Source organism: Ruegeria sp. HKCCE4148, from assembly GCF_017872495.1.
Lineage (GTDB): Bacteria > Pseudomonadota > Alphaproteobacteria > Rhodobacterales > Rhodobacteraceae > Ruegeria.
The window spans coordinates 402841-512913 of the sequence record NZ_JAEDOS010000003.1; the positions used below are offsets into that span (position 1 = coordinate 402841).

Genomic DNA, 110073 nt, shown 5'->3' on the forward strand with positions numbered 1-110073 from the left:
GTGGCCGGGTGGTTTTCTGATTTCTCGATCTCGTCCAAGGGCTGGAGAAGAATTCGGGCATCTACGTCGAAAAAGCGACAAATCCGATCCAGAACATCCGGGCGAGGAACGCTTTCGCCAGAAAGATATCTGTTAAACTGCGTGCGGTTCACCCCGAGCTTGCGGCACAGGGCTGAGACCGAGCGATGCTGCTGCGCCAAACGCCGAAGGTTCTCGCTGAACATCGCGCGTAACATTTCAGGGCTGCGGGTATCGTCAGTCATGGCCTTCCACGTATTGCTGTGTCTTCGAATGAAACCCATTGAACACCGAGGCAAAAACCGGGTGCACAAAAAGTAATCGTACAGAATAACCCCAAGCAACGTATCCCCACGCCGCGTTGCAGCTTCGACGCTAGCGCCGCAAAGCTCAATGGCAATAGGCTTTATGCGAAAAAGACTGATCTTTATCTGGAAAAACAAACCCTATGGCAATTATGGCGCAAAAGGCTCGTGTAGGTTGAGAGCGTGCTGCCTGACCAACCAAAGGTGTGCCCCCGCCCGGAAAGACGCTAAAACGTCAGCGGGCGGGGAACAGATTTTAGTCGCCGCGCAGCAAGGCTGCGACACCTGTACGGGCGATCTCGACCAGACCCAATGGGCGCATAAGGTCCGCAAAGGCATCGATCTTGTCCGGTGCACCGGTGATTTCGAAGATGAACGAATTCAGAGTGCTGTCGACCACATTGGCGCGGAAAATATCGGCCAGCCGCAGGGCCTCGACCCGCTTGTCGCCTTCACCCACGACCTTGATGATAGCCAGTTCGCGCTCGACCGAAGGGCCTTCGACAGTAAGGTCATGCACGTCGTGCACGGTTACAATTCGGCCCAGCTGCGCCTTGATCTGCTCAATAACCTGGGGGGTCCCGGTGGTGACGATGGTGATGCGGCTGAGGTGGCCTGTGTGATCAACTTCGGCCACGGTCAGGCTTTCGATGTTATAACCGCGCCCCGAGAACAATCCGATCACACGTGCCAGAACGCCAGGTTCGTTCTCGACCAACACCGCTATCGTGTGACGTTCCTGCACGTCCGAAAAGGTGGGTCGTAGGTTATAGGCCGAATGGCGGGTGGCACCTTTTTTGATATGTAGGGCAGACATTTATGTCCCTTTCATCATCCTTGATATATCGGGCGCGGCAAGGCGCCCGACCAAATCCGTCGAATTTTGTTAAACCAGAACCGAACCTTTGGAATCGATCACGCCCTGCGTTTCTGCTTCGCCCAGAAGCATCTCGTTATGGGCCTTGCCCGATGGGATCATTGGGAAGCAGTTTTCGTGCTTTTCAACCAGACAGTCGAAGATCACCGGACCGTCATAGTTGATCATCTCCATGATCGCGTCGTCCAGATCGGCAGGATCGGAACACAGGATGCCCTTTGCTCCGAACGCTTCGGCGAGTTTAACGAAATCAGGCAGGGCTTCGGACCAGCTGTGTGAATAGCGTTCGCCATGCAGCAGTTCCTGCCACTGACGGACCATGCCAAGGCGTTCATTGTTTAGGATGAACTGCTTCACGGGCAGACGGTATTGCGCGGCGGTGCCCATTTCCTGCATGTTCATCAGCCAAGACGCCTCACCAGCCACGTTGATCACCAATGCATCTGGATGCGCCATCTGCACGCCGATAGAGGCGGGGAAGCCATAGCCCATCGTGCCCAGGCCACCCGAGGTCATCCAGCGGTTGGGGTCTTCGAACCCAAGGTACTGAGCCGCCCACATCTGGTGTTGGCCCACTTCGGTGGTGATGTAGCGATCGTGCTTTTTTGTCAGCTCTTCAAGGCGTTGCAGCGCGTATTGCGGTTTGATGGATTTTTCGCTGTTGGCATATGCAAGGCAGTTGATCTTGCGCCATTCCGCGATCTGGTTTTGCCACTGCTTCACGTTCGCAGCATCCGTCTTGCGACCGCGAGACTTCCAGATCTTCAGAATGTCTTCCAGTACATGCGCCACGTCACCGACAATGGGTATGTCCACACGGATTACCTTGTTGATCGAGGACGGATCGATGTCGATATGCGCCTTTTTCGAGTTCGGCGAAAACGCATCGATGCGGCCGGTGATCCGGTCGTCGAAACGTGCGCCGATATTGATCATCAGATCGCAGTCATGCATCGCCAAATTGGCCTCGTAGAGACCATGCATGCCCAACATTCCAAGCCAGTTCTCGCCCGAGGCTGGGTAAGCGCCCAGACCCATCAGGGTCGAGGTGATCGGGATACCAGTCGCGTCCACCAGTTCACGCAGCAACTGGCTGGCTGCAGGGCCAGAGTTGATGACACCGCCACCGGTATAAAAGACCGGTTTCTTAGCGGTTTCCATGGCGGCAACCAGTTCCGTGATCTCTTCCAGGTCGCCTTTCAAAACCGGTTGGTAATGCGACGTTGAAGGCTTGGGGCTGGTGTACTCGCCCGAGGCAAACTGCACGTCCTTGGGAATGTCGATCAACACAGGACCGGGACGGCCCGAGGTGGCGACGTGAAAGGCTTCGTGCATCGTTTCCGCCAGCGAATCCGTGTCTTTAACCAACCAGTTATGCTTGGTGCAGGGGCGGGTGATGCCAACAGTGTCAGCCTCTTGAAACGCGTCTGAACCGATCATGAAGGTCGGAACCTGACCCGTCAGAACAACCAGCGGGATCGAATCCAACAATGCGTCGGTCAGGCCGGTGACAGCGTTGGTCGCGCCAGGGCCGGACGTTACAAGCGCAACGCCGGGTTTGCCGGTCGACCGGGCATAGCCTTCGGCGGCATGGATTGCACCTTGTTCGTGACGCACCAGAATGTGGCGAATGTCGTTTTGCAGAAAGATCTCATCATAGATCGGTAGGACGGCGCCACCGGGGTATCCGAATACCGTGTCCACGCCCTGATCCTTGAGGGCCTGAACCACCATCTTTGCGCCGGTCATCTCACGTGTCATCTGCTTTGCTCCGTTCGCGACATGTGTCTTGCGTTTTGCCAAAAAAAAGCCCCCGATTTTTCGGAGGCGCATGGGTTCGATTATGGTTTTCCGTTACCGGCCCATGCGCGTTTTTCCTACGATTACGACTAGCGCTTTCATCGCCAGAGGCTCCTTCTTTGCGTGCAGGGACATTATGGTCGGGGGGAAGGGGCGTCAACAGGCAATTGCACCAATTTTCTATCTTGGCGGCGGTTATTTGCGACATTTTATTGCGCAGATTGCCGCATGTTGGGAATTTCCGGGAAAACGATGTTCATTTCACTGGTTTTTTAGACGCATGTGAGGGTCCAAAAGCGTCAGGTCGATGTCTGAAACTGGCATGATCTGCCTATTTGACTGCGTCACGCTGACCCTGTGGGCGCGCATGAAGGAGGCGGAGAATGCTGCAAGACCTGTTGGACCTTGGACGGTATCCGATCGATCGCCCGGATTCGCCCGCGTATGTTCGATTGATCGAAGATTTGAGGCGGGAACTAGATCAAGATGGATGCGCGGTTCTGCCGGGTTTTGTCCATGAAAAGGGCATCGCTCTTTTGACTGAAGAGGCCGATGCCGTTGCGCCCAATGCGCATCGCTCTTTCAGCCGTACGAACCCGTATTTCACCAAGGACGACCCGCGGTTTGGCATCGGTCATCCTATCCGACAGTTCTATGATCGTTCGAATGCCTTTGTTCCAGCGGATAATTTTCCGCAATCGGGGCCTTTGCGGAGTATATATGAGTTTGAACCCTTTCTGCCGTTCGTTCGTGATGCCCTGAATGAGCCTGCAGAGCGTTTTTTCCGTTATGATGACCCGCTGGCGGATGTGATCATTAACGTGGTCGAGGAAGGGCAGGGCTTTCCATGGCATTTCGATACGAACAATTACACGGTGACACTGGCCATTCAGAACGGTGAAGAAGGGGGCGCGTTCGAGTACGCGCCAAATCTTCGTACAACGGAAGACGAAAACTTTGCTGAGGTCGCCGCAGTTTTGAACGGGGATATGACGTGCGTCCATCAGTTAGAGCTTCAGCCCGGTGATTTACAGATTTTCAAGGGGCGATATTCGCTTCACCGGGTAGCGCCGGTGACGGGGCCGCGCCGCCGGTATGTCGGTATCTTTTCATTTGTCGAAACCGAAGGCATGTGCGGCGGTATCGAACGGACTGAGCAACTGTATGGACGGGTTCTGCCACACCATTACGAACGCGCGGGGCTACGCAAAGATCAATTACTGGATTGAGACACCACACCGGTAAACTGAAGGTGCTTCCTTTTCGGAGATTCAGATGCCTGAGATTTTGCAGCTAACGCCGTTTGTGTTGTGTTCGTCTTTGCAGAACCAGATCGATTTCTATTGCAAGCGATTGGGGTTCACATGTGGGTTCAGGCAGGACAACTATGCTTTTCTGTCGCTGGGACCGGTGGCCATGCGCTTATTGGAATGCCCGCCGCGCCCGGATGGCAGGCCGTTGGGCGACGACCAGTCGTTTTACATTGATGTGGACGATGTGGATAGCCTGTATGAAAGCTGGCGCGCCGGGTTAGCCGATTTGCCCAAGGGGCGTGTACGACCGCCGTTTGACCAGCCTTATTTGCAGCGTGAGTTTCACGTTTTGGATGAAGACGGGACACTGGTGTTCTTTGGTCAGGACATTAGGCCCCGAGCGTGAACACTCCCGCCCATCGTCGACACGCCAGCGGCGCGTCTTCTCTGGTTGGGCAGGGCAGCGCGTGCCGCGCTGCGGGAGTATGCAGATCAAAAGCCGACGCCAGTGCCTTGCAGAACGCCGTGTTCCAGTGCATAGCGGGTCAGACCAGCTGTTGAGGAAATGCCAAGCTTGCGCTTGATGTTCTTCCGGTGGGTCTCGACCGTTCGCACTGAAATCTCCAGCTTTTGGGCAACCTCTTTGTTGGACTTGCCCTGTGCAAGTTCCAATAGGATCGTCTGTTCGCGCCCGGTGAGCGCTTCGCGCGCACTATCCTCTTTGGGTTTCAGGGATCCGCTGGCACCGGTGCACAGATATTGCTTGCCCTGCATGACAGCGTCGATGGCCTGCCTGATCTCTTCCGTAGGTACATCCTTGAGTACATAGCCTTTGGCACCGTGGCTGAGCGCGGTTGTGATGTATTCAGGACTGTCATGCATCGACAGGATCAGGATGCGCGTTTCGGGCAGACGTTCGAGGATGATTTCCGTCGCGCTGAGACCGCCCAGGCCAGGCATGTTCAGATCCATCAGGATCACATCAGGGGCCAGATCAACGGCCAGATCCACGGCCGCCTGACCGCTGCCCAGCGTGCCGACGACCTGGATATCTTCATAGCTTTCCAGAATCGACTGGATGCCCTCGGCCACCATCGGGTGGTCGTCAACGATGAGAACCCGGGTTCTGTCAGAGCTCATGTACCAGCCTTTCGGTTCGGAGTTGCGTCTTCCTGCGGTGGCAGAAGGTGGCTCAGCGGCAAGCTGGCTTCGATCACCGTCCCGCCACGCGGTCCGCGTGATGACAGAATCCGCAAGGACCCGTCAAGCTGTTCGATACGTTCCTGCATGTTACGCAGCCCGATGCCTGTGGTTGCTGTTCCGGGCTCAGTGCGCAACCCACGGCCATTGTCGGTGATCCGCATAGTTGCACCTTTCTTATGTCCGCGCAGGTCTATGGTAACATGAGTGGCCCCCGAATGGCGTTCGATATTGGTCAACGCTTCTTGCGCAATTCTATAAAGGGCGATCTTGCTGTCCTGATCCAGCCGGTTTCGGAAGACCACGGTGGAGAATTCGGTCTCGATCCCGGTACGGTCTCGGAAATCGTCGGTCAGGGCCTTCAACGCGGGACCAAGGCCCAGATCGTCCAACACGCCCGGACGCAGGTCACGGCTGATGCGCCGCACCTCGGTAATGGCGGCCCCCAGGTTGTCGATCCCTTTTTCCAGCGGAGCGAGCGCACCTTCGTCATCACCCCGAGTCAGACGCCGCCGCGCGTTGTCCAAAGCATATCGAACGCCGACAAGAATTTGGCTGATCCCGTCATGTAATTCACGTGCGACCCGGCCCCGTTCTTCTTCCTGTGCGTCAAACACACGCTGGGTCAGTTCCTTCAGCTTAGCATCGGCCAACCTGCGCTCGCGAATGTTCAGCAACATGCCCGACGCAAAAACGATGAGGACAGCGGCCAGTACAATCGCGCCGATATACATGAATGTGCGCTGTACGCGGGCTTCGACTTCGGCCCGTGCGTTGGCAACGGTGGCCACGATGTCATCGATGAACACCCCGGTCCCGACGACCCAGCGCCAGTCCTGAAGGCCAACAACATAGGCGATCATCTGCGCTTCTTGCCCAGTTGAGGGCTTCTGCCACATGAAACTGTGCCATCCTGCCCCTTGGCGAGCGAGGCGAATGAACTCGTTGACGATTGGCGTGCCTTCGCTATCCGTCAGACCTTCCCAATTCTGGTTGATGAATTGCGTCTGGCGGGGGCTGACAAGGTTGTTTCCGTCATAGTCATACACAAAGAAGAACCCGTCCTGACCATAGATCATCGCCGACAGGATCTGCGTGACGAGGTTTTTGGCCACTTCATCATTTGGTTCAGCCCGACCATAGATATAGGCAAAACCGTTGCGCGCCTGCGTTACGTAGTTGCGCAGCTCTTCCTTCTTGGCTTCGATCAGACGGCGTTCCAGGGCCTCGATCTCGCGCTCAGCGGTGGCGCGCGCCTGATAGGCGACCAACACGGCAATTGCCGCAACAGCGACGACCAATGGTATGGCCGCAACCAACGACAATTTCTGCGCATAAGTCAGCGAAACCAGGTTTCTAAGTCTGTGCATGGTCGAATCGATACGCAAGTGGCAGCAAAAATGCAAAAAGATTGAACATTTCCATACCCAAAGGACGTCAAAAGCCCGGCTGAACTGGAACTCACCAAGGGTTTTCTCGCTAAAAAAGGTCAGAAACCCGGCTTTCTACGCAGTAGTAGGTATTCCCATTCACAACACTGTCATTAGTCTGACGCGCACTGAATACGACAGGTCCGGCTGTGCCGGATTATGACTATGAAGGGGAGGAACACTCATATGGATCGTCGTTCATTTTTGAAAAAATCCGCGCTGGGCGGATCGGCAGCTGCAGCAACCGCTCTGGCGGCGCCGGCTTATGCTCAGGGCCAGCGTACCCTGACCATGGTGACGTCGTGGGGCCGTGGCTTGGCGGGCGTGTTTGACAGCGCGCAGCGCTGTGCCGACAGCATCAACGCGATGTCGGACGGAAGCCTGAATGTTGAGATCAAGGCCGCTGGTGAGCTGGTTGGCGCGTTTGAGGTTTTTGACGCGGTGTCGTCCGGTCAGGCCGATATGTACCACGCGGCGGACTATTACTTTGTGGGTCAGCACCCGGGCTATGCCTTCTTCACTGCTGTTCCGTTCGGCATGACCGCGCAGGAACTGGTGAACTGGTATTACCACGATGGCGGCATGGAGCTGCATGACGAGCTGGGTTCGATCTTTGGCCTCAAGTCTTTCCTGGCCGGGAACACCGGCGCGCAGGCGGGTGGCTGGTACTCGAAAGAGATCAACAGCCCCGAAGATTTCCAGGGCCTGAAGTTCCGTATGCCGGGCCTGGGTGGCCAGGCGCTGGGTAAGCTGGGCGCGTCGGTTCAGAACATTCCGGGTTCGGAAGTGTATCAGGCGCTGTCCTCGGGTGCGATTGACGGAACCGAGTGGATCGGTCCCTGGGCCGACGAAAAGGCGGGCTTCCAGGAAATCACCAAGACCTACTATACTGCGGGCTTCCATGAGCCAGGCGCGGGTCTGTCGCTGGCCACAAACCGTGACGTCTTTGACGAACTGACACCTGCACAGCAGAAGATCATCGAGATCGCAGCGGCCGAAGCGCACCAGTGGAATCTGGCGCAGTTCCTGGCCAATAACGGTGCAGCCCTGCAGCGTCTGCAGTCGGGCGGCGTGAAGGTCATGGAGTTCCCGGACAGCGTTTGGGATGCATTTGGCCAGGCGTCGCAAGAGGTTCTGGACGAGAACATGGGCGACGAGCTGTTTAAGAAAATCCACGACAGCGCAATGGCGTCTATGGCGGCTTCGTCTGCTTGGATCAACCTGTCGTCGGGTGCCTACACCGCTCAGCGCGACCGCGTTCGCGGCTAAATTCGAGCCAAATGAGCAAACGGTTTCCCCGCATCAGCGGGGAAGCCTTTCCTGTTGCATATGCGCGGACCCATCATGCCGCTATAATCAGCAATGCAACTGACGAGACCCGGGGACAACATGCAGGACGACAACGGTATTTCGTTTTTCGGCGCCCTGTGGAATGGACTGATCTGGTTCATTCAGAACATTGCCGAAGCCTTCTATAATTTCGGATACGCTATCACGCATCCGCAGCTCTGGCTGAACTGGTCCGACAAAGAGGCGATCATGCGCTTTGTCTACTACGGAGGCTCGGTCGAGTTCTTCTTCGTGGTTTTCACCTTCTTTCTGGTTCTGACCGCAATCGGGCTCTACTACCGGAACTTCATGTGGGCCATCGTGCGTGGGCTGGAAGGGTTTGCAAACACTACCGGCCGCTTCTTTGCGTGGGCGGGTCTGCTGATGGTGATTCAGCAGATCGTGATTGTCTTCATGCAGCGGGTGTTTACGCGCCCTGATATGTCGTTCGGCTTGGGGATCCCGTTCCAGATGGACATCAGCTGGTTTGCGGAAGAACTGAAACTTTACAACGCCATGGTGGTTTGTCTGTGCTGTACCTACACATTTGTGCAGGGCGGGCATGTGCGCGTTGACCTGATCTACGCCGGCATCAGCCACCGCGCCAAGCGCGTGGTTGATATGTTAGGCGCGGTGTTGTTCATGATGCCCATGGCTGTGCTGACCTGGATGTATGGTTGGTACTTCATGTGGCGGCACCTGATCGTGCCGAAACCTTCGGCCAGTGACACGCTGGATCGTCTGGTGGCCAAGTCCCGCGCGCTGCGCTGGAATGTGGAGACCATCGGGTTCAGCCCCAATGGCTTTAACGCATACTTCCTGTTCAAGATCCTTCTGGTTGCCTTTGCGGCCATGGTGTTCCTGCATGCCATCGCATTCCTGTACCGGTCGTATCTTGAGTATGTGGAAGGGCCGGAAAGCACCGGAAAATACCTCGACAAGGACAGCCTTGGTGAGGGTGAAGAAGCCTATGAAGGCGCGCATTAAGGACGGAGAACCAGACAATGCTATTCGGACTTGATGGCGTCGAGATAGGCCTCATTATCGTATTCTTCTGCCTCTTCGGAGGCATTCTTTCCGGGTTTCCGGTGGCTTTTGCCATCGGTGGGGCCGGGGTCATTTCTTTCGGGATCATCGCTGCGCTCGACAGTGCGGGTCTGTTGATCCACCAGGCGATAGACACGGGCTCGCAAGCCTATCGGGATATCGTGAACTCGGGGGTGAAACCCGACACGATATCCGTGTTCCGATACCCCGATTTGCCAAGGATCGCCGAACCGGTCTTTGTGCAAGGCTGGGAAACGGCGCTGGATCGCAACGTCTCCTTCATCGTGAACCGAATGAACGAACGCGTTCTGGCGGGTCAGTCCATCGAGACGCTGTTGGCCGTGCTGATGTTCGTTCTAATGGGTATTACGCTGGAACGCTCAAAGATTGCCAACGACCTGCTGACCACGATGGCGCGTGTCTTTGGCCCGCTGCCGGGCGGTCTGGCCGTATCGATCGTGGTTGTGGGTGCTTTCCTTGCCGCGTCGACCGGGATTGTGGGCGCGACGGTTGTGACCATGGGCCTGTTGGCACTGCCGACCATGCTGCGAAACAACTATGCTCCCGAACTGGCAACCGGTGTCATCGCTGCATCGGGTACCTTGGGGCAGATCATCCCGCCGTCGATTGTGATCGTTCTGCTGGGCACTCTGGCTGGGGATCTGTATTCGACAGCACAGGAAACGCGCGCCATTGAGGCAGGTTGTACCGATGCTTTGACCTTCCTGGGCGAGCCCGCTGTTGTTTCGGTTGGGACGCTCTTCCAAGCGGCCTTGTTGCCGGGGATCATGCTGGCCTTGCTCTATGCGCTTTATGCCTTTGGCTATGCGTTACTGAACCCGCACAAAGCACCGGCGGTGGAAATTTCAGGCGGGTCAGGCGAGACAATCACCCGGTCCGAGGGACTGACCTGGCTGCTGGGCGCTCCGGTTGCTCTGATTGTCGGGGCAGTTCTTCTGGGCAATGTCGGCGTGATTGGAAGTCAGAACATTGCGGTCTCAGCCTTCTCGGACGTTGGACAGAGTGCCTCGCTGCGCACGAACGTGTCAGAAGAATGCAAAGCCTCGATGATCGAGCTGCACGGTCAGTCAGCCTGGGATCAGGCTGTTGTCGAGCAGGAAGCAATCGATGCCGCAGGAGGTGTTGCGGATGCTCAACGCCTGAGTGAAGAGGAACTGGCGGCCGCACAGCAAGAGAAGATCGCCGCAGCGGCCCCGATTGGAACGGGCGTGGCAGTGACCATTGTTCTTTTGGGGCTGACACTGGTTCTGGGCCGCGGGATTGCGCCCTCGCGTTCACCGCAGCCATTGATCCTGGGGGCAATTGGCCTGCTGCTGATGGCTTTGGTCGATATCCTTTTGATTTCGCCGACAACCTCTTCGGGGGCCACTTTCCTTCTGCTGGCTTTGCCATTTGCACTCGCCATCTATGGCTGCAAGGAAGCTGCCGCACGATGCGCCACCAACGATCTGATCCGCGTTGTGTTTCCTCCGTTGGTTCTGATCATCGCGGTGCTGGGGTCGATCTTGGGGGGCGTGACCAACCCGACACCGGCGGCTGCGCTGGGCGCGGGTGGTGCGATCATGCTGGCGGCGTATCGCAAACTTCAGGATCAGGGCCGGTCGGGCAAGGTGATCATCTGGGCAACCTTTGCCGTGATCATTGCCTTGCTGATGGGGGTTAACTTTGATCTGCGCATTTCGCAGGGCAGTGTTTCATTTGAAACTTGGGTTGCGTTTATCGTCGCTTACGGCGCTTACCTTTTTGCCCTGTTCGGCTTGATTTACGGCTGTTGGGTGCTGTTTTCGAGCGGTGTTCTGACGCCTGTTGTTCGCGAGACAGCCAAAGTAACCTCGATGGTCTTCACCATTCTGATCGGATCACAGTTACTGAACCTTGTGGTGATCTCGTTTGGAGGTGAGCACTATATCCAGCAGTTCCTGAAGAGCTTTGACAACGAGTTCACGGTCTTCCTGATCGTGATGCTGGTGCTGTTCATTCTGGGTTTTGTACTGGATTTCCTCGAGATCATCTACATCGTGATCCCCATTGTGGGGCCGGTGATTTATGGTGGATCTTTCGATCCGAAATGGGTGACGATCATGGTGGCTGTGAACCTGCAGACCTCGTTCCTGACGCCGCCCTTTGGCTTTGCGTTGTTCTACCTGAGGGGGGTCGCGCCAAAAGAGGTCACGACGGGTCATATCTATCGCGGGATCATACCGTTTGTGTTGATCCAGGTGGTCGGCATTGCGATCTTGTGGTTCTTCCCCTCGATCGTCACGATCGTCCCGGACCTGATCCCGAATTGATCCCGGTTACCAAAATGCAAAGGGGGCCTAATGGCCCCCTTTTCTTGTTTGTACCGGAGAAGGGGCCAGATGAAGCTGCGGATCAGCTGAACTGGATCAGGTCCCACCGATTGTCGAAGGGATCGCGCCAGACGGCAACCTGGCCATAGGGTTCGGAACGTGGGGCCTCTTCGAATGTGACACCTTGCGCCAGCATGTCAGCATGATCGCGGTCGAAATCATCGGTTTGCAGGAAGAAACCCACACGACCGCCGGTTTGGTTGCCAATAGCGGCTTTTTGGTCGGGGCCGTCGGCTTTTGCCAGAAGAAGGGCGCTGCCTGTCGATCCGGGCGGGGCGACCAGTACCCAGCGTTTGCCGTCGCCGAGCGCGAGGTCTTGCAGGAGCTGGAACTTGAGCGTTTTGGTGTAGAATGAGATCGCGGTATCATAGTCGGGCACCACAAGGGCAACCGCATGCAGGGACTGCTTCATTATTTGGTCAGCTTTTGGTAGGGTGGCGGTCAGGTAGCTGAATATTCGCTACTTGTTCGGCTATGGGCGCAGATGACAACGGGTGATGCGATGCATCGGAATAGGCACCTGGGTCTTTGATCTTTCGCCATTGCCCCTGAATATAGGCTTCAAGCCCTGTGAACTTGGCCTTGTAACCCATTTTGGGACTGCCGGGGACCCAGTAGCCTAAATAGATATAGGGAAGCCCGGCTTCTCGCGCGATCTCAATATGATCCAGGATCATGTAAGTGCCCAGAGAGTTCTGGGGTTGGTTGGGATCGTAGAAGGAATAGACCATACTCAGCCCGTCATCGAGCACATCGGTCAGGCTAACGGCGATGAGGTTGCCGGTTTCCGGGTCGGCATACTCCACAACGCGGCTGCGGATCGGGGTTTCTTCAATCATGGCGGCAAACTCGAACACATCCATGTCGGCCATGCCCCCGTCGGCGTGCCGTGTGTCAAGATAACGGCGGAACAACTCGTATTGTTCGTCTGTGGCCCAGGGTGACGTTGCGCGGCGTTCCAGGTAGCCGTTGCGCTTGGCTGCGCGTTTCTGGCTTTTGGTGGCGCGAAAGGCCGACACATCGATCCGAGCGGACAGACAGGCCGCGCAATCGGTGCACGACGGGCGATAGAGCACATTCTGCGACCGACGAAACCCCTGTTGAGACAGGGAATTGTTCAACTGTTCCGCGCCTTCACCTTGAAGGGCTGTGAACAGTTTACGCTCCATCCTGCCGTCGAGATAAGGGCATGGTTGCGGAGCGGTAACATAAAACTGTGGCGCTATTGGCAGCGTGTGTCGCATGAAGTTCCCATCTGGCCTCGGGACGGATGATAGCAACCGTTTCCGAGACCGCCAAGTGATTCACACAACTGGTTTTCACGCCCTTTGATTGATCATCACAGTCCCCAGGAAACTGTCGGTCAGACCCTGACCACGGGCGCTGGTCAGCATCATGATGATCGAAATGATCTGGACCACGAAAAACGCCATACTGACGAAATAACCGGCAGTATGGGCGATGGCTTTGCCCATATCCATCCGCTCGCCGAATGCGTCACGCAGTTCGATGCCCATGAAGCGCATACCCAGCGTAGCTGAGCCGTTCGAGATGGTGATGACCCGATACGCAAAGCTGATCACAGCGTAAATCAGCGGAAGGAAAAACAGCCCCGCACCGAAGGTCAGGAAGACGGGCACGATGCACAGCAGCGAGATGAAGGCGATATCGAACAGCCACGCGACAAAGCGCTTGGTCGCAACCGAGCTGTAGAATTCTGGTTGAGTATCCGGGTTGGGCAGGTGGTTCATTCGTCACGTCCGAAAGATAGGGTTGGTGCACCCTGACCCGAATAACCGGGGCAGGGCAAGGGCTATCAGGCAGGTGCGCCTGTGCCGTTTTCTTCGTGGTTTTCGCGGGCGCGTTCGTCCATGAACTGGTCGAATTCAGCCTTGTCTTTGGCTTCGCGAAGACGGCGCAGGAAAGCTTCAAAATCCTGCTGTTCGCGCTCCAGGCGGGCCAGAGTGTCAGCCTTGTAGGCGTCAAAAGCGCTGTTACCCGAAGGCTTCATTGCGCTCATGTGGCTGTGCCAGGATTTGCGGCGGCTGCAGGACTTGCTGAACATGCGTTTGCTCCAGATCATGTAGGCCAGAAGGGCAAGGCCAACAGGCCAGAAGAAGATGAAACCAAGGACCATGGCGGCGATCCAGGCCCCTTTGCCTTTGTCATCCAGCCAGGCCTCAATTCGGTAAAGCCATCCCGGATTGGCGGGGACGGCGGGGTCGGACAGTGCAGTCATGAAAGCTCTCCAGGGTTGATGTAAACTGTTTTCACATTGTCTAGATGGGGGCGCCTTCGGGTGATACAAGGGGTAATGTGAAAAAGATTTACATTCCACTATACAGTTGATGGTGAATGTCTCTGACGGCAGGGTGCGGCCATGAATATGACTGAAAACAAAACGGCTCCTTCGCTGAATGACATTCTTGACCTGGAAAAGCAGGTCTGGACCGCGCTGGTTGAAGGAAATGCAAGCGCAGACCGCGCTTTGCTGAGTGCGGATTTTCTGGGAGTTTACCCAACCGGGTTTGCCAACCGAGACGATCACGTCGGTCAGTTTGCGGATGCGCCGACGATGGCAGAGTTTGATCTCAGTGATGCGCGGTTGCGTGTGCTGACACCTGACATTGTGTTGTTGTCCTATCGGGCCGATTACCAGAGACCGGGTGCAACCGGAGGCGACGTAATGCTGATTTCCTCGCTCTGGGAAAGGCGCAACGACGTTTGGGTTAACAGTTTCAGTCAGGATACACCCGTTCAGGATATCTGATCAGAATACCCCATTGACGATGGCGCATGGCGATGCGCAGGGTGCGCGCATGACTGACGCACTTGCCATTACCCGACTTCCACGTGCTTTTGATCCGTCTCTGGGGGATGAAGCGCGGGCCCTGATGCCAGATTTGTCGCAGGAAATGGGTGAGCTCGTGGCGGGCACTGCCGGGTCCAGCCCTTATCTGAAAGGTCTGATCGAGCGTGAGAAAGGCTGGTTGCCTGGGGCCTTGTCACATCCGGATCAGGCGCTGGCGAACGTCATGGATGCCGCGCGTGATCTGCCGCCCGATCAGTTGAAACCCGGCTTGCGTCAGGCCAAGCGACGTTTGGCGCTGCTTACCGCCTTGGCTGATATTGCAGGTGCGTGGCCGCTGGAAAAGGTCACGGCGGCCCTGACGGATTTCGGAGCCTTGGCCGCGGATATTGCGGCCAAGGCCGAGATCGCTGCGTTGATCCGGCGCAAGAAACTGCCCGGAATGACTGAAGATGATGTCGAAAACGCAGCTGGGCTGGTCATTCTTGCGATGGGCAAGATGGGCGCGCATGAGCTGAATTACAGCTCGGACATTGATCTGATTGTTCTGTTTGACGAGACGCGTTTTGACTCCGACGATTTCTACGAGGCCCGTCAGGGCATGGTCCGGGCAACGCGGAATTTCTGCGCGACGCTCAGTGACAAGACAGCAGACGGGTATGTGTTTCGGACCGATCTGAGGCTGCGCCCAGATCCCGCCGTGACCCCGGTTTGCATGGCGATGGAGGCGGCTGAACGATATTATGAAAGCCTTGGCCGTACCTGGGAACGGGCCGCCTATATCAAGGCGCGGCCCTGTTCCGGGGATTTGGGGGCGGGTCAAAGGTTCCTGGACAGCCTGCGCCCCTTTGTCTGGCGCCGCCATCTGGACTTTGCGGCCATTCAGGACGCCCATGATATGCGTCTGCGTATCCGCGAAAACAAAGGAACTGGTGGGTCTTTGTCCATCCCGGGCCACGACATGAAGCTGGGGCAGGGCGGCATCAGAGAGATTGAGTTTTTCACCCAGACCCGCCAACTGATCGCTGGTGGGCGTGATGCGGACCTGCGCGTGCGGGGAACTGTTCCGGGGCTGTCGGCGCTGGCGTCAAAAGGCTGGGTGCCAGAGGACGTGGCCGAGAAACTGACCGATCATTACCGGGCGCATCGAGAGGTCGAGCATCGTATTCAGATGATCCACGACGCGCAGACCCACAAGGTACCAAATTCACCCGATGGGATCGAACGCGTTGCCTGTCTTATGGGGATCAGCAATGCAGAGCTGACACAAGACCTCATGTGCCGCCTGACCGAAGTGCATGAGCTGACCGAGGGGTTCTTTGCGCCGGGTCAATCACCGGCCTCTACGCCGGTGCAGAACGTCGAGTTTGACAAGAATATACTGGCGCGCTGGACGACATACCCGGCGCTGCGAAGCCAGCGGGGCGCGCGGATTTTCGAACGCCTGCGGCCCGAATTGCTTTCGCGCCTCTCTAAGACAGCCAAACCGGACGAGGCGCTTATGGCTTTAGACGGGTTTCTGGCCGGTCTTCCCGCCGGGGTGCAGCTGTTTTCCTTGTTCGAAGCAAACCCGCATCTGATCGATCTTTTGGTCGATATTGTTGGCACATCTCATGCGCTGGCTTCGCACCTGTCACGCAATGCGTCTGTATTTGACGCGGTGATCGGGGGCAGTTTCTTTACCGATTGGCCGGGGCAAGAGGCGCTGCAGGCCGAACTGGCACAAGCCCTTTCGGAAGAAACGGATTATGAAACCCAACTCGATCTGGCGCGGCGCTGGTGCAAGGAATGGCATTTTCGCATTGGGGTGCATCATCTGCGCGGCCTTATTCACGGGGCGCAGGCCGGTCAGCAATATGCAGAGCTTGCTCAGTCGGTGATTGCAGCCGTACTTCCCTATGTCACCGAGAACTTTGCCCGCAAACATGGTCCCGCGCCCGGTCGTGGAGCCGCCATTTTGGGTATGGGTTCGCTTGGCGCGGGGCGTATTAATTCGCAGTCCGATCTGGACATGATCGTGATCTATGATCCGCAGGACGAAGAGATGTCAGACGGTCCGCGCCCATTGGCCACGCGCACCTATTACGCGCGCTGTACTCAGGCGCTGATCACTGCACTTTCGGCACCCATGTCACAAGGGCGCTTGTATGAGGTCGATATGCGGTTGCGCCCTTCAGGTAACCAGGGGCCGGTGGCAACAAGCTGGGCCAGCTTTACCAACTATCAGCAAAACGAAGCCTGGGTTTGGGAGCATTTGGCCCTGACCCGCGCGCATGTCGTCGCTGGAGACGCAGGGCTGGCCGAAGACATTGAATCCTTCCGGGCCGAATTCCTGTCGCGGCCAAGGGAACAGAGTAATGTGCTTCGCGAAGTCGCCGAAATGCGCGCGCGCCTTGCTGCCGCCAAGGCACCTGCGGGCATCTGGGATGCCAAGAACGGACCGGGGCGTCTGATGGACATCGAACTGATGGCCGAAACCGGCGCTTTGCTGGCAGGCTCGGCGCAGCGCGATGTATCATCGGGTCTGGATGGGGCCGTCGCAGCCGGATTGCTGGATGTCGCGCAGGCGCAATCGCTGAAAGACTGCTATGATTTATGCTGGTCTGTGCAATGTGCCGCCCGACTGCTGTCGGGCAAGGTCATCGAGGCCGACAAAATAGGCGAGGGCGGCGCGGCGTTTTTGTGCCGCGCGACCGGGTTCGAACATGTCGAGGCCCTACAGGCAGCATTGCAGGAAAGTTACACGACCGCAGCCGATCTGATCGGAGGCGTGATCAACGAGGGCGAAGATGACGCGCAGCACTGATCCCAACGACCATAAGGGTCTGATCCGCGAAGCTTACCGCATTGAGGGCATTACCTTGCCCGAATGCCGCAGCATCTTTCTGGACTGGGCGCTCAGCCTGCCTGCCGATCGCGATCAGAATACAGCGCTGGCGGAATTGCACGCAGGCTACATGGACCAAAACCCCGATCATCCCATGACACATGTCCTGAGCGAGGGTCTTCAGGCGGCTCAGACCCCCAAACGTCGAGGCGGATGGCGGTCTCGTAACCGCTAGGGGTTTTCGACCGGCGCGTTCCTGACTATGAGAGCGCCATGACCCAATCTGCCGACCGCCCCCGTATCCGCCTGAAACCCAAAGCCAATGCGCGCGGCTTGCGCCATGGCTTCCCCTGGGTCTATGCCAATGACATCGTCACCGACCGCCGCACGCGCAAGATCCCGGCGGGCGCTTTGGCCGTGCTTGAGGATGAAAAACGCGCGCCCATCGCGCTGGTGGCGGTCAACCCCGAGTCCAAGATCATGTGCCGGGTGCTGGACCGTGATATTGACGCGCAGCTTGATGCCGCTTGGTTCGAAACCCGCCTGCGGCGCGCCCTCGAGATGCGCGAACGCCTGTTTGACGCCCCGTACTACCGCCTGCTCCATGCCGAGGCGGATGGCTTTCCCGGCGTGATCATCGACCGCTTCGGTGACGCCTGCGTTATCCAGCCGAACTCGGCCTGGGCCGAGGCACACCTGGACCTGCTGACCGATGCTTTGGTCAAGGTGACTGGCGTGATCACGGTGCTTAAAAACGCCTCAGGCCGCACACGTGGGCTGGAGGGGCTGGACGACGTCAACCAAACCCTGCGCGGCACCACACCCGATGCACCGCTGCCGGTGCCGATGAATGGCGCGACTTATATGGCCGATTTGACCGGCGGGCAGAAAACCGGCCTGTTCTATGACCAGCGTCCCAATCATGCCTTTGCCGCGCGGCTGGTACATTCGGGAGCGCACGTGTTGGACGTCTTCAGCCATGTGGGCGGTTTTGGTCTCGCCATGCTGGCAGGCGGTGCAGGGCAGGCGCTGTCTGTGGATGGCTCTGCCGCCGCACTGGAGTTGGCGGCAAAGGGCGCTGAGGCTTCGGGCCTTGCTGACAAGTTCCAAACCCGGCAGGGCGACGCGTTCGACGTGTTGGCCCAATTGGGGGAAGAGGGCGCGCAGTTTGACGTCGTAGTCTGCGACCCGCCTGCTTTCGCACCGTCGAAACAAGCGCTGGATGCAGGGTTGCGCGCCTATGAGCGGATCGCTCGACTGGCCGCACCTCTGGTCAAACCCGGCGGTTATCTGGGGCTGTGCTCATGTTCGCACGCTGCGGATCTGGGGCGGTTCCGCGATGCCTCATCCCGCGGGATTGGTCGGGCCGGACGGCAGGCACAACTGATCCACACCGGGTTTGCGGGCCCGGATCACCCGCAATTGCCGCAACTGGCGGAAAGCGGCTATCTCAAAGCAGTGTTCTATCGCTTATGAAAGCCGTTCTCGACACCTGCGTGATCTACCCCACGGTGATGCGCGAGATGCTGTTGGGGGCTGCGCGTCTGGGTCATTTCACCCCGATCTGGTCTGCACGCATCCTCGAGGAATGGGCCCGCGCCGCCCGCAAACTTGGCCCAACGGGTGAGGCACAAGCCCGTGCCGAAATCTCACTGACACAAGCCAATTGGCCGGATGCCGAGCGCGCGCCGAACGAAGGGTTGCAAAACCGCCTTTGGCTGCCGGATGCCGCAGATATCCACGTGCTGGCGACTGCAGTTGCGGCTTCCGCCGATGTAATCGTGACGGTGAACGCCAAGGATTTTCCCAAGAATATCCTGGCCGAAGAAGGCCTTGAGCGCCGTGACCCAGACAGCCTGCTTCACGGTTTCTGGCAAGCAGACGCAATCGGGATGAACGCACTCGCGGCTCAAGTCCTTGCCGAGGCTAACCGTCTTTCAGGTGATCAATGGACCTTGCGCACATTGATGAAAAAAGCCCGCCTTCCACGTTTGGGTAAAGCCCTTACCACGTAAAAGCGATCCTGCTTCATCTGGCTAAAAATACCTCGGAGAGCGCGAGAGGCTGGCCTCTCGCTGCGCGCCCTCAGCCACGCGCCCAACGCTGTTCAAGTTTTTCAAGGGCTGCAATCCGCTCATCCGTCTTGGGATGGCTCATCAACCACGCAGGAACGACCCCGGCGCGCTGCTGCGTCAGGTCCTCCAGCTTGTGAAACAGCGATTTTTGCGGTCCAATTCCGATACCGGCCTTGGTCAGCAAAGCAGCAGCATACTCATCTGCCTCATATTCATCCCCACGTGACAGACGTGAGGCCAAAAGGGCGGTCAAAGCATTGGCAATCATCGCGCCGATGAACGGGATGAACCGGTTCAGTACCAATATCAACGCCGTCCGCATTGCGTTCTGACCGGAAAAATCAATCATCCGCCGCCGCGCATGTCCCAAGGCGACATGCCCCAGCTCATGTGCGATAACGCTGGCCATTTCCTCGGCCGAGACCTCGCCATTGCGGAACTTCCGATAAAACCCACGCGTAATGAAAATCCGACCGTCTGGGGCTGCAAGACCGTTCACCGGGTCGATCTCGTAGATAAAAACGGGCACCCGATCGATACCCAAAGCGGCCGCCAGACGGTCCGTCATACGTTTCAATGCAGGGTCAGCCAGTTCCGTCGATTTCGCATCCAGTTCCCGATGGGTACGCCAGACGGAAATCCGGTACATCACAAGACCATAGGCAATGGCCAGCAGGATCGGGGTGAAACGCAACATGGCTTAGATATGGGGCCGCAACGGCGTCAGGGCAATACAAACTTTACTGCAGTCAATAGAAGGATCAGGACAGGGCTGAGCTGCGCCTCGTGCCGTTTCATTCAGAAATGTGGTTGATATTCATAAACGTCAGAACATCACCGGCGCGAGGGGCCCGGATATCCAAAACAAACCCTTGATCCATCACCGCTTGAAACACCCGGGCCAGACCTTTTTGGCCATAAATCCCCGGATGGACCTCGATGACAAGGCGGGACACAGAACGCAGGTCGCACTGTTGGAACAGGTCTGCCTCACCACCTTCAATGTCACATATGATCAGTGTTGGGGCAAACTTTGCGACAATGTCATTGAAGTCCAAAATCGGCACATCGACTTTTTCGGTATAGGCTCTTTCCTCGCCACTCAGGGATGAGGCCCAGAAAATCTTGCGGATATAGAAATCGACAGTGTTGCCATCATTTGTTTGCCCAAGGATGCCATGAAGACATTCGGCTTTGTCGGACACATCGTTTTCTTCAAAGGTTGCTTGTATCACGTCGATCAGGGCCGGGTTTGCTTCGACCGAAACAACTTTGTCGACACCCTCGATCTGGGCGATCTTTGTGGACAAAAAACCGACCCCGGCTCCGATATCCAGAACCCGCTCGCCTTGTTCGATGCACCGTTCGGCATGGCGCAACTCGGCTGTTTCGTAACGTCCCAGCCTCATGGATCTCAGAATTCTGCGGGTGAACAAACCGGGCTTTTTGTGAATTCTGACGCCGCGATAACAGACCGAGCCACCGTCTTCAGCGAATTCTGTTGCCATGTGCGAACCTCAAGTCTTGCGTGGATGAGCGTGTGCCCCGAAACCCGGGCGGGAATGCCACTTTTCCAGATGCACCTTAGACTGTGTCTCAAGGTGATAAAACCTTAAATTCCAGCAGCCTATTGCAGTGCAATAATCAGTGGCACGCGTTTTTTCTTTCATTTTCGGGGAACGACCTACCGCGTCAGTTCCCGCATGCCCTGTTCCAGTCCGGCAAGTGTCATGGGCACCATGCGATCTTCGAAGATCTCTTGGATCATGCCGATTGAATGGGTGTATTCCCAATACTTCTCGGGCACCGGATTGATCCAGAGGTTGGATGTCCATTGGTCCCGCGCGCGTTGTAGCCAGACTTGCCCGGCTTCCTGGTTCCAATGTTCATTGGCACCGCCGGGATAGGCGATTTCGTACGGGCTCATCGAGGCGTCGCCAACAAAGATACACTTATAGTCGCCACCATAAGTGCGCAGAACTTCGTGGGTGGGGGTCTGTTGATCCCAGCGACGGCGGTTGTCGCGCCAAACACCTTCATAAAGGCAGTTGTGGAAGTAGTAGTATTCCAGATGCTTGAATTCAGTACGGGCGGCGGAAAACAGTTCCTCGACTACCTTAATATGCGGGTCCATTGATCCGCCCACGTCCAGAAACAACAGCACCTTGACCGCGTTGTGACGCTCGGGGCGGGTCTTGACGTCGAGATAGCCATGTTCAGCCGTGGCGCGGATGGTGCCGTCCAGATCCAGCTCTTCAGCCGCCCCTTCACGGGCCCAGCGGCGCAAACGCTTCAAGGCGACCTTGATGTTGCGGGTGCCCAGTTCAACTGTGTCGTCTAAATTCTTGAATTCCCGCTTGTCCCAGACTTTGACGGCGCGCTGATGGCGGCTTTCCTTTTGACCGATGCGGACGCCTTCGGGGTTATATCCATACGCACCAAACGGAGATGTTCCGGCTGTGCCAATCCACTTGTTGCCCCCCTGATGGCGGCCTTGTTGTTCCTTCAGACGCTCGCGCAGGGTTTCCATCAGCTTGTCGAACCCGCCAAGCGCTTCGATTTCGGCCTTTTCTTCGTCCGACAGGTGCTTTTCAGCCATCTTGGCCAGCCAATCGGCGGGGATATCGACAGCTTCCAGAACCTGATCGAAACTGATTTCGTTCAGTCCTTCGAAACTGGCTGCAAAAGCACGGTCGAATTTGTCGATGTTGCGCTCATCCTTCACCATCGACACGCGGGCGAGATAGTAGAACGCTTCAACATCATAGGTGGCCAAGCCCTTCTTCATACCCTCCAGAAAGGTCAGATACTCCCGAAGTGAGACCGGGATGCCTGCTTTGCGGAGGTTTTCGAAAAAGGGCAAAAACATCGCGTCACGCCACCATGCGCACCAGAATCAACGAGATTACCAGCCCAAGAAGCGCAAATGCGATCCCGTAGCCAGCAGCATACTGCGCCATGTCAGCCCCGTTTCCATTGCGTTTTTTTGCGGTCAAAGCGCCCAGGATCGCCCCTAGGATCGCCATTCCCAAAACTACCACCATTTGTGATTCACCCGTCTGTCCTGCTGCCCGAGCTCCGCTGGCCTGCGCTTTCAACCAAAGACTGGGCCACCAGTTGCGAACCAAACCCGTATCGCGCCCAACCAATGCTGTCCAGCCTGACCGAACGGGCCTGCTGAAGCTGTCCGGCCTGTCTCAAGGCTTCAGACTTCAACAGCAGCAATGTGGCCAGAATCGAGGCATTCTCGGCCCTGGTCATCACGTTGATGGCATTGTTAAGCTCGGGCAAAACACGTGGTCCCTGATCCTGAGCCAGCGCAAATGCGGCAGTTTGAGTGGTCACATAGGCTTGATGAACCTCGGTGCCAGGCGTCGCCTTCAGAAATTGCTGGGCAATCTGAAACTGTCTAAGCGCTTCGTTTGGGTTGCGGAACTGTTCCATCCGGCCAAGCAGATAGTGGGGATAAGCGCGACGGTGATCCGTCCATCCCAATTGCTGACCAATGCGGGCCGCCTTCCTGGCGGCGCGCATTTGCCGCGGTGATCCCGGCCCGGGACCCAGCGATTTTTGAATGGCGTCTACCCATTCACGGGGTGTCTCGGTAGCGGGTTGAACAGCCAGCCGGTCGCCACGCGGGTTCAGGCGGCTCAGCACGTCGGGGATCACGGATTTCACCTGTTCCTGGCTCATGCCTGTACGCAGCTCTGGCGCATAGGTGGCGCGCAGTATCAGCATGTCAAACCCGGTTAGAACGGTGTGAATATTGTCATCGTTGAACACCGAATCCGGCAAATGATAGAGGTCATTCAGAGGACCCAGCGCCTGCGCCAACTCCTCATGAAGGCAATCACGTATTTCCTGAGGGCTGACATCATACGGAATGAATATCCCTAGCCTTTCGCGTCGGCGCAGCTCGGTCCAACTGCTTTTGGCCTTGCGGCGGTCACGGCGGTATTCGTCCAGGCTTGAGGCATTCGGTACCACGAAACACGCGGCGTTGGGCAGAATCCGCAGGATGTCTTCCTGACTGACCGCCTCGATCGTGATATTGGCCTGACCGTCTTGGATCTGCCGAATATTGATCCCGGCTTCACGTTTCAAACGGTTCAGCAGGCGCGTCAGATCCTGCTGCATACTGGCGGTCGGCGCCCCGGTCAGCCGTACTGTGACCGGTGTTTCAAACCGGGTAAACACCGGCAGGGCAGCGCCGCTTTCCAGCGCGAAGTGCAGCGACACAAAATCCTCGGCGATGTTCTTGTTGGATCGGGCGGGTGGCCAGGGACGGGGAGCGCCGAAGGATTTGGTGGGTGGCAGTGCCGCCTCAACCGAGCGGATCTCGTCGGATACCGGAACGGTTTGAATAGGTTCAACCGATGTGCAACCCGCCGCAAACAACGCTACAACAAGAGCGGACCAACGCATCATGAGCGGGAATACTTGATGAACGGTGTGACCGTTCCGATGCGGTCATAAAGTTGCCGCGCGGTTTGGTTGAACTCCTGCGTCAGCCAATAAACCGACGGCGCACCTTCCCGGTCGGCTTCGTCGTAAACCGCCTGGATCAGTACTCGGCCCACGCCTGTGCCACGGGCTTCGGGTCGGGCAAAAAGGTCTTGCAGGTAGCAGACCTTTTCGATCTTCCAGGCATGACGGTGAAACAGGTAATGCGTCAGCCCGACCAGAGTGCCATCCTGCTCGGCGACAAAACAGGAAAAATCCTGCGGATCACCGCCCAACAGTCTTGAAAACGTCGTCTCGTAGATTTCTGCGGGCAGGGCGGTTTCATAAAACGCCAGATAGTCCCGCCACATGTCAGCCCACTGATCCTTGTCTTCGGCGCGAAGGGGGCGGATTTTCAGTGTGTTCGCCAAGCGATCTGTCCAATTCTGTGAGGTTGATCCGGTCACTCCTGCGATGCTGACACCCGGGGTGAAGCAACGCAAGCCAAGATCACCAATTTGTTCAGGTTTAAGCTACCGTTTGCCGCGCGCCATGAAGGCCAGCCGTTCGAACAAATGCACATCCTGTTCATTTTTAAGCAATGCGCCATGCAGCTTCGGCAGGGCATTGGCCCCATCGCGCTTGAGGTCGTCGGCGGTCAGGTCTTCGGCCAGCAGCAGTTTCAGCCAGTCCAGAACCTCGGAGGTCGAAGGCTTTTTCTTCAAACCCTGTGTCTCGCGGATTTCATAAAACTGGGTCAATGCGGTGGTCAAAAGCGCGTCCTTGATACCGGGGTGGTGCACTTCGACAATGCGGCGCATTGTGGTCTCATCAGGGAAGCGGATGTAGTGAAAGAAACACCGGCGCAGAAATGCGTCGGGCAGTTCCTTTTCGTTGTTCGACGTGATGATGACGATGGGCCGGTTCTTGGCCCGGATCGTGTCGCCGGTCTCGTAGACATGGAACTCCATCTTATCGAGTTCCTGTAAAAGGTCGTTGGGAAATTCGATGTCCGCCTTGTCGATCTCATCGATCAGAAGAACAACTTTTTCATCGGCCTCAAACGCCTGCCACAGCTTACCCTTGCGGATATAGTTTGACACGTCATGCACGCGCTCTTCGCCAAGCTGGCTGTCGCGCAGGCGGCTGACCGCGTCGTATTCGTAAAGGCCCTGTTGCGCGCGTGTCGTTGATTTCACGTTCCACTCGATCATCCGCAGACCCAGTGCACCGGCGACCTGTTTGGCCAGTTCGGTCTTGCCGGTTCCGGGTTCCCCTTTGACCAACAGAGGGCGCTCGAGTGTGACGGCGGCGTTCACGGCAATGGTCAGATCGTCTGTGGCGACATATTCGGCTGTACCTTGAAAACGTGCTGTCATGGGCCTCTCGTGTGGTTGTGCGGTATGGTCGGGCAAACTGTGTTTTCCGGGTTACAGAGCGGCAAGGTTTTTGACAACCCGCGTCCCTGCGTCGGTCAACAGGAATTTTACTGCGTCTCCAAGCGCTTTTGATTGATTCGTCCGTCGCCGACACCGGCGCATCACGCGACGTGCCTCAAAAAAGCCTGGTGAATTTCATATAAAAACAAGGTTTTCCTGATGTTTGTCTCATATTTAGACAAATCCGCGCGGGCGACTGTGGATGCAACGTTTGTGTAGTGACATTCCACGGCCCGTCGGCTAAACGCTGCGCAGAAGGGAGAGCCAAATGTCAGGTGAAACAACCGCGACCGACGTTTCTGGCCATACCGAGGGAGCAAATATGAAGCAGGAAGTTTTTCTGCCGGAGGACTACCGTCCGGCCGAAGATGAACCTTTCATGAATGATCGTCAGCTTGAGTATTTTCGTCGCAAGCTGCTGGATTGGAAGACAGAACTATTGGCAGGCAGCCGCGACACGATCGAAGGTTTGCAGGACAATACCCGTAACATTCCGGACGTCGCAGACCGCGCAAGCGAGGAAACCGACCGTGCACTTGAACTGCGCACGCGGGATCGTCAGCGTAAGCTGGTCGCCAAGATCGACTCGGCCCTGCGCCGTATCGAAGAGGGCGAATACGGGTATTGTGAAAAGACCGGCGATCCGATTTCGCTGAAACGTCTGGACGCGCGTCCGATTGCCACAATGACGCTTGAGGCACAGGAACGCCACGAGCGCCGCGAAAAGGTCCACCGCGACGATTGATCGCCGGATTCTGGGTAAAAAACTCAAGCGCCGGGGCCTGTGGCTCCGGCGTTTTTGCGTTATGGCGGGGACATGAATATCCACGGTTTGAATTTCTGCGTTATTGGTGGGGGCATCGGCGGCCTGGCTGCCGCGCTTGCATTGCAAGTCAGGGGCGCACAGGTCACTGTGCTCGAACAGGCTAGCGAACTGACCGAAGTTGGCGCTGGCCTGCAAATCAGCGCCAATGGCATGACTGTGCTGAGGGCTCTTGGCGTTGCACAAGGCAAGCCCGCGTTCGCCCAGAAATCGTTTGGTACGGTGCTGCGTGATTACCGCAAGGGGCGGGTGATCAGCCGCGTACCCAGTCCCGCCGCCGGACCAACTTATTACTACCACCGCGCTGACCTGCTTGATTTGCTGCATAAAGCCGCCGTGCGTGCAGGGGTGGAGTTACGTCTGGAATCGCGCGTCACCGAAGTGCTCAAACACCCCGGAGAGGCCGAGATTGTTCTGGAAAGCGGCGAAAGACTTCGGGCTGAATGTGCCATTGCGGCAGATGGGGGGCGCAGTGTGATCCGGCCGATCCTCAACGGCCTCGAAACACCCGCGTTCACCCATCAAGTTGCATGGCGGGCCACGATTCCGTGGAGACATTCTGACCAGACGCCGCGTGCCGCGCTGACCATGGGGCCCAGACGTCACGTGGTGACTTATCCTCTGCGCGATCAGAATCAGATGAACATCGTTGCGGTCGAAGAACGATCAGACTGGCACGAGGAGGGATGGCGTCAGGAAGGAAATCCAGACGACTTGCGCGCGCGGTTTGCGGATTTCGGTGGGGAAGTTGGCACGATTCTGGCGCAGGTCGAACAGGTCAATATTTGGGCTTTGTTCCTGCGACCGGTTGCCGAGAAATGGCAAAACGGTCGCATCGTCTTGCTGGGGGATGCGGCACATCCGACGTTGCCCTTCATGGCGCAAGGGGCCTGTTTGGCGTTGGAGGATGCTTGGTGCCTTGCCCGCGCATTCGAATTGGAGTCCGGGATCGTTAAGGCTTTGGCTGCTTATGAAAGTGCCCGAAAACCGCGAGCTCGCAAAGTCGTAGCAGCCGCAGGGTCAAATGCTCGTAACTTTCACCTGAGCGGCCCGATGCGTCTGGCTGCTCAGGCCGCCTTGATGGCGCTAGGTCCAAAGCTGGCGCAGCGATACGAGTGGATATACAGCTACGATCCGACGGTTTGAGAGTTTACAGATCTAGATCAACCCAAACCGGCACGTGGTCTGAAGGTTTTTCATGTCCCCGGATTTCAAAGTCGATACGGCAATCGCGCATCAGATCGGCAGCCTGAGGGGTCAACAGGAAATGGTCGATCCGAATGCCGTCATTCCGGTTCCAGGCACCGGCCTGGTAGTCCCAGAATGAATAATGTCCGGGGCCTTGGGTCGTGGCCCGGAACGCCTCGGTGAATCCAAGATTCATGACTTTGCGAAATGCTGCGCGGCTTTCGGGCCGGAACAGCGCGTCCTCTCGCCATGCCTCAGGACGTTTGGCATCTTCGGCCTGCGGGATGATATTGTAGTCGCCCGCCATGAGTGCCGGCTCTTCACTGTCCATCAGATCACGCGCGCGCTGGTACAGTCTTTCCATCCAAGCCAGCTTATAGTCGTATTTCGGGCCAGGTACCGGGTTGCCATTTGGTAGGTACAGACCGCAGATTCGCAGAGCTTTTTTGCCGATGACTGTCGCCTCGATCCAGCGTGCTTGTTCATCATGGTCATCCCCCGGCAGACCGCGCGAGACATCTTCCAACGGCAGCTTCGACAGGATGGCCACGCCGTTGAAGCTCTTTTGCCCATGGGTTTCCACGTTGTATCCACGCTCTTCAAACATCTCGCGTGGAAAATTTTCATCGATGGATTTGATTTCCTGCAAAAGAACGACGTCGGGTTGCGCGTCATCCAGCCACCGGGGAAGGGCCTCGGCCCGCGCTTTGATGCCGTTGATGTTGAATGTGGCGATTTTCATGCGCGATCCTCCGAAGCAATTGGCAACCTATCGCTCAGAATGAACCCAGCGGCAAGGTGGAGGGCAGGTTTGCGAGGCTCTGCCTCGCGCTCCGAGGTATTTTCAGCCAGATGAAGAAACGGATTCTTAACCAACTCGATCAATGCTGCTGAAGCGGTACAGGCGGAGGCGCCGATGACCGCGCCAGGTGAAGCTCTCTGATCGTTTGGTCAGAGAGCGGATCCCTGCTTCATCTGGCTAGAAATACCTTGGGGGTGTGGGGGCAAAGCCCCCACCGGTTTCACATCGAAAAAGACGTGCCGCATCCGCAGGAGGATGTCGCGTTTGGATTGTCGATCACAAAACGCGCGCCGATCAGCTCTTGTGTGAAATCAATGACTGCGTTCTCAAGGAAAGGCAGCGAGATCGCATCAACGATAACTTTCTGGCCTTTGCCTTCAAGGATCAGGTCATCCTCTCTTGGGGTGTCCAACGCGATTTCGTATTGAAAGCCCGAGCAACCGCCGCCTTCCACTGCAACACGCAGGGCTTGTCCCTGGTCTGCGGCGCCAATCTCGGCCAGACGCTCAAAGGCGCGTTCAGTGACAGTTGGGGGCAGATTCATGCCGCTCTCCAAAGGTTTATTTCCTTAGCGTCCTACAATATATGGAACCCAAGGACAGGCGACAAGGACTAGACCTTTGGTCAGAGCGAGTTTTGCCTCGGATCCGGTGCGCGCAAGAGGGCGGCTGGTGCCTGAGGACGAGAGCAGTTTCCGGTCATGCTTTCAGCGCGACCGGGACAGGATCATTCATGCCAGTGCCTTTCGGCGGCTCAAACATAAGACGCAAGTCTTTGTTGAGCATGAGGGCGACAGCTATCGTACCCGTCTGACCCATTCCATCGAAGTGGCTCAGGTGGCGCGAACCATCGCCGGGGCGTTGGATCTGAACCCCGAACTGACCGAGGCTGTGGCTCTGGCCCATGACCTCGGCCACACGCCATTTGGTCATACTGGTGAAGACGCCTTGCATGCCTTGATGGAGCCTTATGGTGGTTTTGACCACAATGCACAGGCTATTCGGATTGTGACCAGGTTAGAGCGTCATTACGCTGAGTTCGACGGCTGCAACCTGACATGGGAATGTCTGGAAGGGATCGCCAAACATAACGGCCCGGTTGTGGGTGATTTGCCCTGGGCGTTGGCCGAATGCAATCGGGGCTTTGACCTTGAACTCCACACCCATGCCAGTGCAGAGGCACAGGTAGCGGCGCTATCTGACGATATTGCGTACAACAATCATGATCTTCTGGACGGGTTGCGCGCAGGGCTTTTTGAAGATGATGACCTGCGCAATCTTCCCATTGTAGGGGCTTGTTATGCGGATGTAGACGCAAAGTACCCGAAGCTGGACCTGTATCGCAGGCGTCACGAAGCGCTACGGCGGGTGTTTGGCGTTATGGTTTCTGATGTAATCAACTCCTCCCGTGAGTTGATTGAAAATTCGGGGGCGCAGTCTGTCGAGGATATCCGCCATCTTGGCTATCCCGTCATACAGTTTTCAAGTGGGGTGTGGGCGCAGCTTCGTGAAATCCGGGCGTTTCTGTTCACTCGGATGTATCGTGCGCCCAGTGTCATGAAGGTCCGGGCCGAAGTCGCAACGATTGTAGAAGACCTGTTCCCCATTTATCTGAATGACCCGAAACAGATGCCTGCGCGCTGGCACAATGACATTGAAGCTGCCAAGGATGAGACCGCTTTGGCACGTATTGTTTCGGACTACATTGCGGGTATGACTGATCGGTTTGCTCTGCAGGATCACGCCCGGCTGACAGGCTGATCACTTCACAGCGATGTAAGCGATGCCCCAGACTTGCTGACCCGCTTGTTTCGTCGATTGATCAGCGTCGTCTGTTGGCGGGAATACGATCATCGTGGGGCCATACCCTCCGATCCCTAAAGGTGAAACAACAGCGTGCGTGGTGATGGTTGGTTTATCGGTGGCAATACTGTCCCAAGCGATTTCGGCCTGATACTCTTCTAACGCCATGGGAAGTGCTGTTTTACCTTCCGCACCGGCCATGATCATGACCTCGAAAAGAAGGGGCCCAGAAAACGCATAGTCCCGCTGGTTGCCCGGTGGGCCGTCGGGGATCGTGATCTCAAACTGTTCCAAGGCGTCCATTGACCTTGCCGTGCTGCGTGGTAAACCGCCGGGCAAGCAAAAGGACATCCGAAATGAACCTGTTTTCCGAGATCCGCGGCCTTGTATTGGACGCGCTGGCACAGATGCAGTCCGAAGGCGCGCTGCCGGAAGGGCTGAGCTTTGACAACGTGGCTGTCGAACCCCCGCGTGATGCAGCGCATGGCGACATGGCGACCAATGCGGCGATGGTGCTGGCGAAACCGGCCAAGATGAAGCCGCGCGATATTGCCGATGTGCTGGCTGGCAAACTGGCTGCGGATAACCGGATCACCAGCGCCGAGGTTGCCGGACCGGGCTTCCTGAACCTGCGCCTTGCGTCCGCAGTCTGGCAAGGCGTGCTAACGGCGGTGCTGGAGAAGGGCACGGACTATGGCCGTTCGACCTTGGGGCAGGGACAAAAGGTCAATGTCGAGTATGTCTCGGCCAACCCGACCGGTCCGCTGCATGTGGGGCATACGCGGGGGGCCGTGTTCGGAGATGCTTTGGCAAGCTTGCTGGCCTATTCCGGCCATGATGTGACCCGCGAATACTACATAAACGACGGCGGTGCGCAGGTGGATGTACTGGCGCGCTCGGCGTATGAGCGCTATCGCGAAGCTAATGGCCTGAGCCCCGAGATCGCTGAAGGCCTGTATCCCGGCGATTACCTGATCCCGATCGGTGAGGCGCTGAAAGAGAAATACGGCGACAGCCTGATCGACAAGCCTGAAAGCGAATGGCTGGAAGATCTGCGCAACTTCGCCACGGATGCGATGATGGACCTGATCCGCGCTGACCTGAAGGCGCTGGGCGTTGAGATGGACGTGTTCTTCTCGGAAAAGTCGCTCTATGGCACAGGTCGGATCGAAGCGGCGCTGCAATCGCTGACCGACAAGGGCCTGATCTATGAGGGCGTGCTTGAGCCGCCGAAGGGCAAGAAGCCCGAGGATTGGGAGCCGCGTGAACAGACCCTGTTCAAATCGACCGAGCACGGCGATGATGTGGACCGCCCGGTCAAGAAATCGGATGGCAGCTGGACCTATTTCGCGCCCGACATCGCCTATCACTATGACAAGGTCAGCCGTGGCTTTGACGCGCTGATCGATGTGTTCGGGGCCGATCATGGCGGCTATGTCAAACGGATGAAGGCAGCGGTGTCGGCTCTGTCTGGTGGAAAGGTGCCGCTGGATATCAAGCTGACGCAGTTGGTGAAGCTGTGGAAGAATGGCGAGCCGTTCAAGATGTCCAAGCGCGCCGGGAACTTTGTCACTTTGCGCGATGTGGTCGATCAGGTTGGGCCGGATGTGACCCGTTTCGTGATGCTGACCCGCAAGAACGATGCGCCCTTGGATTTCGATTTCGATTTGGTGTTGGAACAAAGCCGTGAGAACCCCGTGTTCTATGTGCAATACGCCCATGCCCGTGTGATGAGCGTTCTGCGCCGTGCTGCTGAGGCCGGGATTGCCGCAGATGACGTGACCCTCTCCGGTGCTGATCTGAGCAAGAACGACCATGCCTCGGAACTGACCGTTGCCAAAAAGCTGGCCGAATGGCCGCGTCTGGTGGAAATCGCCGCGCGCACCAATGAACCGCACCGCGTTGCTTTCTATCTCTATGAACTTGCAGGGGATTTCCACGCGCTGTGGAACAAGGGCAATGACGAAACCCAGTTGCGCTTTATCCAGGATGGCGATGTTGCCACAAGCCAGTCGAAAATCGCATTGGCCCGTGCCGTTTCTGTTGTGATTTCAGCGGGCTTGGGTATTCTTGGCGTTACTCCGGCGCAGGAGATGCGGTAACAAATATCGCCCGAACCGCCGGTACGAGGTAGGCAAGAAATGACCCGCGCGCCTTATTTTCAGGTGCGAAACGGGCAGTGAGGCGGACATGGCGAGTTACGATTACTCGGGGCAGCAAAGCCCCGAGCAGATGCATTACCCGAATCAAGCGTATTCTGAGGATGCGTATGATTACCCCGACGATATGCAAGATTATGACGCACCGCGCGGCACGTATGGGCTGGGCCGGGTCGTAAACGTTCTTGGGGCCGTCGCCTCATTGGCGTTGGTCGCTGGTGTAGGAGTATGGGGCTATCAACTGGTCATGCGGGATGTGAGCGGCGTGCCCGTGGTACGTGCCGCCGAAGGTCCAATGCGCGTCCAACCGGAAAACCCGGGCGGGACGCCCGCAGATCACCAGGGTCTGGCCGTCAATGCAGTTGCCGCCAGAGGCACCGCCGCGGCCCCGGCTGATCGCCTGATCCTTGCACCGCGCCCCGTGTCGCTGACCGATGAAGATTTGCCTGGCAGCGATCTGAAGCCAACTCCGGCGCTGCATGTGGTGGAAGAGCCGATCACGACCCAGGAAGCCGCGCGTCTGCGCCAAAGTGCGGTGGACGCGTTGGTGGCTGAACTTGCGGGTGAGGCGGCCAAGACCCAGCAGGAATTCGAAGACGGGACGCAAGTAGCGTCACTGGCCACGCCCGAGGAAGAGCCGGCAATTGATCCTGTTGATTTTGCAGCGGCTTTGCCGGATCCGGCTCTTGCTGAATTGCCAGGGGTTCGCAGGTCTTTGCGTCCGGTTAAACGCCCTGCGCGCAGTCAAATCTCGCCCAGCGAGGCGTCTGAGGGCGCCATCAACGCCGCCGTCAAGGCTGCGGTTGGGTTGGATGTTGACCCCGACACGTTGGCCAAGGGCACCCGACTGGCGCAGCTTGGCGCCTATGACAGCTCGCAGGTGGCGCAGGCCGAATGGGATCACCTAAGTGGTCGATTCGGGGAATATATGGCTGACAAACAACGGGTTATCCAGAAAACCTCAAGCGGCGGTCGAACCTTTTACCGCCTGCGTGTTTTGGGATTTGAAGACCTGAGCGACTCGCGCCAGTTCTGTGCCGCGCTGGTCGCACAAGGGGCAGACTGTATCCCGGTCGCCGTCCGGTGAAGTTTGGCGCCACGATCACCGATGCCGAAGGGCTGCGTCTGACGCAGGAAGAAAGGGACCTGTTTCGCCAAATGAACCCCTTCGGGTTCATACTGTTTGCCCGCAACATCGAAAGCGCCGATCAAGTCCGCGCCTTGTGCGATGATTTCCGCGAGGCGGTCGGGCGCAATTGCCCCATCACTATTGATCAGGAAGGCGGGCGCGTGCAGCGCTTGCGCGCGCCCTTGGCCCGCGAATGGCTGCCACCCTTGGATCATGTGACCCGTGCAGGCGATCAGGCCGAGCGAGCCATGTATCTGCGCTATCGCCTAATCGCGGATGAATTGTTCAGTCTTGGGATCGACAGCAACTGCGCCCCCATGGTCGATGTGGCACGGTCTGATACGCACGCTTTTCTCAAGAATCGCTGTTACGCTTCTGATCCTGAACAGATTTCCAAAATTGGCAGGGCCGTAGCAAAGGGGCATTTGCACGGGGGCGTTTTGCCTGTAATCAAACACATGCCAGGACATGGCCGTTCCACGCTGGACAGCCACTACGACTTACCTCATGTCGATCTGTCATTGGACGAATTGGACAGCAGTGATTTCGCGCCGTTTCGTGCACTGAACGATTTGCCGATGGGGATGACCGCACATCTGGTCTACGATCAAATCGATCCCCAACCAGCCACGATTTCAGCCACCATGATGCGTGTGATCCGCGACAAGATCGGCTTTGAAGGGCTGATCATGACCGACGATATCGGGATGAAAGCGCTGAGCGGTACACCGTCGGACGTGTCACGTCAGGCCATTCAGGCAGGCTGTGACGTTGTTCTGCACTGCAATGGCAGTTTTGCAGATCGTGCCGCAGTGATGGAAAGTGCCGGAGAGATGACCGATCAGGCACAAGCCCGCGCAGAACGGGCGCTGGCGATGCGCAAACCTCCTCAGGAACTTGACATCCCCGCCGCCGAGGCGGAACTATCTGCCCTAATGGGCGGGCAGGTATATGAACGATAACCTCTTTAGCGAAGACCCTGTCTCGGTCGCGGATCGTCTTGCGGCCGAAGCGCTGATTGTTGATGTCGACGGGTTCGAAGGACCACTGGACGTTCTGCTGACCTTGTCGCGTACGCAGAAAGTGGACTTGCGGAAAATCTCGGTTCTGGCGCTGGCGCAGCAGTACCTGGCTTTTGTAGAAAAGGCCCGTGCGCTGCGGATCGAACTGGCCGCCGACTATCTGGTGATGGCCGCGTGGCTGGCCTTTCTCAAATCCCGGTTGCTGTTACCTCCGGACCCCGATGACGAAGGTCCATCGGGCGAGGAACTGGCTGCGCATCTGGCGTTTCAGCTGGAACGCCTTCAGGCCATGCGCGATGCGGCTGCGCGGTTGATGGCACGCGATCAGTTGGGCCGCGATTTCTTCAAGCGCGGGCAGGGCGAAGATATCACCCGTATCCGCACTGTAACCTATTCCGCCACGCTGCTGGATTTGATGCAGGGTTACGCCCGTATCCGCACCCGCGACGAATTCCGCCCCTTTGTGATGGATCGCGACTCGGTCTTCACGATGGAACAAGCGCTGGAACGGATGCGACCGTTGATTGGCTTTGCCGGAGCGTGGACCGACATGGAGACGTACCTGCCGGAGGGCTGGGACGCCGACCCGGTGCGCCGCAGGTCCGCAACGGCGGCAACTTTTGCGGCCTCGTTAGAGCTGGTGAAAGAAGGACATATGGAGATGAAACAGAGCGAGACATTCGCTCCGATCCATCTGCGAAAGAGGACCGAGACACGTGACTGACGCCCCTGAAGAGACCGGTACTCTGTTCGAAGCTCCTCCGCTGGCGGAACAGGAACGCATGGTCGAGGCTGTTCTGTTTGCCAGTTCTGAGCCGGTGACAATTGCGGATCTGGAGGCCCGGATGCCCCACGGAAGCGATGCGGCGCAAGCGGTTGAATTGCTTCAGAAACGCTATGAAGGGCGTGGCGTGCGCGTGGTGCGTGTGGGCGATGCCTGGGCCATTCGGACTGCCCCGGATCTGGGTTTTCTGATGCAGAAGGAAACGGTCGAGACCCGCAAGCTGAGCCGCGCAGCGATCGAAACTCTGGCCATCGTCGCCTATCATCAGCCCTGTACACGGGCCGAGATTGAGGAAATCCGTGGGGTTTCGGTTTCGCGCGGAACCATTGATCAGCTTTTGGAGATGGAGTGGATCAAGCTGGGCCGCCGTCGTATGACACCGGGTCGTCCTGTGACCTTTGTTGTAACGCCAGAATTCCTGGATCACTTTGGTCTGGAAAACGCGCGTGACCTGCCTGGCCTGAAAGAACTTCGGGCGGCTGGGCTTCTCGAAAACCGGCCTCCGCCGGGTGCCATTCCCCTGGGTGAAGGGCGTGAGGACGAGGCCGACGAAGATCAGACCGAGCTGTTCGAGGAAGAGTGATTGCGCAGCCCTTTTGTTGCCGCATAAAGCGCCTATCTTTAACCCTGAGGACAGGGAGTTGAGCAATGAATGCAAATCGGATCATTGATATGATTGTGCGTCAGGTCATGCGCCGACTGGTCAACAAAGGCGTGAACAAGGGCATTGATATGGCCAGTCGCATGGGCAAGGGCGACGCCACATCCAAGGGGCCAAAGCACGCCAATTCATCTGATCATGCCCAAAAGCTTCGGCAGGCCGAGAAGATGAGCCGGCAGATGCGCAGGTTCATGAAATTCTAGAACTTACCCAACAGCCTTGAAGTGCTTGGACAGTTTCAAGCCCTGACCCTGATAGTTTGATGCAATGCCCGCGCCGTACAATTGCGTCGGCATTTCGGCCATTTTCTCATAGACCAGACGCCCGACAACTTGTCCGTGCTCCAGCACAAAAGGTGCTTCGTGGCAGCGAACCTCTAAAACACCGCGCGATCCGGCCCCGCCGGCGGCGGTATGGCCAAAGCCGGGGTCAAAGAACCCGGCATAGTGCACCCGGAATTCGCCAACCATCGCCAGATAAGGTGCCATTTCAGCGGCGTACATTGGCGGGATATGTACTGCTTCACGGCTGACAAGAATATAGAACGCACCAGGATCAAGGATAATACAACCATCCTTGGTGCGCACTTCTTCCCAATAGTCCTGCGGGTCGTATTCGCCGATACGATCCAGATCGATGACCCCGGTGTGAGGCTTGGCGCGGTAGCCAACCAGATCGGTCTCGGGAAGCTGCAGATCCACTGAGAAACCTAGTCCGTCCTGAATAACAGCAGGGCCGTCGACCAGTGGCGATTCAGCATGTAAGGCTTTCAATTCAGCGTCCGAGAGCACGGCTTGACCCTGACGGAAGCGAATCTGATTCAGACGCATGCCCGGACGCACCAGCACCGAGAACGAGCGCGGGCAGATTTCAGCATAGAGTGGGCCTGCGTATCCAGCAGGCACCCGGTCAAACTCGGTGCCGCCATCGGTGATAGTCCGGGTCAGAAGGTCCAGCCGTCCGGTCGAGCTTTTGGCATTTGCAACAGCGCTCATATGGTCTGGCAGGGCGATTGATTCCATTAACGGAACTAAATAGACGCAACCTTTTTCCAGAACGGCCCCGTCCGTGATATCGATGCGGTGCATCTCGAACTCGGTCAAACGATCTGCGACGGTTCGCCCTTCGCCTGCAAGAAACGAAGCGCGGACGCGGTAAGCGACTGTTCCCAGACGTAAATCAAGGCTTGCTGGTTGAATCTGAGCAGGCAGAACGTCCGGGCTGGCCGTGATCTCGCCGCGCGCGATCATCGCCTCAATCTGTTGGTTTGGGCAAACACCTGTCATCTCGATCCCCTCTGGTGCCAGAGCGGGATCTGGCCTGTGTGCCATAAACGTCGGTGTGATTTGGTCGGGCTAGCAGGACTCGAACCTGCGACCTTCCGTCCCCCAGACGGACGCGCTACCAGGCTGCGCCATAGCCCGACGTTGGGGTGTTCATAAAGATTTTCCCGGCAGGGGCAAGAGGAAAACACTGCCTTTTTTCCTAACCCGTCGCCTGTGTCTCGACACGATCCAGCCAGTGGCGCAGGTCTTTTGCAATCGGGGCGATTCGGCGCAACAGGTCGTCGTCAAACTCTGCCCGGTTCCACGCCAACGAGGCGATTCCCCCCAAGATCGGAGAGGCGTCAAGCTGGGGCTCTGCAACCGGCTGCTGGTTGGCAGCTGGTGCCGCGTCGATCTGAGCATCTTCTTTTACCTTGGGCGCAGTTGTTTCGCCCAAATCCATATGAATCTGTTCGGTAACTGGTGCAGGTTTCGGTTCGAAAGGCACCACGGTGTCTTCAACGGGCGAGGATGGAGCCGGGGACGGGTCGTCCAAGGATTGCGACAGCGACGCAACATGCGCCACGCCTTGCTCGCGCAGAATGCGCTGAACGCCTTTGATCGTGATTCCGTCTTCGTGGAGAAGCTTTTTGATCCCGCCCAAAAGCCGCATGTCATTGGGGCGATAGTACCGGCGTCCACCCGCCCGTTTGACCGGTTTCACCTGCGTGAACCGGCTTTCCCAGAAACGCAGAACATGGGCCTGAACACCAAGCCAATCCGCAACTTCGCTGATCGTGCGAAACGCGTCGGGAGACTTGCTCATATCCGCGCGACCTCGGGGTTACTTGCGATTCCCGGCAGCGACGCGATCCTTCATCAGATGCGACGGGCGGAAAGTCAGCACGCGGCGCGGCTGAATTGGAACTTCTTCACCGGTTTTAGGATTGCGACCAACACGGGCGGTCTTGTCGCGTACACTGAACGTGCCGAAGGATGAAATCTTGACCTGCTCACCGCGCACCAGAGCGTCGGACATGTGGTTCAGAACACTTTCAACCAGCTGTGCGCTTTCGTTTCGTGAAAGCCCAACCTCGCGAAAGACGGCTTCGCTCAGATCCATTCGAGTCAGTGTTTTATCGCCCATGCCATTTCCCCTGTTGATATCAAAGCATATGGGTATGGCAAATTCGCTGTCAATATCAATGAATTGCGGGCGGCTGTGTAAGCTGGTTTGCGCCGGTTACCAGCGCAGAACAACCGCGCCCCATGCCAAGCCGCCGCCAATAGCTTCGGTCACGATCAGGTCGCCAGGCTTGATCTGCCCACGCTGTTTGCCCACCGAAAGTGCCAGCGGAATCGATGCGGCCGAGGTGTTGCCATGATCCTGAACCGTCACCACGACGTTCTCCATAGGCAAGCCCATTTTCTTGGCGGTGCCCTGAATGATGCGGATATTGGCCTGATGCGGCACGATCCAGTCTACGTCCGAGTTGCCCAGACCCGCGCGTTCGAGCGCAGTTTCAGCAGTTTTTGTAAGTTTTTCAACAGCATGGCGGAACACTTGGTTGCCTTGCATACGCAAATGCCCTGTGGATTGCGTTGATACTCCGCCATCGACATACAGCAGATCCTTGTAGCGACCGTCCGAGTTCAGATCGGTTGCCAGAATGCCGCGATCTTCCGAAGTGCCGTTGCCTTCCTGAGCTTCCAACACCAACGCCCCGGCTCCGTCGCCGAACAGGACGCAGGTGGAGCGATCCGTCCAGTCCATGATCCGAGAGAACGTCTCGGCGCCGATAACCAGCACGCGTTTGGCCTGACCCGAAACAATCAGCGCATTCGCGTTGGAAAGTGCAAAAACGAATCCCGCGCAAACGGCTTGTACGTCAAAGGCAAACCCCTTGGTCATGCCAAGCCGGGCCTGAACCATGGTTGCCGCAGACGGGAAGGTCAGATCAGCTGTCGATGTCGCTACGACGATGGCGTCAATGTCATCCGCACTCAAATCGGCATCTGCCAAAGCCGCCTCGGCAGCTTTTGTCGCCAGATCCGAGGTCGTTTCACCCTCGGCTGCGAAATGGCGGCGTTCAATGCCCGATCGCGTTCGGATCCACTCGTCGGTTGTGTCCAGCGTTTTCTCAAACTCGGAATTGGGAACAATGCGTTCCGGCAAATAATGCCCGACACCTACTACAACTGAACGGCCTGCCATGTTGGGGTACTGCCTTTTTGATTATTTTTCGGTCTGCGGCGCAGCTTGCGCGGCATCTTGTGCAAGCTGGGCTGTGGATGCAACCCGCGCGGCCAATTTTTCGGAAAAGCCCGATTGCGCCAGCGTAAAGGCCAGCTTGATTGCAGCCGACACGCCGGTCGCGTCTGCGCCGCCATGAGATTTCACCACGGTGCCGTTCAGCCCAAGAAAGACGCCGCCGTTTACACGCCTTGGGTCGATCCGTTTCTTTAGACGGTTTAACGACGTGATGGCCAGGATCGAAGCCAGCCGGGACAGCGGAGAATACTTGAAAGCCTGGCGCAGCAGGTCACCGATCAGGCTGGCTGTACCCTCACCGGTCTTAATCGCAACATTGCCGGTAAACCCATCCGTGACAATGACATCCGCCTTATCGCCCGGAATGTCGCTGCCTTCGACAAAGCCCACAAACTCGAAATTTGCCTGCTCTGCAAACTCGGTGATCATTGCGTGCGCTTCTTTCAGCTCGGCGCGGCCCTTGTGTTCTTCGGTGCCGACATTCAGCAACCCAATGCGGGGCCGTGCAAGCGCCATGCCATTGCGCGCATATGAAGCGCCCATCAGGGCATATTGCAGCAAATCCTTGGCGTCGGCGCGGACGTCGGCGCCTACGTCGAGCATCACGTTGAACCCCTGAGGGTTGCGCGAAGGCCACAGAATCGCAATGGCCGGGCGGTTCACGCCCGGCAGTTTGCGCAGGCGCATCATCGACAGCGCCATCAGCGCACCGGTGTTTCCACAAGACACCGCACCATGTGCCTCGCCCTGGCGCACAGCCTCCAGCGTGGACCACATCGAAGTTTGCTTGCCGTTGCGCACAACCTGACTTGGCTTGTCCTCCATCGTGACGACGTCCGGACAATCACGAAAAACGACGCGCCCCTCAAGGACACGCCGTTTTGCGACTAGCTTTCGCAGGACCTGCTCGGGACCGTGCAGCAAGAACCCAATATCCGGGTTCTTGTCAGCCGACTTTGCCAGACCGGCAACAACAACTGCGGGACCCTCGTCCCCACCCATGGCGTCGACCGAGATGGTGATCCGTCCGGCGTGCGTGGGCTGTTCAGTCATGCCTCGGCCTGCGCTCAATCAGGCTTAGGCTGCGTCTTCGTCCAGGTCGATTTCGTCGGCCTGTGCGACGACTTCACGATCATCATAGTGGCCGCAGGATGCGCAAACGTGATGCGGGCGCTTCAGCTCGCCACAGTTGGGGCATTCGTTCGGGTTTGCAGCAACCAGAGCGTCGTGTGCGCGGCGGTTGTTGCGACGCGACTTGGAAACTTTGTTCTGTTGGACGGCCATGGTCTCAACCTTTGTCTACTGAGGGTCAGCAGATTCGCCGCCGACCGGGTTTCATATTTCGTTTTATCGTGGTTTGACGCGCGTTTAGGCGACCAGCCCCGCAATGTCCAACCCAAAATCCGATGAGCGCGCGAAAATACTGCGATTCTCGTCATGTTCAAGCGATTTTTCTGGCCGCCTGCTATGACAGGAAATCAGCCCCCTGTCACTCGTCTTTTTTCAGCGCGTCGCGCAAACCCGCCAATCCGGCAAATGGCTTGACGTCTTCGTCGGTCATGGCCTGTTTGCCTGGCTCTGTATAGTCGACCTGGCCCAGTTCTGCCCCGTCCTTGCGTGGGTATTGCGGCAATGCCAGCGCCAGCGCCTCGACCATGACCAGTGCCGGATCAATCTCGGGACCCAGCGGTTCGGATTCGTCATCTTCAGGGATCTCGAACTCGGGTTCATCAGGATCGGTCCAATCGGCCAGAAAGGTGCGATGAACCGGGACATCAATACGGGTTGTGACAGGGTCGAGGGTCACGACGCAGGGCTGGATGACAGTGGCCCCAAGCTTGCCGTTGAGAACCCAGTCGCGCTTGCCCTGCGCTCGGATCTCTCCGACAAAGCTGAGCTTGCGCAAACCCAGCAATCCCAGATCTTGCCGAATCTCGTCTAACGAAGCGGCAGAAGGGCGCAGATCGAACGGAGTTGGAGCGTTCTGAGGCAGATCGGCCACCCGAAGTGATGTAAGGTTGCTCATTTGTGAGCCTTTCTATGTGTTGAACCGTGGCAGCGGTTTCTGTAATCGGATAGAAGCCGCAGAAGGCCAAGGCAAGAGGGTGCGCATGTTGAAGGTAATGAACCGGTTGAAACCAGCGACGAAATCGCTTGTGTTTGTTGCCTGTCTGGCCGCGATCGGGGCCTGTACGCCAATCTTCAAGAATCACGGTTACGTGCCGCCGGCCGAGGATCTGGCCGAAATCAAAGTTGGTGTCGATACGCGCGACACCGTGGAAGAAGCCATCGGCGCTCCGGGCGCTTCGGGTGTGGTGAGGGATTCAGGCTTTTACTATGTCCGCTCGCGGGTGCGCCACTACGGCCCGAAACGGCCCGAGGTTGTATCACGCGAGTTGGTCGCCATCAGCTTTGACCAGCGTGGCGTCGTCAGCAATATCGAGCGCTTTGGCCTTGAAGACGGCCTGGTTATTCCATTGGAGCGCCGTGTGACCGATTCCAACGTTCAGGACAAAGGCTTCCTGCGACAGCTGCTTGGCAATATCGGCAACTTCAACCCGGCCAATATTCCGGGCGCCAACTAATTTTGTCTTCTGCAGTGTGCGGGTCACAAGACAGTCACATGTCTTGTGTTAGCGAGGTCACGACGACAACAATGGGTCAGCAACCGTGGAGGATGCGACCGTGGCGACAGCGGTACTGTTGAGCAAAGGGCGCTATCGCGCCCGATTGGCGCAATCGGCAGTGGATATCAACGCCGCGCAGGCGTTGCGTACATTTGCGTTTGGCACGCAACAATTAGACAGCGACGCTTTGGATGTACGGTGCAGCCATGTCTTGGTCGAAGACATGCGCTATGAGCAGCAGTTGGTGTGCTGTTTTCGGATGCTGACCATGGATCATGGTCGCGAGATCGGGCGTAGCTATTCGGCACAATTTTATGATCTTTCAGCGCTGGCAGGTTTTTCCGGTCGTATGGTCGAGATGGGCAGGTTTTGCGTCCACCCCGATTGTAACGACGCAGATATCCTGCGAGCCGCTTGGGGGGCGATGACGGCATATGTGGACCAAAATGGTGTTGAGATGCTGTTTGGTTGTTCCTCTTTTGCAGGAACCGAGACCGAGCACTATCTGGATGCTTTTGCCATGCTAAAAGACCGCCATCTGGCTCCTAAACGCTGGTTGCCGCGGGTGAAGGCTCCGGATGTGTTTCGCTTTGCTGCGCGTCTGCGGCGCAGACCGGATGTGAAACGGGCCATGTTACGGATGCCGCCCTTGTTGCGAACTTACCTGTTGATGGGCGGCTGGGTCAGTGATCACGCGGTTGTAGATCGGCACATGAACACGCTGCATGTGTTCACCGGGCTGGAGATTGGGGCGATTCCCCCGGCGCGGAAACGGTTGCTGAGGGCGGTGGTCGAATGATTCCGTATTTTTGACGAGAAGAAGCAGGGGCGTTGACGCGCCTGCCTAGCCGGTTTAGCTGGCGGGCATGGCGAGAATTCCTTTGTTGCAGATGTCCGGCATTTCCCTGACCTTCGGGGGCGATCCGGTGTTTTCCGACCTTGATTTGGTAGTCCAGCCCGGCGACCGCGTTGCCTTGGTGGGGCGAAACGGGTCTGGGAAGTCGACTCTGATGAAAGTGATGGCGGGTCTGGTCGAAGCCGATCAAGGTGAGATCGTTGTGCCGCCGGGAAAATCCGTGGGGTATATGGAGCAAGACCCAACCATGGAAGGGTTTGCGACGCTGGGGGATTATGCGTCCAGCGGTTTGGAACTGGGCGAATTGTACAAGGTTGAGCGCGCTGGCGAAGGGTTGAAATTTGACCCGTCTCGCCCTGTTGAGACGGCATCGGGTGGTGAACGGCGGCGGGCGGCCTTGGCCAAGTTGATGGCTGAAGCGCCGGATCTGATGTTGTTGGATGAACCGACCAACCATTTGGATATTGAAGCCATTGCTTGGCTTGAGCGCGAGCTTGGCGCAACACGCGCCGCCTTTGTGCTGATCTCGCACGACCGGGCCTTTTTACGGGCGTTGACGCGGGCAACGCTTTGGATCGATCGCGGCGCGGTGCGGCGGCGAGAGCAGGGCTTTGACGCTTTTGAGGCCTGGCGGGACAAGGTGTGGGAAGAAGAGGATCAGCAGCGTCACAAGCTTAACCGGTTGATCAAGTCTGAAGCCAAATGGGCGGTTGAGGGCATCAGCGCCCGACGCAAGCGCAACCAAGGCCGGGTTAGGGCACTGAAGGCTCTGCGCGCCGAAAAGGCTGCGCAGATCAAGCGTCAGGGTTCGGCTGCCATGACGCTGGAGGCCGGGCCGAAATCGGGTCGTAAAGTGATCGAGGCCAAAGGGCTGTTCAAAGGGTTTGACGACAAGCAGATCGTTCGGAGTTTTGATCTGCTGGTGCAGCGCGGTGATCGCGTGGCCTTTGTTGGGCCAAACGGGGTGGGTAAGACCACGCTGCTGAAGATGTTGTTGGGGCAGGTCCAGCCGGACGAAGGTACGGTGTCGCTGGGCACGAATCTTGAAATTGCGGTGTTTGATCAGACGCGTGCTCAACTGGATCCCGAGATGTCCCTTTGGGACAGCCTGACCGGCGACCCCGAAATGCGGGTGTCGGGTAAGGCCGATCAGGTGATGGTGGGCGGACAGCCAAAGCATGTTGTGGGGTATCTCAAGGAATTCCTGTTTGACGAACGGCAGGCAAGAGCGGCCGTTAAGTCCCTGTCTGGTGGTGAAAAAGCGCGGCTGTTGCTGGCGAAGCTGATGGCGAAATCCTCGAACCTTCTGGTGCTGGACGAACCGACCAACGATCTGGATGTCGAAACGCTGGATTTGTTGCAAGAGCTTCTCGACGATTACGACGGCACGGTTCTGTTGGTCAGCCACGACCGGGATTTTCTGGATCGGGTGGCCACGACGACCATTGCGATGGAGGGCAATGGTCGTGCCACGGTTTATGCCGGTGGGTGGTCGGATTACAGTGCGCAACGGGGTGATGTGGTCGGAAAAAAAGAAGAGAAAGCAAAGGCCTCAAAGCCAAAGGTCAAGCAAGAGGCTAAGCCGAAGTCGGGTTTGTCTTTCTCGGAAAAGCACCGGTTGGACAAATTGCCTGACGAGATTGCGCGTCTTGAGGCCGAGATCGCCAAGCTGGAAGAACTGATGTCTGACCCGGAGCTGTTCAGCCGTAAGCCTGTAAAGTTCCAGAAGGCCACCGAGGCGCTGGTTGAACGGCAGGAAAAGCTGTCGGCGGCCGAGGAAGAGTGGCTAATGCTCGAAGAAAAGTCTGAAAGCGCTTAGCGGTTCGGGCTTTTTGCTGGGTTTCCCACTACGGTCTCTCCGGCGGCAACGTCCTTGGTAACGACGCTGCCTGCGCCAATCGTGGCATTGTTGCCGATAGAGAGACCGGGCAACAGAATTGCGCCTCCGCCCACCCAAACATGCTTGTCAATTGTGACTGGTAAGCCGATTTCCAGTCCTTGGGCCCGCTCAGCCGGGTCTTTGGCATGTTGGGCGCAATAGATCTGGACATTGGGGCCAAACATCGTGTCGTCTCCGACCCGCACCAGGGCGGTGTCCAGAACGACGCAACCGGCTTTGAAATAAACCCGTTTGCCCAGATGGATGTTCATCCCATAGGCGCAATGAAACGGGGCTTCGAGGAAACAGTCTTCACCTACTTGACCTAGCAAGGCACGCAGCTCGGGTGCCATCGCTCCGCGTGCGTCAGGTGGGCTGGTGTTGTGCGCGTGAACCGCACCTCTTGCCCGTGCACGAAGTTCGTCCAGTTCTGGGTCCAGACAGCAATACCACTGTCCGGACTGCATTTTTTCACGTTCCGACATGCGACAGATTTAGCGCATCCGCAGCGCTCCGTCGATGCGGATGACCTCACCGTTCAGGTAACCCATCTCGACAATGAATGCGGCCAGCCGTCCGTATTCTTTCGGGTCCCCTAAACGGGCCGGGTTCGGGACGTCGGCGGCGAGTTGCTGCTGTACTTCTTCGGGCAGCCCCGCCAGCATCGAGGTCATGAAGATGCCCGGCGCGATGGTCATGACCCGAATGCCGGTCGAGGCCAGATCGCGGGCCATCGGCAGGGTCATGCCGACGACGCCGCCTTTGGATGCTGCATAGGCCGCCTGACCCTTTTGGCCGTCATATGCCGCGATAGAGGCCGTGTTGATGATCACGCCCCGCGCGCCGTCTGGTTCGGGGTCATTCTTTGACATCTCGGCGGCGGCCAGACGTGAGACGTTGAACGTACCAACCAGATTGATGTCGATTGTGCGCTGGAAGGCATCCAGAGGGTGGGGGCCTTCCTTGCCAACCGTTTTGATGCCATACGCGATGCCCGCGCAATTCACGACTGCGGTGATCTTGCCCATCTTGGCCATGCCATGACCTACAGCAGCGGCCACCGAATCCTCATCGGTCACATCCGTCTGCGCGAAATGCCCGCCGATCTCGGCGGCGACCTGCGTGCCACGTTCTACGTCGCGGTCCAAGATCGTGACCTGTGCACCCTCAGAGGCAAAATGGCGGGCCGTGGCTTCGCCGAGGCCGGACGCGCCGCCGGTGACAAGTGCTGCTGTGGTGGACAGGTGCATGGTGAACTCCTCCCATAGATATGAACACTTGTTCAATAACTGGTTCGCGGGTGCGGTGTCCATACCTTTGATGAAGACGCTGTCCATCCGGGCTGCGCTTCCGTTCCTGAAGACAAATTAATCCGGTCCTCACGAAAAAGCGCCTTTTCGTGAGCGAAGAGATTTGGACCGTCATGTGTTTTATCGCCAGGAGGTGCCGATATGGTTACGAGTAAGAAACAAGCGCTGGGTGCGGTTTTTGTCGCGCCTGTTTTGGGATTGGTGATGATTGGCAGTGCATCTGCTGCACCGGAAGTCTGTACTGGAAAAACGGCCCGAAGCCTGGCCAATGCCGGGGATTACGCGGGGTTGTGTGACTGCGTTCAGGTGACGCCGAGTTTTCTGGAGAGGCTTCAGAGACGGTCGGATTTTGAAACAACGCTGCAAGTTGTCGGGGCGCAATGTCCGGGGCTTGCCTCGCTTTTGACGGATTTGCCGACGGCAAGCCTGTCGGGGTTAAGCAATAATCGTGGTGAAAGCCGAGGGTCTGAACCGCTTGGTGAGGCGTTTGCGGATGCTGCAAATCCAGGATCGCCGGGCGGTGGAAACGGCGGTAACGGCGGCGGTGGAGATGGAGGCAACGGCGGCGGTGGAGACGGAGGCAACGGCGGCGGTGGAAACGGTGGCAACGGCGGCGGTGGAGACGGCGGCGGTGGCAACGGTGGCGGTGGAGACGGCGGCAACGGCGGCGGTGGAGACGGTGGCAACGGCGGCGGTGGAGACGGTGGCAACGGCGGCGGTGGAGACGGCGGCAACTGCGGCGGTGGAAATGGCGGCAACGGCGGCGGTGGATATGGCGGCAACGGCGGCGGTGGAAACGGTGGCAACGGCGGCGGTGGAGACGGTGGCCCTGGTAACGGAAACGGCAACAACGGGAACCCCGGTAATGGCGGGGGGAACACCGGGGGCTCTGGGCCTGGCACTGGCAACGGTGGCGGCAACAATGGCCAGGGCAACGGTGCCCAAAACGGCGGTGGCGGAAACGGCAATGGCGGAAGGGGTCTCCGTTAAGCTCCGCCAGGTTCTTCAAAAAGAAACGGCCACCGTCAGGTGGCCGTTTGAGTTGTGTCTTAGGTGCATAGAGGCGGGCGAGCCATCAACCGAGCTGAACCAGCGCATGACGTTTTTTGCCTGCGCTCAGCTTGATGGGCGATGACAGCGCGCCTGCGTCGATCATCATTCCCGCATCGGTCAGCGGCGCATCATCCAGCTTGGCCCCGTTCTCGGCGATCAGGCGCTTGGCCTCTTTGCCGGATTTTGCCAGACCGGATTTGACGATGATCTGCACGATGGAAATACCGTCACCCAACTCATCAGCGCTGAGGGTCAGTGTCGGCAGGTCTCCACCTACGCCGCCTTTTTCGAACACTTCGCGCGCGGTGGCTTCGGCATTGGCCGCGGCCTGTACGCCGTGCAGCAGGGTTGTGACCTCATTGGCCAAACGGATCTTGGCTTCATTGATCTCGGACCCGGCCAGCGCGCCCAGACGGTCGCACTCGTCCACCGGCAATTCGGTATATAGCTTCAGGAACCGCCCCACATCCGCGTCGGTGGTGTTGCGCCAGAACTGCCAGAACTCATAGGGCGAGCGCATCTCGGCGTTCAGCCAGACCGCACCGTCCTGAGACTTACCCATTTTCTTGCCGTCACTGGTGGTCAGCAGAGGCGAGGTCAGGCCATAGATCTCGTGATCCAGAACACGGCGGGTCAGGTCGATACCGTTGACGATGTTGCCCCACTGGTCGCTGCCGCCCATTTGCAGAACACAGCCATAACGGCGGTTCAGTTCCAGGAAGTCATAGGCCTGCAGGATCATGTAGTTAAACTCGAGGAAGCTCAGCGACTGCTCACGATCCAGCCGCGACTTCACAGATTCAAACGACAGCATCCGGTTGACCGAGAAATGGCGCCCGATATCGCGCAGAAAATCGAGGTAGTTCAGGTCGTCCAGCCATTCGGCATTGTTCAGCATCAGCGCCTTGTTCTCGGCGTCCGTGTCATAGTCGATATAGGCGGCGAACACCTTCTTGATGCCCGAGATGTTCTCGTCGATCTGTTCGGGGCCCAGAAGGGGGCGTTCATCCGCGCGGAACGAAGGATCGCCCACCTTGGTCGTCCCACCGCCCATCAGTGTGATCGGCTGGTGGCCGGTTTTCTGGAACCAGCGCAGCATCATGATCTGGATCAGGCTGCCCACATGCAACGACTTGGCCGTTGCATCAAAGCCGATATAGGCCGGTTTACACCCACTGATCAGCGCGTCGTCAAGGCCCTGATAATCGGTGCAATCGGCGAGAAAGCCGCGCTCGATCATCGTGGCGATGAAATCCGATTTGGGGTGGTAGGTCATATCGTGCCCTTTGGGTTAATGTTGCGGGGCACTGTATAGGCGGCAGCGCCGATGAGGAAAAGCCACGTTTTTTAATTGAGGGTGGGTGTCGATCCGGCCACGCGGTTAGCGAAAAATATGAACCGCTACATGAGAACGCTTGCGTTTTTGTGCAAACAAAAGGCAGTTTGACCGGGCTGCAACCCAGAGGTGTACTCAAGGACTCGGATGCGGCGAAGAAGACAGCCAGTTCAGGAGGCAGGCGTGAGCCAGACCATCAGCAAACACGGGGTGATCCGGGCACTGGGCGCGATGTCGGGCACCTCGATGGACGGGGTGGATGCCGCGATGGTCGAAACTGACGGCCACCAGATTATGGGGTTTGGACAAAGTAGCTATCGCGCTTATTCAGACGCAGAGCGAGACGTGCTGCGGGCAGCGCTGGGTCAGTGGCATGGGCCCGATGTCGATGCAGCGGCTGAGATGGTCACTTTTGCCCATGCCGAGGCACTGTCTGAATTCGAAGAGGTCGATCTTATCGGTTTTCACGGCCAGACCGTTGCGCATGAGCCGCGCGGGCGTGGAACCTTGCAGGTGGGTGACGGTCTGGGGCTGGCGCAGGCGCTGGGGCGTCCGGTGGTTTGGGATTTCCGCAGCGATGATGTGGCGATGGGGGGCGAGGGGGCTCCGCTAGCGCCGTTCTTTCATTTTGCCTGCGCCAAGTGGTTCGGCGCGGACCGACCCCTGTGTTTTCTGAACCTGGGTGGGGTCGGCAATCTGACCTATGTTGATCCGTCCTTTGACGGCCCCGAAGCGCCGGGCGCTTTGCTCGCCTTTGACACCGGGCCTGCAAACGCGCCTGTGGACGATCTGATGCAAGCCCGACTGGGGCTGCCCATGGATCGGGACGGGGCGCTTGCGCGGGATGGAACCGTCGAAATGGGCGCGTTGGAGCTGTTTCTGGCTGAGCCATACTTTGCTCGAATGCCACCCAAGTCTTTGGACCGGAACGATTTCGCGGAAATGATCGGTCTGGTGAAGGAATTGAACGATGCGGACGCCGTGGCGACCCTGACCGGGATGTGTGCCGCAGGTGTCGTACAGGGGATGGAGCATTGTCCGAAACCTCCGTCCTGCGTGCTGGTCACTGGAGGTGGGCGCCACAATCCGGTTTTGATGGAGATGTTGCGCGTGTCGCTGGATTGCCCGGTGGAGCCGGTTGAAGCAGTGGGACTGGATGGTGATATGCTCGAGGCGCAGGCCTTTGCCTATCTGGCGGTACGTGTGGCGCGTGGCCTGCCGACGTCGTGCCCCGGCACAACCGGCGTACAGGCGCTGGTTGGGGGTGGGGTTGTAAGTTCGGTTTCGATGGACGCTGTTGGCTAGCATCAGCCGAAAACAGTTCAAAATAACAGCTTGTTGTGCGACGGTTGCCCCGGACCCACGGATCAAGGGCAAGGCATTATGGCGACCAAGGCAGAGCTTGAAGCTGAATTAGAGAAATTACGGAAGCGCAACGCAACGTTGGAAGTGCGGGTCAACCAAGACCCGGCCCCCAAGGAGCGAGATGAGCATACCAAATCATCGGATGAAATTCGAAAGCTTCTGGAAGAGCATGGGATCGACCTGAGTCAAGCGCAGGCTTTGGGCGAGGATGTGGTCGAGGAATTTGGCCGCTTGCAAAAAGAATATCCGATCACAGCGTTGCTGATTGCGTTCTCGCTGGGGTATGTCGTCGGACGCGCGCAGGGTTAGGAGGCAAGCCATGAGCAGATTAAGCAGAAATCTGGTAACGATCTATCGGACAGAACGCCTGATTGCACGCCGTCGCTTGGCCGTGGTGCAGCAGCAGACGATATTATTTGGAATTGCGGGTATTGCTGCGCTGTTGGCCCTCGTGCTTTTGAACCTAGCGCTGTTCTTTGCCCTGCAAAGTACAATGTCGCCAGCTTCAGCTTCTGCGGTATTGGCGCTTGGCAATCTTGGTTTTGCGGGGCTGTTGGTTCTGATTGCACGCCGCAGCAGCGTTGAGGATGAAGTCGCGCCGGCGGTTGAGGTCCGTGACATGGCAATCGCAGACATTGAGGATGAGTTGGAGGAGGTGGCGACTGAAGCGCGCGAAGTCGTGCAGGCGGTCAAAAGCATCGGCTCGAATCCATTGGGGTCGGCGACGACGGTTTTGGTGCCTCTGATCAGCATGTTGATCAAAAGCCGAAGCAACGAATAGGGGGCGCTGCCCCCGTCGCGCAAGCGCGCCTCCCCCGAGGTATTTGGGGCCAGATGAAGAGCGGATATTATGAGCTGAGCGTGCGGGTGTAGTCTTTGGTGAACTCCGCATAGCCGTTGGACGTGGATTTCAGATGCGCGCGCATCCAGTGGTGCAGCGCGGGCAGGTGATGGAATGGCACATTGGGGAAGGAATGATGCTCGGCATGGTATGGCATGTTCCAGGCCAGAAACCGCAAGGCTCGGTTGGTGAAGGTCGTGCGGGAGTTCTCGAGCATGTTTGCCACCGGCGGGCAGAGGCCGTGCTCGGCCAGCAGGTAAAGGCGTAAAACGGGTTGAGCAACCAGCACCGGAAGAAGCCAGACCCAGAACAGTATCGTACTGTAAGTCAGGCTGATGAGGGTTAACGTATAGAGACCAAGCAGAATGCGGGCTTCGACCTTCATTGCGTTGTGTTGGCGTTTCGGAAGGTAAGGCGCATCCAGGTGGCCGCTCGCGTTTTGAACCAGTACCTTTGCCATACCGCTCCAATAGGTCCAACCGCTCAGGTAGATCAACAGGTCAGACCAGTTGTCAGGCCTTGGTTTGCCGCCCAGCTCTGGGTCGCGCTGAGGGTCATTGGTCCATTTGTGATGGGCGAGGTGGAAATAGCGGAACCAAACAAAAGGCAAGGCAATTGGTACCGAGACCAGATGTCCGACGGCATCGTTTAGCCATCCTGTTCGAAAAGGGGTCTTATGGGTGCATTCGTGGCTGAGCGTAAAGAGAAACACCAGCAAAACGCCTTGCGGCAGGATCAAGACCGGCCAGAACGGGATTTGCGCCACGATTGCGGCGCTTAGGGCTGACAGCGCAGCCAGATGGATCGACAGATGCTTCAGCCCAGCGGTGTTCGACCGGCGTTGCAATCGGTCCTTGGTTTCCGCAGGCAGAGAAGCGATCAGGTCTTTGTGGTCCATGCGGACATCGTTAAGTCCGGCGTAAGTCCGGTCAAGCCCGAAGAGCTATCGGCAAACCGGAGCACCTTTGCGTTGGGCGGTGTCAAAGTGAAAATGCCCAACGTGATAGCGGTCGGCGTCCGGGCCGAGTACGGTACTGAACACGCCACAAGCACCGTTGTGCAGCTCGCGCAACACCGCACTTTGGGTATTGTCCGTCCACCCGTCCTTAACGGTGATTTGTGTGCCGTCCTGAAGAACAAAGGTTGAAATATCAATGGCCCGCCCGCGTGCATGTTGAGACAGGCGCGCGCGTGGCCGGTTGTTTTGGGTTTTGCAGGCATAGTGCCCCACAACCCGCATCCCCTTGAGCCCGCCGCCCATTTCGGCAAAGGCGGGTTTAGCAACGGTTTCGATCCATGTTTTCAGCGTGACAGCCGTCTGACAATCCATCAGCGAAAACTGACTGAGGGCAACATTTGAAATCCGGTAGACCCGAACCGGTTTGGCAATGCCGCAGCCCCGGGCTTTGCTTTTCAGGGTTTTGCGCGTTTCGCCCAATATGGTCCAGTCGCCGCAGACGGCCCCGCGTTCGCGCATCCGCTCGCGTCCTTGTTCCAATTGCATGGCCGCGCATGGGGACAGGTCGTCGGGCGTCTGCGCGGCTGGTTCGGCGGTTGTGGACTCGTTGGGCAATGAAACATCCAACGGTTCGCCAGAATCTGCACAGTCCGGGCTGGCGCTTGCGATCCCTGCACTTAAGCAGAGAAAAAGGACAGTCAAACAGACCTGCTTCATGCTCACTCGATACTCCATCACACACGGTTACGGGTACAGGATGGTCAAAGCTGGGCCGTCTGTAAACTCAACTTTTCAGAGATTTACGTTGGTTGGGCTATTCCCTCGGGATGTCAAAGCCCGGCGCGGCCAACTCAAAACCTTCGAAATCAAAGCCGGGAGAGACCGTGCAACTGACCAAGGTGTAGTCGCCGGTGCTGCGTGCAGCCTGCCAATGGCCTTCCGGTACGATCAACTGCGGTGCGCCTTTAGACAGGTCAAGTGTGAGAAGGTGATCGGCGGCGGGGCCTTTATCTGTTGCGCTGAGCGACAGGACCAGAGGCGCGCCTGCGTGGTAGAGCCAGATCTCGGTGGCGTCGACCCGATGCCAGTGGCTGCTTTCTCCGGCCTGCAACAAGAAATAGATGCAAGTGCCGGTGGGGCGGCCTGCGTTGCTGGCACGCCATGTCTCGGCATACCATCCGCCTTCGGGATGACGTTGCAGGTTCAGGTGGTCGATAATGTCTTGTGCGGTCATGAGTGCCCTCTTGGTTCGGCGCGATTATGCACGGGACGATACGATCCGCTATGGTATTCGTGCGCCCGAACAATATGTAATGCGACATGACCCTGACGATCCCCTTTGATAATACTTATGCCCGTCTGCCGGATGCGTTTTTTGCGCGGCAGGCTCCGCTTCCCGTCCGTGCGCCACAGATGATTGCGTTTAACGATGATTTGGCGAAGTTGCTGCAAATTGCACCAGGAGATGTGCATGACATGGCCGAGGCTTTTGCCGGCAACCATCTGCCCACAGGTGCGGAGCCTATCGCGCAGTTATATTCGGGGCACCAGTTCGGACAGTATAACCCTCAATTGGGGGATGGGCGTGCGGTGTTGCTGGGCGAGACCGTGGGCACCGACGGTGTGCGCCGGGACATTCAGTTGAAAGGCTCGGGCCCCACGCCGTTTTCGCGCCGAGGCGATGGTCGGGCGTGGCTGGGGCCGGTTCTGCGTGAATATGTGGTGTCTGAGGCGATGCACGCGCTGGGCGTTCCGACCACGCGTGCTCTGGCGGCTGTGGAAACGGGCGAAACGGTGTTTCGCGAAGGCCCGATGCCCGGCGCTGTGCTGACGCGTGTGGCCAGCAGCCATCTGCGGGTGGGTACGTTTCAGGTTTTCGCCGCACGGGGGCAGCTGGACAGTTTGCGTCGACTAACGGAATACGCCATCGCGCGTCACTATCCTGAGGCTGACGGGCCGATGGGTCTGTTGCGGGCGGTGCGGGACGCACAGGCCAAGTTGATCGCGCAGTGGATGAGCGTGGGATTCATTCACGGTGTTATGAACACTGACAATTGCTCGATCGCGGGTGAGACGATTGACTATGGTCCTTGCGCTTTCATGGACACGTATCACCCCAACACGGTCTACAGTTCGATTGACCGGATGGGGCGGTATGCCTATTCGAACCAGCCCGACATTGCCGTATGGAACCTTGCGCAGTTGGCGACGTCCTTGATCCAGCAGATGGATGACAAGGAGGCCGCTGTCGAAGAGGCGACCGAGATCGTCCATGCCATGCCAGAGCTTTTGCAGCAGAATTGGTTGACCCTGTTCCGTGCCAAGATCGGTCTGACGATTGACGAAGACGCTGATCTAGAGCTTGTGACGGATTTATTGAAACGCATGGCCGAAGGGCAGGCGGATTTCACCAACACCTTCCGGGCGCTGGGCAGCGATACCGCGCGGGATCAATTTGTTGACCCCGCCAGCTATGACAGTTGGGCCCAGGGCTGGCGCGCGCGATTAGAGCGCGAAGCGCAACCGATGGACGTGATGGCCGCTTCTAACCCGGCGTTCATTCCGCGCAACCACCGTGTCGAACAGATGATCCAAGCTGCGGTGCAAGGGGATTACGCGCCGTTCCATCGGCTGAACGCCGTCCTCGCACAGCCTTACGATGATCAGGATGATGCCGCAGATTTGAGACGGCCCCCGGCCAAGAACGAGGTGGTGCACGCAACCTTCTGTGGGACGTGACCCATCTCGGGCCTTACTTTCGAACAATCTCCAACACGGCGGCGCTGACGATCAGCGCAGCGCCCAGAAACTCGCGCAGGCCAAAGGGTTCTCCGGATAGCACGGCAGCAGATGCGATTCCGACGACCACTTCGCTCATCAGCAGCAGGCCGACCCTTGATGGGGAAAGCTTTGTTGCTGGCCAAATCGTCATGTAGACCATGGGCAGGATGTAGAAGGCCGACAGCAGGGCGAACAGAAGCACGCGGATCGTCTCATGAGGTGCCACGGAAGGGATGTTCTGCTCGCCCAGCAATGGAAGGCTGAACAAGGACAGAATCAGCGCGCCGAATACAAAGGCAAAGACCTGCCCCGAAATCGAGATGCGATTGACACGATAAAGGCCCATAGAGCCCAGGGCCCAGCATACGCCTGATGCCAATGCCAGCCAATCGCCTATGTTTTGCGGCCAGGGCACGAAACCCGCGCCGCCCAGAACAACAAAAAGGCCGCCCAACCCGCAGAAGAGACCGGCAAGACGCATAAGGTTGAGGCGTTCACCCAAAAACATGACGCCCAGAAGCGTGCCCCAAATGGGCGTGAGGTAGAACAGCAGGATCGACCGGACAACGTCAGTGTATACAAGACTGATGGAATACAGGCTGAACGCGGCACCCGTGAACATCCCGCTGAGCATCAGGTTGCGCCATTCGCGAACAAGTGTGTGTCGGTCGCTCCAAACAAATGGGAATAGAGCGATCAGGGCCGCGCAATACATGACAATCCCGGGCCAGGGGCCGGTCAGACCCTGATCCAGAAAGAACCGAACCGGGATCCAGTAGAGCCCCCATAGCGCGCCGCCCATGACCAGAACCAGGCTGGCGCGGGTGCTGTTGACCGGCTGTGTCTGATGCAGTTCCATTCAGCCCCTCGAGTTGCGGCGGTTTGGCCGTTCCACTGCAACCGGATAGAGCAGGGGATCAAAAGGAACAATCCTTTGGTGATCGCTTGCGGGTCGTTTGCCAATAAATCGTGCGATTGGCGTTGTTTCTTTCCGAGGCATTCGTTCTGTATCGGAACAGGGGGGGTTGCGCGCCGCGCCAGAGGTGGCACATTGAGCGCAAGCCCATTGGTCAAGCCCTTATGAAACAATCTTCAACCCTACGTATCGCCAGCTATAACATTCAAAAATGCCTCGGGCTGGATTTCCGGCGTCAACCGCAGCGTATCCTGCAGGTCATCGAACACATGCGGGCCGACATCGTTGTGCTGCAAGAGGCAGACAAACGCCTGCCGCCGCGCCCGGCAGCCCTGCCGCATTTCATGCTGGACGAGGCGGGTTGGCAGATCGTCGATCTTGGCGGGGCCGGCAGCCTTGGGTGGCACGGTAATGCAGTCATATGGCGTGGGGATGGTATTTCCGTCCGTCAAAAAGGGCATCATGATTTGCCGGGGTTAGAGCCGCGCGGCGCGGTCCGAGTCGAGTTCGATACTCAAATCGGGCCGTTGCGGGTGATGGGGATGCATCTTGGGTTGCTGCCCGCATCGCGGCGGCAGCAGATTTCGCACATCCGGCGCTTTGATGATGATCTGGCCAAGATGCCAACCGTCTGGGCCGGGGATTTCAACGAATGGTCGCGGCAGCCGGTTCTGGACCATCTGGCCCCCGAGATGCGTTTTCTACCGCCCCGACCCAGCTTTCCCGCAGCGCAACCGCTTGGCGCGTTGGACCGGATCGCGCTGGGCGCAGGGGTGAAAGCCACCGCGCATGGGGTTCACGACGCGCGCCCGGCACATATCGCATCGGATCATCTGCCTGTCTGGGCCGATCTGACACGTGCTGCGTAAGAACAGCGGAAAAGCAGAAATCCCTGTGGCGCAAACTGCACAGACATACTAAGACAGATACCCGAGCAAGTCTGAGGGGCATCATGTCGGAAACGATTATTGGGCGTTGTGAGGCCAAGGGCCTGCGCATGACCGGTCAAAGAAGGATCATCGCGCAGGTGCTGGAACAAAGCGACGACCATCCGGATGTCGAAGAGCTCTATTCACGTGCTTCTGCCGTCGACAAAGGTATTTCGATTGCAACCGTATATCGGACGGTGAAACTGTTTGAAGAAGCGGGGATTCTGGAGCGTCTGGAATTCGGCGATGGCCGCGCACGGTACGAGGATGCCGAGCGTGACCATCATGATCACTTGATCGATATGCAATCGGGTGAGGTGATAGAATTCGTCGACCCTGAGATCGAAGCCCTTCAGGAAAAAATCGCGGCAAAGCTGGGGTACAAACTGAAAGGCCATCGGCTGGAGCTGTATGGCGTGCCACTGGAACAGGATTAAATCATCACGAAACGCGATTGATCCCCTCACGTTAATTCATCACGCGTGACGGGAAATGTCTTGCCAGAGGCCATTGGTTGAGGTTGTTGTGCGCATAGGCACCCAAAGTGCTTTTTCCTGTGGACGCGCATATGAACAACGTAAACGGCATTCTGCTGCTCATTGGGTCGATGGCGGCCTTTGCACTTGAGGACATGTTCATCAAGGTTCTGTCGGTCTCGGTGCCGACAGGGCAGATCATGGTGTTCCTCGGCGTGGTCTGTACGCTCGTGTTTGCAGCTCTGTCAGTGGCCTCGCGCAAACGCGTCTTTGACCCGATGGCCTGGAAGCTATTGCCGTTGGCGCGCGCGGCAACCGAAGGGATCGGGGCAGTAACCTTTGTTACGGCGCTGTCTTTGATCGACCTTTCAACGGTCGCCGCCGTTTTTCAGGTCCTGCCGCTGGCTGTCACCATGGGGGCAGCCATGTTTTTGGGGGAACACGTCGGCTGGCGGCGTTGGAGCGCGATTGGCGTGGGGTTTGTCGGCGTTCTGATGATCATTCGTCCCGGTTTCCAAGGGTTCCAGCCCGAGTCTCTTTTTGTGATTTTGTCCGTCCTGGCCATTGCTGCGCGCGATCTCATCACGCGTAAGCTGGATGCGCGAGTCGCCTCGACCGTTGTAGCGATGCAAGCGTTCATTGCAGTTGCGCTGGCTGGCGGGCTGTTGATGGCGATTTCCGGTGCATCTTTTGTGCCGCTTCAGGACGGACAATCGTTACCGTATCTCGGGGCCGTAGGGTCCGGTGTGATTGGGTATTACGGCATTGTCACCGCGATGCGTGTCGGCGAAGCGTCGGCATTGATGCCGTTCCGCTACACGCGTCTGGTGTTCTCGATCGTTGCAGGAATGCTGGTTTTTGGTGAGCGGCCAGATGCGCTGACGCTTGCGGGCGCGACACTTATCATTGGGTCCGGACTTTATACCTTTGTTCGCGAGCGGCGTTTGGCAAACGAACTGGCTCCGGTCTAATTGTGTTGGCGCAAACAACAGGCTGTTAGCCCTAAAGGTCCGAAAATGTGCCTGTTAGCGATAACGGAACCGGTTTACATTTGGGCCGGTGCTGCTATGACGCGTGCAACCGACTGCAGCCATAGGAACGGGCCTCATGAGCACCATTATCGACATCCACGCACGCGAAATTCTGGACAGCCGGGGCAACCCGACAGTTGAGGTTGACGTGATTCTGGAAGACGGCACCATGGGCCGTGCTGCCGTGCCGTCCGGGGCATCAACCGGTGCCTATGAGGCAGTGGAAAAGCGCGACGGTGACAAAGCGCGTTACATGGGCAAGGGTGTTCTGGAAGCCGTTGCCGCCGTGAACGGTGAGATCGCCGAAGAACTGGTAGGTTTCGACGCGACCGAACAGGTGGCCATCGATCAGGCGATGATCGAGTTGGACGGGATCGAAAACAAAGGCCGTCTCGGTGCAAATGCCATTCTGGGTGTTTCGTTGGCCACAGCCAAGGCCGCGGCCGATTTCACAACCCAGCCGCTCTATCGCTATGTGGGCGGCACCTCGGCCCGTGTTCTGCCGGTTCCAATGATGAACATCATCAACGGGGGCGAACACGCAGATAACCCGATCGACATTCAGGAATTCATGATCATGCCGACCTCGGCCGCGAATATCCGCGAGGCGGTGCGCATGGGGTCCGAAGTGTTTCATACACTGAAGAAAGAGCTCTCGGCAGCTGGTCTGGCCACCGGTGTCGGTGATGAGGGTGGCTTTGCTCCGAACATCGCAAGCACCCGCGAAGCGATGGATTTCATTCTGAAATCCATCGAAAAGGCGGGTTATAAGCCGGGCGAGGAAATCCATCTGGCGCTGGATTGCGCCGCGACTGAATACTTCAAAGACGGCAAATACGTTCTGGCGGGTGAGGGCACGACTCTGACCTCGGAAGAAAACGCCGCCTATCTGGCGGCGTTGGTCAACGACTATCCCATCATCTCGATCGAGGACGGCATGTCCGAAGATGACTGGGACGGCTGGAAAGCCCTGACCGACGCCATCGGTGACAAAGTACAGTTGGTGGGCGACGACCTGTTCGTGACCAACCCCGTACGTCTGGCCGAAGGGATCGAACGCGGCTGCGCCAACTCGATGCTGGTCAAGGTGAACCAGATCGGTTCGCTGACCGAGACTCTGCGCGCTGTCGATATGGCCCACCGCGCGCGTTACACCAACGTCATGTCCCACCGCTCGGGCGAGACCGAGGATGCAACCATCGCCGATCTGGCCGTGGCAACCAATTGCGGTCAGATCAAAACCGGCTCGTTGGCGCGGTCGGACCGGTTGGCTAAGTACAACCAACTGATCCGTATCGAGGAATCGCTGGGCGAGGTCGCGGAATACGCGGGCGCGTCGATCCTTCGCAAGTAACACATCTGATGCTAGGCTGACCCTCGGACACAATCCGGGGGCCACGTCTTGCTAAAGATCATTGAACCAGAAACGCCGGACCAGTTGAACGCGGTTCGGCGTTTGTGTTGGGACTATCGGGATTTCCTGCTGACCTTGGATGAAAAATCCGTTCAGATCGTTCAGACCTTTTATCCAAAGGAAAAATACGCCCGTTTGATGGACAACATCGAGGTGGATCACGCACCGCCAAATGGTGGGATCAAGTTGGCTGTGTTGGAAGGTGAGCCGATTGGTAGCGGCATGTTTCATACAATCGCGCCGGGCGTGGCCGAGATAAAGCGGGTGTATGTGACGGATGCGGCAAGGGGCTCTGGCGCGGGCCGTGCCATTATGTTGTCGCTGATTGAAACCTGCAGGGATCTTGGCTTTGACTATATCCGAATGGATACCGGAAAACCGCTGGAGGCAGCGACTCAATTATACCTGTCGTTGGGGTTTACCCTGCGCGACGCATACTCTGAGATTCCAGAAATCGCACGGGACCACCTGATTTTTTTCGAGATGTCGCTTACGAAACTCAAAAAAACTAAAAATAACGATAGTTGAATTTAATCAGCGTTTTAGCAACCAGGATTGCCCTGATCTGTTTACGAGAACCCTGCTTTAGTAAAGTTATGTGTGAACTTGTTACTAACCAAGTTCATTCTGAATGCAGTAATCTCGTTTCATTGCAGAAAGGGGAGTACGATGTCTGTATCAAAATTCCTTCTGATCATCACCGCAGCGTCCATCACAGTTCTGTCCGCTTGTTCCGAGCCGGGGACATATCCGATAACCGGAGAACCAGTTTCAGCGAACGATCCGGTTCAGGACATGAATCCAGCCAATATCTTCAGAGGCGAGTCGCGCTAAAGCGCTTTGCTCATCAGCATGTATCTGTCACGCGGTTTGAATCCGGTGCGCAGGTACAGTTTCTGAGCGGCCTCGCTGGTGCGGTCGACTTCCAAGTGCAATGCCGTCAATCCTGCTCCAGCCAGAGCTTTGGGCAGATCCAGCAAAACCTCGGTCGCGATACCGCGGCCACGAACGGCAGGACGGATATAGATTTCGTCCACGAAACCGTCCATGCCACCAAATTCGACCGACCAGCCGAAGGTCAGGATGATATACCCCAACGGTGCACGCCCCGGTCCGATCAGATAGACACAGCCATGAGGGATGCCTTCCAGTAAGGGGGCAAGGGCATTTCGGGTTTTGTCGGCGTCCTGTTCTATTCGCGCTTCGGCGTGAAACGCAGTGACCAGCGCCATCAGGCGGTCCAGATCTTCGGGGCGCGCAAGGCGCAGAGCGGCGCTCATAGTCGGCCCAGCCTTTCTGTCAGTAGCTCAAAGAAGCCATCCGCATCGAGATCACCGATGAACAGGGCGTTTGGTGCGCGGTCGGTTACGCCCCACCAATCGGCGATGGTCATGCCCATGGTCAGTTCCGACCGGGTCTCAACCTCGACATTCACTTGGCGGCCCGAGAATAGCTCAGGCCGGATCAGATAAGCGGTCACGCAGGGGTCATGCAACGGTGCACCTGCGCTTCCGTATTTTTCCTTGTCGAAGCGCTCAAAAAAGTCGGTCATTTCAGCCACTGCAATGCCGACCTTGTTTCCCAATGCTCGGAACGCATCATTGCGGGGTTTGGTGACCAGCGCCTTATGCGTGACATCCAGGGGCATAACCACGATGGGCCTGCCGGATCGGAAAACGATATCAGCAGCTTCTGGATCGACGTGGATGTTGAATTCGGCTGTGGGTGTGATGTTGCCTACTTCGAAATAAGCGCCCCCCATCAGCACGATTTCCTGCACCCGATCGACGATGTCTGGGGCCTTGCGGAACGCCACGGCGATGTTGGTCAGCGGCCCCAACGGGCAGAGTGTCACGGTGCCTGAGTCATGTTTGCGCAGTGTCTCGATGATGAAATCAACCGCATGTCCGTCTGCCAGCGGCATTTCAGGGTCCGGCAGAACGGGCCCGTCTAGCCCGGTTTTGCCGTGCACATGTTCTGCCGTGACCAAAGGGCGGATCAGGGGGCGATCACAACCCGCATAGACTGGAACACCCGTCTGCCCCGCCAGTTCGCAGACAATCCGTGCGTTCTTGGCAGTCAGCAACAAGGGCACATTCCCGGCGACGGCAGTAATACCCAGAACCTCGATCTCATCCGGACTGGCCAAGGCCAGCAGGATGGCGACGGCGTCGTCTTGTCCGGGGTCGGTATCGATGATGATTTTGCGCGGTGCCATTATGCCTCCGGGGTCTTGAAACGCGGACACTCGCAAGTGTCACCGCACTTGTCCAGCAGTTTCAGGCCCCGGTCGACGCGTCCACCGGCGGGAGTTTGCCGTTGGCGCGATGCTCTTCGGTTTTGACTTCGTCCCAAAGCGCATCCATCTCGGCAAGATCGCTTTGCGCGGGGGTTTTGCCCCGCTCGGCCAGACGGGCCTCGACCTGTTCAAAGCGGCGGGTGAACTTGGCATTGGTACGGCGCAGGGCGGCTTCGGGTTCGATACCCAGATGGCGACCCAGATTGACCATCACAAACAGGAGATCACCGAATTCGTCCTCCAGCGCATCGGCGTCCATCTTGTCCCGCGCTTCTTCCAGTTCAGCCGCTTCTTCGGTGATCTTTGCCAACACATGGCTGGCATCGGGCCAGTCAAAGCCTACGCGTGCAGCGCGTTTTTGCAGTTTGTGCGCGCGCAGCAGGGCGGGCAGGTTCGCCGCGACACCGTCCAACGCGCCCTTTTGTTCCTTGCCTGCACGCTCGGCGGCCTTGATCGCTTCCCAATCCTTGGTCTGCTGATCGGCTGACTTGTCGCGGGATTCGTCGCCAAATACGTGGGGATGACGGCTGACCATCTTGTCCGACATGGTGCGGACCACGTCTTGAAAGGTGAAATGCCCGGCCTCTTCAGCCATTTGCGCGTGAAAGACGGATTGGAACAGAAGATCGCCCAGTTCTCCTTTCAGCTCATCGTAAGCTTCGCGCTCAATGGCGTCGGCGACTTCATACGCCTCTTCAATAGTGTAGGGGGCAATCGTCGCGAAATCCTGTTCGATGTCCCAAGGGCAACCACTTTGCGGGTCGCGCAGGCGGCGCATGATTTCCAGTAACCGTTCGATACCAGCGTCGCTGTTGTGGATCAGAGGATTTTCAGCCATTGCGAACCCTTTCGTTCCGGTGTCAGATGCATCCATCCCGCAGTCCCGATCAGGAGTCCACCCCAGATGCCCGTCGTCAACCGAATTGCCGATTTCTCAGCCGATATGGCTGCGTGGCGTCAGCACTTGCACACGATCCCTGAACTGGAGTTCGAGTGCTACGAGACAGCCGCCTTTGTGGCCGAGCGTCTGCGCGAGTTCGGGGTGGATGAACTGCATGAGGGTATCGCCAAGACCGGAATGGTTGCGATCATCAACGGGCAGGGCGAGGGGCCGACCATCGGCCTGCGTGCGGATATGGATGCCCTGCCGATTCCAGAAGAAACAGGTGTCGAATATGCTTCGAAGAACCCAGGTAAGATGCACGCCTGCGGTCATGACGGCCACACCACAATGCTGTTGGGAGCGGCGCGCTATCTGGCCGAAACACGGAACTTCAGCGGTCGCGTGGCCCTGATCTTTCAGCCCGCCGAGGAAGAGGGCGGCGGTGCCGGGGTGATGGTCGAAGAAGGCATCATGGACCGGTTCGACATCTCGCAGGTTTACGGAATACACAACGACCCGGGAAACCCGGAAGGCGCTTTCTATACCACGGCGGGCCCGATTATGGCGGCGGTGGATTCGTTCGAGATTCATATACAGGGTGTCGGAGGGCATGGGGCGTTGCCGCATCTAACCAAAGACCCCGTTATGGCGGTCTGCGGTATTGCGCAGGCGATCCAGACCATCGTCAGCCGCAACCACTATGCAGTGGAAGATCTGGTGGTCTCGGTCACACAGATACACACGGGAACGGTTAACAACGTAATTCCGGACACTGCGTATCTGAATGGCACGGTGCGCACCTTTGACCCGTCCGTGCAGAAGATGGTCATGGAGCGGATGGAGCAGATCGTTCAGGGGCAGGCCGCGTCTTACGGGGTTGAGGCGCGGTTGGATTATCAGGTTGGGTATCCCGCGACGATCAATGATGTCGAAAAAACCGCTTTTGCTGCCGATGTTGCGCGCGAAGTCTCTGGGCCTGAACGCGTGGTCGACACTATGGGGCGCGATATGGGAGCCGAGGATTTTTCATACATGCTTCAGGAACGGCCCGGCGCGTATCTGTTCTTGGGGCAAGGCGATGGTGCAGGGCTGCACCATCCCAAGTACAACTTTAACGACGATATAGCGCCTATCGGCGCGTCCTTTTTCGCACGCATCGTGGAAAAGGCGCAGCCGTTGGGTTGATGGGGTAAACAAATGGCACTGGAAGACGCAAAAAACCAGGTGGACGAAGCGTTCACTAATCCCGATCTCAAAGGGTTGTCTTATGAGAACACTTTTGGCGGAGCGACCTCGTTTCTGCGGCGGCTTTATACCAAAGATCTGGACGGGGTGGACATCGCCGTGACCGGTGTACCCTTCGATCAGGCTGTCACCAACCGCCCCGGCACGCGCCTTGGCCCACGTGCAATCCGCGAGGCCAGCGCTCTGCAATCGCCCGATGCGCCCTATGGCTGGCCTTTTGATGCGCTCAGCGAACTGGCCATCGTGGACTACGGAGACATGGCTTATGACTATGCCAATATTCCGGCCTTTCCCGACACACTGACCGATCATATCCGCACCATTCTGGCGGCCGATGTAGCGTCTGTCACGCTGGGCGGGGACCACTATATCAGTTTCCCGATCCTGAAAGCCTATGCCGAGAAATACGGGCCGATGTCGTTGCTGCAATTCGATGCGCATACGGACACCTGGGCCGATGATGATATGTCCCGCGTTGATCACGGAACAATGTTCTACAAGGCAGTAAAGTCTGGGATCGTAGACCCAAAGCGCTCCGTTCAGGTGGGCATTCGCACCACCAATGAGGACACTTTGGGCGTCAACATCATCGACGCGCGCGAGGTCTATGAATCTGGCCCTGCCGCGGTCGCGCAGAAGATCAAAGGTATACTGGGTAACAGCCCAGTCTATCTGAGCTTTGACATCGACGGGCTGGACCCTGCCTTTGCGCCGGGCACCGGCACGCCGGTCTGGGGCGGGTTAAGTTCCATTCAAACACAGATCATCCTGCGCGACATTGCCGGGATTAACATCAAGGGCGGAGACGTGGTCGAGGTCTCTCCGCCTTTCGACACGTCGGGTGCAACAGCGATTGCCGGGGCGCATGTGGCGACGCAGATCATCTGCCTGCTGGGCTGGGACAAGTTGGCAAAGGCGAAAGAGTAAACCCGTTGGGATACGCGTTAACTTCTGGTTAGCCATACTTCCGGTATGTGCTGGAAGACGTGAAAAAAGGATGGGGCGGCACGCGCATGACAGAATTCAACCAACCGGTCAGTGGCAATGACTTGGCGCGATTTTCGGGGCCGAACACGTTTATGCGCCTTCCGCAGGCCGCTTCACTGGCAGGGCTGGACGTAGCGGTACTGGGGATTCCGATGGATATCGGCACCTCGTGGCGGTCGGGCACACGATTTGGCCCGAAACAGATCCGCAGCGAAAGCGCGATGATCCGGCCCTATAACATGGCCACGTCTGCGGCCCCGTTCGAAAGTCTGCAGATTGCCGATATTGGCGATCTGGCGATCAATACCTTCTCATTGTCGGACAGCCTAAGGATCATCAAAGAAAGCTATGATGCGATACTGGCAAAAAATGTGATCCCGGTCGCGATGGGGGGAGATCATTCGATCACATTGCCGATCCTGCGGGCGATTGCGGCAAAGCACGGGCCGGTGGCGCTGGTGCATGTGGATGCCCATGCGGACGTGAATGAAGAGATGTTTGGCGAAAAGGAAACCCACGGCACCGTTTTTCGCCGCGCGTATGAAGAGGGGCTGATCGTTCCCGACAAAACCTTTCAGATCGGCATTCGTGGATCTGGCTACGCGGCCTCAGACTTTACCGAGGCCAAGGATTGGGGTTTTCGCCAGTTTCCCGCTTGGGAGCTCTGGCAGCAGAACCTGACCCAAATCGGCTCGCAGATTCGCAAGACCATCGGCGAGCAACAGGTTTATATCACCTATGACATCGACAGCCTGGATCCTGCTTTTGCTCCGGGCACCGGCACACCCGAGATTGCGGGGCTGACAACACCACAAGCACTGCAACTGATCCATGCGCTGCAGGGGGTGAACGTGGTGGGATGTGATCTGGTCGAGGTCTCTCCGCCTTATGATCCGTCGGGCAACACGGCGCTTACAGCGGCGAACCTGATATACGAGATGCTGTGCATCCTACCGGGGGTGACGTCACGGTAAAGCGGGGCGGAATGGCTTGTCCCGGCGCTTGATCCGCATAGGGTTTCCCCAAAAGGATAATGCGGGATGAAAAAGATGGTTCTTTGGGGGGTATTCGCGCTTGTGATCGGGCTGGGCGCCTATATCCGACTGGCCCCATCCGACCCCGCGCACTGGAACATTGCGCCGGTCGCACCCGTGGATCAGGACCTGCCCGGCGGTGTGGTGCGCGTTGTCGAAACCGGTCCAGACGGGTTGCAGCGGCTGGACCAGATCATCCGCGCCACGCCCCGCACATCGGTGTTGGCAGGTTCCGTCGAAGCAGGCATGATCACCTACATCACCCGCACGAAATGGATCGGCTTTCCCGACTACACCACGGTTCAGCAGGACGGCAACTCTCTGCGCGTTCATGGCCGCTTGCGGTTTGGGCGCAAAGACTTTGGCGTGAACAAGGCGCGGGTTGATGGGTGGTTGAAACAGATGTGACTTTGCGCCTGTGGTTTAAGACGCCCCGTCCGGTGCTGCGTTTCCGAGGGGTGTACTTTGCAACCTTGATGACAGGCACCCTTCCTGAACCTCTCGCCACATGGGAACGTTCAGCGACATCTGACACTGCGCGGTGAACATGCGACCATCGACCTGCAGGCAGATCATCTCGCCCAACTCGATGCGAGACCCCGATGTATCGGTGCAATAGCAATCGCGGGTTTTACCGTCCGGGCCGACGTAATCGGCGAAAACCGGCGTGGATGTCAGCAGTAAAGCAAGCAAAATCCGTTTCATGACAGCGAGCTTAGCATGACGTTGCCCTTGACCAAAGCCCCGGGATGAGAGACACCGCCCGGATGATCCCTGAAGAACGTCTTGAACAGATCACCCAGCGTTTTCAATACCTCGAAGCAGCCATGGCCGATGGCGCGTCGGGGGGCGATATTGCGACGCTGGCCAAGGAATACTCCGACCTCAAGCCGGTGGTTGATCAGATCATGGCCTGGCGTCAGCTGGTCGCGGATTTGGCCGAGGCCGAGGCGATGCTGGCCGACCCGGATATGAAAGAACTGGCCGAAGAGGAAATTCCTCAGTTGCAGGCCAGTATTCCGGCGGCGGAACAAGCCCTGCAGCTGGCGCTGCTGCCAAAAGACGAAGCCGATGCGCGCCCGGCGATGCTGGAAATTCGTCCTGGGACCGGTGGGGATGAGGCCGCTTTGTTCGCAGGTGACTTACTGCGCATGTACCAGCGCTATGCCGAGGCGCGGGGCTGGCGGTTTGAGATCATCGAGGAACAGGCTTCGGATTTGGGCGGCATTAAAGAGGTCGTGGCCCATATCAAGGGCGACAATGTGTTTGCCCGGATGAAGTACGAATCCGGTGTGCACCGCGTGCAGCGCGTGCCCGAGACGGAAAGCGGTGGGCGCATTCATACCTCGGCTGCAACCGTGGCGGTTCTGCCGGAGGCCGAGGATGTGGACATTCAGATCGACGCAAATGACATAAGAATCGATACGATGCGCAGCTCGGGCGCGGGCGGGCAGCACGTGAACACCACCGACTCGGCGGTGCGGATCACGCACCTTCCGACAGGGTTGGTTGTAACGAGTTCCGAGAAGTCTCAGCATCGAAACCGCGAGATTGCCATGCAGGTGCTGAAGACGCGGCTCTATGATCTGGAGCGGCAACGGATCGACAGTGAACGCTCGGCAGATCGGGCCAGTCAGGTGGGCTCGGGCGACCGCTCGGAACGTATTCGCACCTATAACTTCCCACAAGGTCGCATGACGGATCACCGGATCAACCTAACGCTCTATAAGCTTGATCAGGTGATGCAGGGCGATCTGGATGAGGTTATCGACGCGTTGACGGCTGATGATCAGGCGCGGCTGTTGGCCGAGATGGCGCAATGACCGGCCTGCAAACAGCGGCACAGGCCATGGTGGCGGCAACGGCCCGTTTGCGGGCGGCTGGCGTGGATGATCCTGCCCGGGATGCGCGCCTGCTGCTGGCCCACGCGGCGCGTATTGAAGCCAGCCGGGTAACACTGATTGCACCGGAAGAGTTGCAGCCCGAGATTGCCGAGCGTTATGACCAATTGATCTCGCTTCGCGCCATTCGGGTGCCGGTTTCACATTTGCTAGGCGAGCGCGAGTTTTATGGGCGCAAATTTCGGGTCAGCCGAGATGTACTGGACCCACGCCCCGAAACTGAAACTTTGATAGAAGCAGCCCTGAGCGCGCCGTTTGACCATGTTCTGGACCTCGGCGTGGGGTCGGGGTGCATTCTGATCACGTTGTTGGCCGAACGTGCCAGCGCCTCGGGTATTGGGGTCGATCTGAGCGAGGCGGCCTGTCTCCAGGCCAGCGCCAACGCCGTTGAGCATCATGTAGAGGGGCGGGTTGATATTGTACGTTCAGACTGGTTTGAGAGCATTGAGGGTCAATTTGACCTTATTGTTTCCAATCCCCCCTATGTCTCGGTCGAGGAAATGGCTGATCTGTCGCCGGAGGTGAAAGAGCACGAACCACGCATGGCTTTGACCGACGAAGGCGACGGGCTGGGCGCATATCGGCGGATCGCCGCGTCTGCCCCGGATTTTCTGTTGCCGGGGGGACGGATTCTTGTGGAAATTGGCCCAACGCAGGCAAAAAAAGTTGGCGCTTTGTTTGATGCGGCGGGGCTTGTTGATGTCCGGGTGATCCCTGATCTGGATGGGCGCGACCGTGTGGTTGGCGCAAAAATGCCGGGTTGATCGGCGAGATTGCGACCAAAAAGCGCTGCCCAGACTAAAAAAGCTGGTGAAAACCCGAGATTCCTCTTGTCTGCGCGCTCAGGACATGTTTACTCAGGATTAGTCGGCGAGGTTGATGCTGTTGCAGCTCACCCCTGACGCCAAGCCCAAAAAAGTCGAGATCCCGTCACGGCAAACGCCTCAGAGCAGTGCAAGAAACGGGTGGTTCGACAGCGAATTGACAAGGCTGACGTAAAGTAAGATGAGATCTTCCAAATCCCGCTCGCGGGCCAAGAATAACCGCAATCGTCCCTCCGGCGGCAACGTCGTAAACCGTGTTTTTGATAGCTCGGGCCCCGAGGGCAAGGTGCGTGGCACGCCGCAGCAGATCATTGACAAATACAACCAATTGGCTCGTGACGCGCAACTGTCCAATGACCGCGTGGCCGCCGAGAACTTTCAGCAGCACGCCGAGCATTATCTTCGGATGCTGAGTGAAGCGCAGCGCGAAATGGAAGCCCGCCGGGAAGAGCAAGAGCGCCAAAACCGCGAACGCCAGGCAGAGCGTGATCGCGAACGCGCCGAACGGCAGGAACGCGAAGCCGCCCGTCAGGCCGACCCGGCCGAATCGCCGCAGCCGGATGTGATGGATTTTGCGGCGCCCGAGGCAACGCCGGAAAGCGGTCTGGTCGAGACACCGGAAAGCAAAGGCGCCGAACCTCCGGCACAGGAGAAAAAGGAAAAACCTGCGCGCAAACCGCGCACACGTAAGCCCAAACCGGCGCCAGCGGCGGAAGATGCCCCCAAAACCGATGGGGACGCACCGGAAGCGGCTGAATAAGCAAAAAAGCGGTTTGAACAAAAGCCCCGGTAGAGCCGGGGCTTTTTTGTTTTCAGGTCTTTTGAACTTCGCGGGCCAGCGCGCAGAATGCTTCTAGCGGGACCTGTTCGGCGCGTTCCGTGGGCTGAATTCCTGCCGCCAGCAAACGGTCTTCGATATCGGGGGCCACGCCCTTCAATGAAGCTCGCAACATCTTGCGGCGTTGATTGAAGGCCGCAGCCACAACGCGGGACAAGGTGGCAGCATCGGCGGGATAGCGGGGCTTGGGCAGGGCGGTCAGGTGAACCACGGCGCTGGACACCTTGGGCGGTGGGGTGAAAGCGCCCGGGGGCAGCGACATGGCGATGCGCGCCTCGGCCCGCCATTGAGCGAGGATGGCAAGACGTCCGTATGCTTTGCTGCCGGGTTGGGCGACGATGCGTTCAGCCACTTCGCGTTGGAACATCAGCGTCAGGCTCTGCCAAAAAGGTGGCCACTCAGGTGGTGTTAGCCAACGGACCAGCAATTCGGTGCCCACGTTATAGGGCAGGTTGGCGGCAACACGGATCGGCGGTGTAAGGTGTTCCAGCGGATTGATTTCCAGCGCATCGCCGTTGATGACCTGAAGCCGTCCGGGATAAGCGGCGGCGATGTCGTTCAGGGCAGCAATACAGCGCGTGTCTTTTTCCACTGCCACGACCTTGCGCGCGCCTTCAGACAACAGCCCGCGTGTCAGGCCGCCGGGGCCAGGTCCGATTTCCAGCACATCACATTCTGTCAGGTCCCCGGCCTGGCGGGCGATCTTGGCGGTCAGGTTGAGGTCCAGTAGGAAGTTCTGACCCAGCGATTTGCGTGCTGAAAGCTGATGGGTTGCGATGACCTCGCGCAGCGGGGGAAGATTGTCGATAGCGCTCATGATCCAATTACCGTGACGCAAGGTGGAGGGAGTACGCCAGAGATTTTTTGCCTCCGGCGGAGGTATTTTCAGCCAGGTGAAGGGTCAAGTGCCTTTAGCCATGCGTTGGGCAAGTTTCAGAGCTTCGATCAGGCTGGTGGGTGTAGCGATGCCCTTCCCGGCAATGTCCAGTGCGGTGCCGTGATCCGGGGAGGTGCGAATGAAGGGTAGACCGAGTGTCACGTTCACGCCAAGGTCGAAATCCAGCGTTTTGATAGGGATCAGGGCCTGATCGTGATACATCGCAATGGCCGCGTCATAGCGGGCGCGAGCAGCCGCGTGGAACAAAGTGTCTGCTGGGTGGGGGCCTGTAAGAGTTGCTCCGTCCGGATCAAGTTCAGCTATAAGCGAAGTAATCCAGTCGCCTTCCTCGGTGCCCATTTTGCCACCTTCGCCTGCGTGGGGGTTGAGGCCAGCGATGGCGATGCGTGGGCTATCGATTCCGAACTGGTCACGCAGGCCACGCGCAGTGATTTGAATCGTTTCGCGCAGTAGGTCAGGGGTCAGGGCCGCAGGGACCTGAGAAAGTGGAATATGGATAGTGGCGGGCACGACCCGCAGTTGATCGCTGGCCAGCATCATCACGACCCTTTTCGTGCCAGAGAGGGCCGCGAGAAATTCGGTATGGCCGGGATAGGTGAACCCAGCCCCGTCGATCAGAGCTTTTTTGTGGATAGGCGCGGTGCAAAGCGCGGCTGCATCGCCCGTTTTGACCAACTCAACACCCGTTTCGATGGCATCAATCACCGAGGGCGCGTTGGCGGGGTCGGGTTGGCCGGGCACGTTGGGGGCCGGGAAATCCAATTGCAGGACCGGCAGTGCCTGCTCGCAGGAGGCAACGGCCTGAGATGGGTGTTCGATTTGCGCGACAGGCGTGTCAGCAGGCAGGTGGCTGACATCTCCGATATAGAAAAACGGGCAAGTGCCGCGAAGCTCGGCCCAGGCTTTGGCAGCGATTTCAGGGCCGATCCCGGCCGGTTCGCCGCAGCTGAGCGCAATCGGACGTGTCATTCCTGAATGATGACGGCATCGGCCCGCAGCTGTTCCACCAGGCTTTCGGCAAATGCCTGAAGGCGCTGTTGGGCTAGGGCGTTTGCCACATCCGCGCGTGAGGTGTTTTCACCCAGATCGCGCGTGCGGTTGCACAGCATCAGGAACATCAGCGTCTGGCCGTTGTTGCGGGTGAGGTTGGTCGATACCTCAAAGCGGTCCAGCTTGGCCAATTCGACGGCAACGTCACGCGGTACCTGGGAAGGGGCGGCGTCGATGCGTTCCAATACTTCGGAGGGCTGATCTTTGGCGATGCCGTACAGGTCATCACAGGTGTCGATCTCTTCCTTCAGGCGTGCGGCTTGTGACAGAGCGTCGGCGCTGCGCCCTCCGGCGATGTAATAGATTGCATAATCCAGCGTCGAGATTGGAGCTGCCGAAGTTGCAACTTCACGCAGGCCACGCATCTGGAACAGGGCCACAGCATTGGGCAGCGAGATCGGTTCGGTAATCTCGCCGTTTTGCAGACGCAGGATGACCGGTTGCAGGGCGGGGGGGAGGTCGGTGATGTTCAACCATTCCAGCCGACCGCCCTGATCGCGGGTGGCCGCGGCCGAATACTGTGCGGCGGCGGCTGAAAAGGCATCAATGCCTTCCAAGCGCGAGATTTCCTGAGCCAGAAGCTCGGTCTGAGCAACGGTTTGCTGGTTCACCGGGATGATAATTTCCGACAAAAGGACCTGAAGGCCACCGCCTCCGGTCTGCCCCAGAGCGCGGTCAATTTCATCCTCAGTGGGGCGGGCCTGAGACAGATAGCGTGAGCTGATATAGTCGCGCCAGGCCAGTTGGTCCGCCACATAGTCGCGAACCGTCTCTGGATCGACGCCCGATTCTCCCAGCAATTTCAAGAACTGTTCTGATGACAACTGGCCCCTCGACGCAAATTCGTCGATGCCCAGTTGAACGGCCTCGGGGGTGGCCTGCACGCCGGCCTCGCGCATGACCTGTTGGCGCAGTTTCGCATCAATGAGAGCGTCTCGCACATCAGCTTCGCTGCCGCCAGGCAGGCCCAACACGTTCAGAAATTGCAGGCGTTGTTCCAGTTCATACCAGGTTACGATGTCTTGGTTGACCCGGATTGCAGGAGAAAACAGGCTTTGTGCCACGGCCTGCGAGCCCGCAATTGCAAAAACTGCGGCGGTGAGAACCGGCGCGGCCGGTTTAAGCCAACCGGAACGAAGAAACCTGGAGAAACCTGATATCAACTGCATCTTCTCTTGTATGTCTTGCCACCGCCTTCGACGGAGTACCCTGTCAGTGAAAGGGTAAAGCCGAATTCTGTCGAAGGCTCAATAGTAGATGTTGAAGTAAAGCGCCGGCTTACAGACATGTTAACCTGCACGCATTCGTTGAGGTATGTCACGCCCAAACCCAGACGGATCGGTTCGGATTGGCCAAGATCATAGCGGGCCAGAGCATTTGTCCGCCAGTTCTCGTCGACCTGATACCGGCCTACAAGCCAAATTTCCGATATCTCATCGACGATGTTTTCGGCGGGATCGGGTTCCTGCCAGACATAGCTGCCGGAAATCCTCGCGAATTCGTTCGACCATGCGCCGCGCAATTCAGCTTTGACAAAGCTGAAATCACTGTCGATCAGTCCACGCCCACTCAGTGACCAGCCATTGTTGGTTCTGATCTGTCCGGCAACCAGCAGATCTGATGTGGTGCCCTGCAACCCCGAAGTCAGAGTGAAGTTCGGATCGGCATCTGCCCGAAACACTTGACCCACGGTGGCCAAGGCCTGCCAGCCGTCCACGCCGTAACGGGCCCAGTTCAGACCAACGACTCCGGTCGCGCCATCTTCGCGCTGATCCTCTGCTGGAAAACGAGAGAGCGCAAGCAGGTTGCCCTGATCAAACTCCTGAAAGGTGCTCTCGTCATTTGGCACATCCGTATCCGAGACATGCGTCCATCCGATCTGAGCAATGGGTTCAAGGAATTGAACTGCGCCGGATTGCTCGCGTCGCGTCGTGGGATAGCGCAGGGTCAGGGCAGCTCTGGGGGTAGAACGCGTGACTTGCGAGGGGAAGTTGCTGTCGTTTCGAATGTTAAACGTATCGACGGACGCGCCCAGAGTTGCATCGGCGCGTAGGCCCGAAGCGAAGGTCCAGCTGCGCAGCCATTCGGCGTCAAACGTGGCGCGGGCGATGTCGCGGCCGATTACATCCACGTCGCTGGTACGCTCATGTGCATGGCCGACAAAGGCCAATCGCACTTCGCCGCCCAACGCGTTGGGAAAGAAACGCTTTTCGTAATTCAGATCGAAAACACGCGACGGAATCTCGTTTTGGTTTTCGCTTTCTCGAAGCGTTTTGTAGTAGATCAGGCTTGTCTTGAAGGCAGTATCACGTTTGATCCGCTCCAAAGCAACTTCGCTTCGCAAACGGTCCGGGTCAGGAAGGCCGTAGTCCACCAGATACGCGTCGTCCGAAGTGGTTTGCACTTGGAAGGTCAGTCGGAAATCATTTTTTAGGTTGAACCAACCGTTTGCGAAAAGGTAGCCGCGATCCTGGTCTGGCTGAATGTCATCGCGCGTATAGGCGCCTTCCAGCTGAATACGCCCGTTCACAAAGGCCTGGCGGTATCTGTAGCCCAACGTTGTTGTTTTGCCTGATACATAAGGTGTCAGTGTCAGGTCCTTGTGGTCCCCGAGTTTGAAGAAATACGGAATCTGCACGCCTGTTCCCAACTGCGACGTGCTGCGGATCGATGGCACAAGAAAACCGGTCGCGCGGTCCAGTGTGGGGTCGGGCAGTCGCAGATAAGGAAAATAGAAGATAGGGTAGTCCAACACCCGAAGCTGCGCGCCTTCGAAATACAACTGCCGTTCCAATTGGTCATGAGTGACGCGGCGGGCCCGAATCTGCCAGATTGGCGGCCTGCCATTGGCGCAGACATGGCAAGAGGTGGCCGAGACTTTGCTGAATTGCGTGTAACGCCCGGCTGTTCGCTTTGCCTGAACAGATGCGATCTGGACCTGTTGTTCAAAGACCATGCGCGCGCCGACCAGCAAACCGTTCTGAATACCGCTGTCCAGCTGTCCCGAATCCGCAAGCAACGTTGTCTGACCGCCCTGATCGATGCGGATAGGGCCGTCCAGCGTCAGTTCGCCTGTTTCTCGGTCATATGTGATGCGTTGGGCAGACAGTTTGATGTCGCCCTGAAAGGCCTCGACATTTCCTTCGGCTACCAGCTTTCTTTCAGGCGTAATAAAAACCTTGTCGGCCACCAGCAGCGCTGGCTGTTCCTGAGCCTGTGTGTCTTGTGCCTGTGTCGGGGTGGATTGGGCCACAAGTACAGCGGGCACGGAAAGCGTCACTGCACTGGTCAACACAACATAAAGGAGGCGCCGCATCAGCCATCCTCCGCGTGAAGCAGTAGGCCCAATGAGAGCAGAATAGCGGCAAAGGGCGGTGCCCAGGCAGCGATATATGTGGACAATTGTCCGTTTTCCCCAAGGATTTGCGCAAAGTTGCGAACGAAGTAGACGGCGAAGCCAAGCAAGACCGCTGTCAGCACCGCGATTCCGGTGCCGCCAAATCGGACGTGGCGCATGGTGAAGGCTGCTCCGATCAGGACCATCGAGACCAGAAAGAATGGGCGTGCCAGTTGAACTTGCAACCAAACCTCATATTGCTTGGTCGAAAAGCCGGCCTCGCGCAGGTCCGCGATCAGTTGGGGCAGGTCATAGACTGACACGGAATCCTGTTGCCCGAGCGTATCCAATATGCGCTGGCGGGTCAGCGAAGTCGGCAGTTCCAGGCGGTCATGAACAACGGAACTGGCTTCGGGGTTCTGCCCTTCCTGCATGGTCCAGATCTTGGCGTTGGACAAGACCCACCTGCCATCTTCCAACTCGGCTCGATCAGCGATGATCTGTTGGGTGGGTTTGCCATCGCGGGCGAAGGTAATCACGGTCACATCGTCCAACCCAAGCGAATCCCCGTTAGAGGTTCCGCGCGCATGGATCACCGCCTGACCGTTTTCCGCTGATTGGCGCAGCCATAACCCTTCGCTACTGATGGACAGGGCCGAACTGCCGTTATTCTTGTAGGAATCGGAAAGGCGTTGGAATTCTTCTGAAGTTGCGGCGGCAATCGGATTCAGCAAGGCTACGGCCAGCGCGCCGATGATCAGCGCAAGAAGCACAGGTGCCACCAGCGCACGAATACCCGAGCGACCGGTCGCGCGTGTCACCACCAGTTCTGAAGTGCGCGCTAGCCCGACGAACAGAGCGATCGTAGACAGGATGACCAGCAGGGGAAGCATTTCGCTGATCGCTGCCGGTGTGTTCAGAAGAGTCAGTTGCAGCAACTGCCCAAAAGACAGGTCGTAATCGTCAAACCGGCGAATCTGTTCGATCAGGTCGATGAGAATCATCAAGGTCAGAAAGATGCCACCAATGACCAGAAAGCTCTGCATGAAACGACGGGCGAAATAACGGTCGAGGATCACGGGCAACACCCCGCGAAGCTTGCAGAACGGGCATACGGGCGGTCCGCGCGCGCGCGGAAATTCCTGCGCAACGGCTTATGCCTGCCCTCTCGTGCCACGTCTTTCTCCCCCGAGCCTGCCGGTTATTTTTTCGAGACCTTAATGCAATTGAGGCCCGGGGAAAACTGCTATCTGGTCAAGCGGTGCTACGCGGGCTAGGTCTTGGGGAACAGAATTTGAGGAGTTTACAATGAGCAGTCTGGTACCGATCCTCTTTCAAGAGTTCGACTTGGATGCGATGGCGCAGGCCGAAGGCCGGGTGGCCATCATCATTCCGTCCGACGGCAAGATGAACCCCGCTGCCCGTCGGGCCAATCGCCTGACAAAAGGGGCAGTGGCGCGATTGGTCGAAAGTGGGTCGTTCGAAAAAGCCAAAGCCGCTGATGTAATCTCGCTGGCATGGCCCGCCGGAATGGCCGCCGAGGCGCTGGACGTTCTGGTGCTGCCGCGCCGCCCGGAAGCGGACGAAGCACGCAAGGCAGGGTCAGCGCTGGCCAAGCTGGCGGGCGGCAAGGACATGCTTTTGATGGTCGGCAATCAGGTGCGCACTGACGAACTTGCTTTGGGCATCGCTTTGCGCAGCTATGACTTTGACGCGCACAAGACCAAAGAAAGCGACAGCTTGGGCACGGTCACGATCAGTCATTCCAAACCGGACGAAGCCGAGGCCGAATTTGCCCCGCTTTACGCAATTGCTGACGGTGTACGGATGACTCGGGATCTGACCAACGAGCCCGCAAATGTTCTGACAACCACCGAATTCGCCGATCGTCTGGTCGAGATGCAGGAACTGGGTCTTGAGGTCGAAGTTCTGGACGAAGACAAACTTGCGGAACTGGGAATGCGCACATTGCTGAGCGTTGGGCAGGGCTCGGACAGCCCGTCCAAAGTGGTCGTCATGCACTGGAAGGGGGGTGACAAGGGCGATGCGCCGCTGGCTCTGGTTGGCAAAGGTGTGGTGTTTGACACCGGGGGTATCTCGCTGAAGCCCGCGGGCGGTATGGAAGAGATGACCATGGATATGGGTGGCGCAGGTGTTGTCGCCGGAACCATGCGCGCGCTGGCCAAGCGCAAGGCCAAGGCCAATGTCGTTGGTCTGGTTGGATTGGTCGAGAACATGCCCTCAGGCAATGCCACGCGCCCCGGCGATGTGGTCAAATCGATGAAAGGCGATACGGTCGAGATCATCAATACCGATGCCGAGGGTCGTTTGGTTCTATGTGACGTCATGTGGTACGCGCAAGAACGGTTCAGCCCCGTTGGCATGATAGATCTAGCCACTCTGACAGGTGCAATCATCATCGGGCTAGGGCACGAGAATGCCGGTGTGTTCTCAAACAACGACACGTTCTGTGATGCCTTCCTGAAATCGGCCAAAGCCGAAGACGAGGGCGCGTGGCGGATGCCGTTGGGCGATTCCTATGACAAGTTGCTGAAATCGCGCATTGCCGACATGAAGAATGTGGGTGGTCGGCCTGCGGGGTCGATTACCGCCGCGCAGTTCCTGCAACGGTTCGTCAAAGAAGAAACGCCCTGGATTCACCTGGACATTGCAGGGGTGGCCTCGGTTTCCGCTGAGACATCTTATGCACCCAAAGGCGCCACCGGTTGGGGTGTTCGCGCGCTGAGCCGGTTTGTGCAGGACAATTTCGAGTAAGCAGATGGGCGCTGTCTATTTCTACCACCTGACCCGCCAGCCGCTGGAACACACCTTGCCGGTGCTGCTGGACAAGGCGCGGCAGGCCGGGTGGAAGATTGCCGTGCGGGGCACCGACCCTGCGCGGATGGACTGGCTGGATGAAAAGCTGTGGCTGGGGCCCGAAGACGGGTTTCTGCCGCATGGCCGCGACGGTGGCCCCCATGACGCAGAGCAGCCGATTTTGCTGACCACGGGTTCGAAAGCTGCCAATGGCGCGTCCTGTGTCATGGTCGTTGACGGAGCGCTGGTCGAGGCGGAAGAAGTCACCGCGATGGAACGTGTGTGCATTCTGTTCGATGGCAATGACGACATAGCCGTTCAACATGCGCGGGGGCAGTGGAAATCGCTGACCGCTGCGGGGTGTTCGGCGCAATACTGGTCGGAAGAATCCGGACGGTGGGAAAAGAAGGCCGAAGCCTGACGGGCGACGCCGTTTTCAGGAGATTTGAAAGATGCAAATGAAGCCCTTGGGCCGTACTGGAATTATGGTGAGCGACCTATGCCTTGGAACCATGACTTTTGGCACACAGACCTCCGAAGCCGATGCGCACAGGCAGATGGATATGGCGCTGGATGCCGGCATCAACTTTGTGGATGCAGCCGAGATGTATCCCGTAAACCCGGTTTCAAAAGAAACGATCGGACGCACTGAAGAGATTCTGGGCAACTGGAACGCGGCCAATGCGGCGCGGCGTGGGGATTACATTCTTGCGACCAAGCATTCCGGTGAGGGTTTGTCCTTTGTGCGTGACGGTGCGCCGATCACAGGCAAGACGATACCCGAAGCGATTGAAGGGTCGCTGAAGCGGTTGCAGACAGAGTGCATCGATCTCTACCAGTTTCACTGGCCGAACCGCGGCAGCTACATGTTCCGTCAGAACTGGGATTTTGCGCCAACCGGGCACAACACCGATGACGTTTTGGGGAACATGCAGGAGTGTCTGGAGGCGTTGCAGGCTCAGGTCGACAAGGGCAACATCCGCGCCTTTGGTCTGTCCAACGAAAGTGCATGGGGCACGGCGCAGTGGGTGCGTCTGGCCGAAAAGATGGGCGCGCCGCGTGTGGCGTCGATTCAGAACGAGTATTCGCTGCTCTGCAGGCTGTTTGACACGGATATGGCCGAGCTATGCGTGCATGAAGATGTCGGGCTGATGGCGTTCTCGCCTTTGGGTACCGGGTTGCTTACGGGTAAGTATCAGGGTGGTGCCGTCCCGGACGGTTCACGCATGTCGCTTTCACCTGAACTAGGCGGGCGCAAGTCTGATCGGGTGTTTGATGCGGTCGCGGCTTATCTGGACGTTGCTGCGCGCCATAGCTTGTATCCGACGCATATGGCATTGGCCTGGTGTCGCACGCGGCCATTCATGATGTCGGCTATTTTTGGCGCGACCACGGTTGAGCAGCTTGAACACGTATTGGCTGGCGCGGATCTGACGTTGTCAGATGAGGTGCTGGCAGAGTTGGATGCAGCCCATAAGGCGCACCCAATGCCGTACTGAGGGCAGGGGGCGCTGCCCCCGCCGCCTTCGGCGGCTCCCCCGAGGTATTTTTAGCCAGATGAAGTTGGATCCGGTCAGTGATGGGTGGGGTGCGCGCGCTCTTGTCTGAGATCGCGGGCGGACTGGCCGTGTGCGGTGCGAAAGGCACGGGCGAAGCTGGATTGTGAGGCAAAGCCCGTGGCCAGCGCCACATCCATCAGCGGCATGTCGGTGTCAGTGACAAGGCGACGCGCTTCGGCCAGGCGCAGTTGCAAGTAATGGTCCTGCGGCGTGGTGTTCAGGCGCAGACGGAACTGTTGTTGCAACGTACGCGGGCTGGTGCCCAGCCGGTCTGCGATATAGGCAAGCGGCAAGGGGTCATCCAAAGAGTCCTGCATCAGTGAATTGGCCTTGGCGGTCAAAGCTGTGTGGCGGTGTGGTGCGCCAGTGCGGCTTTGCGGTTTGGCAGGGTCGGGTGCGCCTTCGTAGAGGAACAAGCCCGAAACGCGCGCCGCGAAACCCGCTCCGTGACGGGCGGCGATGATGTGCAGCATCATCTCGACCGCCGGGATTGCTCCGCCGGATGTCAGCCGGGTGTCAGACACGGTGAAGCGGTCGGGGCGCACGTCCACTTCGGGGAAACGCGAGGCGAAGTTTTCCAGGTCTTCCCAATGGGTGGTGGCGGCGTGGCCGTCAAGCAGCCCGGCCTCGGCCAGCAGCCAGGGGCCGCCATCGATGCCTGCCATTGTTGCGCCAGTACCTGCGATCCGGCGCAGACCCGCAAGCAGGCTGGGGGTGGCGTGACGGGCCAGTTGGAACCCGGCCACAACGATCATTAGGTCACAGCCTTGCAGACGTGCCAGCGGGATACCCGGCACTTGCAAGGCGCTGGTCAGCATTGCCGGTTCGGGTGTCGCTGTCACGTAGTCCCAGTCAAAGGCCGGGCGATCGGCCAGACGGTTGGCCGCGCGCATTGGGTCGACCGCGGAGGCGAAGCTGAGCGTGTTGCAGTCATCAAGTACCAGCACCGCCGTTTTCAGGGCGCGATGTTCGGGCTGCAGTATGTTTTTTGCGGATTGCATCAAGTTCGATTCGCATTCTGCCAAGTTGTTTTCCCAAGGCTGCGTCAGAGTTGAAAGTAACGCAAATCGGAATCCGGGGAGAAGCCTGGGGAAAACTCAGGTCAAAACCGGGTATAACTTGGGGAAAACGCCATGCCTCTGGAAATGAACCGCGATGTCTTTATCACCTGCGCCGTGACCGGCTCGGGTGGAACGCAGGATCGCAGCCCTCATGTACCGCGCTCGCCGCAGCAGATTGCCGACAGCGCGATTGCTGCCGCTAAGGCTGGAGCTGCAGTTGTGCATTGCCATGTGCGTGACCCCGAAACCGGTGCGCCAAGCCGTCGGCTGGATCTGTATCGTGAGGTCACAGACCGGATTCGCGACGCCGACGTGGACGTTGTTCTGAACCTGACTGCGGGGATGGGGGGGGACATCGTGTTTGGTGGTGTTGAAAGCCCGTTTCCGGTGAATGAAGCGGGTACTGACATGATCGGTGCGTCGGAGCGCGTTGCGCATATTGCCGAGTGTCTGCCCGAAATCTGCACTTTGGACTGTGGCACAATGAACTTTGCCGAGGCCGATTACGTCATGACCAACACGCCTGGAGCCCTGCGCGCTATGGGGCAAATGATGACGGATATGGGCGTGAAGCCCGAGATCGAAGCCTTTGACACCGGCCACCTGTGGTTTGCCAAGCAGTTGGTGAAAGAGGGGATTCTGGAGCCCAACGCCTTGGTTCAGCTGTGCATGGGTGTGCCGTGGGGCGCGCCGGACGATTTGAACACCTTCATGGCGATGGTGAACAATGTCCCCGATGACTGGACCTTCAGCGCATTCTCATTGGGGCGGAACCAGATGGCTTACGTTGCGGCGACGGTTCTGGCCGGCGGCAACGTGCGCGTGGGTCTCGAGGACAACTTGTGGCTGGACAAGGGTGTTCTGGCCGAAAACTGGCAGTTGGTGGAACGCGCGGGAACCATCATCGAGAATATGGGCGCGCGGGTTATTGGGCCGCAGGAAGTGCGTGAGAAGTTGGGATTGGAGAAACGCGCGCCAAGGGGATGATTTGCTTGCGGCCGCTGGCATGGTCGAAGGCTCTGGAGCGTCAGCAAAAGGATGATAACCATGAGATCGGTTGTTGTGATATGCGCGGCGCTACTGATGGCATGCCTGCCCTGCGAAGGGGCAGCGCAAGCCACAGAGGTTGAGTTGGCCCGCCAGCAGTGCGAAGCCAAAGGCGGAAGATATGAGGTGGCTGGGCGACTCCGGGAGTATATCTGCTTTGAACCTTTGCCCGACGCCGGGGCACCCTGCAAAATAGCCTCCGATTGTGCAGGGTTCTGCCTGTCGGACACCAAACAATGCAGTGCCGTCACGCCAAAATTCGGATGCATTCCACATCTGGATGAGGCGGGGCAGGCGCAAGTGATCTGTATCGATTAGAGGACGATATGACAAAAACGGCAGCAATCATCGGGGGTGGGGTCATTGGCGGCGGTTGGGCTGCACGGTTCCTGCTGAATGGCTGGAACGTCCGGGTGTTCGACCCGGACCCTGAGGCCGAGCGCAAAATTGGCGAAGTTCTGGACAATGCGCGGCGGTCTCTGCCAGGCCTGAGCGATGTGCCATTGCCGCCCGAAGGCGTATTGAGCTTTCACGATGAAATGGCCGACGCCGTAGAAGGTGCGGTTTGGATTCAGGAAAGCGTACCGGAGCGTTTGGACCTGAAACTGAAAGTCTACAAAGGTCTGCAAGAGGCCTGCGATCCGGGCGCGATCATCGGGTCTTCGACCAGCGGTTTTAAGCCTTCGGAATTGCAAGAGGGCGCGCTGCGCCCCGAACAGATCGTCGTAACGCATCCGTTCAACCCGGTTTACCTGTTGCCGCTGATCGAGTTGGTGCCCACCGATAGGAACCCTCCCGAAATGGTCGCACGCGCGCAGGAGTTGCTGAAATCGGTCGGGTTTTTCCCCCTGCACATCAAGAAAGAGATCGACGCGCACATCGCCGACCGGTTCCTTGAAGCGGTGTGGCGCGAGGCTCTGTGGCTGGTCAAAGACGGCATTGCGACGACCGAGGAAATCGATGAGGCGATCCGCATGGGCTTTGGCATCCGTTGGGCGCAGATGGGCCTGTTCGAGACCTATCGCGTGGCAGGCGGCGAAGCCGGTATGCGCCATTTCATGGCGCAGTTTGGCCCGGCGTTGAAATGGCCCTGGACAAAGCTGATGGATGTGCCCGAGTTCACCGAAGAACTGGTCGATATGATTGCGGACCAGTCGGATGCGCAATCGGGCATGCATTCGATCCGCGAACTGGAGCGCATTCGCGACAACAACCTTGTGGGGATGATGCGCGCGCTCAAGGCGCAGAATTACGGGGCAGGCGCGGTTCTGAACCAGCATGATACGCTGTTGAAACCGGGTGCCTTGCCGACATTGGATCAGGCGGACCTGAGCCAGCCGATCCTGACCCTGTCGCGCGCCGTCCCGCTGGATTGGACGGACTATAACGGCCACATGAATGAGGCGAAGTATCTGGAGGCCTTTGCCGCCGCCACGGACCGCTTCATGGAGATCATCGGCTGCGACATGGAGTACATCTCGTCGGGCGGCAGTTACTTCACCGCCGAAAACCACATTCGTTACATCGATGAGGTCAACGCGGGTGCAAAGATCGAGGTGCGCACGCAGATGCTGCTGGGGCAAGGCAAGAAGCTGCATGTGTTCCACAGCATGTATGAAGGCGACAAACTGCTGGCCACAGGCGAAAGCTTCTTGCTGCATGTCAGTCTTGAGACCCGGCGTCCAAGCTCTCCGTCCCCTGAAATCGAAGCGGCGATGGCGCGCATTGCCAAAGCTCAGTCCGTGTTGCCTTACCCCGAAGGTGCGGGGGCCGCTATTCGGAAGCCCTCATGAGCCGAAGGGTGTTGGTAACGGCTGGCGCGTCCGGTGTCGGTCGCGCCATGGCCGAGGCGTTTGATGCGGCTGGATATGATGTCTGGGTTACAGATATCGATCAGGCGGCGCTAAATTCTGTGCCCGATCATTGGACGACACATTGCGCCAATGTCTCGGATGAGGCTGGTATGCGCGGCGTCTTTGATGCTGTTTCAGAGGCAGGGGGGCTGGACACCCTGTGTGCCAACGCCGGAATAGCAGGGCCAACCGAGGCAATCGAAGACATCGATCTGAATGCTTGGCGCGCCTGCATTGCGGTTAATCTGGACGGTGCTTTTCTGGCGGCCAAATATGCCGCGCCACTGATGAAATCGGCAGGTACAGGCAGCATCATCCTGACCTCGTCGACGGCAGGTCAGTATGGCTATCCTTTTCGTGCGCCGTATGCGTCGGCCAAATGGGCGGTCATTGGCTTGATGAAAACACTTGCGATGGAACTGGGCCCGCATGGGATACGCGCAAACGCAATCTGCCCGGGCGCAGTAGAAGGTCCGCGCATGGAAGGCGTTCTGGCCCGTGAGGCAGAAGCCAAAGGCATGAGCCGCGACGCGGTCTACCAGGGCTATGCCTCGGGCACCTCCATGGGGCGCTTTGTCGAGGCGCAGGACATAGCGAATATGGCTGTATTTCTGGCGTCAGACGCGGCGCGATTGGTGTCGGGTCAGGTCATCGCGGTCGATGGCCACACAGTCAATCCTGACCCGAAACTATGATTTAGCCCTGGTTGGGGCCCCTGATCTGCCGGATGCTCTGGCGGACGGCCTGCCAGTCCTCTGCTTCCTGCTGATTTCCGGCAGCCTCGCATTCACGCATTTTCTGCGCAGCTTCGGCCTCGGCCCGGTCTCCGTGAGCGGCATAAAGGGCACGTGCGTATTGAGCGGTTTGTATTGCGTCCATTCCTGTGGTCCTCCGTCTGTGATCGGAATGCCCGAAGGTTCGCGCCAAGGGACCATAGCACAGTATTCCAAAGCCTGCATCATGTGCCTTCTGAAATCATGGATCTGAGCTGCCGAAGATGGTTGGGAAAGTTGCGGGCGGTCACCTCTGCCTCGCGTACAAGCGTATCGAAGTGGCGGGTAAATGTTTCGATCCGGTCCCGGTCGCGAAACGCCAAATAGTGACTGCCTGCGTAGAACACGCAAAGCAGAGGGCCGAATATCGTCACCGGGGCGGAATAAAGTCTTTTGGCATCAAACAGATAGATCCGCATTCTGGGGTAAAGCTGATCGCAAAGTGTCAGAAGGTGGTCGGTCTGTTCCAGCCGTACCCGCGCGCTAAGGCCGCTGTAATACCCTGTGGCGCTTGCAAAGCTCTCGATTTCGAACAGCGGCATGGCGATTTCATAATCCGACTGCGCACTGCGCATCCAAGCCAACCTGTCCTCGGAGGCGCCGATCGCCTGATCCGCCGTTCGCCCCAGATGCGGGGCATATTCCCATTCCAGCACGGCGCGGGTCTTGAGCATGTCAGGCAGCGTGGCTGGGACATAGCGCAGCTTGTACCCGGCCGCTTCTTTGTGCCACTCGAAAATCTTTTCATCTACCAGCGCGCGGGGTGCTTCGGTGAAGCTTAGGGAACCGGCCAGAAGCTCGGCCGCGCTTTCTGGCCTGTCGGACAGGCTTAGCAACCAGTCGGCTGAAACGCCAAGCGCAGCCGCGCATCCTCCGACCACATGCGCATTGGGCAGGCGCGCGCCATGCCCGGTCAAAAGCTGCGATACGGTCGAGCGGTCAACCCCTATGTCACGCGCAAGCGCGCTTTGACTGATGTTCCGTTGTTCCATCGCGCGGGCAAGTCGCAGTCGAAACTGCGCGGCGCGATCTCGTTTGTCTATTTTTTCCTGCATATGGTGATAAATATCATAATTGATGAATTTTGTTAATCATATTCAGAATTTTCAGAATAACCACCGACTTGTAACTCTTTGAAAAAAGCAAAAAGACTGAGGGTCGGAATGGAAACGCGGCGAAGATCTGTCGTGAAAGCAATCGTTTGGAATGTCATGGGGCTTGTCACCATGACCGTTGTAGGGCTGATTGCCACGGGCTCGGCCACTGTGGGCGGGGTTGTGGCGCTGGTGAACACCGCCATTGGCCTGACCATGTACGTGATTTACGAAAGGGTGTGGGCGGGCATCTCGTGGGGGCGCAATGGCTAAGCGACCCACATCCCAATCCCCTGAATGGGGCACGTTTTTCCTGATCATGGCCTGTTATGCGGCGTGGCTTGCGGGGTTGTTCTGGTTGGCGGATGTTTCGTTGTGGTTGGCGGTGCTGGCCTTGGGCCTGGTTGCGGCCCTGCATTCGTCACTGACACATGAGGTCCTTCACGGGCACCCGTTTCAAGCCAAATGGCTGAATGAGGCGTTGATGGTGCTGCCGCTGACGCTTTTCATCCCGTACAACCGCTTTCGGGATCTGCATCTGGCGCATCATCAGGATGCAGCGTTGACCGATCCATATGACGACCCGGAATCGAACTATTTGGATCCCAAGGTCTGGTCGAAGTTGCCACGCGGTCTGCAAATGCTGCTGGCGGGCAACAACACGCTGCTTGGCCGCATGTTATTGGGCCCGGCCATCGGACAAGTTCTGTTTCTGCGAGACGAATGGCTAGGCGCGCGGCATTGGGACAAGGATATCCTGTTGGCCTGGGCGTTGCACCTGCCGGGCGTGGCGGTGGTACTGTGGATTGTTGCCCAGTCGGCCATGCCGGTCTGGGCCTATCTGATCTCGGCCTATATCGGGCTGGGGCTGCTGAAAATCCGTACGTTCCTTGAGCACCGCGCGCATGAAAAATCCCGGGCGCGTACAGTCATCATCGAAGATCGGGGACCCCTGGCATTTCTGTTTCTGAACAATAACCTGCACGTGGTTCATCACATGAACCCAAGCGTCCCGTGGTATCGCTTGCCACAACTGTATCGGGACGGAAAAGACAAGTATCTGGCTTGTAATGAGGCATATGTATACCGGTCTTATGCGCAGATTTTCCGGCAGTACTTGTGGCGCGCGAAAGACCCCGTGCCGCATCCGCTCTGGCCAAAGTCCTGATTTGACGACACAACGGGTGGCATGAGTCTCTGGATCCCTGTCACCATCGCCGCCGCCAGTTTTCAAACTGTGCGTTTCATGCTGCAAAAATCGCTGAGCAGCGTGAAACTATCTGCGGCTGGCGCAACGTTTGCGCGCTTTGCCTATTCCATACCGTTGGCCGTCGCAGGGTTGCTGGTCGCTTTGCAGGTAACGGGGGCAATCCTGCCAACGCTCAGCCCATTGTTCTGGATATACGCGGTGATCGGCGGGACGGCGCAGATACTTGCGACGATTTGTGTGGTGGCGCTGTTCAAACAGCGCAACTTTGCGGTGGGGATCACCTTCAAGAAAACCGAAGTGATTCAAACCGCGATTGTCGGCTTTCTAGTTCTGGGGGATCGCGTGTCAGCGGGCGCGCTGGTGGCTATTCTGTTGGGTCTTGCCGCAGTTCTGCTGCTGTCGAAAACACCCGGTGGTGACGGGGCATTGTGGCGGCATCTGACCAACAGGGCCTCAAAATTGGGGCTTGGTTCGGGTGTTTTGTTTGCCTTTTCCTCCGTCAGCTATCGCGGCGCCTCGCTGCAACTGGGCGACTTGGACGCATGGTTCAGGGCATTGGTCACTTTGGCTGCCGTTGTGACGTTTCAGTTCCTCAGCATGGGGCTTTGGCTGTTGTGGCGCGATCGGTCCGAGTTGATCGCAGTCTGGCAAACGCGATCTACTGGAGTCTTTGTCGGGCTGACAAGTTTGGGCGGGTCGTTTTGCTGGTTCTGGGCGTTCACTTTGCAAAACGCAGCGTATGTAAAAGCGCTGGGGCAGATCGAACTGCTTTTCAGCTTGATGGCCTCGACATTGTTCTTCCGCGAAACGATCACCCGGCGAGAGATCGCCGGAATGACCTTATTGGGGCTTTCGATACTGGCGCTGGTGCTGGCAATTTAGCCAGCACGACGCTCATCAAAGCTAAGAGCGATAAAGCTGGGCAGATGATCACCCATCCCCACAACAACCGGACCGTTATCGGCCTTGCGGCCTCGACCGCGTCCTTTCGGTTCGCGCTCTTTCCGGTTGTCCTTCGAGCCTTCCTGTTCCTTGGCCCTTTTCTCGGGCTTCGGTTTCTCAGACTTGGGTTTTTCAGGCTTGGGCTCTTCTTTGACCGGATTGTCGATGCGCGGGATGTCTTTCTGGATCAGCTTTTCGATTGCATCCAAAGCCTTCTCATCGCGGCCCGAGCAAATAGTGATGGCCTTGCCTTCGCGCCCGGCACGACCGGTGCGACCAATGCGGTGAACGTAATCCTCGGCATGGCCAGGTACGTCGAAATTGAACACGTGACTGACCGAAGGAATATCCAGGCCACGCGCAGCGACATCCGAGGCCACCAGCAGGCGTAGCGACCCATCGCGGAAGCCGTCCAGCGTTTTCATGCGCTGCGACTGGTCCAGATCACCGTGGATCGCGGCGGCGTTATAGCCGTATTTCTTCAGCGATTTTGCGCAGATATCCACATCTGTCTTGCGGTTGCAGAAGATGATCGCGTTGGTGCATTTCTCACCTTCGGCATCGATCAGCGCACGCAGAACCTTGCGTTTGTTGCTGGCCTCACGATCGCGGCGACCGCCCTTGAACATGACGACGCCCTGTTCAATGGTCTCGGATGCGGTGGCCTGACGGGCAACCTCGATCCGGGCAGGGGCGGACAGGAATGTGTCGGTGATACGCTCGATCTCAGAAGCCATTGTGGCCGAGAAGAACAGGGTCTGGCGCGTGAACGGTGTCAGCGAAAAGATCCGTTCGATATCAGGGATAAATCCCATGTCCAGCATCCGGTCGGCTTCGTCCACCACCATGATCTGAACACCAGTCAGCAACAGCTTGCCGCGTTCAAAATGGTCCAGTAGGCGACCCGGCGTGGCGATCAGAACGTCAACGCCCCGGTCGATCAGCGCCTCTTGTTCCTTGAAACTGACCCCGCCGATCAACAGCGCTTTGGTCAGTTTCAGGTGCTTGGTGTATGTGTCGAAATTCTCGGCCACCTGCGCGGCGAGTTCCCGTGTCGGGCACAGAACCAGCGAACGCGGCATGCGTGCACGGGCGCGACCACGGGCCAGCAGGGTGATCATCGGCAGGGTAAAGCTGGCGGTTTTGCCAGTGCCGGTCTGCGCAATCCCCAGAACATCGCGACCTTCCAGAGCAGGTGGAATCGCACCTTCCTGGATCGGAGTGGGGGTTTCGTATCCGGCTTCCTCAATGGCTTTGAGGACCTTTGGGTTCAGGTTCAGTTCGTTAAACTTTGTCATGTAAGTCCGGTTTTTGCGGACACTTGACCTGGCCCGCGCGTCAAAGATGTGCCGGGCCCGGATGGCCATGCGCGCAATGCGCCTATTCGGCTTGGGGGCGGACATAACAAAAACGTAGGTCAGGGTCAAATGAAGTCCGCTTAGTGCGGGGCACGCAAAATGTTCGCGGGATTTTCCGCAACAATTCAGCAGGTTCCGGGGAAGTGTTTCTCCAGTTTTTCGTCCAGAGCCAATGGGCGGTGACGCAGTAGGTTGTGCTGTTCCAAACGGGCACGGACTTCGGGGTCTGCTCCGCTCATCTCATCGTAAAACGCGCGCAGCCCGTCTTTGCCTTGTTCGGCTTCGATCCAGTTGAGCAGTTCATTTTTGTTCAAACCACCCTGTTCGCGCGGTACGTTGGGTGCCATGCCTGCCTGATACGAGCCGCGATCAATACGAAACTGGTAATGTCCGATCCAGTGGTCCCAATCCGGTGCGTGCCGGTGGCACAGCTCGACCTCGGGCAACTCGTATTTGCAAGGCAGTAGCTTTTTGTTCTGAAACAGGTTGTGGATGCGGAAGTTCAGGTATTTCAGGCCAGTGCGAACGAACAGCTTGCCCTGCACATGGCTGAGAAAACCACCCAGAACAAACGCGCCATAGGTCGGGTAAATTGCTTCGACCAACGCCTCGCGGTTGGGCCCCTGCGGAATGTGTGCCTTATAAAGATCGTCACCGCCAGCCAGGGCTTCCATAGGGCGGACGCGTGCGGCGTTGAGGTTGGGCGGCACGTTGCCCAGCACTTCGGCGATCGGGGTCGGGGACCAAAGAAACTCGTCTACATCGATATGCGTCAGCCAATCCAGGGGCGTGTTGCGATAGGCAAATGTCGCGTGAACCGTCTGACGGACCTGATGCTTTTCCGGCCTTGCGCGACCTCGCTTTTCCCAAAACGCATCGTCGCAGACCCGCACGCGCACTTTGGGGTGCATCCTGAGCGCCCGAAAGGTGCGCCGGTTGGGTTCGTCCATGTAGATATACATAAAGTCCGCGCCCAGTTCGAGGTGATGGGCCACGAACCGCAGTACGTTCTCGGTCGGGCCCCGAACCATCGAGACGATGCCCCAGGTGCTCATGCGCGCGTCGCGCGCGCGTCGCGCATCCGTTGCAGGCGGCGAAAGACACCGCCTGGGTCTTTGTTGAGTTCCGTCATCAGATGATCGACCAACGGCGCGATGGTCGGGTCGTGCATCGCTCGGGTCCAAATTGGGGCGATAAGATTGATGTCCAACCCGCCTTTTTCAAAGGAAAAACCCTTCATTTCGAAGGGTAAATCCACATGGTTTTTGTCCTCGAACCGAAAGGGTGTATCCGGGGCCAGGCCCGAGAATAGGCGTTCAAACTCGTAAAGCTTCATCAGACCAAACAGCATCCGCAACGCGTGACCCACCTCGCGCTGTGTCGCCGTCTGGCCGTGGTCCGCAAATGTCTGAACCGAAGACACCAGCCAGCGCAGGTCGAGTGTGGCCAGCAGGTGATCGGACTGTTCGTCCCACAACCGGCAGAATAGGGTTGGCGCGTGGCGAGGAAAAGACCGTTTTCTAAGGTTCGAAATCAATTGCGCGTTCAGGAAGGCCAATTCCGACTGGCCGACGAATTCGCGTGCGATTTGGGCGCGTTTGCGATCCCATGTGGTGCTGCGTCCGGCCGGCACTTCGGTGGCGCTGGCTGGAACCGTGCGTTCGGCCAGATCATCCAGATCGACGTCGGGATCAGGCAGGGTGAGGGCGCCGAACTGAAACGGACTGCGCCGGTTCTCATAGCTGTCCAGCATGTCTGGCAGACCACCGGGATAGGTCAGTTCGTCGTCACTCATGCGCGCAGGATTGCACAGCCTGGTTCGGCTGCGCAATCAGCCAGTTGGATCACACCATCATCTCTTTTGTCGCAGTCAGGTTCAGAGCCGGATAGTCGCGCACGACTCGGTCGATGTCCCATTGCAGGCGCGTCAGATAGACGATGTCACCGTCATGATCATGTGCGATGTGCTGCTTGTTGGCGTTGACGAACTTCTCGACCTCGGCCTTGTCACCGCTGACCCATCGGGCCGAGGTGAATTGCGACGCCTCGAACCGAACGGGCAGACCGTATTCCATCTCGATCCGGCTGGCGAGCACTTCGAATTGCAGCGCGCCGACGACGCCGACGATAAAGCCCGACCCGATCGAGGGTTTGAACACTTTGGCCGCGCCTTCTTCGGCAAACTGCATCAGGGCTTTTTCCAGATGCTTGGCTTTCATCGGATCGCCCGCACGCACGCCCTGCAGCAGTTCCGGCGCAAACGAAGGAATACCGGTCACGCGCAGTGCTTCGCCTTCGGTCAGTGTGTCACCGATGCGCAGTTGGCCGTGGTTCGGGATGCCGATGATGTCCCCGGCCCAAGCCTCTTCCGCCAGTTCGCGGTCGGATGCAAGGAATAGCACTGGGTTCGAGATCGCCATTGGCTTTTTGGACCGCACATGCGTCAGTTTCATACCACGTTTGAAGTGACCTGAAGCCATACGGACAAAGGCAACCCGGTCGCGGTGCTTGGGGTCCATATTGGCCTGAACCTTGAAGACAAAGCCTGCGACTTTCTTTTCATCGGGCGCAATCTGACGCGGTTCAGCTGACTGAACTTGCGGCTGTGGGCCATAAGCACCGATACCTTCCATCAGCTCTTTGACGCCAAACGAGTTGATCGCCGAACCAAACCAGATCGGGGTCATGTGACCTTCTAAAACCGCCTGCGGGTCAAGTGCTGGCAGCAGTTCACGCGCCATCTCGACCTCTTCCAGCAGCTTTTCCAGAAGATGCTCGGGCACATGTTCGGCCAATTTCGGGTCGTCCAACCCGTTGATTTCGATGCTTTCCGCCACCCTGTTGCGGTCTGCGCGGTCCATCAGTTCCAAACGGTCGCGCAGCATGTCGTAACAGCCGATGAAATCACGGCCCACGCCAATCGGCCAGGCCGCAGGCGTAACGTCGATGGCCAGCATTTCCTGAATCTCGTCGATGATCTCGAACGTATCGCGGCTTTCCCGGTCCATCTTGTTACAGAAGGTCAGGATCGGAAGATCGCGTAGACGGCAAACCTCGAACAGTTTCTGCGTCTGGCTTTCCACACCTTTCGCACCATCGATCACCATGACGGCCGCGTCCACCGCAGTCAGCGTGCGATAGGTATCCTCGGAAAAGTCCGAGTGACCGGGCGTATCCACCAGATTGAAGCGGAAATTGTCATAGTCGAACGACATCGCCGATGCCGAGACCGAGATGCCCCGATCCTTTTCCATCTGCATGAAGTCAGACCGTGTCCGCCGTGCCTCGCCCTTGGCGCGCACCTGACCGGCCATCTGGATCGCGCCCCCGTAAAGCAGGAACTTTTCCGTCAGCGTCGTCTTGCCCGCATCCGGGTGCGAGATGATGGCGAATGTCCGGCGGCGGGCAATCTCGGGCGGCAGGGTGGGTTGGTTCGAGGTATCAAGCATGAGCGCGCGTATATGCGGGGAAATCTGCCGAAGCAAGACAAAGGGGGTGGTTCGAATCGTGAGGGTATGGCAATAAGAACATATAGTGAACAAATAATGGAGAGGATCAATGAATTTGAAAGAGATTGCAGACGAACTGGTCGCCGGATGCCGTGAGGATCGCGCCAAGGAAAACCTGTCAAAGCTATACGCTCCGGATGCTGTTTCGGTCGAAGGGCAGGATTTTCAGGGAATGGGGCGCGAAACCCACGGTGTGGAAGCCATACGTGGCAAGCATGAGTGGTGGGAAAGTGCCCATGAAGTCTCAGGGGCTTCCGTCAGTGACCCGTTTCCCCATGGTGACGACCGTTTTGCCGTGATTTTCGAAGTGCAGGGCACTGTGAAAGAAACCGGCGAAGCCTTTGATATGCGCGAGGTGGCCGTTTACCACGTGGCCGACGGCAAAATCGTGCGGGAAGAGTTCTTTTACTGATCAACGATCCGTTTCTGGTCTTCCCTGTCTGGCCGGTGCTAGACATGCGGCAATGACTGACAGGGAGGATCCGATGGATCTGGGAATTCAAGGAAAGCGCGCGCTGGTTTGCGCCAGCAGCAAGGGATTGGGGCTGGGCTGCGCAGAGGCTCTGGCAGAAGCGGGCGTTGATCTGGTGATGAACGCCCGTGGTTCTGACGCGTTGGAGGCTGAGGCCGCGCGACTTAGGTCAGAGTACGGCGTCGAGGTGCAAGCCGTCGCGTGTGACGTGACAACTGCCGAGGGTCAGGCCCAGGTGATCGAAGCCGCGCAGGGCGTTGATATTCTTGTGACAAATGCAGGTGGTCCCCCTCCGGGGCTGTGGTCAGACTGGGATCGTGATGATTTCATTGAGGCGTTGGATGCCAACATGCTAACGCCAATAGCGTTTATGAAAGCACTGTTGCCCGGAATGATTGACAAAGGATGGGGGCGTGTCGTCAACATCACTTCACAGTCGGTGCGTGCTCCGATCCCGGCCTTGGGTTTGTCGAATGCAGCGCGTACGGGGCTGACTGGATACGTGGCGGGTACGTCGCGTCAGGTTGCGCCCTTTGGGGTCAATATCAACAACCTGTTGCCGGGCATTCATGCCACCGATCGGGCGGATTCTTTGGATGGCAGTGTCGCAGCGCAACAAGGTATTTCGATCGATCAAGCGCGTGCAAATCGAGCCGCCACTATCCCTGCACGTCGTTACGGTACACGGCAGGAATTTGGTGCTGCTTGCGCGTTTCTCTGCTCGAAACAGGCGGGTTTCATAGTTGGGCAGAACATTCTGCTGGACGGTGGCGCCGGAAACATGACGATGTAAAGATGGCTCAGAATTTCTCTTTAAAAGACCAGTTGTTTAATGCGGAAAAAACCCGCTATCTCGCGGGGTTGTTTGATGCAGCTGACGCGTCTTTTGATGCCGAGGCGTTTCATGCGCAGGTTATGTCGCGCCTGCTGAAACTGGAACTGAAAGAGAGAATGGTGTGGATTTCAGACTGCCTGCAACAGGCAGTGCCGGGCGATTTACCAGCGGTTGCCCCTGTCATCCTGCGCGCTTTGCCGCCGCCTTTGGACCCCTCGAAGACAGATGATGATTTCGGGGATTTCATTTTTGGACCGTTGGGCGAGTGGGTTGCAGAGATCGGGCTGGATCACGTTGATCTGGCTTTGGATGTGCTGGAAGAGTTGACCCAGCGGTTTTCCATGGAATGGGCCATTCGCCCGTTTCTGAACCATGATCCAGACGCCGTACTAAAGCGAATGCAGACATGGTGCAGCCATGACAGCTATCATGTGCGCCGGTTGGTGAGCGAGGGCACGCGGCCCCGGTTGCCTTGGGGACAGGGGATTGGTCTTGATCTGGCAGATCCGCTGCCGCTGTTGGACCGGCTGCACGGGGACGGCACACGCTATGTTACCCGGTCTGTGGCCAATCATTTGAACGACATCACCAAGAAAAACCCTGATCTGGTTCTGGAACGCTTGGAAAAGTGGCGCGCTGATGGACGGCAGAACGTGGCTGAGTTGGACTGGATGACCTCACATACGTTGCGCGGACTGGTCAAAGCAGGACACCCCGAGGCGATGAAGGTTTTGGGGTATGACCCTGAGGCCAAGGTGGCGGTGTCAGTGGATCTGACCTCAGAGGCCCGGATAGGCGGGGCGCTGGAGTTTTCAGTTGCCCTGACCGGCGCAGGCGAGCAGCCTGTTCTGGTGGATTATATCGTTCATTTCCAACGTCCTGGTGGAAAAATCTCAGCCAAAGTGCACAAACTCAAACAGGCGTCGCTTAAAAATGGCCACTTGCACCTGAGCAAACGACACAAGCTGAAGGGCGACGCCACAACGTTCAAACTGGTGCCCGGCGCACATCGGCTTGAGGTGCAGGTGAACGGCAAGGTCCGCGCGGGCGTGGATTTCGAATTGCTGGGCTCGACCTGAAAAGAAACACTCACGCTTTTGTCAAAAGCAAAGGCTTTGGATTGCTTGGCGCGGCTTGCTGCATTACCTGCGAAGAAACCATGTTTGAGGGGAAGACTGCGATGAAGCACGAGTCGGTGCAGAATTACTATGGTGAGGTCCTGCAAAGCAGCGCGGACTTGCAGACCAACGCGTGCTGTACGCCTGATGACATGCCGGATCATGTCAAAAAGATCCTTTCGAAAATCCATGACGACGTGCTGACTCGGTATTACGGCTGCGGTCTGATCGCGCCTCTGGATCTCGAGGGCATGTCGATCCTCGATCTGGGCTGCGGCGCGGGGCGTGACGTCTATGCCTTGTCGGCTATGGTGGGTGAAAACGGGCGGGTTGTCGGTGTGGACATGACGCCCGAGCAATTGGACGTTGCCCGTGCGCATCAGGACTATCACGCCCAAGCCTTTGGCCACGCCAAAAGCAATGTAGAATTCCATCACGGTTATATCGAAAAGCTGGATGAGCTGGATTTGGAGCCCGGATCGTTCGACATCATAGTGTCGAACTGCGTGATCAACTTGGCGACCGACAAGGATGCGGTTCTGCGCGGAGCGTATCGGCTGCTGAAAGAGGGTGGCGAGATGTACTTCTCGGACGTTTACGCAGACCGCCGTATCCCGCAGGCGATGGCCGAGGATGAAGTGCTGTACGGCGAATGCCTGTCGGGCGCGTTGTACTGGAATGATTTCCTGTCGATGGCCCGTAAGGCCGGTTTCGGTGATCCACGACGCGAGACTCACCGTCCGTTGACTATCGAAAATCCCGTGCTCGAAGCACGTGTGGCACCGCTTAAGTTCCTGTCGGCCACGTATCGATTGTTCAAACTACCCGCGCTGGAGCCGGCTTGCGAAGACTATGGGCAGGCGGTGGTCTACAAGGGCACCGTGCCCAACGCACCGCATGAGTTTGTTCTGGACGATCACCACATCATCGAAACCGGCAAGGTCTTTCCGGTCTGTGGCAACACGTGGATGATGTTGCAGGATACGCGTTTCGCGCGGCACTTTGATTTTATCGGTGATTTCTCGACCCATTACGGCATCTTCGAAGGCTGCGGTGGCGAAAGCCCGTTCGAAGCCGTGGGTGAGACAGCATCTTCGGGCGGTGGTTGCTGCTGATCCCTTGCACCTGAGGGGCGGGGTTGCTATCCCCGCCTAAGCCCGATGGATTTGATCGGGAAAGGCAATTGGGGTCCATCGGTGACAGGTAACGTAACTCCTCCACGTCTGGAAATTCGCAACATTATCCGCCGGTTCGAAGGGCGGGTTGTGGTGGATGATGTGTCGCTGACCGTGCAGGCGGGCAAGGTGACGTGTTTGCTGGGGCCTTCGGGCTGCGGCAAATCCACGACGCTGCGTATGATCGCCGGGGTCGAGATGCAGGACTCGGGCGAGATATACGTAGATGGCAAGCTGATCTGCGACACGGTTTTCCGGGTGCCGCCGGAACGGCGTGAGATTGGCTTGATGTTTCAGGATTTCGCGCTGTTCCCACATTTGAGCGTGGCCAATAATGTGGCGTTTGGCTTGAAGGGCAGCAAGGATGAAAAACGCGCCCGGGTTGAAGAACTGCTGCGTAAAGTAGACCTGATGCGCTTCATCGACGGATTTCCGCATCAGTTATCGGGCGGGGAGCAGCAGCGTGTGGCACTGGCCCGCGCATTGGCGCCGCGCCCCCGGATCATGTTGATGGACGAGCCGTTTTCCGGCCTCGACAACCGCCTGCGTGATGGCATTCGGGACGAAACGCTGTCTATCCTCAAGGAAGAGGACGCTGCCGTTCTGCTGGTCACGCACGAGCCGGAAGAGGCGATGCGCATGGCGGATGAGATTGCGCTGATGCGACGTGGTAAGGTGGTGCAGCAAGGCGCGCCCTATAACGTTTACACCCGACCAGCGGATAAAGCCGCCGTGGCCTTTTTCAGTGATGTCAACGTGTTGCGAGCGCAAGTGAATGGGGCTTTGGCTGATACGCCGTTTGGTCAGTTTCTTGCGCCCGGCATCCCGGACGGAACGGATGTCGAAATTGTATTCCGCCCGCAGCATGTCAAACTGGATTTTGACCGCAACGGAAAGGGACCTTTGCCCACGCCGACAGATGGTGTGGCTGCGCGGGGTGTAGTCGAGCGCGCGCGTTTTTTGGGAAATGAGAGTCTTGTCGAGTTCCGCATGGATTACGACGGCTCAATCCTCAAGGCGACGGTTCCAAATGTTTTTGTACCGGGGCCGGGTCGCGTTATGTGGCTGACCATTCGCCGTGACAAATGTTTTGTTTTCCCTGACAGCAAAAGCTGATCTGACGATTTCCGCCTGAGTGGTGCGCGAAAGCCTCAGAATGCAGGCCCGCGTCGCTTGCCGCAACGCAGACCGGGGTCTATCAAGGGCCAAACGCGGGGGTAAATCGAGCACATGCGTATTCTTCTGACCAATGACGACGGAATCAATGCTCCGGGCTTGATCACGCTTGAGGCAATCGCAGCCGAACTTGCCGGACCGGATGGCGAAGTTTGGGTGGTTGCGCCTGCCTTCGAGCAATCCGGGGTCGGGCATTGTATTAGCTATACCCATCCCACGATGATCGCCAAGCTCAGCGAGCGACGCTATGCGGCCGAAGGGTCGCCTGCGGACTGTGTATTGGCTGGGTTGCATGATGTAATGGTGGACTGCCCGCCGGATTTGGTCTTGTCGGGCGTAAACCGGGGCAACAACTCGGCTGAGAACACACTTTACTCAGGAACCATTGGTGGTGCGATGGAAGCGGCGCTGCAAGGCGTGCCGGCAATTGCACTGTCTCAGTATTTCGGCCCACGTAACCTGGGGTTGGATGATCCATTTGAGGGCGCTGCGCGCTTTGGCGCCGACCTGGTCCGGCGTATTCTGGATGCCACTCCGGTAGAGCAGGGTGATTACCGCTTGTTCTACAACGTGAATTTCCCACCCGTTCCGGCAGATGAGGTGCTGGGCACACGCGTAGCGGCACAGGGTTTCCGGCGTGATACACATTTCTCGGTCGAGCCACACAGTTCGCCCTCGGGGCGGCGGTTCCTGTGGATCAAGGGCGGTTATCAGCACAACCCGACGGCGCCGGGCACCGATGCGGCGGTCAATTTGGAAGGTTACATTTCGGTCACGCCGATGCGCGCCGACTTGACCGCGCATGACATGCTGGAGGCATTGAAGGCAGTCGAATGAGCGGACTGGACCCCGAAACCGTAATGCAGTTCCTCTTTGCCTTGCGCAAAAGGGGCGTGACCGATGCGCGTGTTTTAGCGGCTATGGAGCAGGTGGATCGGGGGCGGTTTGTCACTGGCCTGTTTGCGGATCGCGCTTACGAGGACATGCCGCTGCCAATCGCCTGCGGTCAGACAATCAGCCAGCCTTCGGTTGTCGGGCTGATGACACAGGCGCTGGATGTGCGGGCGCGGGACACCGTGCTCGAGATCGGAACCGGCTCGGGCTATCAGGCGGCGATCCTGTCGAAACTGGCGCGCCGTGTCTATACCGTCGAACGTCACCGGCGGCTGGTGAGCGAAACGGGCAAGCTGTTTACCGATTTGGGCCTGACCAATGTCACCGCCATGTTGTCTGATGGATCCTTCGGTTTACCGGAACAGGCACCGTTTGATCGGATCATTGTGACAGCCGCAGCCGAGGACCCTCCGGGCCCGCTCTTGGCGCAGCTTAAAATCGGGGGTATTATGGTTTTACCCGTGGGGCAGTCGGATGCGGTGCAGCAGTTGATCAAAGTGACACGCACTGAAACCGGTCTGGACTATGATGAATTGACGTCAGTTCGTTTTGTGCCTCTGCTTGAGGGACTTGGGAAGGACGAGAAGTAACAGGCTTTGTGAGTTGGTCGCCGGAACCCCGGAAAACAGGGGCAGGCTTTGAGGACAGAATTATGAAAGCAGTATCCAAATCATCTATGCGCCGCTGTGCAACCGGACTGGTCGCTGTGGCAGTTCTGGCCGGGTGTGAAGGGCCTCTGGACTATGATTTGCGCGGGCAAGTCGGCGGGTTCTCGACCACCGATGCGGCGCTGTCGGCCACTACGTCGCGGCCCAAACCGGACAGTCGGGGCGTGATCACCTATCCTAACTATCAGGTTGTCGTCGCCCGACGAGGCGACACGGTGCGGGACGTAGCCGCACGGGTGGGCCTGCCGGAAGAGGAATTGTCACGCTTTAACGGTCTGCAGACAACCGACACCTTGCGCGAAGGCGAAGTGCTGGCGCTGCCGCGGTCAGTGGGTGCAGGAAGCGGAGTAGATATCGCCTCGGTGGCCGGAAATGCAATCGATCAGGCCCCGGATACAAACTCGGTTCAGACAACGACGTTGGAACCTGCGAAACCAGCGACATCCCCGGCTCCAGTGACCTCGGGGCCGGAGCCGGTTCGGCACAAGGTGAAGAGGGGCGAGACAGCCTATACCATCTCGCGGCTCTATCAGGTGCCGGTTGAAGCCTTGGCGGAATGGAACGGGTTGGGGCCAGATTTCACCGTGCGCGAAGGTCAGTTTCTGCTGATCCCGGTCAAGAACCAACCAGCGCCAAGGCAAAGCGCTGCTGCCGCAGCACCTGTTGCGGCAACGGAAGTGACCGAGCCGGGGCAGGGCTCGCCCACGCCGACGCCGCCAAGCGCAACGCAGCCTCTGCCTGAAGAAGATGTCGCGCCGCTGGCCGAGGCCCCCGATGTGACGGCTGAAGCCCCGACCAATACGCGGTCTTCAGCTTTGTCTCTGCCGGTAAGCGGCACCATCATTCGTGGGTATAACAAAGGCAAGAATGAAGGTATCGACATCGCAGCAGCACCCGGCACGGCGGTGACGGCGGCCGACGCGGGCACTGTTGCGGCAATTACGGCGGACGCGGATCAGGTTCCGATCATCGTGGTCAAGCACAAGAACGATCTGCTGACAGTCTATGCCAATGTCGATGATATCACCGTCAAGAAAGGCGACCGAGTACGTCGTGGCCAAAAGCTTGCGCAGCTGAGGGGCGGAGACAATGCCTATGTGCATTTTGAAGTGCGCAAAGGGTTCGAGTCAGTCGATCCAGAGCCTTACCTGAAATAAGGGAAATAGCCCGTTTCGGGCCATGCTTTTCGCGCAAAGACTAGGAAAAGATTAAACCTGTCAATCGTTTGGGTCGTAGTCGCTCAGGCGTTTGCCAGGTTCATCGGCAAAGACTTCCGGCAGAGGTAAGACGGATTCGATCAGGTCGATACGGAAGACCCGGAAACCCTGACGCAGCTCGCACCAGGCCGTGAGGGTCCAGACGCGGCCCCAATACTCCATGTGCAGCGGGCGGATAGTGCGGTTGGTGAGAACCCCGTCGATTCTGCGATAGGACAAGCGGAGTTTCTGGCGTGATTTGATGGCCGCGCGGATCGGGGCCATATGTGCCAGCCCGCGGGCGGCATCGGCAAAGGGGTAGACTGCGAATTTCCACGTGTCAGCTTCGGCCACAACCTGCGTCGGTAGAACCGCGTCGATTTTGTCAGCCAGCGCGTTGGCGGCGGCTTTAAGTTCCGGGTCGGCAGCTTCCGCCACGATGGCCATGCCAAGGTTCAGCGCCTCAAGCTCGGCTGGGGTCAGGTTCAAAGGGGGCAGAGTAATCTGCTCGCGCACCATGTAGCCTACGCCGCGCTCGCCTTCGACCGGAACACCCGAAGCCACCAGCGTGTCCATGTCGCGATAGATGGTGCGGACCGACACCTCAAGCCGGTCCGCAATGTCCTTCGCACGGTGCAGTTTGCCGTCGCGCAGGATCTGGATGATATCAAATAGGCGATCCGTGCGGCGCATGTCACGCCGCCCAGACTGCGCCTAGGCAGTCATGTTCCATAGCACATTCTCGTGACGCATCTGAATGCTTTCAGGGTTGATGGCCGCCATCATACCGGCGCAAAAGTCCTGTTGTGGGAATTGTGCGGCGGCGTCCTTGGCCGCCTTCATGTCCGTCCAGATGACATAGTCAGTCCAGCGACCGTCTTCGCCCTGGCTCAACTGGCGGTTGGCAAAGCCCGGTGCGCTGCGCACAAAGGCTTCTGAGGCTTGGCTGAGCTTCACAAACTCTTCCGGTGTAGTGCCATTGGCGAGGGTGAAGGTGACGATTTCAGCAACATGGGTCATTTGGGTCTCCGTTGACCAGGTTTCGATACCGTCTACTTATGCGTACCCAACTGACATAAACCTGTCAGTTGAGAAATACGAGCCCTTAGATTCTTTCAGATCACATCAAATTTTGCCTTCAATCCGCTTCTGATCTCTTTTTACAAAAAGCCTCCGGGCGTAAACACAGAGCCAGTTCATATTCCCGGCGTTCATTCGCGCCGACGAAAAAGGAGAAAAGACATGCTCAACAATATCGGCCTTCCCGGTCTTCTGCTGATCGCCGTTGTGGTTCTGGTTCTGTTTGGTCGCGGCAAGATCAGCTCGCTGATGGGCGAAGTTGGCAAAGGCATCACCGCGTTCAAAAAAGGCGTGAAGGACGGAACGGAAGAGCTGGAACAGGATGCGTCCGAGATCGCCAAGGACGTGACCCCCGAAACCGAGAAAGACAAGGCGTAAGCGCAGATGTTTGATCTGGGCTGGACCGAACTTCTGGTCATCGGCATCGTCGCCCTGATCGTTGTGGGGCCGAAGGACCTGCCGGTGCTGTTCCGCAATGTCGGGCGTTTTGTCGGCAAAGCCCGTGGCATGGCGCGCGAATTCAGCAGCGCCATGAACGAGGCTGCGGATCAGGCTGGCGTGAACGAGATCAAGAAAGGTCTCAACGCCGCCGCGAATCCTGTGGGTTCTGCCGTGGACGGTGTCAAACAAGCCGCGCAGGACATGGCAAAAAGCATCGATCCCACTAAATTCGATCCTGACAGCGAAACCGGCAAACTGGCGGCAGAACGGGCCGAGCAGGCCAAGAAAATTCAGGCCACCACAGCACGTGCCGCTGCCGAGCGCAAAGCCAAGGAAGCCGCCGACGCACTGGCCAAGGCGGAAGAGGCCGAAGCCGCGCTGAATACTGAAAGCAAGACATGAGCAAGACCGACGAGATCGAAGATACCTCGGCGCCCCTGATCGAGCATCTGGCCGAGCTGCGCACACGGTTGATACACTGTGTCGTGGCATTTCTGGTCGGTATGATCATCTGCTTTACCGTGGCCACGCCGCTTTTTAACTTTCTGACAAATCCCCTATGCGAGGTTCTGACCGAGCGTGGACAGGATTGCGGCCTGATTTTCATCTCGCCGCAGGAAGGTTTTTTTGTGGCTATCAAGGTCTCGTTGCTGGGCGGGTTTATTCTGGCGTTTCCCTATATAGGGATGCAGATGTGGCGCTTTGTGGCGCCTGGTCTCTACAAGTCGGAAAAGAACGCGTTTTTGCCCTTCATGCTGGCCTCGCCCTTCATGTTCCTTCTGGGCGCAAGCTTTGCGTTCTATGTCGTCACGCCGCTGGCCTATGACTTCTTTCTTGGGTTTCAGCAGTTTGGCGCGGAAGGTGAAGCCGTAGCAGAAGGTGCAACCGCTGCACCCCTGAGCGTGGTTTTCCAGGGCTCAGCACAGGAATACCTGAACCTGACGATCAAGTTCATCGTGGCTTTCGGTCTGTGCTTCCAACTGCCGGTTCTTTTGACCCTCATGGGCAAGGCGGGACTGGTCAGCGCCGAAGGGCTGGGTGCCGTGCGCAAATATGCCGTCGTAGGCATTCTGGTTTTGGCGGCCATTGTCACGCCCCCCGACGTGATCACGCAGGTTATTCTGTTTGTTGTGGTTTATGGTCTCTACGAAATTTCGATCTTTTTGGTAGCCCGGGTTGAACGGAAGCGAGAAGAACAATTGCGCGCCGACGGCTACTACGACGATGAAGAGGCCGAAGCGGATGAAGACCTTATGCAGGAGTTCGAAGACAAGAAGTAATCTGCTGAGAAAACAACATAGGCGCGCCACATCTGGGCGCGCCTTTTTCGTTGGTGGGCCTTGTTGCGTCAATCAGAACATGCTTTGAACCCATCAGAATTGACCGGAGGACCCGATGGACGACCAAGCTTTGAACCGCATCGCCGCTGCATTGGAACGCATGGCACCGGCGCCTCTGGCAACGCCCGATTTCAACGCGGCACCGGCTTTTGTCTGGCATGTGGAACCAGAACGTCTGGAACCGGTGGAGCAGGTCAACCGCGTCGATTTGGACTTATTGGTCGGCATCAACCGGTCGCGCGATACCTTGCTCGACAACACACGCCGGTTTGCTGCCGGGTACAAAGCGAACAACGCGTTGTTGTGGGGCGCTCGGGGAATGGGGAAGTCCAGCCTGGTAAAGGCCGTCCACGGCACGCTCAGCACGGATCACCCGGATCTGAAACTTGTAGAGCTACAGCGTGAAGATATGGCTTCAGTCGCGCGCCTGTTGAATCATCTGCGCCCCGCCCCGTACCGGTTCATCCTGTTCTGTGATGACCTGTCGTTCAGTCATGATGACCAGCACTACAAGTCGCTCAAGGCCGTTCTGGATGGAGGCATCGAAGGCCGACCCGAGAACGTGGTGTTCTATGCCACTTCGAACCGCCGTCATCTGATGCCACGGGATATGATCGAAAACGAACGCTCCAGCGCCATCAACCCATCCGAGGCGGTTGAGGAAAAAGTCTCGCTGTCCGACCGTTTCGGTCTTTGGTTGGGTTTCCATCCCTGTGATCAGGACGAATACCTTGCCATGATTGACCGGTATTGCGCGGCCTATGGTGTGTCAGCCGATGCAGATACCCTGCGGGCTGAAGCGATCGAATGGCAAGCTACGCGCGGTTCGCGCTCGGGCCGTGTCGCATGGCAGTTCTTCGTCGATCTGGCCGGGCGCAATGGCGTCCATATCGCCTGATCCCAGCTTCATCTGGCTAAAAATACCTCCGCCGGCGGCATGGCCCGATAGGGCCATTTCCTATAGCAGCGCCAGAATGCGCGCGGCTTCACTTGCCGTGCTGTTCAACGCATCCCGGTCTTCTCCGGGATGAAACCTTGCACGTACAGCGGTGGGCATCGGTGCAGGTTCGACAATTGAAACGCGCGGACCGGTGCGTTCGGTTTCCGCGGCCCAGCTACGGGCCAGAGCCATCTGCGCCGCCTTGGTGGCCCCATAGATGCCATAGAATTTTTCACCAACCTTCGGATCGTCAAAGAACACCGCGTGGCCGTTTTCACCCAGCAGGGGCGTAACGTAGGGAATCAGAACCGAGGTCGCATTGGCGTTGGTGTTAACGGCCTTTGCCCACTCTTTGGGATCAATGAAATGAGCCGGTGTCAGGGCCGAGGTATGGATCGCTGTGTGCAACCAAAGATCCACCTTGCCCCAACGGTCGTGAATTCCTCTGCACAAGGTTGCCATGGCATTTGGATCGGTGATGTCCATAGGGGCCAGCGTTGCCGACCCACCCTTGGCCTTGATCCTGTCGTCCAGCTCTTCCAGCCCGCCGGTGGTGCGGGCAACGGCGACGATATGATATTCGGGCGCCAACGCTTCGGCCAGGGCAGCGCCCAACCCGCGAGAGGCCCCGGTGATAAGGGCGATTTTGGTCTGATCGGTCATGGCTGCGGTTTGAACCCCTGCGCGCGGGGCGTCAAGTCGCGATTAGCTGCCGGGAATGGTGATCCGCTTGGTCTGGCCGCTTTGTCGCAGCACAATGCCATGTTCATCAATCGCAACAACCGTACCCGAAGCAACCCGACTGCCGGTTTTGACCTCTTTTACTCGTCCCGACGAAAGTCGCATGAGGGCCCGCATCTCGGCCTTTGGTCCAAAGACGCCAAGGACCGACACGGAGTTCTTCTTCAACGCGCCCCGCTGGGTGGCCGCGCTTTTGACTGTTGCATTCGACATGATCTGCGGCCTGGACCGTAGCCCAAACCCCTTTTAGTGAGTGGTGTGGGCCAACTACCAAAACCAAAGCGCAAGCAAAAGCGCATCACACACAGATGTCATCGAGACAAAAATGCCCTACGAAAAAGCCCCTGAGATCACACGGCATTCACCGCTGAGTTGTGGCAAAAAACCACTCATCGAAGCGGTTCGAACCGAATGCAGCCGTCACTTTGCAGAAGCGAATCGTTGGCCTTTAGCGCCGGGGGATAAAGGTGAACCCGACTAGCCAGAGGCCAGCTTTGCCGCGTTCCACGATCCGCCGGGCACCTGCATGTCTGCACGCTTCTGGCTGACGCGGCTGCTGTTTTCCAGATTGTCCAGATAATCCTCACTGACGCTGCCGGTGATATAATTGCCGTCAAAGCACGAACAGTCAAAGGCGTCGATCTCGGGGTTGCCTTCCTTGGCGGCCCAGATCAGGTCATCCAGATGCTGATAGAACAGAGCATCCGCGCCCAGTTCTTCGCGGATCTCCTCGATCTCTTTTCCGTTTGCGATCAACTCGGCCTTGGTCGGCATGTCGATGCCGTAAACGTTGGGGTATTTCACCGGGGGCGAGGCGCTTGCGACATAAACTTTCTTGGCACCCGCGTCGCGACACATCTGCACAATTTTTTTGATGGTATTGCCGCGCACGATGGAATCGTCGATCAGCAAAACGCTGTGGCCATCAAATTCCAGCGGAACGGCGTTCAACTTGCGGCGAACGGATTTCTGCCGTTCAGCCTGGCCAGGCATGATGAAGGTGCGCCCGACATAACGGTTTTTCACCAGACCTTCGCGATAGGGGATTCCGGTGATCTTGGCTGCTTCCAATGCCACGGGGCGGGCACTATCCGGTACAGGGATGATCCGGTCGATTTCCAGACCAGACTCCTGAATCTGCTTGGCCAGCGTCTGCCCCATACGCATTTGGGTTTTGTACACCGAAACCCCGTCCAGCAGTGAATCAGGACGGGCGAGGTACACGTATTCAAAGATACAGGGCGTCAGCTTGCCTTCGACGGCCTGGAATTCGTGCATGTTGCCGTCCAGATCGATCAAGATCGCTTCACCCGGGCGCAGATCGCGCAGCTTTTCAAAGCCGTTGATGCCGAAGGCTACGTCTTCTGAGGCAAACGCATAGTCATCGCCCTGGCCATCGACCTCGCGCTTTGCAACCGACAGAGGACGAATCCCAAACGGATCGCGGAAGGCCAGCATCCCGACGCCCGCGACCAGACATATCACGGAATAGGCGCCCTGAACGCGTTCCATCGTCATCTTCACACCTGCAAACAGGTTGCGGATGGGTTCCGCATTGCCGTTTACCTTGATCGCGTCCGCCACCTTGTCGGCCAAGACGTTCAACAGAATCTCGGAGTCTGAGGTGGTGCGCAGATGGCGGCTGTATTTGCCGGTAACCTTCTCGCGCTGCTCGGCAGTGTTGGTAATGTTGCCGTTGTGAACCAGATAGATGCCATAAGGCGCGTTTACAAAGAACGGCTGCGCCTCGGCCGCGCTAAGCGAACCTGCGGTGGGATAACGGACATGGCCCATGCCGACATGGCCCAGAAGGGTTTCGGCGTCCTGAGCATTGAACACGTCCTTGACCAACCCGTTGGCCTTCTTTTCCCGGAAAAACTCGCCATTGAAGGTCACGATCCCCGAGGCATCTTGACCCCGGTGCTGCAGCATAAGCAGCCCGTCATAGATCTCGGCAAACACATCATGTGTCCGGCTTGCGATTCCCAAAATCCCACACATTTACGGGGCTCCAACTTCTATGACGATTTTATCTGAGGACTGACCGCTTTTCGGAGACGGGCCGTCTGCAAAGCGTATGCGGATGTCTTGGTAGCAGGTGAAATTGACGCCAATAGGGCGACTATCATCACGACCAGCGCGCATTCATACAGAAAGAACAAGATCGGTGGCTCCGATTCCGTGGCGGGTTGGCCTCCACATAAAGCCTAATGACCGGGCTGTCATCAAAGGATCACACTCACCTATTGCCGCAGGCGGAAATATTCGCCGGAGTCGTGTTGTGACGAAGGTGATGACATGCGCAGACATATATGCTGTCATGCTAAGGAGTATCCGCAAGTTTGGAGTAGTAGAGCACACAGAGGACCCGAATGTGGCAGCATAAGTCTCAACAGAACAAGCAGGAACGCATCAAACAACGGTGTCATCGCTGCCGGGGCATGGGGCGTGCGCCTTGTCAGATCTGCAACGGTGCTGGTGAAGTTGCCAAAGGTCGCGATATTCTGGGTAAACCCATCTTTAGCCGGTGCGATGGCTGTTTCGGACTGAAAACCATCCGATGCACCGTATGTGGTGGCGAAGGTTTCAACTGACCGGCATGAAAAAAGCCCGGGCCAGACCGGGCTTTTCAGTGAAAACCAAACGAAAGGGCGCTTAACCTTCGGCAGGTGCCGTTGTTGCAGGCTGGGCGTTATCTGCAGTGCAGCTGGCTACCAGCTCTTCATATTGCGCCGTAACCCAGCCCAAAGCGGCTTCGGGATTTTGTTCTTCGATCTGACCGCTGAACTGTTCGAACACCTTGGCCGAGCGGCTTTCGTCAACGATCGTGTAAGATTGGCCGGTCATGACGGTGTCGTAGACAAAGAAGGCAATCGCAACCAGCAGAATGCCGCGCGCGATACCAAAGAACAGACCAAGCGCCTGATCCAGCCCCCCCAAGGCCGAGCGTTGCACCAGTGACGAAAACAACGGCGTGAAAATGCTGACCACGATTAGCGCCACGGCAAAGACTGCAGCAAAGCCGGTGATGACCGAAAGCTCGCAACTGTCGCGTAAGAAATCTCCGACAACGGGGATCTCCTTGACCAGTGGGACGGCCTGTGGGGCAAAGATGAACGCCAGAACGGCCGCTGCGACCCAGCCTGCGATTGCAAGAACCTCGCGCATGAAGCCACGTGAGTAGGCCAATATGCCCGACACCACGATGATCAGGGCGACGACCCCGTCAATTATTGTAAAACCTTCCATGGCCCTCGCCTGTTCGTTTTCTGCCCCTCAGGGCGCGACTTTAACCTGCTCCGAAGGTTTCGCCAACAAACCCAACCAAATCAGAGGGTCGGGTGAGTGACAGACCTGCCACAGTGCCGGTTTTGCCACCTGCCGGAGCAATTGCCGCTGTGAAACCAAGTTTTTGTGCTTCTTTCAACCTGTTTTCTGTCTGCGGGGCAGGTCTAAGTGCCCCAGATAGCGAGATTTCTCCGAAAACGACGGTGTCGGCGGGCAGGGCGGTGTCTTCACGCGCGCTGAGTAACGCAGCGGCAACTGCGAGGTCGGCGGCGGGTTCGGTGACCTTTAGCCCTCCTGCCACGTTTAGATAGACATCGAGGCCTGCAAACGGGATTCCGCAACGCGCCTCGAGCACGGCAAGGATCATGGCCAGCCGCCCGCTGTCCCATCCAACGACCGTGCGGCGGGGCTGGGAATGGGGCGAAGGGGCGACAAGGGCCTGAAATTCGACCAAAACGGGGCGGGTGCCTTCGATGCCTGCAAAGACAGCTGAACCGGGGCTGGGCGTGCCTCGTTCCGACAGGAACAGGGCAGAGGGGTTCGTGACCTGAGCCAGCCCTTTGCCAGTCATCTCGAAGACACCGATCTCGTCCGCCGGGCCAAAGCGGTTCTTGACGGCGCGCAGGATGCGGAACTGGTGGCCGCGCTCGCCTTCGAAATACAGCACCGTGTCGACCATGTGTTCGACCACGCGGGGACCGGCAATCTGGCCCTCTTTCGTAACGTGGCCGACCATTATGATCGAGACACCGTGCCGTTTCGCAAATGTGGTCAGTTCATGTGCTGCGGCCCGGACTTGTGACACCGAGCCCGGCGCGCTGTCCACATTGTCGGCCCACATGGTCTGGATCGAGTCGATGATCGCCAGACCGGGCTTTTCGGCCTCAAGCGTCGTAAGGATGTCGCGCAGGTTGGTTTCTGCGGCCAGTTGCACCGGAGCATCCTCCAAACCCAGACGACGCGCACGCATCCGGACCTGAGCGCTGGCTTCCTCGCCCGAGACGTAGATGGTTTTGACGCCAGCACGCGCAAACCGGGCAGCAGCCTGCAACAGCAGCGTGGATTTACCGATGCCCGGATCTCCGCCCACAAGAAGGGCAGAGGCCGGGACCAGACCACCGCCCAATACCCGGTCAAGCTCCTCGACCCCGCAAAGGGTGCGGGGCGGCGGGGTTTCCTCGGTCGACAAATCCGTGAGTGCAATGGACTGGCCGCGTTTGCCGCCGAGGGATTTCTTGGTCGGGCCAGCCGAAAGGGGCACGTCCTGAACGATGGTGTTCCATTCGCCGCACGCGTCGCAGCGTCCGGACCACCGCGTATGTGTTGCTCCGCAGGCCGAGCAGGAGAAAGAAGTCGTTTTTGCCATGCGGCCTTTGGTGCCCGAGCTTGGGCGGTTCTTCAAGCCCTTGCAGGCTTTCCTCACCGCCGGTGGCGCGCTGCGGCCTCAGGCCCGGATGGGCCATCGCCCACAGCGGGCGCTGACGCGCCTATTCCGCCGCCCGAGGGGGAGACATTGCAACCACGCTGGACGCCTTTGAGGCGCTGTCTTTGCGTGGTGTTTGCAACTGAGTCGACAGTTCGGGCAACAGCTCGAACAGTTCATCCCGCAAGCGTGCCAATTGCGACTTGGCGATGGTCTCTTCCATTTCCACATCGCGCGTCCATTGGCGCAATTCGTTTTGGATGACCTGAGCCTCTTCCAAACGTTGCTGGAACAGCTCAATCTCTTGCTGCCGTTGTTGCAGGAACATCTGCGCCCGTTCGACCCGCGCGTCGCCATAGGTTTCGGCCAATTCCTGGCTGATCTGGCTCATTTGTGCAGCCAGTTCCAGAATCTCTGGTTCAAGCGATTGCAGGTCAGGGTGCTGGCGCAGAAACGCCATACGCTCTTTGACCGCGTCGAACTCGGAGGACATCATGAACAGCCCGCCTCGGTCAGCGGCATGGGCCATCTGATACGCGTTCGCGATGTCATGCATATCGAGGGCAAATTTGCGGTGGTTGTTTTCCAGGGCCATCATTCGTGCGTTTGCGGGCAGGTAGAATGCCAGCATTAGAATCAGTGCGGTCAGCCCGATCTGGATGAACATCCCGGCATCCGTCGCCGGTCCGTCGCCGAATCCGGCCTGCATCGAAAGCCAGGGCAACACGCCCGCAGCGGATAACATCGTGGTTGAAACGGCCAGCAGGGCCGCCATGCAAATCAGTAAAAAAGTCAATCTTAAAAAGGCATTCTGACATTGCAATGTGATGTTGTGGAGGGCGGCCATGATCGTCGAACTCCTTTTTCAAACCGGAACACACCGGGCCGAAGCGGAGGAAGATCAAACAACTTAGGGCGATCCGCTGCGGACCCGAAAACTACAAATCTTAACTGCTCGAAATATAAAGATGATACTTAGATATGTGTTTTCAATCAATTAGGTCTGAGCTTTTCGTGAACCAGATGTCATCTCTGTAATATGACCCAGTGCGATGGATGCCAGAATACAGGCCGTGAACAGATAAAGACCCCATGCGGTCTCAACGGTGGCGTAAGAGATGCCCTTGGCCAATGTGATGTAAAGCGCGATCAGAAAAATGTCGGCCATGGCCAGTTTGCCGAGGATATTCAGCGCGGGTTGGACGCGGGCATCCAGCAGGTTCCATTGGATCAGCGCGGTGCCGATGGTTTTGATGTACGGCGCGAAGAGGGCGAAGACGGTGACGATCAGTGCGAGGAAGATGTCGGATTTCCACAAGGACTGGAGCCCGGTGATGACGCTGATTTCGCTGAGGCCGAAGATCGGCAGGAACCCCGCGCGCATCAGCGGAGCGAACCACGCGATGGGGTAGAGGATCAGGAGCGAGAGGGTGGCGAGGCGGAGCAAACCTAGTTTCCTTTAGACTGGTCCGTAATCTGCCTTGGAGGGTCTTCGCGTCTAATTTGAAGTGGCTTGTTACGTTCCCCAGTAATTGCGTTTCTGATGCCCGTAATAAGGCCGATGATAGGTTCTGCTTTGTAGCTGGAATTGCCAACAGTCTCGGCTGCATCTTCGACCATACCGAGTATCTTGTGGTAGTTGCTTAACTCCCTATCAATCTCTCTGTCTACGCCCAGAAGAGCTTTAAGAACCCGATCCTTTGCCTCAGGGCTTTTCCACTCACCTCTAATTACCATCTCACGCGCTTCAGTAATTTTTTGGTGAAGCGAAATCTTGAATTCATTCGAAAGAGTAACTGAACTTTCGGTATCAAGTTCTTCTATTTCGTTCGAAGCAGACCATTGATGAAATGCGCCGCTGAAT

121 protein-coding genes and 1 tRNA gene (2 of these 122 cut by a window edge) are annotated in these 110073 nt (G+C 57.9%); 62 read left to right on the forward strand and 60 right to left on the reverse strand.

Annotation, left to right across the window (positions count from 1 at the left end; translation table 11 throughout):
• The 3 genes from I9187_RS11760 to I9187_RS11770 all read right to left on the reverse strand — a co-directional run.
• A protein-coding gene (locus tag I9187_RS11760; protein ID WP_171179716.1) for a helix-turn-helix transcriptional regulator crosses the window boundary here: on the reverse strand, positions 1–263 show its 5' portion. The gene continues 457 nt to the left of window position 1, outside the view; the window shows 263 of its 720 coding nt (coding positions 1–263); its start codon is at positions 261–263; its stop codon lies beyond the left edge, outside the window.
• A gap of 316 nt (positions 264–579) precedes the next feature.
• On the reverse strand, positions 580–1140 hold the full coding sequence (gene ilvN / locus I9187_RS11765; protein ID WP_171179724.1) for an acetolactate synthase small subunit: 561 nt from the start codon (positions 1138–1140) through the stop codon (positions 580–582).
• Between the two features lie 69 nt (positions 1141–1209).
• Positions 1210–2961 (reverse strand): acetolactate synthase 3 large subunit, encoded by a 1752-nt coding sequence (locus I9187_RS11770; protein ID WP_171179726.1) that lies wholly within the window; start codon positions 2959–2961, stop codon positions 1210–1212.
• A 422-nt stretch (positions 2962–3383) separates the two neighbouring features.
• Between I9187_RS11770 and I9187_RS11775 the strand changes: the two genes are divergently transcribed.
• Both I9187_RS11775 and I9187_RS11780 read left to right on the forward strand, forming a co-directional pair.
• Positions 3384–4229 carry a 2OG-Fe(II) oxygenase gene (locus I9187_RS11775; protein ID WP_171179728.1) on the forward strand — a complete coding sequence of 282 codons (846 nt, stop codon included), beginning with the start codon at positions 3384–3386 and terminating at the stop codon, positions 4227–4229.
• A gap of 46 nt (positions 4230–4275) precedes the next feature.
• Entirely contained in the window at positions 4276–4659 is a 384-nt protein-coding gene (locus I9187_RS11780) for a VOC family protein (RefSeq protein ID WP_171179730.1), read from the forward strand.
• 86 nt (positions 4660–4745) lie between these two features.
• On the opposite strand, the gene I9187_RS11785 is transcribed toward I9187_RS11780, so the two are convergent.
• Both I9187_RS11785 and I9187_RS11790 read right to left on the reverse strand, forming a co-directional pair.
• Positions 4746–5393 (reverse strand): response regulator transcription factor, encoded by a 648-nt coding sequence (locus I9187_RS11785; RefSeq protein ID WP_171179732.1) that lies wholly within the window; start codon positions 5391–5393, stop codon positions 4746–4748.
• Positions 5390–6823, reverse strand: coding sequence for a cache domain-containing protein (locus I9187_RS11790; protein WP_171179734.1), 1434 nt, complete (start codon positions 6821–6823; stop codon positions 5390–5392). The genes I9187_RS11785 and I9187_RS11790 overlap by 4 nt, the downstream gene beginning before the upstream one ends.
• 246 nt (positions 6824–7069) lie before the next feature.
• Between I9187_RS11790 and dctP the strand changes: the two genes are divergently transcribed.
• From dctP to I9187_RS11805, 3 genes are all read left to right on the forward strand, one after another.
• On the forward strand, positions 7070–8152 hold the full coding sequence (gene dctP, locus I9187_RS11795) for a TRAP transporter substrate-binding protein DctP (protein ID WP_171179737.1): 1083 nt from the start codon (positions 7070–7072) through the stop codon (positions 8150–8152).
• 120 nt (positions 8153–8272) lie between these two features.
• Positions 8273–9199, forward strand: a complete 927-nt coding sequence (locus I9187_RS11800; RefSeq protein WP_171179739.1) for a TRAP transporter small permease subunit — start codon at positions 8273–8275, stop codon at positions 9197–9199.
• A gap of 17 nt (positions 9200–9216) precedes the next feature.
• Positions 9217–11571, forward strand: coding sequence for a TRAP transporter large permease subunit (locus I9187_RS11805; protein WP_171179741.1), 2355 nt, complete (start codon positions 9217–9219; stop codon positions 11569–11571).
• A gap of 82 nt (positions 11572–11653) precedes the next feature.
• Here the strand turns inward: I9187_RS11805 and I9187_RS11810 are convergent, their stop codons facing one another.
• From I9187_RS11810 to I9187_RS11825, 4 genes are all read right to left on the reverse strand, one after another.
• Positions 11654–12043, reverse strand: coding sequence for a VOC family protein (locus I9187_RS11810; RefSeq protein ID WP_171179743.1), 390 nt, complete (start codon positions 12041–12043; stop codon positions 11654–11656).
• Positions 12044–12050: 7 nt separating this feature from the next.
• Positions 12051–12875 (reverse strand): arginyltransferase, encoded by an 825-nt coding sequence (locus I9187_RS11815; RefSeq protein ID WP_171179745.1) that lies wholly within the window; start codon positions 12873–12875, stop codon positions 12051–12053.
• A gap of 75 nt (positions 12876–12950) precedes the next feature.
• Entirely contained in the window at positions 12951–13382 is a 432-nt protein-coding gene (locus I9187_RS11820) for an RDD family protein (RefSeq protein WP_171179746.1), read from the reverse strand.
• Positions 13383–13447: 65 nt separating this feature from the next.
• Entirely contained in the window at positions 13448–13870 is a 423-nt protein-coding gene (locus tag I9187_RS11825; RefSeq protein WP_171179748.1) for a DUF2852 domain-containing protein, read from the reverse strand.
• A gap of 141 nt (positions 13871–14011) precedes the next feature.
• On the opposite strand from I9187_RS11825, the gene I9187_RS11830 reads away from it, so the two are divergent.
• Genes I9187_RS11830 through I9187_RS11850 form a run of 5 tightly spaced genes read left to right on the forward strand, consistent with a single transcriptional unit; the run spans position 14012 to position 19282 of the window.
• On the forward strand, positions 14012–14401 hold the full coding sequence (locus tag I9187_RS11830; protein WP_171179750.1) for a nuclear transport factor 2 family protein: 390 nt from the start codon (positions 14012–14014) through the stop codon (positions 14399–14401).
• 49 nt (positions 14402–14450) lie between these two features.
• Positions 14451–17246 carry a glutamine-synthetase adenylyltransferase gene (locus I9187_RS11835; protein ID WP_171179752.1) on the forward strand — a complete coding sequence of 932 codons (2796 nt, stop codon included), beginning with the start codon at positions 14451–14453 and terminating at the stop codon, positions 17244–17246.
• A complete protein-coding gene (locus I9187_RS11840) occupies positions 17230–17502 on the forward strand; it encodes a hypothetical protein (RefSeq protein WP_171179754.1) in 273 nt (90 codons plus the stop codon). Before I9187_RS11835 ends, I9187_RS11840 begins: the two co-directional genes overlap by 17 nt.
• A gap of 38 nt (positions 17503–17540) precedes the next feature.
• A complete protein-coding gene (locus tag I9187_RS11845; protein WP_171618816.1) occupies positions 17541–18743 on the forward strand; it encodes a class I SAM-dependent rRNA methyltransferase in 1203 nt (400 codons plus the stop codon).
• On the forward strand, positions 18740–19282 hold the full coding sequence (locus tag I9187_RS11850; RefSeq protein WP_171179758.1) for a PIN domain-containing protein: 543 nt from the start codon (positions 18740–18742) through the stop codon (positions 19280–19282). The genes I9187_RS11845 and I9187_RS11850 overlap by 4 nt, the downstream gene beginning before the upstream one ends.
• A gap of 70 nt (positions 19283–19352) precedes the next feature.
• Here the strand turns inward: I9187_RS11850 and I9187_RS11855 are convergent, their stop codons facing one another.
• The 7 genes from I9187_RS11855 to I9187_RS11885 form a co-directional block, all read right to left on the reverse strand.
• A complete protein-coding gene (locus I9187_RS11855) occupies positions 19353–20039 on the reverse strand; it encodes a M48 family metallopeptidase (RefSeq protein ID WP_171179760.1) in 687 nt (228 codons plus the stop codon).
• Between the two features lie 97 nt (positions 20040–20136).
• The gene (locus tag I9187_RS11860) at positions 20137–20850 is read right to left on the reverse strand and encodes an FkbM family methyltransferase (RefSeq protein ID WP_209509299.1); all 714 of its coding nucleotides are present in this window, start codon (positions 20848–20850) and stop codon (positions 20137–20139) included.
• A 176-nt stretch (positions 20851–21026) separates the two neighbouring features.
• A complete protein-coding gene (locus tag I9187_RS11865; protein WP_171179764.1) occupies positions 21027–22211 on the reverse strand; it encodes a VWA domain-containing protein in 1185 nt (394 codons plus the stop codon).
• Between the two features lie 4 nt (positions 22212–22215).
• Positions 22216–22386 (reverse strand): hypothetical protein, encoded by a 171-nt coding sequence (locus I9187_RS11870; RefSeq protein ID WP_171179766.1) that lies wholly within the window; start codon positions 22384–22386, stop codon positions 22216–22218.
• 7 nt (positions 22387–22393) lie between these two features.
• Complete coding sequence (locus I9187_RS11875; RefSeq protein ID WP_171179768.1) at positions 22394–23770, reverse strand: DUF2927 domain-containing protein; 1377 nt, start codon at positions 23768–23770, stop codon at positions 22394–22396.
• Positions 23767–24216, reverse strand: a complete 450-nt coding sequence (locus I9187_RS11880; protein ID WP_348540093.1) for a GNAT family N-acetyltransferase — start codon at positions 24214–24216, stop codon at positions 23767–23769. Before I9187_RS11880 ends, I9187_RS11875 begins: the two co-directional genes overlap by 4 nt.
• 102 nt (positions 24217–24318) lie before the next feature.
• Positions 24319–25164 (reverse strand): MoxR family ATPase, encoded by an 846-nt coding sequence (locus tag I9187_RS11885; protein WP_171179770.1) that lies wholly within the window; start codon positions 25162–25164, stop codon positions 24319–24321.
• A gap of 382 nt (positions 25165–25546) precedes the next feature.
• On the opposite strand from I9187_RS11885, the gene dksA reads away from it, so the two are divergent.
• Positions 25547–25969 (forward strand): RNA polymerase-binding protein DksA, encoded by a 423-nt coding sequence (gene dksA / locus I9187_RS11890; RefSeq protein WP_050602554.1) that lies wholly within the window; start codon positions 25547–25549, stop codon positions 25967–25969.
• 72 nt (positions 25970–26041) lie between these two features.
• The gene (locus tag I9187_RS11895) at positions 26042–27193 is read left to right on the forward strand and encodes an FAD-dependent monooxygenase (protein ID WP_171180059.1); all 1152 of its coding nucleotides are present in this window, start codon (positions 26042–26044) and stop codon (positions 27191–27193) included.
• Between the two features lie 4 nt (positions 27194–27197).
• Here the strand turns inward: I9187_RS11895 and xth are convergent, their stop codons facing one another.
• Both xth and I9187_RS11905 read right to left on the reverse strand, forming a co-directional pair.
• Positions 27198–27977, reverse strand: coding sequence for an exodeoxyribonuclease III (gene xth / locus I9187_RS11900; RefSeq protein ID WP_171179773.1), 780 nt, complete (start codon positions 27975–27977; stop codon positions 27198–27200).
• A 280-nt stretch (positions 27978–28257) separates the two neighbouring features.
• Positions 28258–28581 (reverse strand): iron-sulfur cluster assembly accessory protein, encoded by a 324-nt coding sequence (locus I9187_RS11905; RefSeq protein ID WP_171179775.1) that lies wholly within the window; start codon positions 28579–28581, stop codon positions 28258–28260.
• Between the two features lie 76 nt (positions 28582–28657).
• On the opposite strand from I9187_RS11905, the gene I9187_RS11910 reads away from it, so the two are divergent.
• A complete protein-coding gene (locus I9187_RS11910; RefSeq protein WP_171179777.1) occupies positions 28658–29797 on the forward strand; it encodes a deoxyguanosinetriphosphate triphosphohydrolase in 1140 nt (379 codons plus the stop codon).
• Here the strand turns inward: I9187_RS11910 and I9187_RS11915 are convergent, their stop codons facing one another.
• Complete coding sequence (locus tag I9187_RS11915; RefSeq protein ID WP_171179779.1) at positions 29798–30142, reverse strand: hypothetical protein; 345 nt, start codon at positions 30140–30142, stop codon at positions 29798–29800.
• Positions 30143–30195: 53 nt separating this feature from the next.
• Here I9187_RS11915 and argS point away from each other — a divergent pair, with 53 nt between their 5' ends.
• The 6 genes from argS (at position 30196) to I9187_RS11945 (ending at position 35797) form a co-directional block, all read left to right on the forward strand.
• Complete coding sequence (gene argS, locus I9187_RS11920) at positions 30196–31941, forward strand: arginine--tRNA ligase (protein ID WP_171179780.1); 1746 nt, start codon at positions 30196–30198, stop codon at positions 31939–31941.
• A gap of 88 nt (positions 31942–32029) precedes the next feature.
• Positions 32030–33085 carry an SPOR domain-containing protein gene (locus I9187_RS11925; protein ID WP_171179782.1) on the forward strand — a complete coding sequence of 352 codons (1056 nt, stop codon included), beginning with the start codon at positions 32030–32032 and terminating at the stop codon, positions 33083–33085.
• Entirely contained in the window at positions 33082–34089 is a 1008-nt protein-coding gene (gene nagZ, locus I9187_RS11930; RefSeq protein ID WP_171234444.1) for a beta-N-acetylhexosaminidase, read from the forward strand. The genes I9187_RS11925 and nagZ overlap by 4 nt, the downstream gene beginning before the upstream one ends.
• Positions 34079–34873, forward strand: a complete 795-nt coding sequence (locus I9187_RS11935) for a ScpA family protein (RefSeq protein WP_171179786.1) — start codon at positions 34079–34081, stop codon at positions 34871–34873. The genes nagZ and I9187_RS11935 overlap by 11 nt, the downstream gene beginning before the upstream one ends.
• The gene (scpB, locus tag I9187_RS11940) at positions 34866–35516 is read left to right on the forward strand and encodes an SMC-Scp complex subunit ScpB (protein ID WP_171179788.1); all 651 of its coding nucleotides are present in this window, start codon (positions 34866–34868) and stop codon (positions 35514–35516) included. Before I9187_RS11935 ends, scpB begins: the two co-directional genes overlap by 8 nt.
• A gap of 65 nt (positions 35517–35581) precedes the next feature.
• The gene (locus I9187_RS11945) at positions 35582–35797 is read left to right on the forward strand and encodes a hypothetical protein (protein WP_171090541.1); all 216 of its coding nucleotides are present in this window, start codon (positions 35582–35584) and stop codon (positions 35795–35797) included.
• Between the two features lie 3 nt (positions 35798–35800).
• On the opposite strand, the gene I9187_RS11950 is transcribed toward I9187_RS11945, so the two are convergent.
• From I9187_RS11950 to I9187_RS11985, 8 genes are all read right to left on the reverse strand, one after another.
• The gene (locus tag I9187_RS11950) at positions 35801–36880 is read right to left on the reverse strand and encodes a 2'-deoxycytidine 5'-triphosphate deaminase (RefSeq protein WP_171180061.1); all 1080 of its coding nucleotides are present in this window, start codon (positions 36878–36880) and stop codon (positions 35801–35803) included.
• Between the two features lie 61 nt (positions 36881–36941).
• Positions 36942–37018: transfer RNA gene (locus I9187_RS11955), tRNA-Pro, on the reverse strand.
• Between the two features lie 61 nt (positions 37019–37079).
• The gene (locus I9187_RS11960; protein WP_171179791.1) at positions 37080–37685 is read right to left on the reverse strand and encodes a MerR family transcriptional regulator; all 606 of its coding nucleotides are present in this window, start codon (positions 37683–37685) and stop codon (positions 37080–37082) included.
• 18 nt (positions 37686–37703) lie between these two features.
• Positions 37704–38006: an integration host factor subunit alpha gene (ihfA, locus tag I9187_RS11965; protein WP_152458234.1), complete on the reverse strand. Its 303-nt coding sequence runs from the start codon at positions 38004–38006 to the stop codon at positions 37704–37706.
• Positions 38007–38102: 96 nt separating this feature from the next.
• Positions 38103–39074 (reverse strand): beta-ketoacyl-ACP synthase III, encoded by a 972-nt coding sequence (locus I9187_RS11970; protein ID WP_171090537.1) that lies wholly within the window; start codon positions 39072–39074, stop codon positions 38103–38105.
• A 21-nt stretch (positions 39075–39095) separates the two neighbouring features.
• Positions 39096–40184: a phosphate acyltransferase PlsX gene (plsX, locus tag I9187_RS11975; RefSeq protein ID WP_171090535.1), complete on the reverse strand. Its 1089-nt coding sequence runs from the start codon at positions 40182–40184 to the stop codon at positions 39096–39098.
• A 24-nt stretch (positions 40185–40208) separates the two neighbouring features.
• Positions 40209–40415 carry a 50S ribosomal protein L32 gene (gene rpmF / locus I9187_RS11980; protein ID WP_008756996.1) on the reverse strand — a complete coding sequence of 69 codons (207 nt, stop codon included), beginning with the start codon at positions 40413–40415 and terminating at the stop codon, positions 40209–40211.
• Between the two features lie 205 nt (positions 40416–40620).
• On the reverse strand, positions 40621–41157 hold the full coding sequence (locus I9187_RS11985; protein ID WP_171179793.1) for a DUF177 domain-containing protein: 537 nt from the start codon (positions 41155–41157) through the stop codon (positions 40621–40623).
• Positions 41158–41242: 85 nt separating this feature from the next.
• On the opposite strand from I9187_RS11985, the gene bamE reads away from it, so the two are divergent.
• The 3 genes from bamE (at position 41243) to I9187_RS12000 (ending at position 44433) form a co-directional block, all read left to right on the forward strand.
• Complete coding sequence (gene bamE, locus I9187_RS11990; RefSeq protein ID WP_171179795.1) at positions 41243–41716, forward strand: outer membrane protein assembly factor BamE; 474 nt, start codon at positions 41243–41245, stop codon at positions 41714–41716.
• Between the two features lie 100 nt (positions 41717–41816).
• Entirely contained in the window at positions 41817–42557 is a 741-nt protein-coding gene (locus tag I9187_RS11995; protein ID WP_171179797.1) for a GNAT family N-acyltransferase, read from the forward strand.
• 67 nt (positions 42558–42624) lie between these two features.
• A complete protein-coding gene (locus tag I9187_RS12000) occupies positions 42625–44433 on the forward strand; it encodes an ATP-binding cassette domain-containing protein (protein WP_245223194.1) in 1809 nt (602 codons plus the stop codon).
• Here I9187_RS12000 and I9187_RS12005 read toward each other — a convergent pair.
• Together I9187_RS12005 and I9187_RS12010 are read right to left on the reverse strand one after the other, a co-directional pair.
• Positions 44430–44960 (reverse strand): sugar O-acetyltransferase, encoded by a 531-nt coding sequence (locus tag I9187_RS12005; protein ID WP_245223195.1) that lies wholly within the window; start codon positions 44958–44960, stop codon positions 44430–44432. The two genes, I9187_RS12000 and I9187_RS12005, sit on opposite strands and share 4 nt — an antisense overlap.
• A 27-nt stretch (positions 44961–44987) precedes the next feature.
• Positions 44988–45743, reverse strand: coding sequence for a 3-hydroxyacyl-CoA dehydrogenase (locus I9187_RS12010; protein WP_171179801.1), 756 nt, complete (start codon positions 45741–45743; stop codon positions 44988–44990).
• A 201-nt stretch (positions 45744–45944) separates the two neighbouring features.
• Here I9187_RS12010 and I9187_RS12015 point away from each other — a divergent pair, with 201 nt between their 5' ends.
• Positions 45945–46793, forward strand: a complete 849-nt coding sequence (locus I9187_RS12015) for a hypothetical protein (RefSeq protein ID WP_209940201.1) — start codon at positions 45945–45947, stop codon at positions 46791–46793.
• A gap of 85 nt (positions 46794–46878) precedes the next feature.
• Here I9187_RS12015 and tyrS read toward each other — a convergent pair whose 3' ends face one another.
• Positions 46879–48132 (reverse strand): tyrosine--tRNA ligase, encoded by a 1254-nt coding sequence (tyrS, locus tag I9187_RS12020; RefSeq protein WP_171179803.1) that lies wholly within the window; start codon positions 48130–48132, stop codon positions 46879–46881.
• 243 nt (positions 48133–48375) lie between these two features.
• On the opposite strand from tyrS, the gene I9187_RS12025 reads away from it, so the two are divergent.
• From I9187_RS12025 to I9187_RS12035, 3 genes are all read left to right on the forward strand, one after another.
• A complete protein-coding gene (locus I9187_RS12025; RefSeq protein WP_348540094.1) occupies positions 48376–49497 on the forward strand; it encodes an anhydro-N-acetylmuramic acid kinase in 1122 nt (373 codons plus the stop codon).
• A 78-nt stretch (positions 49498–49575) separates the two neighbouring features.
• Positions 49576–49866 carry a hypothetical protein gene (locus tag I9187_RS12030; protein WP_171179807.1) on the forward strand — a complete coding sequence of 97 codons (291 nt, stop codon included), beginning with the start codon at positions 49576–49578 and terminating at the stop codon, positions 49864–49866.
• Positions 49867–49876: 10 nt separating this feature from the next.
• On the forward strand, positions 49877–50338 hold the full coding sequence (locus tag I9187_RS12035) for a hypothetical protein (RefSeq protein ID WP_171179809.1): 462 nt from the start codon (positions 49877–49879) through the stop codon (positions 50336–50338).
• A gap of 67 nt (positions 50339–50405) precedes the next feature.
• Here I9187_RS12035 and I9187_RS12040 read toward each other — a convergent pair whose 3' ends face one another.
• The 3 genes from I9187_RS12040 to I9187_RS12050 all read right to left on the reverse strand — a co-directional run bounded on the left by I9187_RS12040 (position 50406) and on the right by I9187_RS12050 (position 52590).
• Entirely contained in the window at positions 50406–51296 is an 891-nt protein-coding gene (locus tag I9187_RS12040) for a fatty acid desaturase (RefSeq protein WP_171727465.1), read from the reverse strand.
• 45 nt (positions 51297–51341) lie between these two features.
• Positions 51342–51971 carry an extensin family protein gene (locus I9187_RS12045; RefSeq protein ID WP_171179814.1) on the reverse strand — a complete coding sequence of 210 codons (630 nt, stop codon included), beginning with the start codon at positions 51969–51971 and terminating at the stop codon, positions 51342–51344.
• A gap of 199 nt (positions 51972–52170) precedes the next feature.
• Positions 52171–52590: a cupin domain-containing protein gene (locus I9187_RS12050; RefSeq protein WP_171618836.1), complete on the reverse strand. Its 420-nt coding sequence runs from the start codon at positions 52588–52590 to the stop codon at positions 52171–52173.
• Positions 52591–52676: 86 nt separating this feature from the next.
• Between I9187_RS12050 and I9187_RS12055 the strand changes: the two genes are divergently transcribed.
• A complete protein-coding gene (locus I9187_RS12055) occupies positions 52677–54095 on the forward strand; it encodes a protein adenylyltransferase SelO (RefSeq protein WP_171179818.1) in 1419 nt (472 codons plus the stop codon).
• A 13-nt stretch (positions 54096–54108) separates the two neighbouring features.
• Here the strand turns inward: I9187_RS12055 and I9187_RS12060 are convergent, their stop codons facing one another.
• Positions 54109–54996, reverse strand: a complete 888-nt coding sequence (locus I9187_RS12060; RefSeq protein ID WP_171179820.1) for a DMT family transporter — start codon at positions 54994–54996, stop codon at positions 54109–54111.
• A gap of 221 nt (positions 54997–55217) precedes the next feature.
• Here I9187_RS12060 and I9187_RS12065 point away from each other — a divergent pair, with 221 nt between their 5' ends.
• The 6 genes from I9187_RS12065 to I9187_RS12090 all read left to right on the forward strand — a co-directional run bounded on the left by I9187_RS12065 (position 55218) and on the right by I9187_RS12090 (position 59737).
• Complete coding sequence (locus tag I9187_RS12065; protein ID WP_171179822.1) at positions 55218–55922, forward strand: endonuclease/exonuclease/phosphatase family protein; 705 nt, start codon at positions 55218–55220, stop codon at positions 55920–55922.
• An 83-nt stretch (positions 55923–56005) separates the two neighbouring features.
• On the forward strand, positions 56006–56419 hold the full coding sequence (locus I9187_RS12070) for a Fur family transcriptional regulator (RefSeq protein WP_050602224.1): 414 nt from the start codon (positions 56006–56008) through the stop codon (positions 56417–56419).
• A 131-nt stretch (positions 56420–56550) separates the two neighbouring features.
• Positions 56551–57429, forward strand: coding sequence for a DMT family transporter (locus tag I9187_RS12075; protein ID WP_171179824.1), 879 nt, complete (start codon positions 56551–56553; stop codon positions 57427–57429).
• Positions 57430–57565: 136 nt separating this feature from the next.
• Positions 57566–58843, forward strand: coding sequence for a phosphopyruvate hydratase (eno, locus tag I9187_RS12080; RefSeq protein ID WP_171179826.1), 1278 nt, complete (start codon positions 57566–57568; stop codon positions 58841–58843).
• A gap of 48 nt (positions 58844–58891) precedes the next feature.
• Positions 58892–59431 carry a GNAT family N-acetyltransferase gene (locus I9187_RS12085; RefSeq protein WP_171179828.1) on the forward strand — a complete coding sequence of 180 codons (540 nt, stop codon included), beginning with the start codon at positions 58892–58894 and terminating at the stop codon, positions 59429–59431.
• Between the two features lie 141 nt (positions 59432–59572).
• Positions 59573–59737 (forward strand): hypothetical protein, encoded by a 165-nt coding sequence (locus I9187_RS12090; protein WP_171179830.1) that lies wholly within the window; start codon positions 59573–59575, stop codon positions 59735–59737.
• Here the strand turns inward: I9187_RS12090 and I9187_RS12095 are convergent.
• From I9187_RS12095 to mazG, 3 genes are all read right to left on the reverse strand, one after another.
• Complete coding sequence (locus tag I9187_RS12095; protein WP_171179832.1) at positions 59734–60183, reverse strand: GNAT family N-acetyltransferase; 450 nt, start codon at positions 60181–60183, stop codon at positions 59734–59736. The genes I9187_RS12090 and I9187_RS12095 overlap by 4 nt on opposite strands.
• Positions 60180–61121, reverse strand: a complete 942-nt coding sequence (locus tag I9187_RS12100) for a nucleoside hydrolase (RefSeq protein WP_209940202.1) — start codon at positions 61119–61121, stop codon at positions 60180–60182. The genes I9187_RS12095 and I9187_RS12100 overlap by 4 nt, the downstream gene beginning before the upstream one ends.
• A 61-nt stretch (positions 61122–61182) precedes the next feature.
• Entirely contained in the window at positions 61183–62040 is an 858-nt protein-coding gene (gene mazG / locus I9187_RS12105) for a nucleoside triphosphate pyrophosphohydrolase (protein WP_171179836.1), read from the reverse strand.
• A gap of 66 nt (positions 62041–62106) precedes the next feature.
• On the opposite strand from mazG, the gene I9187_RS12110 reads away from it, so the two are divergent.
• From I9187_RS12110 to I9187_RS12125, 4 genes are all read left to right on the forward strand, one after another.
• Positions 62107–63270, forward strand: coding sequence for a M20 aminoacylase family protein (locus I9187_RS12110; RefSeq protein WP_171179838.1), 1164 nt, complete (start codon positions 62107–62109; stop codon positions 63268–63270).
• A gap of 12 nt (positions 63271–63282) precedes the next feature.
• Complete coding sequence (gene speB / locus I9187_RS12115; protein ID WP_171179841.1) at positions 63283–64257, forward strand: agmatinase; 975 nt, start codon at positions 63283–63285, stop codon at positions 64255–64257.
• 86 nt (positions 64258–64343) lie between these two features.
• On the forward strand, positions 64344–65291 hold the full coding sequence (gene speB / locus I9187_RS12120; protein ID WP_209940203.1) for an agmatinase: 948 nt from the start codon (positions 64344–64346) through the stop codon (positions 65289–65291).
• A gap of 66 nt (positions 65292–65357) precedes the next feature.
• Positions 65358–65759, forward strand: a complete 402-nt coding sequence (locus I9187_RS12125; protein ID WP_171179845.1) for a DUF1499 domain-containing protein — start codon at positions 65358–65360, stop codon at positions 65757–65759.
• 15 nt (positions 65760–65774) lie between these two features.
• Here I9187_RS12125 and I9187_RS12130 read toward each other — a convergent pair whose 3' ends face one another.
• Entirely contained in the window at positions 65775–66056 is a 282-nt protein-coding gene (locus I9187_RS12130) for a hypothetical protein (protein WP_171179847.1), read from the reverse strand.
• A 62-nt stretch (positions 66057–66118) separates the two neighbouring features.
• Here I9187_RS12130 and prfA point away from each other — a divergent pair, with 62 nt between their 5' ends.
• The 3 genes from prfA to I9187_RS12145 all read left to right on the forward strand — a co-directional run bounded on the left by prfA (position 66119) and on the right by I9187_RS12145 (position 68836).
• Positions 66119–67174, forward strand: coding sequence for a peptide chain release factor 1 (gene prfA, locus I9187_RS12135; RefSeq protein WP_171180070.1), 1056 nt, complete (start codon positions 66119–66121; stop codon positions 67172–67174).
• Positions 67171–68016, forward strand: coding sequence for a peptide chain release factor N(5)-glutamine methyltransferase (gene prmC / locus I9187_RS12140; protein ID WP_171179849.1), 846 nt, complete (start codon positions 67171–67173; stop codon positions 68014–68016). The genes prfA and prmC overlap by 4 nt, the downstream gene beginning before the upstream one ends.
• Before the next feature lie 241 nt (positions 68017–68257).
• Positions 68258–68836 (forward strand): DUF4167 domain-containing protein, encoded by a 579-nt coding sequence (locus I9187_RS12145; protein WP_209940204.1) that lies wholly within the window; start codon positions 68258–68260, stop codon positions 68834–68836.
• A 52-nt stretch (positions 68837–68888) separates the two neighbouring features.
• Here the strand turns inward: I9187_RS12145 and rsmA are convergent, their stop codons facing one another.
• The 5 genes from rsmA to lptG form a co-directional block, all read right to left on the reverse strand.
• Positions 68889–69731: a 16S rRNA (adenine(1518)-N(6)/adenine(1519)-N(6))-dimethyltransferase RsmA gene (gene rsmA / locus I9187_RS12150; RefSeq protein WP_171179853.1), complete on the reverse strand. Its 843-nt coding sequence runs from the start codon at positions 69729–69731 to the stop codon at positions 68889–68891.
• Positions 69732–69815: 84 nt separating this feature from the next.
• A complete protein-coding gene (gene pdxA, locus I9187_RS12155; RefSeq protein WP_171179855.1) occupies positions 69816–70781 on the reverse strand; it encodes a 4-hydroxythreonine-4-phosphate dehydrogenase PdxA in 966 nt (321 codons plus the stop codon).
• Positions 70778–72031 (reverse strand): peptidylprolyl isomerase, encoded by a 1254-nt coding sequence (locus I9187_RS12160; RefSeq protein WP_171234418.1) that lies wholly within the window; start codon positions 72029–72031, stop codon positions 70778–70780. The genes pdxA and I9187_RS12160 overlap by 4 nt, the downstream gene beginning before the upstream one ends.
• Positions 72022–74178 (reverse strand): LPS assembly protein LptD, encoded by a 2157-nt coding sequence (lptD, locus tag I9187_RS12165; RefSeq protein WP_171179859.1) that lies wholly within the window; start codon positions 74176–74178, stop codon positions 72022–72024. The genes I9187_RS12160 and lptD overlap by 10 nt, the downstream gene beginning before the upstream one ends.
• Positions 74178–75278, reverse strand: a complete 1101-nt coding sequence (lptG, locus tag I9187_RS12170) for an LPS export ABC transporter permease LptG (RefSeq protein ID WP_171179861.1) — start codon at positions 75276–75278, stop codon at positions 74178–74180. Before lptG ends, lptD begins: the two co-directional genes overlap by 1 nt.
• A gap of 229 nt (positions 75279–75507) precedes the next feature.
• On the opposite strand from lptG, the gene I9187_RS12175 reads away from it, so the two are divergent.
• The 3 genes from I9187_RS12175 to I9187_RS12185 are packed head-to-tail and all read left to right on the forward strand — an operon-like array spanning position 75508 to position 78515.
• Entirely contained in the window at positions 75508–76974 is a 1467-nt protein-coding gene (locus I9187_RS12175) for a leucyl aminopeptidase (protein WP_171179863.1), read from the forward strand.
• A 4-nt stretch (positions 76975–76978) separates the two neighbouring features.
• Positions 76979–77437: a DNA polymerase III subunit chi gene (locus I9187_RS12180; protein ID WP_171179865.1), complete on the forward strand. Its 459-nt coding sequence runs from the start codon at positions 76979–76981 to the stop codon at positions 77435–77437.
• 31 nt (positions 77438–77468) lie between these two features.
• A complete protein-coding gene (locus tag I9187_RS12185; protein WP_171179867.1) occupies positions 77469–78515 on the forward strand; it encodes an aldo/keto reductase in 1047 nt (348 codons plus the stop codon).
• 74 nt (positions 78516–78589) lie between these two features.
• Here the strand turns inward: I9187_RS12185 and I9187_RS12190 are convergent, their stop codons facing one another.
• Positions 78590–79576 (reverse strand): GlxA family transcriptional regulator, encoded by a 987-nt coding sequence (locus tag I9187_RS12190; protein ID WP_171179869.1) that lies wholly within the window; start codon positions 79574–79576, stop codon positions 78590–78592.
• A 132-nt stretch (positions 79577–79708) separates the two neighbouring features.
• On the opposite strand from I9187_RS12190, the gene I9187_RS12195 reads away from it, so the two are divergent.
• From I9187_RS12195 to I9187_RS12210, 4 genes are read left to right on the forward strand one after another with little or no spacing between them, the layout of a single operon-like run.
• Positions 79709–80623 carry a 3-keto-5-aminohexanoate cleavage protein gene (locus I9187_RS12195; protein ID WP_209940205.1) on the forward strand — a complete coding sequence of 305 codons (915 nt, stop codon included), beginning with the start codon at positions 79709–79711 and terminating at the stop codon, positions 80621–80623.
• A gap of 60 nt (positions 80624–80683) precedes the next feature.
• On the forward strand, positions 80684–81001 hold the full coding sequence (locus tag I9187_RS12200; RefSeq protein ID WP_171179873.1) for a hypothetical protein: 318 nt from the start codon (positions 80684–80686) through the stop codon (positions 80999–81001).
• Positions 81002–81009: 8 nt separating this feature from the next.
• A complete protein-coding gene (locus I9187_RS12205; RefSeq protein WP_209509296.1) occupies positions 81010–82476 on the forward strand; it encodes a carnitine 3-dehydrogenase in 1467 nt (488 codons plus the stop codon).
• The gene (locus I9187_RS12210; RefSeq protein WP_171179877.1) at positions 82473–83231 is read left to right on the forward strand and encodes an SDR family oxidoreductase; all 759 of its coding nucleotides are present in this window, start codon (positions 82473–82475) and stop codon (positions 83229–83231) included. The genes I9187_RS12205 and I9187_RS12210 overlap by 4 nt, the downstream gene beginning before the upstream one ends.
• A gap of 1 nt (position 83232) precedes the next feature.
• On the opposite strand, the gene I9187_RS12215 is transcribed toward I9187_RS12210, so the two are convergent.
• Positions 83233–83415: a hypothetical protein gene (locus I9187_RS12215; protein WP_171179878.1), complete on the reverse strand. Its 183-nt coding sequence runs from the start codon at positions 83413–83415 to the stop codon at positions 83233–83235.
• A gap of 79 nt (positions 83416–83494) precedes the next feature.
• On the reverse strand, positions 83495–84364 hold the full coding sequence (locus I9187_RS12220) for a helix-turn-helix transcriptional regulator (RefSeq protein ID WP_171179880.1): 870 nt from the start codon (positions 84362–84364) through the stop codon (positions 83495–83497).
• Positions 84365–84472: 108 nt separating this feature from the next.
• On the opposite strand from I9187_RS12220, the gene I9187_RS12225 reads away from it, so the two are divergent.
• The 3 genes from I9187_RS12225 to I9187_RS12235 are packed head-to-tail and all read left to right on the forward strand — an operon-like array spanning position 84473 to position 86495.
• Positions 84473–84676 (forward strand): DUF2061 domain-containing protein, encoded by a 204-nt coding sequence (locus I9187_RS12225; protein WP_171090445.1) that lies wholly within the window; start codon positions 84473–84475, stop codon positions 84674–84676.
• Positions 84669–85571 carry a fatty acid desaturase gene (locus I9187_RS12230; protein ID WP_171179882.1) on the forward strand — a complete coding sequence of 301 codons (903 nt, stop codon included), beginning with the start codon at positions 84669–84671 and terminating at the stop codon, positions 85569–85571. Before I9187_RS12225 ends, I9187_RS12230 begins: the two co-directional genes overlap by 8 nt.
• A gap of 21 nt (positions 85572–85592) precedes the next feature.
• A complete protein-coding gene (locus tag I9187_RS12235; RefSeq protein WP_171179884.1) occupies positions 85593–86495 on the forward strand; it encodes a DMT family transporter in 903 nt (300 codons plus the stop codon).
• On the opposite strand, the gene I9187_RS12240 is transcribed toward I9187_RS12235, so the two are convergent.
• The 4 genes from I9187_RS12240 to I9187_RS12255 all read right to left on the reverse strand — a co-directional run bounded on the left by I9187_RS12240 (position 86492) and on the right by I9187_RS12255 (position 91362).
• Complete coding sequence (locus I9187_RS12240) at positions 86492–87853, reverse strand: DEAD/DEAH box helicase (protein WP_171179887.1); 1362 nt, start codon at positions 87851–87853, stop codon at positions 86492–86494. The two genes, I9187_RS12235 and I9187_RS12240, sit on opposite strands and share 4 nt — an antisense overlap.
• A gap of 185 nt (positions 87854–88038) precedes the next feature.
• Positions 88039–88968: a glycosyltransferase family 2 protein gene (locus I9187_RS12245; RefSeq protein WP_245223196.1), complete on the reverse strand. Its 930-nt coding sequence runs from the start codon at positions 88966–88968 to the stop codon at positions 88039–88041.
• The gene (locus I9187_RS12250) at positions 88965–89708 is read right to left on the reverse strand and encodes a hypothetical protein (RefSeq protein WP_171179889.1); all 744 of its coding nucleotides are present in this window, start codon (positions 89706–89708) and stop codon (positions 88965–88967) included. Before I9187_RS12250 ends, I9187_RS12245 begins: the two co-directional genes overlap by 4 nt.
• A 49-nt stretch (positions 89709–89757) precedes the next feature.
• Positions 89758–91362 (reverse strand): peptide chain release factor 3, encoded by a 1605-nt coding sequence (locus I9187_RS12255; RefSeq protein ID WP_171179891.1) that lies wholly within the window; start codon positions 91360–91362, stop codon positions 89758–89760.
• A 109-nt stretch (positions 91363–91471) separates the two neighbouring features.
• Between I9187_RS12255 and I9187_RS12260 the strand changes: the two genes are divergently transcribed.
• From I9187_RS12260 to I9187_RS12295, 8 genes are all read left to right on the forward strand, one after another.
• Positions 91472–91834 (forward strand): nuclear transport factor 2 family protein, encoded by a 363-nt coding sequence (locus tag I9187_RS12260; RefSeq protein ID WP_171179893.1) that lies wholly within the window; start codon positions 91472–91474, stop codon positions 91832–91834.
• Positions 91835–91907: 73 nt separating this feature from the next.
• A complete protein-coding gene (locus tag I9187_RS12265) occupies positions 91908–92687 on the forward strand; it encodes an SDR family oxidoreductase (protein ID WP_171180074.1) in 780 nt (259 codons plus the stop codon).
• 2 nt (positions 92688–92689) lie between these two features.
• Positions 92690–93808, forward strand: coding sequence for a hypothetical protein (locus I9187_RS12270; protein ID WP_171179895.1), 1119 nt, complete (start codon positions 92690–92692; stop codon positions 93806–93808).
• 101 nt (positions 93809–93909) lie between these two features.
• The gene (locus tag I9187_RS12275) at positions 93910–94962 is read left to right on the forward strand and encodes a methyltransferase domain-containing protein (protein ID WP_171179897.1); all 1053 of its coding nucleotides are present in this window, start codon (positions 93910–93912) and stop codon (positions 94960–94962) included.
• A 45-nt stretch (positions 94963–95007) separates the two neighbouring features.
• On the forward strand, positions 95008–96138 hold the full coding sequence (locus I9187_RS12280; protein ID WP_171721456.1) for an ABC transporter ATP-binding protein: 1131 nt from the start codon (positions 95008–95010) through the stop codon (positions 96136–96138).
• Between the two features lie 114 nt (positions 96139–96252).
• Positions 96253–97035, forward strand: coding sequence for a 5'/3'-nucleotidase SurE (gene surE, locus I9187_RS12285; protein ID WP_171179901.1), 783 nt, complete (start codon positions 96253–96255; stop codon positions 97033–97035).
• Positions 97032–97682, forward strand: a complete 651-nt coding sequence (locus I9187_RS12290; protein ID WP_171179903.1) for a protein-L-isoaspartate(D-aspartate) O-methyltransferase — start codon at positions 97032–97034, stop codon at positions 97680–97682. Before surE ends, I9187_RS12290 begins: the two co-directional genes overlap by 4 nt.
• Positions 97683–97744: 62 nt before the next feature.
• Entirely contained in the window at positions 97745–98917 is a 1173-nt protein-coding gene (locus I9187_RS12295; protein WP_171179905.1) for a M23 family metallopeptidase, read from the forward strand.
• Positions 98918–98977: 60 nt separating this feature from the next.
• On the opposite strand, the gene I9187_RS12300 is transcribed toward I9187_RS12295, so the two are convergent.
• Both I9187_RS12300 and I9187_RS12305 read right to left on the reverse strand, forming a co-directional pair.
• Entirely contained in the window at positions 98978–99649 is a 672-nt protein-coding gene (locus I9187_RS12300; RefSeq protein ID WP_171179907.1) for a YafY family protein, read from the reverse strand.
• 21 nt (positions 99650–99670) lie between these two features.
• Entirely contained in the window at positions 99671–99976 is a 306-nt protein-coding gene (locus I9187_RS12305; protein WP_171234398.1) for a hypothetical protein, read from the reverse strand.
• A gap of 222 nt (positions 99977–100198) precedes the next feature.
• On the opposite strand from I9187_RS12305, the gene I9187_RS12310 reads away from it, so the two are divergent.
• From I9187_RS12310 to I9187_RS12325, 4 genes are all read left to right on the forward strand, one after another.
• Positions 100199–100414, forward strand: a complete 216-nt coding sequence (locus I9187_RS12310; RefSeq protein WP_171179912.1) for a twin-arginine translocase TatA/TatE family subunit — start codon at positions 100199–100201, stop codon at positions 100412–100414.
• Positions 100415–100420: 6 nt separating this feature from the next.
• On the forward strand, positions 100421–100879 hold the full coding sequence (tatB, locus tag I9187_RS12315; RefSeq protein ID WP_171179914.1) for a Sec-independent protein translocase protein TatB: 459 nt from the start codon (positions 100421–100423) through the stop codon (positions 100877–100879).
• Positions 100876–101757, forward strand: coding sequence for a twin-arginine translocase subunit TatC (gene tatC / locus I9187_RS12320; protein WP_171179916.1), 882 nt, complete (start codon positions 100876–100878; stop codon positions 101755–101757). Before tatB ends, tatC begins: the two co-directional genes overlap by 4 nt.
• A 115-nt stretch (positions 101758–101872) precedes the next feature.
• Positions 101873–102715, forward strand: coding sequence for an ATP-binding protein (locus I9187_RS12325; RefSeq protein WP_171179918.1), 843 nt, complete (start codon positions 101873–101875; stop codon positions 102713–102715).
• Positions 102716–102775: 60 nt separating this feature from the next.
• On the opposite strand, the gene I9187_RS12330 is transcribed toward I9187_RS12325, so the two are convergent.
• The 8 genes from I9187_RS12330 to I9187_RS12365 all read right to left on the reverse strand — a co-directional run.
• Positions 102776–103420 carry an SDR family NAD(P)-dependent oxidoreductase gene (locus I9187_RS12330; protein ID WP_171179920.1) on the reverse strand — a complete coding sequence of 215 codons (645 nt, stop codon included), beginning with the start codon at positions 103418–103420 and terminating at the stop codon, positions 102776–102778.
• A 42-nt stretch (positions 103421–103462) separates the two neighbouring features.
• Positions 103463–103711: a hypothetical protein gene (locus I9187_RS12335; protein WP_171179922.1), complete on the reverse strand. Its 249-nt coding sequence runs from the start codon at positions 103709–103711 to the stop codon at positions 103463–103465.
• Between the two features lie 264 nt (positions 103712–103975).
• Positions 103976–105499, reverse strand: a complete 1524-nt coding sequence (purF, locus tag I9187_RS12340) for an amidophosphoribosyltransferase (RefSeq protein ID WP_171179924.1) — start codon at positions 105497–105499, stop codon at positions 103976–103978.
• 654 nt (positions 105500–106153) lie between these two features.
• Positions 106154–106747, reverse strand: coding sequence for a CvpA family protein (locus I9187_RS12345; protein WP_171179926.1), 594 nt, complete (start codon positions 106745–106747; stop codon positions 106154–106156).
• Positions 106748–106787: 40 nt separating this feature from the next.
• The gene (gene radA / locus I9187_RS12350) at positions 106788–108152 is read right to left on the reverse strand and encodes a DNA repair protein RadA (protein WP_209940206.1); all 1365 of its coding nucleotides are present in this window, start codon (positions 108150–108152) and stop codon (positions 106788–106790) included.
• Between the two features lie 121 nt (positions 108153–108273).
• On the reverse strand, positions 108274–109056 hold the full coding sequence (locus I9187_RS12355; protein WP_171179931.1) for a DNA repair protein: 783 nt from the start codon (positions 109054–109056) through the stop codon (positions 108274–108276).
• Positions 109057–109206: 150 nt separating this feature from the next.
• Positions 109207–109656: a paraquat-inducible protein A gene (locus tag I9187_RS12360; RefSeq protein ID WP_171179933.1), complete on the reverse strand. Its 450-nt coding sequence runs from the start codon at positions 109654–109656 to the stop codon at positions 109207–109209.
• Between the two features lie 2 nt (positions 109657–109658).
• Positions 109659–110073: the 3' portion of a hypothetical protein gene (locus I9187_RS12365; RefSeq protein WP_171179935.1), read on the reverse strand. Its footprint extends 236 nt past the window's final position; the window shows 415 of its 651 coding nt (coding positions 237–651); the start codon falls outside the window, past its right edge; it ends in the stop codon at positions 109659–109661.

What these genes read in the sequence shown, in the direction of transcription:
- tyrS (WP_171179803.1), bottom strand. Translation starts at nt 48,132, where the DNA reads ATGACCTACCACCCCAAATCGGATTTCATCGCCACGATGATCGAGCGC.
- I9187_RS11785 (WP_171179732.1), bottom strand. Translation starts at nt 5,393, where the DNA reads ATGAGCTCTGACAGAACCCGGGTTCTCATCGTTGACGACCACCCGATG.
- I9187_RS12330 (WP_171179920.1), bottom strand. Translation starts at nt 103,420, where the DNA reads ATGACCGATCAGACCAAAATCGCCCTTATCACCGGGGCCTCTCGCGGG.
- I9187_RS11820 (WP_171179746.1), bottom strand. Translation starts at nt 13,382, where the DNA reads ATGAACCACCTGCCCAACCCGGATACTCAACCAGAATTCTACAGCTCG.
- I9187_RS12015 (WP_209940201.1), top strand. Translation starts at nt 45,945, where the DNA reads ATGGTTACGAGTAAGAAACAAGCGCTGGGTGCGGTTTTTGTCGCGCCT.
- I9187_RS12095 (WP_171179832.1), bottom strand. Translation starts at nt 60,183, where the DNA reads ATGAGCGCCGCTCTGCGCCTTGCGCGCCCCGAAGATCTGGACCGCCTG.
- I9187_RS11905 (WP_171179775.1), bottom strand. Translation starts at nt 28,581, where the DNA reads ATGAATCTGCCCCCAACTGTCACTGAACGCGCCTTTGAGCGTCTGGCC.
- I9187_RS12305 (WP_171234398.1), bottom strand. Translation starts at nt 99,976, where the DNA reads ATGACCCATGTTGCTGAAATCGTCACCTTCACCCTCGCCAATGGCACT.
- I9187_RS12125 (WP_171179845.1), top strand. Translation starts at nt 65,358, where the DNA reads ATGAAAAAGATGGTTCTTTGGGGGGTATTCGCGCTTGTGATCGGGCTG.
- I9187_RS12190 (WP_171179869.1), bottom strand. Translation starts at nt 79,576, where the DNA reads ATGCAATCCGCAAAAAACATACTGCAGCCCGAACATCGCGCCCTGAAA.
- I9187_RS12035 (WP_171179809.1), top strand. Translation starts at nt 49,877, where the DNA reads ATGAGCAGATTAAGCAGAAATCTGGTAACGATCTATCGGACAGAACGC.
- I9187_RS11970 (WP_171090537.1), bottom strand. Translation starts at nt 39,074, where the DNA reads ATGGCAGGCCGTTCAGTTGTAGTAGGTGTCGGGCATTATTTGCCGGAA.
- I9187_RS12050 (WP_171618836.1), bottom strand. Translation starts at nt 52,590, where the DNA reads ATGACCGCACAAGACATTATCGACCACCTGAACCTGCAACGTCATCCC.
- I9187_RS12290 (WP_171179903.1), top strand. Translation starts at nt 97,032, where the DNA reads ATGAGCGGACTGGACCCCGAAACCGTAATGCAGTTCCTCTTTGCCTTG.
- I9187_RS12145 (WP_209940204.1), top strand. Translation starts at nt 68,258, where the DNA reads ATGAGATCTTCCAAATCCCGCTCGCGGGCCAAGAATAACCGCAATCGT.
- I9187_RS12355 (WP_171179931.1), bottom strand. Translation starts at nt 109,056, where the DNA reads ATGGCCGCCCTCCACAACATCACATTGCAATGTCAGAATGCCTTTTTA.
- I9187_RS11950 (WP_171180061.1), bottom strand. Translation starts at nt 36,880, where the DNA reads ATGACAGGTGTTTGCCCAAACCAACAGATTGAGGCGATGATCGCGCGC.
- I9187_RS12260 (WP_171179893.1), top strand. Translation starts at nt 91,472, where the DNA reads ATGAATTTGAAAGAGATTGCAGACGAACTGGTCGCCGGATGCCGTGAG.
- I9187_RS12200 (WP_171179873.1), top strand. Translation starts at nt 80,684, where the DNA reads ATGAGATCGGTTGTTGTGATATGCGCGGCGCTACTGATGGCATGCCTG.
- eno (WP_171179826.1), top strand. Translation starts at nt 57,566, where the DNA reads ATGAGCACCATTATCGACATCCACGCACGCGAAATTCTGGACAGCCGG.
- lptD (WP_171179859.1), bottom strand. Translation starts at nt 74,178, where the DNA reads ATGCGGCGCCTCCTTTATGTTGTGTTGACCAGTGCAGTGACGCTTTCC.
- I9187_RS12005 (WP_245223195.1), bottom strand. Translation starts at nt 44,960, where the DNA reads ATGCAGTCCGGACAGTGGTATTGCTGTCTGGACCCAGAACTGGACGAA.
- I9187_RS12215 (WP_171179878.1), bottom strand. Translation starts at nt 83,415, where the DNA reads ATGGACGCAATACAAACCGCTCAATACGCACGTGCCCTTTATGCCGCT.
- rsmA (WP_171179853.1), bottom strand. Translation starts at nt 69,731, where the DNA reads ATGAGCGCTATCGACAATCTTCCCCCGCTGCGCGAGGTCATCGCAACC.
- I9187_RS12300 (WP_171179907.1), bottom strand. Translation starts at nt 99,649, where the DNA reads ATGCGCCGCACGGATCGCCTATTTGATATCATCCAGATCCTGCGCGAC.
- I9187_RS11875 (WP_171179768.1), bottom strand. Translation starts at nt 23,770, where the DNA reads ATGATGCGTTGGTCCGCTCTTGTTGTAGCGTTGTTTGCGGCGGGTTGC.
- I9187_RS11985 (WP_171179793.1), bottom strand. Translation starts at nt 41,157, where the DNA reads ATGAGCAACCTTACATCACTTCGGGTGGCCGATCTGCCTCAGAACGCT.
- argS (WP_171179780.1), top strand. Translation starts at nt 30,196, where the DNA reads ATGAACCTGTTTTCCGAGATCCGCGGCCTTGTATTGGACGCGCTGGCA.
- I9187_RS12205 (WP_209509296.1), top strand. Translation starts at nt 81,010, where the DNA reads ATGACAAAAACGGCAGCAATCATCGGGGGTGGGGTCATTGGCGGCGGT.
- I9187_RS11915 (WP_171179779.1), bottom strand. Translation starts at nt 30,142, where the DNA reads ATGGACGCCTTGGAACAGTTTGAGATCACGATCCCCGACGGCCCACCG.
- I9187_RS12010 (WP_171179801.1), bottom strand. Translation starts at nt 45,743, where the DNA reads ATGCACCTGTCCACCACAGCAGCACTTGTCACCGGCGGCGCGTCCGGC.
- I9187_RS12250 (WP_171179889.1), bottom strand. Translation starts at nt 89,708, where the DNA reads ATGAGTGACGACGAACTGACCTATCCCGGTGGTCTGCCAGACATGCTG.
- I9187_RS12100 (WP_209940202.1), bottom strand. Translation starts at nt 61,121, where the DNA reads ATGGCACCGCGCAAAATCATCATCGATACCGACCCCGGACAAGACGAC.
- I9187_RS11770 (WP_171179726.1), bottom strand. Translation starts at nt 2,961, where the DNA reads ATGACACGTGAGATGACCGGCGCAAAGATGGTGGTTCAGGCCCTCAAG.
- purF (WP_171179924.1), bottom strand. Translation starts at nt 105,499, where the DNA reads ATGTGTGGGATTTTGGGAATCGCAAGCCGGACACATGATGTGTTTGCC.
- I9187_RS12245 (WP_245223196.1), bottom strand. Translation starts at nt 88,968, where the DNA reads ATGAGCACCTGGGGCATCGTCTCGATGGTTCGGGGCCCGACCGAGAAC.
- I9187_RS11860 (WP_209509299.1), bottom strand. Translation starts at nt 20,850, where the DNA reads ATGGCAACAGAATTCGCTGAAGACGGTGGCTCGGTCTGTTATCGCGGC.
- I9187_RS11925 (WP_171179782.1), top strand. Translation starts at nt 32,030, where the DNA reads ATGGCGAGTTACGATTACTCGGGGCAGCAAAGCCCCGAGCAGATGCAT.
- I9187_RS11810 (WP_171179743.1), bottom strand. Translation starts at nt 12,043, where the DNA reads ATGAAGCAGTCCCTGCATGCGGTTGCCCTTGTGGTGCCCGACTATGAT.
- I9187_RS12235 (WP_171179884.1), top strand. Translation starts at nt 85,593, where the DNA reads ATGAGTCTCTGGATCCCTGTCACCATCGCCGCCGCCAGTTTTCAAACT.
- I9187_RS11870 (WP_171179766.1), bottom strand. Translation starts at nt 22,386, where the DNA reads ATGGTGGTAGTTTTGGGAATGGCGATCCTAGGGGCGATCCTGGGCGCT.
- I9187_RS11780 (WP_171179730.1), top strand. Translation starts at nt 4,276, where the DNA reads ATGCCTGAGATTTTGCAGCTAACGCCGTTTGTGTTGTGTTCGTCTTTG.
- I9187_RS11790 (WP_171179734.1), bottom strand. Translation starts at nt 6,823, where the DNA reads ATGCACAGACTTAGAAACCTGGTTTCGCTGACTTATGCGCAGAAATTG.
- I9187_RS11805 (WP_171179741.1), top strand. Translation starts at nt 9,217, where the DNA reads ATGCTATTCGGACTTGATGGCGTCGAGATAGGCCTCATTATCGTATTC.
- tatC (WP_171179916.1), top strand. Translation starts at nt 100,876, where the DNA reads ATGAGCAAGACCGACGAGATCGAAGATACCTCGGCGCCCCTGATCGAG.
- I9187_RS12310 (WP_171179912.1), top strand. Translation starts at nt 100,199, where the DNA reads ATGCTCAACAATATCGGCCTTCCCGGTCTTCTGCTGATCGCCGTTGTG.
- I9187_RS12070 (WP_050602224.1), top strand. Translation starts at nt 56,006, where the DNA reads ATGTCGGAAACGATTATTGGGCGTTGTGAGGCCAAGGGCCTGCGCATG.
- I9187_RS12210 (WP_171179877.1), top strand. Translation starts at nt 82,473, where the DNA reads ATGAGCCGAAGGGTGTTGGTAACGGCTGGCGCGTCCGGTGTCGGTCGC.
- I9187_RS11825 (WP_171179748.1), bottom strand. Translation starts at nt 13,870, where the DNA reads ATGACTGCACTGTCCGACCCCGCCGTCCCCGCCAATCCGGGATGGCTT.
- I9187_RS12065 (WP_171179822.1), top strand. Translation starts at nt 55,218, where the DNA reads ATGAAACAATCTTCAACCCTACGTATCGCCAGCTATAACATTCAAAAA.
- I9187_RS12030 (WP_171179807.1), top strand. Translation starts at nt 49,576, where the DNA reads ATGGCGACCAAGGCAGAGCTTGAAGCTGAATTAGAGAAATTACGGAAG.
- speB (WP_209940203.1), top strand. Translation starts at nt 64,344, where the DNA reads ATGACAGAATTCAACCAACCGGTCAGTGGCAATGACTTGGCGCGATTT.
- I9187_RS11835 (WP_171179752.1), top strand. Translation starts at nt 14,451, where the DNA reads ATGACTGACGCACTTGCCATTACCCGACTTCCACGTGCTTTTGATCCG.
- bamE (WP_171179795.1), top strand. Translation starts at nt 41,243, where the DNA reads ATGTTGAAGGTAATGAACCGGTTGAAACCAGCGACGAAATCGCTTGTG.
- I9187_RS11960 (WP_171179791.1), bottom strand. Translation starts at nt 37,685, where the DNA reads ATGAGCAAGTCTCCCGACGCGTTTCGCACGATCAGCGAAGTTGCGGAT.
- I9187_RS12270 (WP_171179895.1), top strand. Translation starts at nt 92,690, where the DNA reads ATGGCTCAGAATTTCTCTTTAAAAGACCAGTTGTTTAATGCGGAAAAA.
- ilvN (WP_171179724.1), bottom strand. Translation starts at nt 1,140, where the DNA reads ATGTCTGCCCTACATATCAAAAAAGGTGCCACCCGCCATTCGGCCTAT.
- I9187_RS12185 (WP_171179867.1), top strand. Translation starts at nt 77,469, where the DNA reads ATGCAAATGAAGCCCTTGGGCCGTACTGGAATTATGGTGAGCGACCTA.
- mazG (WP_171179836.1), bottom strand. Translation starts at nt 62,040, where the DNA reads ATGGCTGAAAATCCTCTGATCCACAACAGCGACGCTGGTATCGAACGG.
- I9187_RS11850 (WP_171179758.1), top strand. Translation starts at nt 18,740, where the DNA reads ATGAAAGCCGTTCTCGACACCTGCGTGATCTACCCCACGGTGATGCGC.
- I9187_RS12280 (WP_171721456.1), top strand. Translation starts at nt 95,008, where the DNA reads ATGGATTTGATCGGGAAAGGCAATTGGGGTCCATCGGTGACAGGTAAC.
- prfA (WP_171180070.1), top strand. Translation starts at nt 66,119, where the DNA reads ATGATCCCTGAAGAACGTCTTGAACAGATCACCCAGCGTTTTCAATAC.
- I9187_RS12240 (WP_171179887.1), bottom strand. Translation starts at nt 87,853, where the DNA reads ATGACAAAGTTTAACGAACTGAACCTGAACCCAAAGGTCCTCAAAGCC.
- I9187_RS11865 (WP_171179764.1), bottom strand. Translation starts at nt 22,211, where the DNA reads ATGTTTTTGCCCTTTTTCGAAAACCTCCGCAAAGCAGGCATCCCGGTC.
- xth (WP_171179773.1), bottom strand. Translation starts at nt 27,977, where the DNA reads ATGAAAATCGCCACATTCAACATCAACGGCATCAAAGCGCGGGCCGAG.
- dksA (WP_050602554.1), top strand. Translation starts at nt 25,547, where the DNA reads ATGAAGCAGGAAGTTTTTCTGCCGGAGGACTACCGTCCGGCCGAAGAT.
- I9187_RS12345 (WP_171179926.1), bottom strand. Translation starts at nt 106,747, where the DNA reads ATGGAAGGTTTTACAATAATTGACGGGGTCGTCGCCCTGATCATCGTG.
- surE (WP_171179901.1), top strand. Translation starts at nt 96,253, where the DNA reads ATGCGTATTCTTCTGACCAATGACGACGGAATCAATGCTCCGGGCTTG.
- I9187_RS12175 (WP_171179863.1), top strand. Translation starts at nt 75,508, where the DNA reads ATGAGCAGTCTGGTACCGATCCTCTTTCAAGAGTTCGACTTGGATGCG.
- I9187_RS11815 (WP_171179745.1), bottom strand. Translation starts at nt 12,875, where the DNA reads ATGCGACACACGCTGCCAATAGCGCCACAGTTTTATGTTACCGCTCCG.
- plsX (WP_171090535.1), bottom strand. Translation starts at nt 40,184, where the DNA reads ATGACTGAACAGCCCACGCACGCCGGACGGATCACCATCTCGGTCGAC.
- I9187_RS12060 (WP_171179820.1), bottom strand. Translation starts at nt 54,996, where the DNA reads ATGGAACTGCATCAGACACAGCCGGTCAACAGCACCCGCGCCAGCCTG.
- I9187_RS12110 (WP_171179838.1), top strand. Translation starts at nt 62,107, where the DNA reads ATGCCCGTCGTCAACCGAATTGCCGATTTCTCAGCCGATATGGCTGCG.
- I9187_RS12090 (WP_171179830.1), top strand. Translation starts at nt 59,573, where the DNA reads ATGTCTGTATCAAAATTCCTTCTGATCATCACCGCAGCGTCCATCACA.
- I9187_RS11775 (WP_171179728.1), top strand. Translation starts at nt 3,384, where the DNA reads ATGCTGCAAGACCTGTTGGACCTTGGACGGTATCCGATCGATCGCCCG.
- I9187_RS12335 (WP_171179922.1), bottom strand. Translation starts at nt 103,711, where the DNA reads ATGTCGAATGCAACAGTCAAAAGCGCGGCCACCCAGCGGGGCGCGTTG.
- speB (WP_171179841.1), top strand. Translation starts at nt 63,283, where the DNA reads ATGGCACTGGAAGACGCAAAAAACCAGGTGGACGAAGCGTTCACTAAT.
- tatB (WP_171179914.1), top strand. Translation starts at nt 100,421, where the DNA reads ATGTTTGATCTGGGCTGGACCGAACTTCTGGTCATCGGCATCGTCGCC.
- I9187_RS12325 (WP_171179918.1), top strand. Translation starts at nt 101,873, where the DNA reads ATGGACGACCAAGCTTTGAACCGCATCGCCGCTGCATTGGAACGCATG.
- prmC (WP_171179849.1), top strand. Translation starts at nt 67,171, where the DNA reads ATGACCGGCCTGCAAACAGCGGCACAGGCCATGGTGGCGGCAACGGCC.
- I9187_RS11935 (WP_171179786.1), top strand. Translation starts at nt 34,079, where the DNA reads ATGAACGATAACCTCTTTAGCGAAGACCCTGTCTCGGTCGCGGATCGT.
- I9187_RS11945 (WP_171090541.1), top strand. Translation starts at nt 35,582, where the DNA reads ATGAATGCAAATCGGATCATTGATATGATTGTGCGTCAGGTCATGCGC.
- I9187_RS12225 (WP_171090445.1), top strand. Translation starts at nt 84,473, where the DNA reads ATGGAAACGCGGCGAAGATCTGTCGTGAAAGCAATCGTTTGGAATGTC.
- I9187_RS12000 (WP_245223194.1), top strand. Translation starts at nt 42,625, where the DNA reads ATGGCGAGAATTCCTTTGTTGCAGATGTCCGGCATTTCCCTGACCTTC.
- I9187_RS11855 (WP_171179760.1), bottom strand. Translation starts at nt 20,039, where the DNA reads ATGTTGCGTTTCACCCCGATCCTGCTGGCCATTGCCTATGGTCTTGTG.
- I9187_RS12055 (WP_171179818.1), top strand. Translation starts at nt 52,677, where the DNA reads ATGACCCTGACGATCCCCTTTGATAATACTTATGCCCGTCTGCCGGAT.
- dctP (WP_171179737.1), top strand. Translation starts at nt 7,070, where the DNA reads ATGGATCGTCGTTCATTTTTGAAAAAATCCGCGCTGGGCGGATCGGCA.
- I9187_RS12180 (WP_171179865.1), top strand. Translation starts at nt 76,979, where the DNA reads ATGGGCGCTGTCTATTTCTACCACCTGACCCGCCAGCCGCTGGAACAC.
- I9187_RS12160 (WP_171234418.1), bottom strand. Translation starts at nt 72,031, where the DNA reads ATGCAGTTGATATCAGGTTTCTCCAGGTTTCTTCGTTCCGGTTGGCTT.
- I9187_RS11800 (WP_171179739.1), top strand. Translation starts at nt 8,273, where the DNA reads ATGCAGGACGACAACGGTATTTCGTTTTTCGGCGCCCTGTGGAATGGA.
- I9187_RS12230 (WP_171179882.1), top strand. Translation starts at nt 84,669, where the DNA reads ATGGCTAAGCGACCCACATCCCAATCCCCTGAATGGGGCACGTTTTTC.
- I9187_RS11845 (WP_171618816.1), top strand. Translation starts at nt 17,541, where the DNA reads ATGACCCAATCTGCCGACCGCCCCCGTATCCGCCTGAAACCCAAAGCC.
- radA (WP_209940206.1), bottom strand. Translation starts at nt 108,152, where the DNA reads ATGGCAAAAACGACTTCTTTCTCCTGCTCGGCCTGCGGAGCAACACAT.
- I9187_RS11885 (WP_171179770.1), bottom strand. Translation starts at nt 25,164, where the DNA reads ATGACAGCACGTTTTCAAGGTACAGCCGAATATGTCGCCACAGACGAT.
- I9187_RS12295 (WP_171179905.1), top strand. Translation starts at nt 97,745, where the DNA reads ATGAAAGCAGTATCCAAATCATCTATGCGCCGCTGTGCAACCGGACTG.
- I9187_RS11895 (WP_171180059.1), top strand. Translation starts at nt 26,042, where the DNA reads ATGAATATCCACGGTTTGAATTTCTGCGTTATTGGTGGGGGCATCGGC.
- pdxA (WP_171179855.1), bottom strand. Translation starts at nt 70,781, where the DNA reads ATGACACGTCCGATTGCGCTCAGCTGCGGCGAACCGGCCGGGATCGGC.
- I9187_RS12130 (WP_171179847.1), bottom strand. Translation starts at nt 66,056, where the DNA reads ATGAAACGGATTTTGCTTGCTTTACTGCTGACATCCACGCCGGTTTTC.
- rpmF (WP_008756996.1), bottom strand. Translation starts at nt 40,415, where the DNA reads ATGGCCGTCCAACAGAACAAAGTTTCCAAGTCGCGTCGCAACAACCGC.
- I9187_RS12195 (WP_209940205.1), top strand. Translation starts at nt 79,709, where the DNA reads ATGCCTCTGGAAATGAACCGCGATGTCTTTATCACCTGCGCCGTGACC.
- I9187_RS12075 (WP_171179824.1), top strand. Translation starts at nt 56,551, where the DNA reads ATGAACAACGTAAACGGCATTCTGCTGCTCATTGGGTCGATGGCGGCC.
- I9187_RS12040 (WP_171727465.1), bottom strand. Translation starts at nt 51,296, where the DNA reads ATGGACCACAAAGACCTGATCGCTTCTCTGCCTGCGGAAACCAAGGAC.
- I9187_RS11830 (WP_171179750.1), top strand. Translation starts at nt 14,012, where the DNA reads ATGAATATGACTGAAAACAAAACGGCTCCTTCGCTGAATGACATTCTT.
- I9187_RS12220 (WP_171179880.1), bottom strand. Translation starts at nt 84,364, where the DNA reads ATGCAGGAAAAAATAGACAAACGAGATCGCGCCGCGCAGTTTCGACTG.
- I9187_RS12275 (WP_171179897.1), top strand. Translation starts at nt 93,910, where the DNA reads ATGAAGCACGAGTCGGTGCAGAATTACTATGGTGAGGTCCTGCAAAGC.
- ihfA (WP_152458234.1), bottom strand. Translation starts at nt 38,006, where the DNA reads ATGGGCGATAAAACACTGACTCGAATGGATCTGAGCGAAGCCGTCTTT.
- I9187_RS11840 (WP_171179754.1), top strand. Translation starts at nt 17,230, where the DNA reads ATGACGCGCAGCACTGATCCCAACGACCATAAGGGTCTGATCCGCGAA.
- I9187_RS12265 (WP_171180074.1), top strand. Translation starts at nt 91,908, where the DNA reads ATGGATCTGGGAATTCAAGGAAAGCGCGCGCTGGTTTGCGCCAGCAGC.
- I9187_RS12255 (WP_171179891.1), bottom strand. Translation starts at nt 91,362, where the DNA reads ATGCTTGATACCTCGAACCAACCCACCCTGCCGCCCGAGATTGCCCGC.